The following is an 85,629-nucleotide window of genomic DNA, read 5'->3' on the forward strand; positions in this document are numbered from 1 at the left end:
TGCGGGAGCGAATGGGCTGCGCGGCGCGGCCGGAGCCGCCTGCGGCGCCGTGCGTGGACGGTACTGATCGGCCTCGTAAGGGTTGGGTGCGGTGGCGCTGGGGTGCGGCTGGGCTTGCGCCGTATGGGCCGACTGGGCCGGGTACTGCGTCGCGTCCCAGGCGGTGGGAGCGGGCTGCTGGGGCGCCACGGGCGTCATGACCGGCACAGGAACCATGGCCTGCGCCGCTGCAGTGGCAGCCGGGTGCGGAATCTGGCGCTGCAGCAGGTTGGAGAACTCGTCGGCGAAGTTCTCCCACTGCATGGCGATGCGGTCGATGTCGCGCGTGAAGCGGTTGTAGGCCAGCACCGCCGGAATCGCGGCGAAGAGGCCCATGGCCGTGGCCACCAGCGCTTCGGCGATGCCGGGCGCGACCGTCGCCAGCGTGACCTGCTCCAGCGCAGCCAGTCCGACGAAGGCGTGCATGATGCCCCAGACCGTGCCAAAGAGGCCAATGTAAGGCGCCACCGACCCCACCGAGGCCAGCAGGCTGGTGCGGCTGTCGATGTGGTCCAGTTCGCGCTGGCAGGAGACGCGCATGGCGCGCCGGGCGCCATCGACCTGGGTGTCGGGGTCGAGCTGGCGTTCGTGCAGCTTGATGAACTCGCGCATGCCGTTGACGAAAATGCGCTCCATTGCCGAGCGTTCGGTCTTGCGCCCGATGTTCTGGTAGACCTCGCTGATGGCGGCGCCGGACCAGAATTCGCTCTCGAAACTGTCGCTGTCGCGCCGCGCCGCGCGCAGCGTGCTCACCTTGTGGACGATGACCGCCCAGCTGGCCACCGAGGCCGCGACCAGGATGAGCATCACCAGCTGGACGACCCAGCTGGCCTCCAGAATCAGATGCAGAAAGGAAAAGTTCTCGTTCATAGGGTTTACCTGCGCCGTCAGCCTGCAAGGCTGCACGGCAAAATGTCCCAAACAGCTTTGATTGTGCCCGACAAGCGTATGATTTAATTCTTTTCCTTTGTAAAAAAACCGCCATGAATCCGTCTGCCCCCCCTTCTTCTGACCTGATCCGCATCACCTTGGCCGGGGGCTGCTTCTGGTGTCTGGAGGCCGTTTACGTGCGTGTGCAGGGTGTACGCGGGGTGCAGTCGGGTTACGCCAACTCGCGGGTGCCCAGGCCCGATTACGCCGCCGTGTGCACGGGGCGCACAGGCGCTGCCGAGGCCGTCCAGATCGATTTCGATCCGGCTTTGATCAGGCTGGACGAGATTCTGGACATCTTCTGGCAGATTCACGACCCGACCACGCTGAACCGCCAGGGCGCCGACGAGGGCACGCAGTACCGTTCCGGCCTCTATGCGCAGGATGCCGGCCAGCTCGCGCTGCTGCAGCAGGCCGTGCAGCGCGCGCAGGCGAAGTTTGCCGCGCCCATCGTCACCGAGGTGGCGCTGCTGGACAATTTCACCCCCGCCGAGCCCGAGCACCTGCGCTACTTCGAGCGCCAGCCCAATCAGGGCTATTGCCGCCTGGTGGTGGCGCCCAAGGTGGGCAAGCTGCGCCAGAAGTTTGCCCAGCGCTCCAGCGACGGGGCGCTGCTGTGATGCGACGTGCTGCATGGATTCTGGCGCTGGCCACGAGCGCCAATCCCTTGGCCGCACTGGCGCAGAATGCGCTGGATGAATCGCCCGACGACTCGGGCATCACCGTCATCATTGGCGACCGGCCCGCGCAGACGCTGCGCTCCACGTCCGTGCCGGGAGTGATGCCGACGGGCGACGACCTCATCCTGCAGGCGCGCGACGCCTTCCGCCGCAAGGACAGCCTGGCGCTGGCCAGCCTGGCCGATGCCGCGCAGGCCGCGCGCCACCCGCTGGCCGGCTGGGTGGCCTACTGGGCCCTGAACAGTCGCCTGGACAGCGCGACACCCGACGAGGTCAACGCCTTTTTCCGCACCTGGGCGAACACCTATGTCGAGGACCGCCTGCGCAACGACTGGCTGCTGGAGCTGGGCAAGCGCCGCGACTGGGCGCAGATCCGGGCCAACGCGCCACTGTTTCGCATGAACGACGATAACGCGGTGAGCTGCTACGCGCTGCTGGCCGACGACATGCAGGGCCAGCCCGTGGACCGCGAGCGCGCCCGCAGCGCCTGGCTGCGCCAGACGCGCAGCGACGACGGCTGCACGCTGATGTCCACCACCTTCATGAACCGCATCCTGACGCCGCAGGACGCCTGGCAGCGCGCCATGGCCGACCTGGCCGACGGGCGCACCGCGCTGGCCCAGCGCGCCATTGATCTGGCCGATCCGCAAGGGCAGGGTCTGGTGCCGGGCACCACGTCCGGCATGGTGCTCTCGGCGCCGGAGCGCTTTCTGGACACGACCGGCGGCGTGCTGTCGGCCCCTTCGGTACCGCTGCAGGGCTGGCGCGTGGCCATGGCGCTGATGCAGCTGGGCAATACCGATGCTTACGCCGCCGCGCAGCGCCTGCAGACGACCTGGCAGGCGGTACTGCCACCGCTGCTGGTTCACTGCGTCTGGGCGCATCTGGCGCGCCGCGCGGGCTTTGCCCAGGCCTTCGAGGCCACGCAGTACGCCGAACAGGCCTGGACATCTCCTGGCGTTCCGGCGCAGTCGCTGCTGGATCCCTTTGTGCTGGAGTGGAATGTGCGTGCGCTCCTGCGCGTGCCCCGGCCCAACTGGGCGCTGGTGCAGCGCGTGATTGACGCCATGCCTGAGGCCACGCGCCAGCAGTCGCGCTGGCGCTACTGGAAGGCGCGCGCGCTGATCGCGCGGGGCGGGGCGCTCGCTGCGCAAGGCCAGGCGCTGATGCAGGGCGTGGCGGCGCCGCTGGATTTTTATGGCCAGCTCGCCACGCAGGATCTGGGTCAGCCACTTCAGGCGCCGCCGCAGGCCCAGGCGTCGGCGCAGGCGGTCGGCCGCGTTGCCGCCCATCCGGGCCTGCAGCGCGCCCTGCAGCTGATGGGGCTGGAGCTGCGCAGCGAGGGCGTGCGCGAGTGGAATTATTCGCTGCGCGGCCTGGGCGACGACGATCTGCTGGCCGCCGCCCAGCTGGCCTGCAGCCGCGAGATCTGGGACCGCTGCATTTTCACCAGCGACCGCACCGCGCAGCGCATCAACCTGGCGCAGCGCTATCCCACGCCTTTCCAGCCGCAGGTGATGGGCACGGCGGCGGGTGTCGGCATTGATCCCTCCTGGGTCTACGGACTGGTGCGTCAGGAATCGCGCTTCCAGACGGCCGCGCGCTCGGGCGTGGGCGCTACGGGGCTGATGCAGGTGATTCCGTCCACGGCGAAGCTGGTGGCGCGGCGCATTGGCGTCAGCATTCCCGCCAATGGCGTGGTGCGCGATCTGGACACCAATCTGCTGCTGGGCATGAGCTACCTCTTTCAGATCGGCGCCGAGTTTGGCGAGCAGCAGGCCCTGACCACGGCCGCCTACAACGCCGGGCCAGGGCGTCCGCGCCGCTGGCGCCAGGGGCCGACGCTGGAATCGGCGGCCTGGGTCGAGACCATCCCCTTCGCCGAAACGCGCGATTACGTGCAGAAGGTGCTGGGCAATGCCGTGGCTTACGATCTGGTACTGGGACGACGCGCGTCGCTCAAGGCCCGCCTGGGCACCACCATAGGCCCTGACGATGGCGGTGGCATCGTGCAGCAGATCGTCCCGCAGAACTGAGAGCGGCTGCATCAGCCATCTCCCTGCGGCGCAGGCTGGCGCCACAGCATGATCTGCTGGGTCAGCTGTCGTCCGCGGCGGTCTGACCAGCTGAGCACGATGCGCGCGGCGCTGCCACTACAGACGACCTGCACGGTGATGCCGTCCTGCGTGCGCTGGCTGCTGCGGCAGCCTGTGGCCGCCGCAAGCGCATCAGACTCGTCCTGCGCCAGCGCGCTGGCCAGGCGCAGACCGCTGCTGCGGTCGCGCAACGGCCCCAGATGCTGGCTGGCCTGCAGCACCGCCCAGGAGCTGCCGGTGGCCAGACCCAAGGCCACCAGAACCTCGATCAGGCTGGAGCCGCGCTGCGGGCGCATCAGAAATCCCGCCAGCTGCCGCGCTGCAGGGCGAAACGCCCGGCGCGCAGCCAGGCCGCCTGGACGGTGGCCGCGTCATGGTGCAGGTGAATGGGGGCGCCGCCTGAAAGGCGCACATCGCCGCTGACCCACAGGGCACCGTCCAGATTCAGCCCGGCACTGATGTCAACGGCACCGGCCACGATCAGGCCAGTAATGACCACACCCGGCGCGTCCACGCGCAGCGTGCCGTCCACCCGCAGCAGCACGGGCTGCTGGGCGCTGCCTAGGTGCGCACCGGCGGGCACCGCCCAGTCGCCGCTGCGCTGGATCAGGCGGATGTCTGCCGCATCGGGCTGCGGCCAGCGCTTGGCCAGCCAGAGGCGGTCCAGCGTGCGGGGCGAAGTGGCCAGCCAGGCGACCAGATCAGCGGGCAGCGCCGCGCCCGCAGCAGCGGTCTGTCCTTGAAGGCGATCCCAGCGTCCGCCCTGAACGGTGGTGGCGGGCACTGCCGATGCTGGCGCCGAAGGACCCAGCGCATCGTCCCCGGCCATCACCGCCCAGGCGTTCGCAGCGTCCAGTAAAAGGGGCGTTTGCGGCGCGGCGCTGACGCGTCCGCCCGCCAGCACCGCCACCGGCCAGGCCGCCGCGGCCTGCCAGGCGGGCAGCCAGCGCCACAGCAGCGACTGCTGGGCGCTGTGACCGCGCAGCGGATCGCAATCGGCGGCGCAGCCCGTGGATTGCAGCAGCAGCCAGGCGCTGCCCGCAGCACGGCTGTAGCGCAGGGCAAAACCGGGCGGCTGCGGAGCGTCGGAGCCCAGGCTCGCACAGCGGCACTGAGGCGAGGGAGCCGCCCCGGGTTCATCCGCCGCAGGCCAGGGCCAGGAGCAGTTCAGCCACGCCGTATCAGGCAGGGCGCTGGTGGTGCTTTTGATGGCAGGCAGCGCCGCCGCAAAAGCCGGGCAGGGCGCGGCACCGTCGGCCTGCGCCAGACCCCAGTCCAGCCCGGAGCGCGCGGCGGTAAAAGCCTGCGTCTGCTGCAGATCGCGCAGGCTGCTTCGGGCTTCGTCTATGACCTCGCCCAGCGCCAGCGCCTGAATCATCAGCATCAGGGCCAGCAGCCACCACACGGCCAGCATCACGGCCATGCCGCGCAGGTGTGAACGCACGACAGTGGCGTGCCAGGGGCGCGGCGTCATGGCGCTTCTCCGGTCTGGGGCGGGCACAGCACCACCGCGTCGCGGCGCACACCGGGCTGTGCGGGCCAGGCGATGCGGCTGCGCCAGGTCCAGAGCTCACCCCGGCGGCCGCGCACCACAGGCCTCGCCTGGACGCTGGCCAGTGCGCCGCTGGCGGGGCAGATGCCTGCTATGGCAGGTCCCACTGGCGCGACATCCAGCGCCTCCACCCACAGGAGTGCCGGATCGCTGATCGCCTGCCAGTTGTTCAGGCCCAGCTGGGTCTGAAGCACGCCGCTGCTGATGCGCACGCCGCTGGCCTCGGCAGACTGCGGTCCGGTCGTGCCCGCCGGGCGCGGGCTGACCGATTCGTAGACCCAGGTGGCGCGGTTACGGCTGGTGTCCACCCAGACCCAGTCGCCCGGGCTGCGACGGTGCCCGGCGCGGCGCAGTTCGCGCACCAGGCGCTGGGTCACCCCCTGGAAATGCCGCTGTGCGGCCGACAGGGCTGCATTTTCGGCGTGCTGCAGGGCCAGGTGTCCCAGCAGACCCAGCATCATGGCGCCCAGCAGCAGGCCCAGCGCCTGGCTGACCAGCAGTTCGGTCAGGCCCAGACCGTGCTGGCACCGTGCGGCCGGGGCGGGGGCGGGATGGGGCGCAGGATGGGGCATGACACGCTCTAGGCCAGGTCGCAGGCGCCGGGCCCGGGCTCGGCCCAGCGGCGGCTGCGCCACAGGTCTTCGTGCAGGCGCAGCAGCAGGCACTGGCTGTCCTGCTGCTGTGGGCCTTGCGCCTGTGCTTGCGCGGCATAGCTGCCCGGGGCCGCGTCCTGCAGGCTGAGCCGGAAGTGTCCGCGCGGGCTGGTGGCGGCCAGCCCCAGCTCGGTCCAGTCGGTGCAGTAGCGGCCCAGGCGCCAGCGGCAGTCGTTCTGAGCGCGCTGCACTGCCTGCAGCGCCAGCCAGCCGTCCTGGCGCTGACTGCGCAGCCGCCAGGCCTGCAGACCGCCCAGCGATCCCAGCGTCAGGATACCCACGCAGGCGCAGACGACGAGCAGCTCGATCAGGCTCATTCCGCTGTTGCAGCGGGTGCGGCTCAGGCGCTGCATGGTGGCCACCCGGCAACGCCTTGGTCACTGCACGAGCGCACGCGGCCGCTGATGTTGATGATGTGTTTGAGCCAGACCACGCCGTCCAGCTGCAGTGCCAGGCTGGCGGTGGGCGTGGCCGTGCCGCGCACCGGATCGAACAGCACGCTGGCCGCCGTCGGGCCCAGTGACCAGGGCGGAGCCAGCGCGTGCGTCAGCAGCACGGTCGTCCCGCTGGGACAGGTGGCCAGCACCTCGCCCTGAACTGTAGAGGGTACAGGGCAGCGGCAGCCCGTGCTCGTACCCAGCAGCAGCGCCCAGCAGGACAGGGTGGTGCTGCCCGGAGACGAGGCCGCGGCGGTCGAGGCAGCCGAGGCAGGCAGCCAGGCCCAGCGCACCGCACGTCCCTGCGACAGGGCGAGCGACTGGGCCAGCAGCACATCGGCCTGCAGCTGCCAGCCCTGGCGGCTGGCCTGCTGGCGCAGCCGCTGGTCGGCCATGGCGGGCAGACCGGCCAGAACAAGCGCGGCGACCAGCGCCAGCGTTACCAGCAGCTCGGGCAGCGACAGGCCACAGGACAGGGATCGGGATGGGGATGAGTGCATGGACAGCCTCCGAACGCCACATGGCGCGGCTTGCGGCATTGTCTGGCTCGGCTTCGGACGCCGCCATCCCCCCGCAGGGGAGTAGCGCCCCGGCGCATGTCAGCGCAGACTAGGACAGACTGTCGGAAATCAGCTGGCGGAAGGCGTCCACGTCCTCGAAGCTCTGGTAGACCGAAGCAAAGCGCACAAAGGCCACTTTGTCGATGGTTTTGAGCTCCTGCATCACCTGGTCGCCCAGGTGGGCGGTGGGCACCTCTTTGAGGCCGCTGGTGCGCAGGCGCTCGCTGATGTGCGCGATGGCGGCATCGACGCGGCCGATGTCCACATTGCGCTTGCGCAGGGCCAGCATCATGCTGGCGCGCAGTTTGGCGGGGTCAAAATCGGTGCGCGTGCCGTCTTTCTTGACGACCACGGGCATGTCGATTTCGGCGCGCTCGTAGGACGTGAATCGCCGCTCGCACGCGGTGCAGCGGCGGCGGCGGCGCACGGTGCTGCCGTCGTCCGACACCCGGGTTTCCATCACCTGGGTGTCGCTGTGACGGCAGTAGGGGCAGTGCATCGCGGGGCGGCGGCGATCCGAAGGGCCGGACCGATCAGCGGTAGACCGGGAAGCGCTGCGTCAGCTCTCGCACGCGCGCCTTCACGGCTTCGATGACGGCCGGGTCGTGCGGGGCGTCCAGCACGTCGGCGATCAGGTGGGCTGTGGCGCGGGCCTCGTCCACCCCGAAACCGCGCGTGGTCAGCGCCGGGGTGCCCAGGCGGATGCCGCTGGTCACCATGGGTTTTTGCGGATCGTTGGGGATGCCGTTCTTGTTGCAGGTCATGTGCGCGCTGCCCAAGATGGCTTCAGCCTCTTTGCCGGTCAGATTTTTGGGGCGCAGGTCGACCAGCATCACGTGGCTTTCGGTGCGGCCGCTGACAATGCGCAGGCCGCGCTCGATCAGGGTGTCGGCCAGAACGCGGGCGTTGTCCAGCACCTGCTGCTGGTAGGCCTTGAAGCCAGGCTGCAGCGCTTCGTGAAAGGCCACCGCCTTGCCCGCGATGACGTGCATCAGCGGTCCGCCCTGGATGCCCGGGAAGATGGCCGAGTTGATTTTTTTGGCGACCTCTTCGCCGCGCATCAGGATCAGGCCACCGCGCGGGCCGCGCAGGCTTTTGTGCGTGGTCGTGGTGACGACATCGGCGTGCGGCACCGGGTTGGGGTAGACCCCGGCAGCGATCAGGCCTGCGTAGTGCGCCATGTCGACCATGAAGTAAGCGCCGATGGCCTTGGCCACCCTGGCGAAGCGCTCGAAATCGATGCGCAGCGCAAACGCCGACGCGCCCGCAATGATGAGTTTGGGTTTGTGTTCGTGGGCCAGACGCTCCATGGCGTCATAGTCGATGTCTTCGGCGGCGTCCAGGCCGTAGCTGACCACCTTGAACCACTTGCCCGACATGTTCAGCGGCATGCCGTGCGTCAGGTGACCGCCTTCGGCCAGGCTCAGGCCCATGATGGTGTCGCCAGGCTGCAGCAGGCCGAAAAATACGGCCTGATTGGCCTGGCTGCCGCTGTTGGGCTGGACGTTGGCGAACTCGGCGCCGAAGAGTTTCTTCGCGCGGTCGATGGCCAGCTGTTCGGCGATATCGACGTACTCGCAGCCACCGTAGTAGCGCTTGCCAGGATAGCCTTCGGCGTACTTGTTGGTCAGCTGGCTGCCCTGCGCGGCCATCACGGCCGGGGAGGTGTAGTTTTCGGAGGCGATCAGCTCGATGTGATCTTCCTGGCGCTGGTTTTCCTGGGCGATGACGGCGGCGATTTCGGGATCAACGGCGGTCAGGGTGTGGCTTTGTCGGTCGAACATGGCGGCGCGGGCTGAAGATGAAAAAGGAAACCCGATTCTATCCGCCCGCACTGCCAGCCTGCTGCGGCCCGCTGAAGTGCCCTCAGGGTGCAGCCATGGCCAGCTGGGTGGCGCGGAAATCGCGCGGCTCGGGCCGGGTGGTGAAGGCTGCGCTGGCGGTGTGCTCGCCACGCTGGGTGTGGGCGTGGGCCGGAGCGGTTTCTGCGCTGGCCTGCAATGGCAGGGGCGGCGGCGGGGTCTGGCGCGGACCGGCGCCGCTGACCATCAGGAAAGGCGCTGTCGGCGGCAGGGGCTTGCCGGCCAGCACCGCTTTCAGGTGGGTCTGCTCGCCCAGCACCTTGGCGGCGTAACCGCCGTCGCTGGCCAGGTTGGCGGCGCCCACGTAAAAACGCAGTCCACGCTCGACGCTGCCGGCGCGGTTGATGCACTCGCGCAGCACCTTCACGCCCACGCGCAGGTTGGTCAGCGGATCCAGTGCGGCCAGGTTGCCGCCAAAGCCCTCATATTTGTCGCTGTGGATCTCGGTCATCACCTGCATCAGGCCCTGGGCGCCGACATGGCTCTGCGCATAGGGGTTGAAGCGCGATTCGATCGAGACCACCGCCAGGATCAGTGTCGGATCCAGCTGCGCGGTGCGACCCATGTGCCAGGCCTCCTTGACCACGCTGGCCATGGCTTCGGGCGCCACGCGATAGCGGCGCGACAGCCAGTCAGCCACACGGCGCTGCGGGATGGTCAGCTCGCTGGTCAGCGGCGTGGGCAGGGTGGCACTGACGCGGGTCAGGGCATCGGCGTCCACCACTTCCGCCAGCGCCTGCTGCACCGGATCGACCGGGGCGGGTGGCGTCAGTGCGGCCTGGACGGCTTCGCGCTCGGCGGCCTGCGTCTGCAGCCAGGCCATCAGCTGCTGCTGCTGCTGGTGGCGCCAGTCGGTGTTGTAGAGTCCATAAGCGCTCACCGCAACGACCGCCAGACCGGTGGCTGCCAGACCGTGCCGCACCAGACCGCGCACCCCCCGGCCCACATCGCCGCAGACCACGGCCACGGCGCGCGCAGTATCGCGCCAGCGTCCGGGAGTCTGCGGGAAGGTGGGGGTCTGGTCTGTCATCATGCGGGAGTATCCTGCCGGGTGGCGTCTGGGGTGGCGATGCGCAACCCCATGTAAATCAAGCCTTTGTGGGGCTTGTGTGGCGGGTCGGCAAGAGGGTAACTGTTGAATTTCCCGGATTCTAGGAAGAACAAATATAACCAGTCAATGATATGAATTTTTTTTTTGATAACCAGCAGCTATGAAATACCGAGATTTGCGCGATTTCCTGGCCCAGCTCGAAGCCCAGGGTGAACTGCGTCACGTGCCGCAGACCGTGTCCACTTATCTGGAGATGACAGCGCTGTCAGACCGGGTTCTGCAGGCCGAAGGGCCTGCACTGATGTTCGATTCGGTGCGTCACCCGCCGCCGATCCAGGTCAGGACAGAATCTGTCAAAGAGAGTGATCTATCTCCGGAAATGTGTCGCAGTGGTGCAACAGCAGCGCGGCCGCCGGTGGCGTCCGGCCAGCCACTGCGCAGCCGCCGCGTGCTGGCCAACCTGTTTGGCACCCCCCGGCGGGTGGCTTTGGGCATGGGCGCGGAGTCGGTTTCGGCGCTGCGCGAAGTGGGCCAGCTGCTGGCCGCGCTGAAAGAGCCCGATCCCCCGCGCCGCCTCAAAGACGCCGGGCGCCTGCTGCACATGGCCAAGGCGCTGTGGGACATGAAACCGGCCACCACCTCGCGCCCAGCCTGCCAGCAGGGGGTGCTGGAGGGCTCTGACATTGATCTGACCCAGTGGCCCATTCAGCACTGCTGGCCGGGCGACGTGGCGCCGCTCATCACCTGGGGGCTGGTGGTGACGCGCGGCCCGCAGTCGGTCGCGCAGCCGCGTCTGCGCCAGAACCTGGGCATCTACCGCCAGCAGGTGATTTCGCCGACCGAGGTCATCATGCGCTGGCTGGCGCACCGGGGCGGAGCGCTGGATTTCCGCGAGTTCGCCCGCGCCAACCCCGGCCAGCCTTTCCCGGTGGCGGTGGCGCTGGGCGCTGACCCGGCGACCACGCTGGGCGCGGTCACACCGGTGCCCGACAGCCTGTCGGAATACCAGTTCGCCGGTCTGCTGCGCGGGGGCCGCACCGAGCTGGCCAGCACGCAGGTGGGCGAGGGCGGCCTGATGCTGCAGGTGCCCGCCACCGCCGAAATCATCCTGGAAGGGCATATTCCGCCCGCCGAAAAAGGCTACACCGGCACCAGCGCCCACGGCATTGCGCTGAAAGAGAAGGACGGCTACCTGCACGCGCTGGAGGGCCCTTACGGCGACCACACCGGCTATTACAACGAGCAGGACTGGTTCCCCGTGGTGCGCCTGGCGCGCATCACGCACCGCGACGACCCGATCTATCACAGCACCTACACCGGCAAGCCGCCGGACGAGCCCGCCGTGCTGGGCGTGGCGCTCAACGAGGTTTTTGTGCCCATCCTGCAAAAGCAGTTCGCCGAGATCACCGATTTCTACCTGCCCCCCGAAGGCTGCAGCTACCGTCTGGCGGTGGTCTCGATCAAAAAGAGCTACCCCGGCCACGCCAAACGCATCATGCTGGGGCTGTGGAGCTTTCTGCGCCAGTTCATGTACACAAAATTCATCATCGTCTTGGATGATGACGTCAACATCCGCGACTGGAAGGAAGTCGTCTGGGCCATGACGACCCGCATGGACCCGGTGCGCGACACGGTGCTGGTCGACAACACGCCCATTGATTACCTGGATTTCGCCTCGCCGACCAGCGGTCTGGGCGGCAAGATGGGTCTGGATGCCACGCACAAATGGCCGGGCGAAACAAGCCGCGAATGGGGCCGCACCATCACCATGGACGCGGCCGTGCAGGCGCGCTGTGATGCGCTTTACACCGATCTGTTCGGCGCCGGAGCCCGGCCTTGAGCGCAACGCCCGCCGCGCCGCGCACGCTGCTGGGCGTGGCGGCGGCGCTGGGCGCCGGGCTGATGTGGGGCCTGGTTTTCGTGGCGCCGCAGCAGCTGGGCGACTACAGCGCCTGGCAGCTGACGCTGGGGCGCTACGCGGCCTTTGGCGTGGTCGTCCTGCCGCTGGCGCTGATGCAGTGGCAGGCGCTGCGGCGTCTGGCCCGCGCCGACTGGCTGGCCGCGCTGCGCCTGTCGCTGATCGGCAACTTTCTGTACTACACGCTGCTGGCGACGGCGATTGGCCTGGCCGGTGTGCCCGTGCCCTCGCTGATGATAGGGACGCTGCCGGTGGTGATTCCGCTGGCGGCCAACTGGCTGCAGGGGCGGGGCGGTCAGGCGCGGCTGCCCTGGCGGCGCCTGGCGCTGCCGCTGGGTGCCATCGCGCTGGGGCTGGCCTGCGTGCAGACCGACCAGTGGCAGCGTCTGGCAGCCCTGGCGTCCAGCACGCAAGCGCGCTGGCACCTGCTGGCCGGGGCGGCGGTGGCGGTGGGTGCGGTCTGGGCCTGGACCTGGTACCCCATCCGCAACGCGCAGTGGCTGCAGCAGCACCCGCAGCACCGCGCCGTCACCTGGGCGACGGCCCAGGGCCTGGTCACCCTGCCGCTGGCCGTGCTGGGTTTTGCCGGGGTCTGGGGAGTGACCGCGCTGCTCAGCGGGCCATCTGCCGCTGGTGCGCTGCTGGCCGGTCCGCGCCCCGAGCACTATCTGCTGTGGATGCTGGCGCTGGGCGTTCTGGCGTCGTGGCTGGGCACACTGCTGTGGAATATCGCCAGCCAGAATACGCCCACGACGCTGACCGGTCAGCTCATCGTGTTTGAAACCCTCAGCGCACTGACTTACGCCTATGCGCTGGCCGGCCGCTGGCCCTCGCTGCTGGAGGCGGTGGGTATCGGGCTGCTGATTGCAGGGGTTCTGACCGGGGTTCGTGCCGTGCGAGTCCGGGCCGTCACCGGACCGAAAGAAAGCAGTCGCGCATAAAAAAACCAGCCCGAAGGCTGGTTTTAGCGCAGTACCAGACCCGAGTCCGGCAGCAACCTCAAAAAGAATTACTTCTTTTCTTCGGTGGCAGGAGCGGTGGCGGCAGCAGCAGCGTTGGCAGCGTCGTTCACAGCAGCTTTGGCGGCGTCGGCAGCGTTGCCAGCGGCGTCTTTGGCAGCTTCCATGGCGTTGCCGGCGGAATCCTTGGCGGCGCTCATGGCGTTGCCAGCAGCGTCCTTGGTGGCGTCCATGGCGTTGCCAGCCGCATCCTTGGCGGCGCCCATGGCATCCTTGGCGGCGTCAGCGGCAGGGGCTGCAGCGTCAGCAGCCGGGGCTGCAGCAGCGTCAGCAGCCGGAGCCATTGCAGCAGGTGCTTCAGCAGCCGGAGCCATTGCAGCGGGCGCTTCAGCGGCAGGGGCTTCTTCTTTCTTGCTGCAGGCGGTCAGGGCGGCAGCGGCGATCAGGGCGGAGAGCAGAATCGACTTGTTCATGAATTTTCCTTTGAGAGTGGCAGAGGGACGTTATTTCAACGCAAACAAACGCAGGTTTGTGATACGACCCGTCAAGAAAAGTTCCAGTCTGGTTCTCATCTTTTCGGTTCAGTAGAAAACAGTGCAGGGTCTTGCGACCTGTCGCAGCGTCTTCTGCTGGGGCGAATTATAGGGATGACCCTAATGTCTTCAATTTTTCGTGATGAAAAACGAAATTTGCGGGTTAGGCATGTTGTGTAAATGCATCAAGTGCGTTATGTGCCGTGCAGCCAGCCGTCATCCAGCCAGTCCTGCAGAATGGCCCGGGCGTCGGGCGTGAGGCGCTGGACGTCCTGCGCAGCGAGCTGGCGGGTATCCGCCAGCCGCTGCAGCAGCAGCAGATCCGGGCCGCTGGCCTCGAAGCTTTCGCCGTTGATGAACAGGGCGCCGCCCTCGCCATACAGCATGCGCGTGGCCCGCGCCAGCCGCACACCCCCGCCGTTCGTGGGGGAGACTTTGCCGGGCGCGTCAAAAACGGTGTCCGGTTTGGGCTCGGAGAGCAGCGAGCCCAGCGCCTCGCCCAGCGCGTCGCCCTCGTCCAGCAGGCGGGCCAGGTGCTGGCGCATGAAGGCCAGCATCTGCGGCGGAATGCGCGCGCCCTGCGCCGTGGCGGCCTGATCCGGGTCGGTGTAGATGGGGTTTTCGGTGTCGTCAAAAGCGACGCTGTCCAGATCCAGATCGTCCAGCAGGCGCTGCAGCACCTGCGAGGCCAGGCCCAGCCCGCGCGGGCTGCGAAAGCCCACCGAGCAGGTCATGCAGCCGTCGCCCACGGCGATCCCGTCATGGCCGTAGTGCGGCGGCAGATAGAGCATGTCGCCGGGGTTCAGCACTTCGTCCACCGTGGGCGTGAAATCGGCCAGGATGCGCAGCGGCAGCCCGGGGCGAATGCGCGCATCCGCCACCGGCCCGATGCGCCAGCGCCGCTGTCCGCTGACCTGCAGCAGAAAGACATCGTAGGCATCAACGTGCGGCCCGACGCCGCCGCCATCGGCCGCCAGCGAGATCATCAGATCATCCAGCCGCGCGGCCGGGATGAAATCGAATCGGTCCAGCAGGGCGCGCGCCGCGTCCAGGTGGGTGTCCACGCCCTGCATCAGCACCGTCCAGCGCGTGGCGCCATCCCCGGGCCAGTCGCGGCGCTTGAGCGGGCCGTGTTTCAGCGTCCAGCCGGCCTCGTCGCCGGGGCCGCTGCGCTGGATCAGGCGGGATTCGACGCCCTCCTGCTGGCACCAGCGGCGCAGCTGCGCCGCGTCCAGTGGCGGCTGCACCTCCGGCCAGGCGCCGCGCACCAGCAGCGGCTTTTTCTGCCAGTGGTCGCGCATGAAAACGGCAGGGCTCAACCCCCCCAGCAGCGGGGTGGGCTGGCCCAGATCGCGATCCTGGCGTTCGCTGACGGATGGATTTGTCATAATGGTTCACCCCAATCACAGTGGCTGACCTGCACCGCGTGCAGGCCCGCCGCATCATAGCCCCGAGTGCGATGAACATCCGCCTGCCCTGTGTGGTCACCCTGTCCTGGCGCATGACCGACGCCAGCAATGAAGCGCTCGCCGACTGCGACACCCCCCGCGAGGTGCTGCTGGCCGACGACGGCCCGCTGCTGCCCGCGCTGCAGCAGGTGCTGGTCGGCCAGACCGCCGGGTTCGAGACCCGCGTCCAGCTGGAGCCGCATCAGGCTTTTGGTGATTACGACGCCCAAGGCGTGTGCATTGAATCGCGCACGCTCTTCGCGGGCGACATCGAGGCTGGCCAGCAGCTGCGCGGCCTGCCTGAAGGGCACATCAGCAGCGGCATGCCGCTGGATGCGCTCTACACGATCACCGAAATCTACGACGAGCACGTCGTGCTGGACGCCAACCACCCGCTGGCCGGCATGGCGCTGCGCTTTGATCTGAAAGTCCACGCCGTGCGCGAGGCGACCGACGCCGATCTGTCCGGGCCGCTGGCCCTGGGGCCGGATGCGGGCGACGTGCTGGCCGCGCTGGGGCTGGAGGTCGAAGCCAGCGACGGCTGGGCCAGCGTGCTGGTCGACCTGCCGCGCCCGACGCTGCATTGAATCTCCTATGAAGATACCGATGACACCCGATGCCCCGCTGGTGGGCCTGAGCACCTATCCGGTCAACGACCGCGGCCAGTTCACCATGCCGTCCAGCTATGTGCTGGCGGTGCAGCGTGCCGGAGGCATTCCTGTGCTGCTGCCGCCCGTGAGCCCCGCCCCGGTAGACGCCTGGCTGGAGCGTCTGGACGCGCTCGTGCTGACTGGCGGTGGGGATATTGCCCCTGCGCACTTTGGCGAATCGGCCGTTCACGACACGGTTTACAACACCAGCGATGAGCGCGACGCCAGCGAGCTGGCCCTGGTCCACGCCGTGCTGGAGCGCCGCCTGCCGCTGCTGGCCATCTGCCGCGGGCTGCAGATCCTGAACACCGCGCTGGGCGGCACGCTGCACCAGCACCTGCCCGACGTGGTCGGCGAGGACACGCTGCACCGCCGCCAGCAGATGGAGCCCATTGAGCACGCGGTCCGTGTGGCGCCCGATTCGCATCTGGCCGGTCTGATCGGCGAGTCGGTGACGACGCAATCGTGGCACCATCAGGCCATCGCCGAACTGGCGCCGGGCCTGCAGGCCGTGGCCTGGGCGCCCGACGGAATCATCGAAGCGGTGGAGCTCAGCGGCCACCCCGAACTGATGGCGGTGCAGTGGCACCCCGAGCTGTCCGCCCCGCAGGATGCGGGCCAGCAGCGGCTGTTTGATCATCTGATCTCGAGTGCCCGCGTGTATCGGGCGGCCGCATGAGCGCGGCTTTGCCGGGCGATTCCACCCCCGCGCCGCTGAGCCTGGCGCCGACAGCACCCTGTCCCTGCGGACGCACAGCGCCCTTGCGCGACCGCAAAGGCCGCATCGTCCAGACGCCCGTGGCCTTCGCCGATTGCTGCGGCCCTTATCTGGACGGCGGTGCGCTGGCCCCCGACGCCGAGCGCCTGATGCGATCGCGCTACAGCGCCTTCGTGCTGCTGCGTGCGGATTACATCCGGGCGACCTGGCACCCCGACACCTGCCCCGATCCGCTGGATGTGCTGGAGGGCACGCGCTGGCTGGGCCTGACGGTGCAGCAGCACACGCCCACCGGCCCGGACAGCGCCACCGTGTCTTTCGTGGCGCGCTGGCGCCGCGTGGGGCAGGGTGGCGGCCACGCAGGCCGCATGGCTGAAATCAGCCAATTTGTGCGCGAAGACGGGCGCTGGCTTTATGTGGACGGCGTTCTGGGCGGGCCACGCGGCGAAGCCGTCGTGGCCCCGGACGCTGACGCGGGTTGATCAGGCCAGATCGTCCAGCGGGCCGGTGATGGCCTGAATGCGCTGGATCACCTCCGGCGTCAGCTGGGGCAGCAGGGCCAGCGCGCCCAGGTTGTCGTGCAGCTGCCCGATTTTCGACGCGCCGGTGATCACGCTGCTGACGCGCGGGTTGTGCGCCACCCAGGCGATGGCCAGCTGCGCGACGCTGCCGCCCAGCTCTTTCGCAATCGTTTCCAGCTGGGCGACGGCGGCGTTGCGCTGCGGATCGGTCAGGTGCTGCTGCAACCAGCCCAGTTCCGGGCGCGCGCCCCGGCTGTCCGCCGGAATGCCGGCGCGGTATTTGCCGCTGAGCAGGCCGGAGGCCAGCGGGCTCCAGGTGGTCAGGCCCAGGCCAACATCGTCATAGAGGCGGGCGTATTCCTGCTCGACCCGGCGGCGGTGGAAGAGGTGGTACTGCGGCTGCTCGACGACCGGCGCGTGCAGGTGGTGCTGGCGCGCGATGGCCACGGCGCCGCGAATCTCGTCCGCGCTCCACTCGCTGGTGCCCCAGTAGAGCGCCTTGCCGCGCTGGATGATGTCGTGCATCGCCCAGACGGTTTCCTCCAGCGGCGTGTGCGGGTCGGGCCGATGGCAGTAGATCAGATCAAGATAATCCAGCCCCAGCCGCTTGAGCGAGGCATCGACCGAGCCCAGCAGATACTTGCGGTTGAGCGTGTCCTTGCGGTTCTCCTGGTGGCCGCGCGCGGCCTCGATGCCCCAGAAGAATTTGCTGGAGACGATGTAATCCAGCCGGTTCCAGCCCAGTTCGCGCAGCGCCTGACCCATGACGGTTTCGCTGGCGCCGTCGGCGTAGACCTCGGCGTTGTCGAAGAAGTTGACGCCCGCGTCAAACGCGGCGGCCATCATTTCGCGCGCGGCGCGCACGTCCACCTGGTTGGCGTAGGTGATCCACGACCCCAGCGACAGCGCGCTGACTTTCAGGCCGCTGCGGCCCAGGCGTCGATAAACCATGCTGGGGTGATACTGGGGCCAGGAGGTGCTCATGGGGTGTCCTTTGAGTGAAAACAGGCGATCATGATGACCGACCATGGGATACCCTGAGGGTGGAGCGGGTTATTCTGGCGGGTGTCACTCAGAGTTGGGTAAGTTATTCACAAGCAAATCGGGCAAAAATCCATTTCAAGCATCGCCACGCTGAAGAAGTTCAAGGGTCAAGGGATCAAGACTGCCCTGATAGTAGCGATCAAGAGCCTCTACAAAGCACGGCTCGGAAGGAAGGGCGGCCGAAAACAAGGTCAGACAAGATCTGAATTTTAGCGCATCAATGTCTCCAAGTATCTCGGCTGCAGATTTACCTTCCAATGCAAGTATCGTTTGAATGCACTCACGCAGGCGTGGGCCCAAAATTGGATGCGCCCAATATGCGACGGCTTCCTGAGCGTTTTCCAGGCCATAACGACGCGCCATGGTGCTACGCCCAAGCGCTTTGAGTTGCGGAAATATGAACCAGATCCAGTGGGTCTCTTTGTGGCCAGCGCGAAGCTCGTCAAGGGCATCCTGGTATTGGAAATCTTGCGCTTGAATGAAATGTACAAAATTTAAAGAATCAATTGGCATAGCTGGCCGGGCAAAATAGTTTGCACTTAGCTTAATGATTATGACGCAGCAATAATGTTACTGATGTCAAGCGGATGCCAATTTAAAAATCACTCTCAAGGCCGTCTATTCCTTGAGTGCGCGAAAACCGGATCCGCATCAGTAGTGATCCGAAAAACTCAGGCCTCAATGCGCAGCGCTGACGGTTTTTGAGCCACAACCCAATCTCAGAATTCAGATTCATTCTATTCCACAAACCCCATCAAGCAAACCGCTCCCGCCACCTGACCCACACCCCCGTCACCCCCCACGCCACGCCCGCCGCGAGTAACCCGCCCGCATGACCCATGGGCGCGACGGGCACATCCAGGTGCGCAGTCACAACCACGGCGGCGCCCCAGGGGTGTTCGAGCAGGACTTTGCTTGTCAGGGCCACCAGGGCGGTCCAGCCCAGGACGCGCACGCGCAGGGGCTGATCGCCAGACAGCAGGGGCAGGGTGGCAAGCAGGGTGCCGGCGTGCAGCACGCCGGACAGGCCGCCGTAAGGGGGCAAGTCGGGGCGCAGGAGCAGGAATATCTGTGTCAGCGGCCAGGCCAGCGCCCAGGCCAGGGCGGCGCGGCGGGTGACGCGGGTGGCGGCAGCCCACAGGGCCAGGACGGCGACGCCGCACAGGTTGAGCACCAGGTGCATCGTGGACCAGTGGACCAGCGCGGCCGTGAAGGCGCGCCAGGGCTGGCTGGCGAAGCGGCTGGCTTCCCAGGCCAGATCAGGGCGCAGTGCGGGCCGCGCGGCGACGGCCATGGACAGCAGCGCCAGCAGCGTGCTCAGGGCCAGCCAGAGCGCCAGGCCGCCGTGTTGGGGGGCCGGGCGCTGGGGTTTCAAGCGGCGGAGGCGACTTGTGCGTAGCGGCCAAACACCGCCTGCCAGGCGGCGCGGATGGCGGCAGTGGGCGCAGCGACGCTGTCCGGCGCAATCGGGGCGCTGCTTTCGTCCAGCCGCGCCTGGTGCTGGCGGGCGCGCAGTTCGCGGTAGGCATCGGCGGCGGCGTGACCCACGCCTTCGGGCAGCAGACCCATGCTTTCGGCGCGCTGCAGCAGGGCGATGTTGCCTGCGTTATCCATCAGCGCCGGGTGATCGCTGCTGTGCGCCAGCACCAGGAACTGCACGGTGAACTCGGCGTCCATCATGCCGCCCACGCTGTGCTTCAGATCAAACGTATTCGCAGGGACGGGCGTGGCGGCGCGGACCCTGTCACGCATGGAAAGAATCTCCTGTGCCAGCGCGGCGCGGTCACGCGGGCTGGACAGCACCTCGCGGCGGACCTGGTCAAACTGCGCGGCCAGCTCGGGCTCCCCCGCACAGAAGCGCGCGCGGGTCAGCGCCTGGTGTTCCCAGGTCCAGGCCGTGTTGCTGCCGCGCCCCTGCTGGTAGCGCGCGTAGGACGCCATCGACGACACCAGCAGCCCCGAATTGCCGTTGGGCCGCAGCGCGGTGTCGATATCGAACAGCGCGCCCGCGTTGGTGCGCAGCGTCAGCCAGCCGATCAGCTTGCGCACGAAGCGGGTGTAAATCTCCTGCGCGGCGTCCGGATCGTCTTCCTGGCTGTCGTCGTACAGAAAGACCAGATCCAGATCGCTGCCGTAGCCCAGCTCCTTGCCGCCCAGTTTGCCGTAGGCGATCAGGGCCAGGCGCGGCGCGGGCCGGTGGCGCTGACGCAGGTGCTGCCAGGCCCAGCGCAGGCTGACATCCAGCATGGCGTCGGCCAGCAGGGAGAGATCGTCCGCGACCTCTTCAACCGCGATGCGGCCATCGACCTCGCGCACCAGGGTCGCGAAAACCTCGGACTGGTGGGCGCGGCGCAGGGTGTCCAGCAGCGCTTCTTCGGTGTCCTCGCCCGCGCGGGTCAGGGCGTCGTAGCGGCTGGCCATATTGGCGTCGAAGCTGGCGCGGTCAAAGCGCATGGCCATGCCCTGGTTGTCGGCCAGCTCGTCGATGACACCCGGATAGGTGTTCAGATAGCGCATGGGCCAGCGTGCAAAACCCAGCACGCGCAGCAGGCGGTCGAGCACGTCGCGGCGCTCGACCAGCAGGGCGAGATAGCTTTCGCGGCCGCCCAGGCTGCCGACCCAGTCCAGAAAACGCTGGCCGCTGGATGTGGGGCACTGCCCGGCTTCCAGCGCCTTGCCCGTCAGCACCAGCAGCTTGCCCAGGCGCAGGCGCGCGGCGTCGGACAGACCCTGGATGCGCGGCTGCTGCACCCACACGCGCACCTGTTCGGCGAAGCTGTCGGGCAGGCGCTGCAGCAGCGCGGGGCTGTCCACCGGCACGGCCTGGTTCTGGCAGTTCCGGCATTCTCCCGGGGCCTGGCCGTCGTGCAGCAGGGCGTCGAACTCGGTGCTGACGCGCTCGCGCACCTCGTTGTAGCGGTTCATCAGATCGCAGCCATTGGCCAGATCCGGGTCGTTCAGGCTGCGCGCAATCCAGTCCAGATCGCGGTCTTCGGCGGGCAGGGTGTGCGTCTGCTGGTCGTCCAGAAACTGGATGCGGTGCTCGGTGCGGCGCAGGAAGGTGTAATCGGCGGCGAGCTGGCGCGCCGTCGCCGGGGTGATCAGGCCTTTGGCGGCCAGCTTGTCCAGCGCGGGCAGGGTGGAGCGCGAACGGATCTCCGGAAACTGCCCGCCGCGCACCACCTGCAGCAGCTGGACGATGAACTCGATCTCGCGGATGCCGCCCCGCGCCAGCTTGACGTCGCAGGCGCGCAGCGGGCGCCCGGCGGCGCGGCGGGTGTGGTCCTCGCGGATTTTGCGGTGCAACAGGCGCAGCGCTTCGAAAATGCTGTAGTCCAGATAGCGGCGGTAGACAAAGGGCGAGACCAGGCTGCGCAGCTGCAGGGCGCGGCCGTTGCTGACCGAGGCCCAGGGCGCGATCACGCGGCTTTTCAGCCAGGCGAAACGCTCCCACTCGCGGCCCTGGACCAGCAGATACTCCTCCAGCATGGCCATGCTGACCGCGATGGGGCCGGACTGCCCGTTGGGCCGCAGGTCCAGATCCACCCGGAAGACGAAGCCGTGCTCGGTGGTGTCGCCAACCAGGGTGGACAGGCGGCGTGCCACCTGCGCGAAATACTCGTGTGCGCTGACGCTTTTGGCGGTGCTGCCGGGCTTGGGGCGGGTCTGGCCGTCTTCCTCGTAAACGTAGATCAGGTCGATGTCGGACGAGACGTTCAGCTCCTTGCCGCCCAGCTTGCCCATGCCCAGGATCCAGAAATCGATGCGCTCGCCCGCCTCGTTGAGCGGCGGGCCGTAGAGCGCGTCGGCCTGGGCCAAGGCCTCGTCAAGCGCCAGGTTGAGCGCGGTTTCGGCCAGTTCGGTGACCGATCGGGTGATGTCGCGCAGGCTGGCGTTGTCTTCGGTGTCCAGCACCGCCAGGCGCTCCAGCGCCAGCTGGCGGGTGATGCGCAGCGCGGCGCCCAGATCATGGCTCTGGGCCTGAAGCGCCTGGACGCAGGCGATCAGGCTGTGGCGATCGGGCAGTCCGGCGGGCAGCAGGGGCATGTCCAGCTCGTAGCGGCGGCGGACGCGCTGCACGAAACGGCTGTGATCGGCACTGGCGCCCCGGGGACGGGGCAGGGTCATGTCGTTGACTGGCATAAGATGCGGCGTGGGCGACCGGGTTGACCGTGCCCCGCAGGAAGACAGGATGCAGGGATTGTGCCCCAGCCGGATTCAGCTTGCCGTCAGCGTCACGGCTGCCCCTGGGCGCAGTCGGGTGTCTGTAAAGAAGTCTTGGGCGTAACAGGGAAATAGGAGAAATTGCCATGAAAGTTGCCGCCATCCAGATGATTTCCGGCCAGGACGTGGCCCGCAACCTGCGCCAGGCGCAGGAGGGGCTGGAGCGCGCCGCCGCTGAAGGAGCGCGTCTGGCGCTGCTGCCTGAATACTTCTGCCTGATGGGCCGCCAGGACACGGACAAACTGGCCATCGCCGAAGACGACGGCAACGGCCCGCTGCAGGATTTCCTGGCGGCGCAGGCGCAGCGTCTGGACCTCTGGCTGGTGGGCGGAACGCTGCCGCTGCGCGCGCCGCAGGCCGGGCGCGTCTACAACAGCGCGCTGGTTTACGCGCCCGACGGCTCGCGCGCGGCGCGCTACGACAAAATGCACCTCTTCGCCTACGACAACGGCCGCGAGAGCTACGACGAAGCCCGCGTCCTGACGCCCGGCCAGCAGCCCTGCACCTTTGACTGCAGCGACCGCGACGGCGGCACCTGGCGCGTGGGCCTGGCCATCTGCTACGACCTGCGCTTCCCCGAGCTGTTCCGCCAGATGATGACGCCCCAGGCCTGCGATCTGCTGTGCGTCAACGCTGCCTTCACCGCGACCACCGGCCGCGCGCACTGGGACGTGCTGCTGCGCGCCCGCGCCATCGAAAACCAGACCTGGCTGCTGGCCAGCGCCCAGGGCGGCGTGCACGACAACGGCCGCGCCACCTGGGGGCACAGCCAGCTCATCGACCCGTGGGGCGAGGTTCAGGTGCTGCGCGGCACGGGCGTCGGCGCGGTGGTGGGCACCCTCAGCCGCGAGCGCCTCGCCGAAGTGCGCAGCCAGTTGCCGGCGCTGGAGCACAGGCGCTGCTGAGGGCGTTCAGGCTCTCCTGTCAGTGGCTTACTGGGGTGGCAAGAGAGCCCTTAAAGGAGCTTTAAGCCGGTTCATCGATTTGGAGACCCTCTGTGCTCGTTTCCAGCGAGGCTGTTTACAGGCTTCAGTGGACGTGCTCAGACTGAAGCGGGCAAGAAAAAAGCCTCAAGTCGTTGAAAACTTGAGGCTTTTGGACTTCTGCGGACGTTGGCGGAAGTCAGTTTGGTGGAGCCGGGGGGAATTGAACCCCCGTCCGTCAGCCATCACCGGCCAGTTCTACATGCTTAGCTCATTGATTTGGATCTCGCCTTGGCGCCGCGCAAGAGCACGCTGCGTTTTGAGCCAGTTGCTGTGAATCTCGACACACCCCTCGCAACCCGAGGTGTATCCAGGCCATAAAAATGACCTTTCAGTCTTTGTCTTGCGACTCAGACACCGCCTATGGCCAAGCGGTTGAAAGGCGCGCCGGTTTTAAGCGGCGATTGCGAAACGTTCTTCGTTTGCAGTTGGTTTTTTCCAGTGGATTTACGAGCGGACTGGTGCTCGGCATGCCCTGATCCAGATCCGCACCCACGTCGAAACCAGGTCGGCCCCTGAAAAGGAATCCGCATTCTACGCCACGAGGCCCGCAAAGGCCAGCCTGGCGCGCAGGTATAGTCGCGGGCAGGGCCATTGTGGCCCTTGCCAACCCCGCCTGGATGCCGCCATGAACGTGACGCCCGACTCTGCCGCCCACACCAGGGCTTCCAGCGAACTGTCTGGATCCGGGGGGCTGCCCGTGGTGATCGTGGGCGCAGGCCTGGCCGGGCTGACGGTTGCGCTGCACCTGGCCGACCACGTCCCGGTGCGGGTGCTGGCCAAGCGGCGGCTGGAGGAGGGCGCCACTGCCTGGGCGCAGGGCGGGATTGTGGGTGTGCTGGGCCAGGACGACAGCGTGGCCGCGCACGTGCGCGACACCCTGGACGCGGGCGCCGGGCTGGTGGATGAGCATGTGGCGCAGGTCATCGCCGAAAACAGCGCCTCGGCCATCGCCTGGCTGGTGCAGCAGGGCGTGGGCTTTTCGCCCGACCCCAGCGGACCGCTGGGACTGCACCTGACGCGTGAAGGCGGCCATTCGGTGCGCCGCATCGCGCACGCGGCCGACGCCACGGGCAAGGCCATCCACGACGCGCTGCTTCGCGCCGCCCGCGCCCACCCCGGCATCGAGCTGCGCGAGCACTGGATGGCCATCGACGTCATCACCGACCGCCACACCGACCCCGCGCGCAGCGGCACGCCGCGCTGCCACGGCGTCTACGCGCTGGATCTGGCCACGCAGAGCGTCCATACCCTGGCCGCTCGCGCCGTGGTGCTGGCGTCGGGTGGGGTGGGCAAGGTCTACCGATACACCAGCAATCCGGACACGTCGACGGGCGACGGCATCGCCATGGCCTGGCGCGCGGGCTGCCGCGTGGGCAATATGGAATTCATCCAGTTCCACCCGACCTGCCTGTATCACCCGCAGGAGCGCAGCTTTCTGATCACCGAGGCGCTGCGTGGCGAGGGCGCGCACCTGCTGCTGCCGCTGCGCGACGCCGATGGCCAGATTCACCCCGAGCGTTTCATGCACCGCCACGATGCGCGCCTGGAGCTGGCGCCGCGCGACATCGTCGCCCGTGCCATCGATTTCGAGATCAAGAAACACGGTCTGGACTGCGTCTGGCTGGACGCCCGCCACCTGGGCCGCGAGCACCTGCTGCAGCACTTTCCCACCATCCACGCGCGCTGCGCGGCGCTGGGCATCGACATCGCCACACAGCCGATTCCGGTGGTTCCGGCGGCGCACTACACCTGCGGCGGCGTGGTCACCGACCTGTCCGGGCGCTGCGATCTGCCGGGGCTGTACGCGGTCGGCGAGACCTCCTGCACCGGTCTGCACGGCGCCAACCGCCTGGCCAGCAATTCGCTGCTGGAATGCGTGGTGCTGGGCCGGTCCTGCGCGGGCGCCATCCTGGATCAGCCTGCCGGCCCGCCGCCCGTGCTGCCGCCTTGGGACGAAAGCCAGGTCGAGGACGCCGACGAGCAGGTCGTCATTGCCCACAACTGGGACGAGCTGCGCCTGATGATGTGGAACTACGTCGGCATCGTGCGCACGACGCGGCGCCTGGAGCGCGCGCTGCACCGCATCGAGCTGCTGCACGCCGAGATCCACGATTACTACGCCAACTTCCGCGTCAGCCGCGACCTGCTGGAGCTGCGCAACCTGGTCGACTGCGCGGGCCTGATCGTGCGCAGCGCCCTGCAGCGTCACGAAAGCCGCGGTCTGCATTTCTGCCGCGATTACCCCGATCTGCTGCCCGTGACCTTCCCGACGCTGCTCGTCCAGCGCCCGGACCGCCGCCGGGGGCAGGCATGACGGCGCCGACAATACCGCCCGCAAGCGAACGCTTCTGGGCGCTGGTGCCCTGTGCTGGCGTGGGCGTGCGTGCCGGGCAGGGTGGGCCCAAACAGTATGCGGATCTGGCTGGGCGCACCGTGGTCGAGCACACGCTGCGCGCCCTGGCGGCGGTGCCCGAACTGCACGCCACGCTGCTGGTGCTGGCGCCGGGCGATGCGGTGTTTGCGCCGCAGATCGCGCCGCGTCTGGCTGATCTGGCGCGGCCCCTGCACCTGGCCTGTGTCGGTGGCGCCGAACGCGCCGACACCGTCGCGGCGGGTCTGACGGCCCTTCAGTCCGTGGGCGCCCGGGCGGACGACTGGGTACTGGTCCACGACGCCGCGCGCTGCCTGGTGCCGCCGCAGGCCGTCAGCCGCCTGATCGCGCAGTGCCGCCATGACCCGGTCGGCGGCCTGCTGGCGCTGCCGGTGGCTGATACGCTCAAGCGCGCCGCTCCGGCGTCATCTTCATCGGGCGAGAACGCTGCCGCGCGCAGCGAAACCACCGTAGACCGCCGTGGCCTGTGGGCCGCGCAGACTCCGCAGATGTTCCGCCTGGAGCTCCTCGCCCGCGCCCTGCAGCAGCGCCACAGCGGCACCACCGACGAGGCCAGCGCCATCGAAGCCCTGGGCCTGAAGCCGCGCCTGGTGGAGGGCGATGCCCGCAACTTCAAGCTGACCTGGCCTGCGGATTTCGAGATGGCGGGGCGGCTGGTGGGGTGAGGGTTGGGGCGGCAACCCGGCGTTGCTGAAAGTTATGGCCGACACTAAAGCGAGTCTGAAAAGTGATCAAGGAGGACTCATGATCAATCAGCAAAGTAGCTGTTACCACGCATTTTTGCAGGCGAAGGTTGATGCCGCCCGCGCATCAGCCCAAGAGGGCAATCTCGTTTCAAATGAGGATGTCGAGGCTTTTTTTGCAACGCAGCGTGCTGCGCTAGCAGCCACAGTCCGCCCCTTTGACCCCCGTGATAACCCGGTAATTACCTCAGTTTCTGCCTTGACCCCTGATCTTGGGCGGATATAAAAGATGCATTCCCGTGATGTCGCCTTTGCACAATGCCGATCAAGACCGCACCCACATCTCCACTTGAACGCTTCGCAGGCCTTGGTGCCGCATCGTTGTCTGCTGTAGCGACACATCCTGTCGTTGCTGCTGGATAAAGTCAGCCATCGCCACTCCACCGCGCTGCCATGACGACGCCCACAGACTCCCGCCGAACTGACAGCGCATCCAAGGGCGAGAAGTTGGCCTTTCGCATCTCGCAGATTCTGGGCTTGCTGCACCAAGGCGTGGCGCTGGACAAGCACAGGTTGGCTGAGCAATTTCAGGTCGATGTGCGCACCATCGAGCGCGATCTGGGTCAGCGCCTGCAGGGCGTGGTCGAACGCGATGCCAGCGGCCAGTGGCGCCTGACCGCGCAAGCGCGCAGCACCGTTCCCACGCAGTATCTCGATGAATATGCCGATCTGGCGGGCACACGCCAGCTTTTTCCCGATACCAGCCGGGGCTATCTGCTGGACCAGATCGCGACCCCAAAATCCCAGCGCAGCACCCGCGTGCAACCGATACCGGCTGAGGATTTACGCAGCCAGACCGCCGATTTCCGCCAGCTTCAGGCGGCGATTACTGCGCGGCACGAATGCCGCTTCACCTACAAAAACAAACCCCGCCAGGTTCAGCCCTACCGGCTGATCCACCGCTTGGGCGTGTGGTATCTGGCGGCGACTGAGGTGGGGAAGCTGAAGAACTTCAGTGTTGCCCTCATTAACGATCTGGCTGTCGATGCTGAAAAAGCTTTTAGGCCCGATGCCGCGCACATTGATTACATCAACCGCAAGGAGGACGTCTGGTTCACGCAGGATGTCACGGAAGTGCTGCTTCGCGTCGATGCCGAAGTGGCGCACTACTTCACCCGCCGCCCCTTACTGCCGAATCAGACACAGTACACCAATTCCGATGGATCGCTGACGGTTCGTGCGCAAGCCAGCCACCCGCAACAGGTGCTACCAGTGGTGCGGTATTGGTTACCACATGTGAGGATATTGGAGCCGGTGGAGTGGCACATGGATTTGATGCAGGGGTTGCGGTGTGTGATTGACGCGTGGATTTGCCCAATAATGAGCAAGTTTAATTCATTGAAGAGCTAAGTATATCCATTGATTACATTAAAAATTTGATAAGTAAAAGGATCTATATTTCTCATGTTAAAAACTAAAAAAACTTACCTCGAGTATCTTGAGTTGATTCCCCCGCTCTTCGCGAAAACCTTGATCCAGCTTGATGATGTAGCGCGACTAAAAAATGATATCGAACATACTGAATTGCTCGTTCCGGTCATTGGTGCGTACAGCGCAGGCAAGAGCAGCTTGCTGAACGCTTTTCTTGGGGCAGAAATTTTGAGCGTGGGATTGACACCTGAAACCGAGTTGGCCACTGAGCTCCGCTATAACAAAGACCAGCACCTGATAGCCGTTCACTTGGATGGAACTAGCGAGCGTTTGGACGTCAGCGCGCTTGCAGGAATAAAGACTCGAGCGAGTGAATTTTCTCACCTGCAGTTGCATTTAGACAACCCGCAGCTCAAAGCCTTACCGTCGCTGGTCCTCGTTGATATGCCGGGCTTTGGCTCATCGTTAACTAGTCACAACAAAGCGATTGCATATTACTTGCCGCGCGGTGTGCACTTCATCGTTGTAACTAGCGTTGAGGACGGAAACTTAACGCAGTCGATGTTGCGCCAACTGGATGACCTGCAAACCTACGGACGTGAATTCACCTTTTTACTCAACAAGACTAATCTGCGGTCTGATGAGCAAGTGCAAGAAGTCGCAGAGCTTATCGATGAACAAATCAGGATGAATTTTGCCAACACACTGCCGCTGACCAAGGTTGGGCTCGATGCTGATATAAAACTGGCAAAAATTCTTGCACGTTTGGACTCAGAAAAAATCGTTCGCCAAGTCTTTGAAGATCGATTGAAAGATTTGACGCATTCACTGCTTAGTCAGATCAATCTAGCTTTGACCGCATTGAAAAAAAGCCAAACAGAGAATGAGTATGCTTTGAGCGAACTGGCAAATGGTGTTCGACAGATCAAGCGCAAGCGTGATGATATTCTTGAAGATTTACGCGGGCGACAGTTAAGCCGCGCTGTCGATAGCTGCCTTAATATGGTTGGTCGTGAGCTTGATAACGCTCAATCGGAATTGGTTAATGCTTATTTGTCGAGTAATCCGGACTCTTTTTCGCGTGTGGTATCAGAAGTGGTCCGAGGCTCGATGACAAGAACAGTTAAGGCGGAAATGGATATTTTTAGTCGCTCGGTCGTTGCGGATTTTTCTAAAGCCATCGGTGACCTAGGTCAGAGCATGGGCCAATTCAGTAATGATGCCAACTGGTTGGGACAAGTTACCGATAGTATAAATCGTACCCTGCAGAAAACTGGAGAGGCCTTAGGTTACTGGAGTAAAACACTGTCGGAGTACAATGAGAATGAATTAAAGCGATTAAAAGAAGAAAAGAAATGGAAAAAAGGAATGCCATTGCCTCAAATTGGCTACCAAGGTTTAGCGACTGTTCTGGCAGTCACGACCACCGTAGTTAATCCATTAATTGAACTCGCTATTATTTTTCTCCCGCAAATTTTAAATTTTTTCAACGAGGGACGACAACGCGAGAAGGTTCAGCAGAAAGTGATTAACGAAGTTATCCCCTCCGTTAAGCGAGAGCTGCGAGACCGTCTGCCAGCATTGCTGGCTGAGCAGATGGAAGTGATGGTGGCTCAAGTCAGCATAGAGTTTGAGCGTGAGATCGGAGAAAAACAGAAACTCATCGATGAGCTGGTCACAGGCCGAAGTGATGATACCGAACTTGCAAAGTTGCAGATTGCAACACTGATTCATGCAAGAGAGCAGATTCAACAACTGGCCAAACAAACGCTTTATCTGGAGGAATAATGACTGAACAACACGTCTTGGATCTGAGCAAACGCCTTCATCAATGGATGGAGAATTATAGTTCCGAAATTGAGAAAGATATTACTCACCTGCGCAACAAACACGCGATCGAAAGTCCAAGGGAACTAAGTAATGCATTCGCTAGATTAGTTGAAGAAAATCGCTTGCTTCAGGTTGGTGTTGTAGGTCGTGTAAAAGCAGGAAAATCTTCCCTGCTCAATGCGCTAATATTCGACGGCCATGCCATTTTGCCACGAGCGGCGACGCCTATGACTGCGGCTCTAACAACTCTGACCTATGGTGAGTCCTTTTGTGCAGAAGTTGAGTTCTACAGTGAGTCTGATCAGAAAATCATCGAGCTAAATGCAATCAGATATGAGGAACGTTTACTCGAAGAAAAGGCACGCGCCTTCGAGTCGCTTAGCCAGCGCCGTCAGCGCAGTGAGAGTCATTGCCAGGACGCGCAGTTTCTTGCCGACGTTGAAAAAATTGCACGGCGTGCTCTTCAAAGTGAACAGGCACTGGCTGCGGCACATGATCAGTGGCAAAGAATTCGGAATTCAGGTGTCGATTTTAAGTCTCTCGCTAACTTAGGGCGTCTCGAGGCAACAGATGCGCAAATGCTCGCTACTAGCTTGCTGGAGTACGTAAGTGCCGACGGCAAATATATGCCGCTAACTAAAAGTGTTGACATATTTCTTCCGCTCGATACGCTTCGTAATATACGAGTTATTGATACGCCTGGATTGAACGACCCTGTGCAGTCTCGCGAAGAGCGCACGGTTGCCTTGCTCAAGAATTGCGATGTGATTTTTATCGTCAGCCCTGCCGGACAGTTTCTTAGTGAGCAAGATATCGAGGTGATGAGCCGGATTACGCAGAAAGAGGGCCTTCAGGAGCTGGTCTTGATCGCCAGTCAAGTCGATAACCAACTTTATGGTAGTGAAATTCGTCACAATACGCTTCAAGGAGCGTTGGATAAAATCATCCAGACTCTCAGCAGTCACATGATTGATACTTTGCAGCGCTTGAAAGTCCAGCAGCCTGAAATTGGCTCTACCTTTGACGCGTTGATAGAGCGAGGTGCAGGCAGCGTGTTACACACTTCAGGCATGTGTCATAGTCTTTCGGTTCGTTTGGACCAGCAGAGCAAGTGGGATAGTGGCGAACGTAAAGCGTGGGACAACTTACGTGTAAATTATCCTGATTTCTTTGTGCCAGATAATGCCGAACGCTGCCATGCCAATCTCAATTTACTTGCTAATACTGAAGCGCTACGCTCCGTTTTGATGAATGTACGGGCTCAAAAAGATCGAATTATTGCGAATCGATACAACGAGTTGATTAGTGCCAAGGTCACGGCTTTAGAAGCATTTCGGGTCGAGTTGTTGAATTTTACTCAATTCAAGTATCAAAAAATTCGCAGCGCTGACATTTCCGGTATTAAGGGCTTGAAGGAACAGCGACGCAAGATGGCTAACCTTGTGATTGAAGGTGCCGATAAGCTCGATACGGTTTTTTTCGATTCTGCAGATGAGTTTTGCGCAGGTCTGAAAAAGAAACTTGAAGTTGATATTGAGTTTTATTATCAGAAGACCACTAACAGAATCAAGGCGGCAACTAGTGAAAAATCGGAATCACGCACGGAAATGCGCGATAGCATCACTGCAAAAATTGCCAACTGGGCTTGGGGTGGCGGTATAGAAGCTCGTCAGCATACCGAGATCAAGGTACTTGGGACTCAGGTTCGCAATGGGCTTACCGCATTTGCCGATGAGTTGGTGTATACTCTGATCAACACAAGTAAAAAATCGAATAAGAGCTTTTATGAGAGCCTACTTAAGCGATCGACCGCGGCTGCCAGAGTATACCTTGGTGATGAACTAGACCCAGCGTTGATCATCGAAACCAACCAGAATTTGATTGCCAATCTAAATATTCCTTTGTTTAAACTCCGCAGCAGTGCATTTGATTCGCTCAATGGCTTTAGTGGCTATCTGTTAGGCGATGATGCGAAAAACTTCCTTGATGCTGCTCACCTTGCTCTGGAGGAGCTCAGAGGAGATGCTGAATCGCAAGTTCGTCAGTTGATTGGTGAGATCAACGAAAGTCTACCTGAATCCTATGGAAAAGCATTTTTTCAGGATATGCAAGCACGGATAGATGAATTTGAAGAACAGGTTAAAAATTCTCTTTTAACCCTCGATCGTTTGCAACGCATGGCTAAGGAGCTGGAGGCAATGTGAAGACCGAGTTATTTCCTCCGGTCTTAATGGCCTATCTTTACAAGCTCGGAAATCTATTTATTAGACGTCGTAAGCAATTGCGTGAAGATGTAATCAAAATAGTCCAAGCTGCAGACAACCGATACGGTGAATTGACGCAAGAGTACAAGAGTGTGCTGGCACGCACTGAGGTGCTGACTGCTGATTTTGATGAGTTGACCAAGTGCCAAGCAAATACTGCTGCCGAGCTGGAGGATGCACGGAATTCTTTGCATGGGTTGCAGCAGACGCTTGAACAGGCCAGCATTCAGCATGGCCAATCTGAGCAAGAGGCGCGACTACGTTTCGGAACCTTATCGCTTCAGTATGCAGAGCTGATGCAAGATCGTAACAGAATTGAGAAGGCCCGAGAGGTTCTCCGACAGCAGCTCGATCAAGTGAATCTTGATTTGCAAGCTACGGTCGATTCGCTTAGTACTATGGATCATCGGCATAAAATCTTAACTCAAGAGCATCAGAAAACTCTTGAATTCTATGAAAAACTAACAGCTAAACATGAGCAGGTGGCAGCCGAATTTCATGAATTGAGTCAACGCCACGGCGATACTTGGACCCGGTTCCAGCTTATTTCTCAATTACTTGCTGCCTGTCCACGTGAAAACGCTGGCCTGGTACGTTTTCGAAAGTTGTTGGCGAATGATTATATGACGTTTGCCGACCATGAGTCGTCGTTGGCAGCCGAGGCCAAAGCGCTGACAATGCTGCAGTCCATCCAACAGGAATTAGCACTATTCGTAGGGTTTCCAGATGTTAATCAACGTACTATCGTTGGTATTGTGGGTGGCTTTAGTAGCGGCAAGTCTGAATTTGTTAACAGTTTTATTGGTGATCCGGAAGTGCGTTTGGCAGTTGGTATGCAGCCTATTACTGCAATTCCTAGTTATGTGCTGGCATCTGACGAGCGAATATTTCGCGGCTATTCGGCAAACGGTGGTTATGTAAATTTAGAGCTGGATTTTTATAAAAAAATTACCCATGCGTTCATCGATTCATTTGGTTTTGACTTGAAGGGCTTGATGCCGTTCATGTGCGTTGGCGTTCAAATGGATCCTGAATATTTTGCTAATATTTGCTTTATTGATACCCCCGGCTATAACTCGCCAGCGACAGCTGCTGCACAGAGTCATGGTGACAGGCGAACAGCTATCCAGTTTGCACGGCAAGCTGATGTGCTTGTCTGGTTGATTGCCCTTGACTCCAACGGCACAGTTCCCGATTCGGATATTGATTTTATACAGCAGATCGGCGTCGAGCAACAGTCAATTTATGTTGTTTTGACCAAAGCCGACCTCAAGTCTGACGACGATATAAATTATCTTATTGATGAAGTTGATGATATATTGCAATCTTACGGAATAGCGGTTTGTGGGATTAGTGCCTACAGCTCGACCCGGCGCGCTGAAGTTGCATATCGTAAAGTGGCTCTGATGAAATTTTTCTCTCAAATTAATAAAAGCAGAAATGTAATACAGCGTATCAACGGGCGTTTGCGTGAGGTTTTCTCAATGTATGACGACGCCATCCAGCAAGATATTGAAATTATTCGTTCGCAAAAGCGGGCGATTAACGGACTTCGACTTGATTGTTTGGAAATTGGTGGTATTGATGTTTATGAGCGAATGCTTGTGACCATCGATATGCTTGAAGAAAAGCTGGATGTGGCCACGGTCGAAAGCTGGCTTAAAGAGTCAAGACGTCTGTCTGAAGAGTTTAGCGATGCTGTCCGGCAAACTGTCGAGGTGGCTGAAGAAAAAGCTTCGGTGGTGTAAGACGATGTCAATAAACCCCACTGAATCCCACATCCTCCACCACCTCCAATCCACCCTCACATCCGCCTACACAATCTTCCACACCCTCTACTGGGCCGATACCGATGCAGCTCGTGATCACCACGGCGAATTCGATATTGTGGTGATGAACCGGGCGGGTGATCTGGCGATTCTGGAGGTGAAGGGCGGCGCGGTAGAACTGGCACCCTCTGGGGTATTCAAGCGCTATGGCACCGAGCGCAAGGATGTGGGGCAGCAGGCGCGGCGGCAGTTTCACCACCTGCAGGCGCGCATCCGGCAGCGGGGCTGGTATGTGCGGCTGCTGCACTTTCTGGTGCTGCCGCAGCACCGGCTGCCGCCGGACGAGGCCAGCCTGTCCTACCCGCGCGAGCGCATTCTGGATTCTCAGGATTGCGCCGACCTGGCCGGAGCGCTGGCCCGGACCCTGGGGCAGGGGATGGACAAACCCGAGCAGCGCGAGGCGGTCGAGCGTTTTCTGCTGGATTGGCTGGGCCTGCAGCTGGATGTGTCGGTGCTGGCCGGGCAGATGGCGCAGCGGGTGCGGGCGATGTCTGGCGGGCTGGCGACCTGGGTGCTGCGCATGGCGGCGCCTTCTGGCGTCATCAGGGTGCAGGCCACGGCGGGTTCGGGCAAGACGCAACTGGCCCTGCGCCTGCTACAACGTGCAGCGGATGCCAGTCAGCGTGCATCCTACGTCTGCTTCAACCGGCCGCTGGCAGACCACCTGCGCCAGATCGCGCCCGGAGCGGGGCAGGGTGTGCAGGTGGCGACGTTTCACCAGCTCTGCTGGGAGCACGCCGGGCGCCCCGCTGATCGGGGCGATGCCGCCGGACTGGACGCTCTGTCGCAGGCCTTTATCGCCGCCGCACCCAGGCAGTCGGCCGATCTGGATCTGCTGGTCATCGACGAGATGCAGGATCTTCGCGCCGACTGGATCAGCGCCTTATTGCCGCGTCTGAAGGACACTGGCCAGCTTTTCACTCTGGAAGATGCCAGCCAAGGCCTCTACCCGGATCGCGAAGAGGTTGATATTCCCGACGCGGTGCACGTCACCAGCCAGGACAATCACCGCAGCCCGCGCCGGGTGGTCGAGCTGATCAACCTGCTGCACCTGACCCCGCAGCCCATCACCGCCTGCAACCCCTGGCGCGGCGAGCTGCCCGGCCTGCGCACCTGGCAGCCCGAATCTCAGCGTCTGCAGGCCGAGACCATCGCCGCCGTAACGCGCTGCCTGGAGCTGGGTTTTGCCCTGAAAGACATCGCCGTGCTGACCTGGCGCGGTCGTGACCACAGCGCGCTTCAGCAGGATACGCTGGGCGAGTGGCCGTTGCGCCACTTCACCGGGGCCTACGACGCCCACGGCCGCCCCTGCTGGAGCGACGGCGAGCTGGTGCTTGAGACCATTCGCCGCTTCAAAGGCCAATCCGCGCCCGCCGTGGTGCTGACAGAAATCGATTTCGACGCCTGGACGCCCGAAGTGCGCGCCCTGCTGTTCGTCGGCCTGACACGCGCGCAGATGCACGTCGAGCTGGTGCTCAGCCCGCGCGCTGATGCCTTGCTCACCGCGGCCATTTCTGCACACGATTAGATCGATGATTCATTTGGCGACACACCCTGTCGCACCCTCCCCGCAAAATCCCTCCATCATTACTTTCACCGGAGCCCGCCATGTGCAACCAGAACAACCCCCTTCAGATGCTGGCCACGCTGGCCCTGACTTTTGCCAGCGGCATGGTGGTCGCCAAGGTGCTGGACGCCTATATCGACTGGTCCGCCCAGCGCATCGCCAACCGCTGAGCGAGGCCGTTATGCCCGTCGCTGCCACCGAGCTGCGCCACACCTGTCAGGACTGCGGCTGGACTGCCACCCAGCGCGGCGACTGCTTCGTGCGGGTCGAGCGCTGTCCCACCTGCGGCAGCGGCAAGGTGCAGACGCAGAGCCGCCGCCTGGTGTCGTTTCCGGGCCAACCCCGCACGTCGACCGGGTCGATGCTGGGGGATCTGCTGCGGCGGCTGCGGGGCGGCTAGAATCCGCCCCCATGTCTTACGCCGTCAAAGAAATCTTCTACACCCTGCAGGGCGAGGGCCAACAGGCCGGGCGCCCGGCGGTGTTCTGCCGCTTCGCGGGCTGCAACCTGTGGTCGGGCCGCGAGGAGGATCGCGCCAGCGCCCAGTGCCGCTTCTGCGACACCGATTTCGTCGGGATGGACGGCACCCTGGGCGGGCGCTATGACGCTGACGCCCTGGCGGACACTATCGCCCGCTGCTGGCCTGTGCCGGATGCGAAGGCCGGGGAGGGTGGGCTGTTGCCGGGGCGTCCGCTGGTCGTGATGACGGGCGGCGAGCCACTGCTGCAGCTGGATGCCGAACTGATCGCGGCCGTGCACGCGCGCGGTTTCGAGATCGCGGTCGAGAGCAACGGCACGCTCGCCGCGCCGCCGGGCATCGACTGGCTGTGCGTCAGCCCCAAAGCAGGGAATGACCTCGTGCAGCGCAGCGGCCACGAGCTGAAGGTGGTGGTGCCCCAGGCCGGGTTCGACGAGGCCGCGCTGCTGGCCTTTGAGGCGCTGGATTTCGCCAGCCTGCGCGTCCAGCCCATGGACAGCCCGACGTTGCCAGGGGCTCAGGCCAACAACCAGGCCTGGGCCGTGCAGTGGTGTCTGGATCACCCGCGCTGGTCGCTCAGCGTGCAGACGCACAAGGTGCTGCTGATCCGCTGATCTGCCCAGAAAGTCACACTGGGGCGTTCAAGTCGGCGTGCGGGTCATCCGAAGGGAAAGAAGAGTGCAGCGCAACACGGCGCCGCCTTTTCTTTTTTCCGGACTGATTTGCAGGGATCCCATGAAAATTTCCACCCGACTTGCTTTGGGCTACGCCCTGATTCTGGCCATCTGCCTGTCTGTTTTCGTGTTTGCCGCCCTGCGCATGACCACGCTGGCCGGTGATGTGGACGAGGTGGCGGGCAGCCGCCTGACGCAGGTCAGCGAGCTGCAGGATCTGCGCAACAGCCTCAATGCGCAGGGCCACCAGGTGCGCAACATCCTGATCAGCCCGGACAGCACCTTCCAGGCCGCCGAGTTCAAAAAGGCCACGGACCGCGTCGGCTCCAACCGCAAGCTGATTGCCGATCTCAAGGATCGCCCGCGCACGCAGGAAGGCTTGGACATGATCCTGGCCATCGAGAAGCTCGAGCCCGCGTTCAGCACGGCGATGCTGCGCACCGGCGAGCTGGCCATGCAGGGCCAGCCCGATGCCGCCCGCGCCAGCCTGCTGGGCGAGATGCGCGACCGCCAGATGCCGCTGTTCAAGGCGGTGGACGACGCGCTGGCGCTGCAGCTGCAGCGTGCCACGGCGCTGGCGGAATCGTCCCGGGCCCAGGCCACGCAGTCGGCCTGGATGATGGGCTGGCTGGGCCTGGTCGCCGCGCTGGTCTCTCTGGGGGCGCTGTGGCAGATCACACGCTACATTTCGCGCGCCATAGGCGGTGAACCGGCGGATGTGAACGGCGTCATCCAGCGCATCGCGTCGGGGGATCTGCGCTCCATCGATGCGGTGCGCAAGGCCCACGCGGGCAGCGTGCTGGCCACCCTGGGCGACATGCAGACCAGCCTGGCGCAGATCGTGGCGCAGGTGCGCACCAGCAGCGACAGCATCGCCACCGGATCGACCGAGATCGCCAGCGGCAACGCCGACCTGAGCCAGCGCACCGAGCAGCAGGCCAGCAGCCTGCAGCAGACCACGGCCACCATGGAGCAGATTTCCACCACGCTGCGCGCCAACGCTGAAACGGCGGGCGAGGCCACGTCGCTGGCCGCGCAGGCCGCGCAGGCGGCGCAGCAGGGCGGCGAAGTCGTCGGCGCCGTGGTCTGCACCATGCAGGAGATTTCCAGCTCGTCGCAGAAGATCGCGGACATCATCGGCGTGATCGACAGCATTGCCTTTCAGACCAACATCCTGGCGCTGAACGCGGCGGTCGAAGCCGCCCGGGCGGGGGAGCAGGGACGCGGCTTTGCCGTGGTGGCCAGCGAAGTGCGCAGCCTGGCGCAGCGCAGCGCCGAAGCCGCCAAGGAAATCAAGGCCCTGATCAACGCCAGCGTGGACAAGGTCGCCACAGGGGCGCAGCAGGTGGATCTGGCCGGAACGTCGATGACCGAGATCGTCTCGCAGGTGCAGCGCGTCAGCGTGCTGATCACCGAGATTTCGGCGGCCACCGCGCAGCAGTCGCAAAGCATCAGCGGCGTCAGCCAGGCCGTCGGCCAGCTCGACACGGTCACGCAGCAGAACGCCGCGCTGGTTGAGGAAAGCGCCGCGGCCGCCGAGAGCCTGCGCCAGCAGGCCGACCGGCTGCTGGGCGCGGTCAGCACCTTCAAGCTGGCCGACGGGCCGCTGGCCGTCCCGGCGGCGGGGGCCAGCGCGCCCCGTCCGGCCGCAGCGGCGGCAGCCACGCAGGCGTCCAGCCCGGCCCGTCCAGCGGCTGCGGCACCTGCACCGCACAGCAGCAGCCGCACGCCGGAGCCTGCGGACGCCGAGTGGGCGACCTTCTGAGTCCGCACCCCGGGCGCTGCGCGGACCGTAAAACCGCGCAGCGCTGTCGGTTTTTTGCTGCAGAGACGGGCCATTTTGCGGGTGTGAAGCCCCTGTGATCCGTGAAAAAGTGGGCTTTGACCCGGCCTGTGCCGATAATCCAGCCAAACTGATTTTCTGGATCAAGCCCTTGTTTTATCTTTCTTCTTTCCCCTGGCAGCGCGCCGCGCTGTCGCTGCTCTCGGCCACCGTGCTGGCTCTGGCCGTGGCGCCGCAGCCCGTGCTGGCGGCAAAAAAGGCGGCGGTTGCCAAATCCAGCAAGTCCAAACGGGCCAAAGCGCCCAAAGTGGCGCCTTTTGTGCTCTACGAGAACTGGGAGGGCCTGTCCACACCGGCGCTGGTCGAGCGGGCCAACGCCATCTCGAAAATGGTCGGGCTGCAGGACAGCGACGCACTGCTCAAGGTGCTGCTGCAGGAAACCCGTCTGGGGCGCCTGGGCGGCTTCTGGCGTGCGGCGGGGCGGGGGCTGAAATCCGAGCCCTATTACGGCATCGGCCAGATGAAACTGTCCACCGCCATGGACGTGCTCAAAAGCGAGCCGCGCTGGCTGAAAGATTTCAAACTGCAGCCCGACGAAGACCTCATCCGCGCGCATCTGACCATCAATGACCGCTTTTCGGCGGTGATGGCGGCGGTGTACCTCAAGCAGCTCTCGCGCCAGTACCAGGGCGACGCGCTGCTCAACGCCTACAACCGCGGCCCCACGGGCGTGAAGGGCGTGGCCGACGATTTCCACTACGCCGTGTCCGCCAACGCCAAGTTCTACGAGGTCTTCCCCGAGAAGAAACCGCTGGTGGTCACCGCCGCCGACTGCCAGCCCATCGTGGCCGCGCAGACCCTGGCGACCAGCATAGGCCCCACGCTGGGCACCGGCACGGCCGCGCTGGGCGCTTACGACCCCAGCAAGGATCCGCTGATCGCCAGCAAAGGCCGGCAGGCCAAGGTCGAGGTGGTCCAGCGTCTGGACAAGCAGGTGAAAGAGCACGCGCGTGGCGGCAAACCCGCCGCCCTGAGCAGCGATCCGCGCTTCGCCGAAGCCTGTGCCAAACTCAGCCTGGTCGCCTCAGCGGCCGACACCACCGCCAAGCCCACACCCGGCAAAACCAGCGCCACGGGCACCGTGCGCCGCTGAGCCTGAACGTCCCCCGGCGCTTAGCGCTTCGCGATCTGCTCTTCCACACCCCGGTTGGCCAGCTCGTCGGCCTTTTCGTTGCCCGGATCGCCCGCGTGGCCCTTGACCCAGCGCCAGTCCACGGTGTGGCGGCTGGCGGCGGTGTCCAGCTGCTGCCACAGGTCGGCGTTCTTCACCGGCTTTTTGTCGGCGGTGCGCCAGCCGCTGCGCTTCCAGTTGTGGATCCACTGCGTGATGCCGTTGCGCACATAGGTGCTGTCGGTATAGATGATGGCCGCGCAGGGACGTTTGAGACTGTCCAGTGCCTGGATCACGGCCATCAGCTCCATGCGGTTGTTGGTGGTTTGCGGCTCACCGCCCCACAGCTCGCGGCTGTGTTCGCCGTACTGCAGCCAGGCGCCCCAGCCGCCGGGGCCGGGGTTGCCTTTGCAGGCGCCGTCGGTGTAGATGGTCAGGGTGGTGGGGGTGTCGCTCATGGAATCAGTCCGGAAAATGGCCAGGGAGCGCCATCCTAAACCCTGTCGCCCGTGTCGCCCCTGTGGCGCCCGCTCAGGCCCCCGTGCCGGGCACAGACAGGGCTGGGCGCAGCGCCGCGCCGCCCAGGGCCACGCGGCGGCGCGGGCGCTGGCCGACCCAGCGTATGGCGGGCACCTGCTTGATCGCCATCACCGCGTAGACGCCGCCCAGCATGGGCCACCAGCGGTCGCCCGCCGGTTCCAGCCAGCGCAGGCGCTGCTGCCAGCGGGCGCCAAGGCCCGGTGGCGTGTACTGGCCAAAGCAGCCGGCCTGGATCTCGCAGTTGAACAGGCGCAGCCAGTCGCGCAGGCGCAGCAGGCCCACGGGCTGCAACGCCAGCAGCGCCTGCGCGCCAGTGCCTGCGCGGATGCGCTCCAGCCACTGCGCCGCATCCTGCCCGGCCAGGCGCGCGCGCAGGCTGGTCCAGCGGCGCGAGGCACCCCACAGGCTGGTGGCGTTCAGGCCGCTGATCCACAGCCGCCCCTGCGGACGCAGCACGCGGTAGGCCTCGCTGATGAGCTGGTGGGGGTTGTCGCTCAGATCCAGCGTGTGCGGCAGCACGACCAGGTCCAGGCTCTCGTCGGGGAAGGGCAGCTCGTCGAAGCGGCAGCGCAGCAGCGATCCTGGTGCGGTTGTGGCGACCTCCAGCGCGTGCAGCGCCAGCCAGCGGTGCGCCATGCGGTTGGCACGCAGCGCCTGCAGCGCCGGAAAGCCCAGCTGCAGGGCATGGACGCCAAACACATCGGCCAGATGGCGGTCCAGCACCGCCTGCTGCCACAGCACAAAGCGGCGCGCCAGCGGCGCATCGGGCGGCGGCGCGGCGTGATCGGCGCCCAGCGGCTCGACCGCCATGCCGTGGCCCTGCAGCCAGTGCTGCCAGGCGAGATAGCGCACCCGCGACCAAGGGTCCAGGTCTCCATCGCCGGAAAGGTTTGCGGCACAATGCGCTTTTGGATTTGGCGAGCCCATGTTTTATTGTCCCACGCCTGCGCTGCAGGACAACGTCATCTGGATTCTCGGCGCGGGCGAAAAGCCCCGGGCGGGCGATCCGGCCCCGGAGCGTGCCACCCCCGTGCTGGTGGTGGACCCGGGCGAGGCCGACGCCCTCCACCAGAGCCTGCTGGACCAGCACCTGGCACTGCACGCCATCGTGGTCACCCACCACCACGGCGATCATGTTGGCGGCATCGCGCGCCTGCTGGCGCTGTGGCCGCAGGCGCTGCTGGTCGATGCGCAGCCGCAGCACAGCCGTCTGGGCGATGACCTTGCGCTGCTGAGCGGGCGCATCGTCACTCCGCAGCCCGGCCAGACGCTGGTTCTGCCCGGTCTGGACGGCCTGCGCATTGATGTGCTGGCCGTGCCCGGCCACACGCTGGATCACCTGGCCTACGTGGTCACCGGGCCGGGCTGCGACGACGCGCCCCTGCTGCTGTGCGGCGACACGCTGTTCTCGGCCGGCTGCGGACGCATGTTCGAGGGCACGCCGGCGCAGTTTGCGGACAGCCTGGCGCGCCTGGCGGCGCTGCCGGACGACACCCGCGTGCTGTGCGCCCACGAGTACACGCTGTCCAACCTGCGCTTTGCGCAGGCGGTCGAACCCGGCAACGCTGAGATCGCCGCGCACACCGCCTGGGCGCAGCAGCAGCGCGCCCAAGGTCTTTACACGCTGGCGACAGAACTTCGGCAGGAAAAGCGCATCAACCCCTTTCTTCGCCTGGGCGAAGCCGCCGTGATCGCTGCCGCCCGCCGTGAAGGGGCCCGCGGCAGCGATCCGGTCTCCGTGTTTGCTGCCTTGCGCGAGTGGAAAAACCGCTTCTGACGCCTTTCTTTTTTCCGATCTTTCCTCCTTCTTCCCTTTTTTCTGATCTCCCATATGACGACGTTCCTTTCGCGCCGCCGCCCTGCGCTGCGCTTCACGGCCCTGTGTCTGGCCAGCAGTGCCTGGCTGTCGGCCTGTACCACCGTGGGCCTGGACAACCCGTCCGCCTCCGCGCCTGGTCCATCCCGCGCAGCGGTCCAGCCCGCGGGCAAAACGCCTGCACCCGCCAGCGCGGCGCAGCAGCGCCCCGTCTACAGCGACGCGACCGATGCCTACGATCCCTTCAACCCCACACGCCGCGTGCAGGACATCAACCAGCAGGAAGACCTGTGGGCCCGCATCCGCAAGGGCTACAAAATGGAGCCTCTTCAGGACCGCAGCCTGGTCAGCGAGTGGGAGCAGCGCTACGCCAGTCAGCCCGACTACATCGCCCGCATGACGCAGCGCGGATCGCGCTACCTGTATCACATCGTGGACGAGGTCGAAGCACGCGGCATGCCCAGCGAACTGGCGCTGCTGCCTTTTGTCGAGAGCGCTTTCAACCCCACCGCGCGTTCGGGTGCGGCGGCGGTCGGGCTGTGGCAGTTCATGCCCCGCACGGGCCGCGATTTTGACCTGCACCAGAACATGTTCAAGGACGACCGCCGCAGCGTGCTGTCGTCCACGCAGGCGGCGCTGGATTACCTGCAGATGCTGCACGACGAGTTCGGCGACTGGAAGCTGGCGCTAGCCGCCTACAACTGGGGCCAGGGCAATGTGCGCCGTGCCATCGCGCGCAACGCGGCGGCCGGGCTGCCCACCGACTACGAAAGCCTGTCGATGCCGGCCGAAACGCGCAACTATGTGCCCAAGCTGATGGCCATCCGCAACCTGGTGGCCAACCCGGCGCAGTTCGGCGTGACGCTGGGCGATCTGCCCAACCACCCCTATTTTCTGACCGTGCCGGTGACACGCGACATCGATGTCGCTACCGTGGCGCGGCTGGCGGGCGTGAGCACCGACGAGTTCCGCAAGCTCAACCCCGAGCAGAACAAGCAGGTGATTTTCGCCGCCGGTACGCCGCAGATCCTGCTGCCTTACGACAACGCGCTGACCTTTTCGCGCGAGCTGTCGCATTACAGCGGTCCGCTGGCCTCGCTGACGGCTTGGGTCGCGCCGCGCACCATGAAGGTCGCCGATGTGGCGCGTACGCTGGGCGTGAGCGTTGAAGAGCTGCGCGCCCACAACCGCCTGCCCGCGCGCATGATGGTGCGCGCCGGATCGACGCTGGTCGTGCCGCGCACGGGTGCCGAGCGCAATGTCAGCACCAGCGTGCTTAATAACGCGCACCTGGCGCTGACGCCCGAGCCGCCGCCGGTCAAGCGCGTGGTCTTCCAGGCCAACCGCCTGGGCATGACCGTGGCCGCCGCCGCCCGACACGCCGGGGTGCGCCCGGCGCAGGTCGCGCAGTGGAACGGCATCAGCCCGCGCGGGCGCTTTGGCAAGCACGCCAGCATCGTGGTCTATGTGCCGCCCAATGTGAACATCGCCGCCATCCCCGAGCCGCCCGAGCCCAAAAAGAAGAGCCCGAAGAAAATGACGGCCAAAGAGCGCCGCCTGGAAGCCGCCCGCGAAGCGCGCGAAGCCAGGGCCAATACCAGAACAGCGCGCAAGGCGAGCCCTAAAGCCGCACCCAAAGCGGCTGCGAAGGCCGCTGCGAAAAAAGAGCGCAAAAAGAAGTAAGCCGCCGCTTGCCCCCTGACAGCCCCGGCCCCCTCCCCGACGGGGCGGGGTGCCCCGGGAGGGCGGGATTCACTCCCGCGTCACCCGCACCAGCTCCTCGCGCGAGGTGATGCCGGCCTGCACCAGGCGCTCGCCGTCCTGGCGCATGGACACCAGGCCCTCGGCCAGCGCGGCGCGGGTCAGCTCCTGGTCGCTGCTGCGGTTGTGGATGTGGCTGCGCAGGCCGTCGGTGCAGGCCATCCACTCGTAGACGCCGGTGCGGCCTTTGTAGCCGGTGCTGCTGCAGTGCGCGCAGCCCACCGGGCGCCAGCCGCCCTCGGGCGCGGGGGTTTTGCACTGTGGGCAGAGCTGGCGCACCAGGCGCTGGGCCAGCACGCCCAGCAGGCTGGAGCTGAGCAGAAAAGGCTCGATCCCCATGTCCGCCAGGCGCGTCACGGCGCTGGGCGCGTCGTTGGTGTGCAGCGTGGCCAGCACCAGGTGACCGGTCAGGCTGGCCTGAACGGCGATCTGCGCGGTTTCGAAATCGCGGATCTCGCCGATCATGATGATGTCCGGATCCTGACGCAGGATGGCGCGCAGGGCGCGGGCGAAGCTCAGTTCGATCCGGCTGTTGACCTGCGTCTGGCCGATGCCGGGCAGCTCGTATTCGATGGGATCTTCGACCGTCAGGATGTTGGTGGTGTCGGTGCGCAGGCCGGACAGCGCGGCGTACAGCGTCGTCGTCTTGCCCGAACCCGTGGGCCCGGTGACCAGCACGATGCCGTGCGGCTGCTGCACGGCGCGGCCAAAGCCGTTGCGCACGGTGGCCGACATGCCCAGGCGGTCCAGGCTCAGGCGCGAGCTGCTTTTGTCCAGCAGACGCAGCACCGCGCGCTCGCCGTGTGCCGAGGGCAGGGTAGAGACGCGCACGTCGATCGCCCGGTTGCCGATGCGCAGCGAAATGCGTCCGTCCTGCGGCAGGCGCTTTTCAGCGATGTCCAGCTCGGCCATGATTTTCAGGCGCGAAATCAGCGCGGCGTGCAGCGCCTTGTTGGGCTGGACGACCTCGCGCAGCGTGCCGTCCACGCGAAAACGCACGCTGGAATGGCGCTCGTAGGGCTCGATGTGGATGTCGCTGGCGCCTTCGCGCGCGGCCTGCGTGAGCAGCGCGTTGAGCATGCGGATGATGGGCGCGTCGTCGGCCGTCTCCAGCAGGTCTTCGATGGCGGGCAGCTCCTGCATCAGGCGCGACAGGTCCACCGCGCTTTCCACCTCGGAGATGACGTTGGCCGCGCTGTTGTCGCTGCCGCTGTAGGCGGCGTCGATGCGCTGGCGCAGGCTGTCGGCCTCGTCCGGGCAGATGCGGTCCACGGCCTGCGTGCGGCAGACTTCGGCGATGGCGTGGCGCGGCGTCGCCGGGCTGACCCACAGCGTCAGGCTGTCGGCGTCGCGCTCCAGCAGCGTCAGGTGGCTTTTGGCCCAGCCGTAGGGCAGCGGATGCCGGGAGGTGGCCATGCGGATCAGCGGTTGGCGAAGGGGTAGACGGGATCCGGCTGCACGGGGGCGGCCGGGGGCGCCGTGACAGCCGCCGGAGCAGGCGCTGCGGGAAGCGGCGCTGCCGGGACCGGAACAGGCCTGGGCGCAGGTGCGGGAACGGGGGCAGGCTGGACCACCGTCGCAGGCACCGGCAGTGGCACCGGGATGACGGCGGCCGGCTGCGGCGGGATTAGCGCGGGCAGCTGAGGCCCGGCGTTGACGTTGCTCATGACGCTGCTGGGCTCGGGCTGGGCCTCGGCCTGGCGGGCGCGGATCATGTCGTAGCGGTCCAGCGTCAGGCGGTCGGCGCTGGCGCTGGTCGGCAGGATGACGGGGCGCAGGAAAACCATCAGATCGGTCTTGATGCGCTGGCGGTTGCGCGAGCGGAACAGCCCGCCCACCAGCGGCAGGTCGCCCAGGCCTGGCACGCGGTTGTCCTCGTCGGTGTACTCGTCCTTGAGCAGGCCGCCCAGCACCAGGGTCTGGCCGTCGTTGACGACCACGGTGGTTTCGATGGCGCTCTTGTCGGTGGTCGGGCCCAGCGCGCTTTGCGAGCGCACGGCCGAGTTCTCCTGGAAGATGCGCATGCGGATGGTGCCGTCCTCGCCGATCTGGCTCTTGACGCGCAGCGTCAGGCCCACGTCCTGGCGCTCGATGGTCTGGAAGGGGTTGGCCGAGCTGCCCGAACTGCCGGTGTTGGTGAAGCTGCCGGTCACGAAGGGCACGTTCTGGCCGATGACGATCTTGGCTTCCTCGTTGTCCAGTGCGACCAGGTTGGGCGTGGACAGCACGTTGGCGCCGGTGTTCTGCTGCAGGAAACGCGCCAGCGCGCCCAGCGTGTAAATGCCGCCAAAGCTGCGCAGGATGCCCACGTTCAGGCCACCCAGGGCGCCGGTGGCCGCCGTGGCGGCCACGCTGGCGGCGCCGCTCAGGCCCTGCGCCGCAGCGGCCGACAGGCCGATGATGTTGGTGCCGTCGCTGCCGAAGTTGGTGCCCAGGCCCAGCAGCGTGCCGTCGCCCTTGTTGCCGAACAGGTTCTGCCATTGCACGCCCACGGCGGCCAGCTTTTCGGCATCGACCTTGACGATCATCGATTCGACATAGACCTGCGCGCGGCGCATGTCGAGCTGGTCGATGGCGCTGCGGATCTGTCGGTAAAGCGGCTCGGGCGCGGTGATGATGAGCGAATTGGACGCCGGATCGGCCTGGATGAATCCGCCCGTGGACGGCGGCGCCACCGGGGTCACCGGCGTGGTCGCAGCTGCGCTGCTGGCCCCGGCGCCACTGCCGCCCGAGGCCACCACCGGTGCGGCCTGAACGGGCGCCGCTGCGCTGCCACTGCCTCCCGCGCCCGACCCGGCGTCGGGAAAGGCCGCGCGTAGCACCGTAGCCAGACGAACCGCATCAGCGTTTTTCAGAGGCACGACCCAGACGCTGCCCGGCGGCCCCTGAGTGGGCTGATCCAGCCGCGCGATGAGCTGGCGCGCTTCGGCCAGCTGCGCCCGGGTGGCCGCCTGCAGGATCAGGCTGTTGTTGCGCGGGTCGGCCAGCACGGTCACGCTGCCGTCCGAATCGCCGCCCGTCTGCACAGCGCCCGGCATGGCCATGCCGCTGCGCCGGGTGGGGACGTTGACCGGCGCCGCGCCACCGCCGCCACCGGTCAGGCGCTGGACCAGCGGCGCTAGGTCGGTGGCGATGGCGTAGCGCAGCACGACCACGTCGAACTGGCTGCTGGCCGGTCGGTCCATGGCCGAAATGATGGTCGCCAGGCGGCGCAGATTGTCGGCGTAATCGGTGATGACCAGCGTGCCGTTACCGGGGTTGGCGTTGATGGTGTTGTTGGGGCTGATCAGAGGGCGCAGCACCGGCAGCAGGCTGTTGGGGTTCTCGTACTGCAGCTGGAAAATCTGGGTGACGATCTGCTCGCCCCGCGCCCGCGCGGCGGGTGTCGTCACCACGGGCGAGGCCAGCAGCTTGGCGTCGGCCTCGGGCACGACTTTGAGCAGATCGCCGCTGTCAACCACCGTGTAGCCCAGGCCGCGCAGCGCGGCCAGGAAGCTGCTGTAGGCGCGGGCGGGGGTCAGCGGCTCCTGGCTGTACAGCGTGATCGTGCCGCGCACGCGCGGGTCAACCACGAAAGGCTTGTTCAGGATGGCGCCCATGGCGCGGGTGACGGCGTCAATTTCGGCGTTGACGAAGTTCAGCGTCAGGCCTTCTTCCCGGGCGGCTTTGCGGCTTTCCTTGCGCGACTGCGCCTGCGCCGGGAGGGCGGCCAGCGGCGCCAGCTGCGCGGCCACCAGCAGCGCGCACACCACCGGCCGCAGGCGCGGGCGCAGTGCGGCGCGCTGCAGGGCGGCGGCCTTTTGGGGCTGCGGGCGGGAATCGGGGCGGTCAGTATCGTGGGACATGCAAAGCGGCACCGGGGTCAACCGACGCTGAGTAAGGCCACCGCGCCCTGGCGGCGGCCGAGAATGTTGAGAAGATTGTCCAGCGCGCCCGCGCGGTCGGGCGCGGCGCTGGCCTGGCCCTGAAAGCGCAGGCGTCCGCCCTGGAGCTGGCCCTGGCCCTGCAAGCGCAGCGCGCCGTCCAGAGTCGTCAGGGTGACCTGGGGGCCTGCGCCTGCAGCGCCGCTCTGGGGCCCCTGAACCGTCAGGCGGTAGCTGCCCAACTCGGGCAGGGTGGACAGGCGCGAGGCCATGTGCAGGAAATCGGCCTGCAGCTGCCCGGACAGCGCCACCGTGCCATTGTGGCCGGACAGGCTCAGATCCTGCCCCTGCAGGCGCACACGGCCGCTGGGCGCCAGGGTGTTCCAGGGCGTGCCCAGCGCGGCCAGCCAGGTGGCCGGCCAGTCGCCCAGATCGGCGGCGCCCCGGCCGCTGGCATCGTCCGGGCTCAGGCGCAGCTGCCACTGGCGCCAGCCGGGCACCAGCAGGGCCTGCACGGGCTGCGCCATGCAGCAGTCCTGACGCAAAACCAGCGCGGGCAGCAGACCACGCCAGTGGCTGGACCAGCTCAGGCGGCCCGGCAGCACCACGGGCGCGCCGCTGCCCGCACCGGCGCTGAGCAGCACCGTGGCCGATCCGCGCCAGACGCTGCCCTCGGTCGCCGCCCAGATCACCCGCCCGCCGCTGGCCTGCGCCACCGCAGCGCCCAGCCACGACGCTGGCGCCCAAATCATGACGCCCACGAGCAGCCCCAGCAGCCCCCCGACCCAGGCCCAGCGCAGGGCAGGGCGGCCGGTGCGCGACTGGCGCGGCGCACGCGCTGTCCGCTGAGGCATCGCGAACCCCTTCATGGCGCGCCCGCCAGAGTCAGCACGATCTGGCCCGACCAGCCCTGGGGACCGTGATCGAGCTGGACCTGGCCGGGCCGCGCCTGCGCGCCCAGCTGCACGGCCTGCAGCCAGCGCTGCAGCGCCTGCGGGCCGACGTTTTTGAGCGTCAGCGTCGCGCTGTCGCCCTGCACGCTGAGTTGCCCGGCGGCGCCCAGCGCCTGCGTGGCGGCGTCCAGCGCCTGCTGGCGCTGCTGGGCGGACAGCGGCGCCAGCCCGGGCTGTTTGCGCAGCACGCTGGCCTGCGCCACCTGCTGCTGCACCTGATCGTTCTGGGCGCGCAGCTGGGCCAGCTCGGCCTGCGCCCGCGGAATTCCCTTGAGGGCAGGACGCAGCAGCCCGCCCCACAGCACCAGCAGCGCCACAGCCACGCCCGCAATCAGCACGCCCCGGCGCTCGCGCGGCTGAAGGGCGGTCCAGCGCTGCCTGAGCGGCTGGGCCAACGCGGCAAAGTTTGCGAAAGCGCCCCTGCGGCTCATGGCGTTCCCCCCACGGGCAGGGGTCGCAGGCGCACGGCAGCGCCTTCGTCCAGCACCTGCAGGCCCTGCTCGCGCAGACTGGCGGCGAAAGTCTGCTGCTGCTCACCGCTCCAGGTGCCGCGCTGCAGGCTCAGGCTGGCGCCGTCGTAGTTCAGGCGGCTGGCGGGCGCAGCCCCGGCGGGCCAGGCCGATGCGGCGGCGCCCATCAGCACGGCGAAATCGGCCGGATCGCTGGCGCCCGTGCGCTGGCGCAAGCCCTGCAGCGCCTGGCGCACCTGCAGCGGGGCATCCAGCAGCACGGGAATCTCCGGGAAAGCGGTTTTGACCGAGGCCTGAATGTGCTGCCCCAGCCGCTGCGCCTCGTGCGAGAGCTGCCACCAGCGCAGGTTCAGCCCCACCACGGCCAGCAGGACCAGCGCGGCCAGGCCCCAGCGGGCCGGGCGCCACGTGGGTTGGCCCAGTTCGCGGCCCAGGCGCTGCAGGTGCTGCCAGCCCTTGCGCGCGGGCTGAAGATCAAACTGCAGCAACTGCCACGGCGAGCGGCTGGCCTGCAGCCAGCGCTGGCTGTCGGACAACACCGGCACAGGCTGGCGCAGCCAGCGTTCGGCCACCGAGGCGGCAGCAGGGGCGGCAGTCCAGGTGGCTGTCCATGTGGCGCTAGGGCCATCGCCCGCCAGCGCACCGGCCAGCGCCTGGCGCGCGTGCCCCCCGGCCAGCGGCCAGACAGCGACGCCGTCGGCATCGGTCCAGACGATCTGTCCGCCATCTTCGCCCTCCAGTGCCGGACCTTCGCTGAAGTGACCATAGCCGCTGGAGGGCCGTGAGTCGTCCTCCGGCCCCGGGCCGCTCTGGCCGGGCCAGGACAGCGGATGGGCGCGCTCGGCGCGGTGCCCGGCGGCCTCCAGCACGCGCAGCAGGGCCGCGAGACGCTGGCGCGCCATCACTGCGACCCAGGTCTCGCTGCCCGGCGCAGCGCCCTGTGGCAGCGCCAGATGCAGGTCGGGCGTGTCGTCCAGGACCTGATCTTCCAGCGCGTTCCCCAGCACGGCACGCAGCTTGGCGCGCGGCGCCTTGGGCAGGGTCAGGCGGTGCCAGGCCACGGCACTGTCGGGCAGCAGCAGCACGCATTCGGCGGCCTGCGGCAGGCGGCCCGCAGCGCTGCAGCCCGAGGCCAGCACGGTGTCGCCCTGCACCAGCAGGTGGTCCAGCGGCGTGGCGTCGTCCGGCACGGGAGCGCGGTTCGGGTCGGGCAGCAGGACAAGCAGGGTGGTCATGGGGCGATTCTAGGGCGTCTGGAGCCGGGTTTGCGTGTCCAGCGCCGTGAGCTGCAGGCCCATGCGCAGCACCAGCGATTCTTTTTCCAGCACCAGGTCGTCCATGCGCAGGCGTCCGGTGACGCGGAAAAAGCGTGTGGACACAGCCACCCGGGCGCTGGTCAGCAGGCTGTCGGGCACGCTGGGCGGCAGCGACTGGCGCAGGGCGGGGATGCCATTCCAGGGCCGCGTGGCACGATCCTGCACCAGCTGCTGCGCCGCGCCCAGCGGCAGATCGAGCAGCGCGGCCAGCACTTCGCGCGGCGCGGTGTTGACGTTGACCGGCGTGACCACGGGCAGCAGCGTCAGCCACGGCCGCAGCGCGTCCAGCACCGCAGGCGTCACGCCCAGCCAGCGCAGGTCGTCGAAACGGCGGGGCGGCAGCGGCGCGTTGCCGTCCTCCGAGGCGCCCCAGGCGCGCAGCAGGCCCTGGGCGATCTGTCCGGCGGTCTCGCGGCCCACCTTGGCCTGCTCGCACAGGCGCTGGACCACGGCCAGCTCGACCGGGCTGATGATGTCCTTGCCCGTGGCCGGATCACGAGCGATCAGGTTGCGCAGGTTGTAGGCAGCCTGCGCGTCCTCGATGTGGCCGGACAGGAAGGCGTCGGGCAGGCTGCTGCTGTCGGTGGCGTTGGCTGTCGCGCCGTCACCGCCCTGGCCTGCGGCCAGAAAAGTCGACAGGCGCGATTCGGCCAGCGGCACCGCCCAGGGCTCGCCCAGCGTGTCGACGCTGCTGCTGCGCGCGTCTTCGCGCAGGATGAGCATGGCCCAGTCCAGCGCGCCGGTCAGCAGCCAGTCGGCCTGGCCTCGGGCGCGTTCGGCGGTTTCGACCTGCAGGGATCGCCACTGCTGCCAGACCAGCCCGGCGGCCAGCGTGGTGATGACGCTGACGGTGAGCAGCGCCAGCAGCAGCGCCGCCCCGCGCTGGCGCCACCGCAAGGGCCTGAAGGGCCTGTTTTGAGCGCCGCGCCGCGTCATGGCACCACCCCCGGCGCCTGCGACAGCGACAGGCGCACGTCGCGTGTCAGCGTGCCGGATTTCAGGCGCAGCACCATGCGCACGCCGCCGGGCAGCTGCAGGACAGGGCCACTGCCGCCGCCCGGTTTGCCGCCCTCGGCCGGAGGGCTGGTGGCGGCCACATCGTCGGACGACTGCGCGTTGGACCAGCCGTTGCGGTAGTAATACACCTGCCAGTCCAGCGCGCTGCCATCCAGCGTCAGCCAGCCCGGGCCGTCGGCGTTGGCCTGGCCCTGGCTGAAGATCCAGTTCTCGACCAGATCGCCCGCCCGCGTCACCGGGGCGTAGGCGTAGCGCTGCCAGCGCCCCTGGCGCACGCGCCAGACGACGATCTGCAGCCCTTCAGGCTGGCGGCGCACAAAGCTGAAGCTGGCGCCGTCAAACGCCAGCGCGGGGATGGCGTCGGTACGCACCAGCGCGGCCAGATCGCTGTCCCACTGGGCCACGGCGGTCTGCAGGCGCAAAGTGTCGTCCAGCACGGCGTTGCCCGCGTCGCGCGAACGCACCAGGGTGTCCACGCCGCGCCAGGCCATGGCCGCTATCACCGACATGATGACCAGCGCGACCAGCACCTCGACCAGGGTGAAGCCCCGGGAGGGCCGGGCAGGATGCTGTGCGTTCATCGTGGAATCACCGTGCTGATCGACAGGAGACGGTGGCCGTCGGCATCCAGCACCGTCACATCAGCGCGGCGGAAGTTGGGATTGGGCGTGGGCTGCACGGCTATCTGTCCGCCCAGCGTCACACCCAGCTGCTCGCAGCTGAAATCGCTGCGGCCCACGGGCGGAAACTGGCGCGCCAGGCGGATGCCGGTGAGCTGGTTGTCCGCGCACCACTGCGCCAGCGTCATGCTGCGCGCGCGTTCTGCACTGGTGGTCAGCGACTGCGCGGCGCGCAGGCCAGCGGCCAGCGCCACCGCAACGATCACCAATGCGACCAGCACCTCGACCAGGGTGAAGCCCGCGGCTGGCTGCGGACGAGGCGGCTTCCTCATGGCTGGCCTGGGCCGCTGCCCGCACTGCCTGCACTGCCTGCATTGCCTGCATTGCGGAAGGGCCCCAGACCGTCGCTGGCCAGGGTGATCTGCTGGCCGTCCAGCGACAGCGTCACGCTCTGCGGCGGAATCAGCGGCTCGGGGCCCAGCACCAGATCGTCGGCCACCTGGCCGTTGCGGCTGACGCGCACGGCAATGGCCGCCCGGTCCAGCCAGCGCGAGGGCAGGGCGGCCCGGGCGGGCAGGCCGGCGAACAGGAAATCCGGCACCGGGCTGTCTTTGGGCGGCGTCGGCGCGTCGGTGCGGCGGTTCAGGCTGGCGGCGGGCCACCAGGTCACCGGCTGGCCGCTGGCGCGCGCGGTGGCGCGGGCGCTGTCCAGCAGGGCGGCCAGGCGCAGGCCTTCGCGGTCGAGCTGGCTGGCGGCCGGGTCGCGGATCGCCAGGCTGACCAGTCCCGCCGAGATCGCCACAATGGCAATCACCACCATCAGCTCGATCAGGGTGAAGCCCCGGGTGTGGCCCGGCCGGCGCCGGGCGGCTTTACTGCCAGGAACCCAGATCGGCGTCATTCCCCTGGCCTCCCGGCTGGCCGTCAGCGCCGAGGCTGAAGACATCGAAATCGCCGTGCACGCCGGGGCTCAGGTACTGATAGGGTTTGCCCCAGGGATCGGTCGGCAGCTTGTCGATGTAGGGCTTCCAGTTCTGCGGTTTGGGGTCGGTCGTGGGCTGCTGCACCAGCGCCTGCAGGCCCTGCGCTGAAGTGGGATAGCGCTGGTTGTCCAGCTTGTACAGTTTGAGCGCCTGGCTGAGGTTGCTGATGTCGGTGCGCGCCGCCGTCACGCGCGCCTCGGCGGCGCGGTCCAGCACATTGGGCACGATGAGTGCGGCCAGCACGCCGATGATGACCAGCACCACCATCAGCTCGATCAGGGTGAAGCCACGCATCACCCCGTGCGGCTGGCGGGAGCAGGAGTGCAGGGCAGGGCGTCGGACGGGGACAGCGGTCATGGTGGGGCTTTCGGGATTCCGGCAGTTCAAGCCTTGGATGATAATGCGACAGCGCTTTTTTCTGCCGAGCCCATGTCCATCGTCACCCGTCTGAATCTGCTTCCCCGTCTGACCGCCCTGCTGCTGTGGCTGGCGGTGGGCCTTGTTCTGGCCTGGGCCACACTGCAGGTGCGTCGCGATGCGGGCGTCCCGGCGGATGCGCGCACGCTGCCCACGTCGGCGGTGGCTGCGGGCGACTGGCAGCGCGTCATGGGCGAGCCGCAGGCCGCTGCTGCGCCGGCTGCGGCGCCTGCCCCCGCTGTGTCGCAGCGCTACAAGCTGCTGGGCATCGTGTCGGGCAGCCGCCGCGCCGCGCTGATGAGCCAGGACGGCAAGCTGCCGCGCGTCTGGCGCCCCGGCGACGCGTTGGCCGATGGTTATGTGGTCCAGCACATTGGCATCCGTGAACTGGTGGCGGCCAAGGCCGGTGATGCCAGCGCCACATTCCGGCTGGAACTGCCGCTGCTGCCCCCGCCTGCCACAGGCGTGCCCGGGCAGACGGCCACGGCCCCCGGTGCGCCGGTCATGGCGCCTGCGCCCATCATGCCGCCCCCGCGCAGCCCGGTGATGGCGCCCCAGGGCATTCAGGCGCCGGGCACGGAGCCTCAGCCCATGACTGCCGAACAGATGATGCAGCCCGGCCAGGTGCTGGGCCAGATGCCGGGTCAGCCCCAGCCCGACAACGGGCGCATGGGCACGGGCGGGATGCTGCTGCCCACCCCGCAGGTGCCCGGCGCAGCGGTGATCCCGGAAATGGCGGGCGGGGTCGAGCAGCCGCAGTAGCGGGTCGACAGACCAAGGCCGAAGGCGTCAGCCCAGCCGCCCAATCCGCGCCTGGGCCGTTTCCAGGTGCCGCGCCAGGCCTTCCAGACAGCCGGAGAACTCCGCCGACAAGCGCGGCTCGCCCCCGAGATTCTCCAGAAACTGTGCAGCCAGCCCCTGCGCCTGCCGCCAGGTGGCGTTGTCTACGCTGGCGTGCAGGGCGGGCGCGGGCAGCTGGTCGGGCAGGGCCCCGCCGGAGCGCGGCGCAAAGCCCATGGGCAGCATGTCGTAGGCAGGCGCCAGAGTGAAAGGTGGCAGGCCGCTGTCGCTGGTAAGCGACAGATTGCCGTTGTGCATGTCGGTGTTGCCCGTCAGGGTGCCGAAGGCGTACAGCAGCGCCGCCTTCTGGGCCGATGCGCGGTCTGTCAGGCCCAGGTCCGCCAGCCGCGCCACCAGGCGGGGCCAGGGCGCGCTGGCGTCACCCAGCCATTGGGCTTCGATGGCGGCCAGCGAGTACAGCCCGCGCCGCCCCAGAGCGCCGACGCGGTCGAAGCGTTCCAGCTCCAGAAAGCGCTGCCCCGCGTGTTCCAGCACCTGCGAGCGGGCGGCGGGCACGCCCGCATCCGACAGCGTGCGCAGGGCGTGGTGTTCGGCCAGCAGCAGATCGCGCCAGCGCCGGGTGACCGGGTTATCGCCCCGGGCGTCCGGCAGCGAGAATTTCACCAGCACATGCCGGGGCCCCTGTGCGGTTTCGGCGAAGGTGGTGAATTTGGGCTGTTCGCCGCCGGCGGACGAGCCGGGCAAGTCGCCCAGAACCGCCGCCTGGGCGAGGCGGGCGTAGGTGGGGCCCCTGTCGATGCCGCTCACCGCCTGCGGCAGGGCGCCCTCCAGAAAGCGGGCACGGGCCAGATCGCCCAGCAGCAGGTGGCCGATGGCATCGTGCCCCTGCGCGGTCAGGGCGCGCAGGATGTCGGTGTCGCGCCACTCGGACAGCTTTTGTGGCAGGCCGAGCTGCGTGGCGTGTTGCGCCACATAAGCGCGGCCCAGAAAGCCCTGCGGCCGCATATCCAGCAGCCACCAGGACAGGCTGTCGCTGTGGGTGGCGCTGCCGTCGGCCTGCAGCAGCACAAAGCCCTCGGGCCGCACCGCAATCAAGAGGCCCGCCGGGCGGACCGTGCCGTCGGGCGCGACACGATGGACGGGGATATCGCCCAGCCCACGCGCCGGATCGCGCAAGGCGTACTGAATGGATCGGGCAGCGCCCATCCGCACCACTTCATCGCTCATTCCTGCCAGGGTGCGGGACAGCGTGGGCTGGCTGAACCCTATTTTTTCAATGAGTTGCCGCGGACCCGCTGGGCCGCTGGACAGGACCTGGCGGATGCGGTCAGGGTGCGATAACACGGTGTTTGAATGATAGTCTGAATGGATTCCTGAATATTAAGCGAAATCAGCCAGGGAGGGGGGATGGTGATCCAGCCGGGGTGTTAGCCCACCACCCTGGCCCGCTCCAGCATCGCGTGCAGCAGGACGTTGCACCCGGCGGTGATGTGCTCGGGCTTGGCGTCTTCGATCTCGTTGTGGCTGATGCCGTCCTTGCAGGGGATGAAAATCATCCCGGCGGGCGCCAGGCGCGCCATGTAAACGGCATCGTGACCCGCGCCGGACACGGCGGGCATGTGGCTGTAGCCTAGCTGCTGCGCGGCGCGCTGGACGGCGTCCACGCAGCCCGCGTCGAAGGGCTGGGCCGGGTAGGCGCTGACCGGCGTGATGGTGATGGGCAGGCCGCTTTCGGCGCTCAGGCGGGCGGCCACGGCGCGGATGTCGGCGTCCATGGCCTCGCACAGCGCGTCAGTGGCGTTGCGCAGATCGATGCTGAATTTGACCTCGCCCGGAATCACGTTGCGACTGTTGGGGTGTACATGCACCATGCCCACCGTGCCGCGTCCGTGCGGCGGGTGGCGGTGCGCGCAGGCCACCACCTCCTGCATCAGCCGCGTGGCGACCTGCAGCGCGTCGCGGCGCAGGTGCATGGGCGTGGGCCCGGCGTGGGCTTCCATGCCGGAGACCACGCAGTCGTACCAGCGGATGCCCAGCACGCCGGTGACGACGCCGATGGTCACATCGTGATCCTCCAGCACCGGGCCCTGCTCGATGTGCGCCTCGAAATAGCTGCCGATCGGGTGCTGGCCGGGCACTTCGGGGCCGACGTAGCCGATGCGCTCCAGCTCGTCCTTCACCGTTTTGCCCGCCGTGTCGGTGGCGGCGTAAGCGTGCTCCAGCGTGAAGGCCCCGGCGAACACGCCCGAGCCCATCATCACCGGCACAAAGCGGCTGCCTTCCTCGTTGGTCCACCAGGCGACTTCGATGGGCGCTTCGGTCTCGATGCCGTGGTCGTTGAGCGTGCGCACCACCTCCAGCCCCGCCAGCACGCCGTAGTTGCCGTCGAACTTGCCGCCCGTGGGCTGGGTGTCGATGTGGCTGCCGGTGACCACCGGGGGCAGGGCGTTATTGCGCCCCGGGCGGCGCAGGAAGCCGTTGCCGATCTGGTCGATGGTCACCGTCATGCCCGCCTCTTTGGCCCAGCGGCTGACCAGATCACGGCCCTGCCTGTCCAGATCGGTCAGCGTCAGGCGGCAGACGCCGCCCTTGGGCGTGGCGCCGATCTGCGCCAGCTCCATCAGGCTGTCCCACAGGCGCTGGCCATTGACGCGCAGCGCGCTGATGTCGGTGAGGGTCTGGGAGGTCATGCGGGTCTCCGGGTGTGTCGTGGAATGGAATGGAAGGGATCTGGCCGTATCAAGCCGTATCAGGCTGGATCAGGCCGGGCGGGCCACTGGCTGGGGCTTGAGCGCCTCCAGGCGCTTGCCCGCCGCCGTGAACTGCGTGCCAAAAGCCGGGCGTTTGACATAGCGCCCGGCGCCCGCCACCGCACGCAGATCGCCGTTGGCCCACACCACCGCGCCCCGGCTGATGGTGTGGCTGGGCAGCCCGCGCACCTGGCGGCCTTCGAAGATGTTGAAATCGCCCTTGCTGAACTGGGTTTTGACGCTGATGGTTTTGGTCGCGGCCGGATCCCACAGCACCAGATCGGCGTCCGCGCCCGCCGCCACGCAGCCTTTTTGCGGGTAGACGTTAAAGAGGCGCGCGGCGTTGGCCGAGGTGACGGTGACGAACTCGCTGGGCGTCAGCCGCCCGCTGTTGACGCCTTCGTGCCAGAGCACGGCCATGCGCTCTTCGACGCCGCCGCAGCCGTTGGGAATTTTGGCGAACAGATCGCGCCCGGCCGCTTTTTGCGCCGCGCAGAAGGTGCAGTGGTCGGTGGCCGTGGTGTGCAGCGTGCCCGACTGCAGCGCGCGCCACAGATGCTCCTGGTGGCCGGTGGGCCGGAAGGGCGGGCTCATGACGTGCGCGGCGGCGGTGGCGAAATCGGGGTGGCGGTAGACGCTGTCGTCCAGCAGCAGGTGCCCGGCCAGCACCTCTCCGTAAACGCGCTGGCCCCGGGCGCGGGCGCGAGCGATGGCGTCCGCCGCTTCGATGCACGACACATGCACCACGTAAATCGGGATGCCAAACACGTCGGCGATGGCGATGGCGCGGTTGGCCGCTTCGCCCTCGACCACGGGCGGGCGCGACAGCGGATGGCCTTCCGGCCCGGTCAGGCCCTTGCGCGCCAGCTCCTGCTGCAGCAGGTAGACCATCTCGCCGTTTTCGGCGTGGACGGTGGGCATGGCACCCAGCTCCAGGCAGCGCCGGAAGCTGTTCACCAGCGTTTCGTCGTCGCACATGATGGCGTTTTTGTAGGCCATGAAGTGCTTGAAGCTGTTCACGCCCTCCTGCTGCACCAGCGTGCCCATGTCGCGCGAGACCGAATCCCCCCACCAGGTGATGGCCACGTGGAACATGTAATCGCTGGCCGATTTTTCGGCCCAGCCGCGCCAGGTGCGCCAGGCGTCCATCAGCTCCTGCTGCGGATCGGGGATGACGAAATCGATAATGCTGGTCGTGCCCCCGGCCAGCGCCGCCGCCGTGCCGGTGTAGAAATCGTCCATCGTCACCGTGCCCATGAAGGGAAGCTGCATGTGTGTGTGCGGGTCGATCCCGCCGGGCATGACGTACTGGCCGGTGGCGTCCAGCGTCTGCGCTCCGGCCGGGGCCAGCGTGGCGGCGGTCTCGCCCACGGCGATGATGCGGCCGTCGGCGCACAGCACGTCGGCCTGGAACTCGCGGTCGGTGTTGACGACGGTGCCGCCACGGATCAGAAGGGCCTGGGTCATTGCGGTCTCCTCAAGGTCAGGGATTCGGGACAGTTTCGGATCAGTGCGCGGCGGACGGCACCGGGCGCAGCACCTCGCGGCCCATGGCCATGCCGTAGTAGATGCCAGCGACGGTCAGGCTGAAGAACCAGCCCGAGCTGAAGATCGTCAGCCACAGCGGTCCGACCGCGCCTTGGGCCAGCACGCCGGATACCGTCAGGTAGCCGGGCAGGCAGGGCAGCACGCCCAGTGCGAAAGCGATCAGCGCGTGCGGGTTCCAGCCTTTGACGTACTCGTAGCGGCCGCCGCGCCGGTACAGTTCGTCCACCGCCAGATGGCCCCGGCGCACCACCATGAAATCAACCAGCAGAATGCCCGCGATGGCGCCCAGCAGCGTGCCGTAGCCGCCCAGCCAGGTGAAGAGGTAATCGCCTGACGTAGCCAGCAGCTTCCAGGGCATGAAGAGCAGACCCAGCAGCGCCGACAGCAGGCCGCCCATGCGGAAGCTGATTTTCGACGGCGCCAGGTTGCTGAAATCGTACGAGGGCGAGACCAGGTTGGCCGCCACATTGGTCGTCAGGTTGGCCAGCAGGATGACCAGCAGGCCCACGCCCGCTGCGAACGACCCCATCTGCGCCAGCAGGCCATCGGGGAAGAGCTGCGCCTTCCCGTACAGCAGGCTGGACGCCGAAAAGCCGATCACGCCCACCATGGAGAACAGCGCCATGGGCAGCGGCAGGCCCAGCGCCTGGCCCAGCACCTGGTCTTTCTGGGTGCGCGCAAAGCGCGTGAAATCGGGGATGTTCAGCGCCAGCGTCGCCCAGAAGCCGACCAGGCCCGTCAGCGCCGCCCAGGTCGGCGGGCCGCCTTCGACCCCCTTGGTCGGCAGATCAAAAATCGCGAAGCCGCCTTTGAAGAGCAGGTAAACCACCAGCAGTACCGAGGCGGCGATCATGAGCGGCGCGGCCACCACTTCCAGCACCCGCACCGATTCCAGACCGCGCCAGATGAACACCAGGTGCAGCGCCCAGAAGGCCAGGAAGCACACGAACTGCGAGGTGCTGATGGATTCGCCCGGTGCAGGCCCCGCCAGCGGCAGGCCGACCAGCACCAGGAAGCTGTGCAGCGCCAGCGCGCCGAAGTAGCAGTTGATCGAGAACCAGCCGCAGGCCACCAGGCCGCGCATCACCGCCGGCAGGCTGGCCCCGACGACGCCAAACGAGGCGCGCGCCAGCACCGGGAAAGGGATGCCGTACTGCACGCCCACGCGCCCGATCAGCAGCATGGGCACCAGCACGATGCAGTTGGCCAGCAGCACCAGAAACACCGCGTGTCCCCAGCTGAAGCCCTGGTCCAGCATGGAGCTGGCCATGGTGTAGGTGGGCACGCACACCACCATGCCGATCCATAGCGCGGTGAAATCCTTCCAGCGCCAGGTGCGCTGGTCGGGGCGCGTGGGGTGGAGATCTTCGTTGCTCAGGCTGTCGCTCATGAAAACTCCGCAGGGTTCGGGGGTGGGTTGGGGGCTAATTTGTCAGGGTCATTCTCTGAAACATCATGCCCGGATTCAGGCGGGCGATCCAGCGGGCGAACCAGCAGGCTGGCGCATCGGATTGTTCGGATGCTCCTTCCAGGTCAGCACTTCGGCGCTGACGGGGCGGCCGGTGCGGGCGTCCACCTCGCCGGGCTGCAGGCTGCGCAGGGTGATGCAGTCCGGCACCGGGCAGACCGAGACGCACAGGTTGCAGCCCACGCACTCGTCGTCCTTGACCTCGAAGTGGCGCTGGCCGTTTTTCGTGGCGCTGATGGCCTGGTGCGAGGTGTCCTCGCAGACCACATGGCAGCGCCCGCACGAGATGCACAGATCCTGGTTGATGACGGCCTTGTCGACGTGGTTCAGGTTCAGGTGGCGCCAGTCGGTCACGCTGGGTACGGCGCGGCCGACCAGCTCCTGCACGCTGGCGTAGCCCTGGGCGTCCAGAAAGCCCGACAGGCCGCTGCACATGTCCTGCACGATGCGAAAACCGTGGACCATCGCGGCCGTGCAGACCTGCACCGTGCCGCAGCCCAGAGCGATGAACTCGGCCGCATCGCGCCAGGTGCTGACGCCGCCAATGCCGGAAATGGGCAGCCCGGCCGTGGCTGGATCGCGGGCGATTTCGGCCACCATATTCAGCGCGATGGGCTTGACCGCCGGACCGCAGTAGCCGCCGTGCGAGCCCAGGCCCCCGGTGCTGGGGTGCATGGTCATGCGCTCCAGGTCCACGCCCATGATGGAGTTGATGGTGTTGATCAGCGACACCGCGTCCGCGCCGCCCGCCTTGGCCGCCCGCGCCGGGAAGCGCACGTCGGTGATGTTGGGCGTGAGCTTGACGATGACCGGCAGGCGGCTGTACTGCTTGCACCACTGCGTGACCCTCTGGATGTACTCGGGCACCTGGCCCACCGCCGCGCCCATGCCGCGCTCGCTCATGCCGTGCGGGCAGCCGAAGTTCAGTTCGATGCCGTCGGCGCCGGTGTCCTCGACCTGCGGCAGGATGTTGCGCCACGACGATTCGGTGCACGGCACCATCAGCGAGACGATCATGGCGCGGTCTGGAAAGGCGCGTTTGACCTGGCGGATTTCGTCCAGATTCACCTTCAGCGGCCGGTCGGAGATCAGCTCGATGTTGTTGAAGCCCAGCACCTTGCGGTCGGGCGAGAGCAGCGTGGAATAGCGCGGCCCGTTGACGTTGACCACGGGCGGATCCTCGCCCAGCGTTTTCCAGACCACGCCGCCCCAGCCGGCCTCGAAAGCGCGGATGACGTTGTAAGCCTTGTCGGTCGGCGGCGCGGACGCCAGCCAGAAGGGATTGGGGCTGCGGATGCCCAGAAATTCGGTGCTGAGATCAGCCATGGGGTGTCTCCTTTCAGGCGCTGGCCTGTGCGGCCATTGCGGCATTTGTGAGGCTTGTGCCGCGCAGATGGGCGTCGATGTCGAGGGCGGCGCGTTTGCCGTGCTCGACGGCTTCCACCGTCAGATCGCGCCCGCCATGGCGGCAGTCGCCGCCCGCCCAGACGCGGGCCAGGCCCGTGCGGCCACTGTCATCGGTGACGATGCGTCCGTCTTTCAGGGCGATGCGTCCGGCGTCGCCCGAGACCTGAAGCGCCGGGAAATCGGCCTGCTGGCCGATGGCGCGCAGCACCATGTCGGCGGGGAGGTGTATGGTCTCGTCGCTGTGGCGCAGCTGGCCGTCCACCAGCTCGGTGCGCACGCAATCCAGCCCCGTCAGGTGCGGGCCGTCCGGACCGCTTCCGCTGTTGTCGACCACCAGCCGCTGCGGCGCCAGCCAGCAGCGCAGGGTGACGCCGTTCTGACGCGCCCAGTCCTGCTCGTGGGCCGAGGCGGACAGGTGCTGCGGGCCGCGCCGGTAGACCAGCGTCACCTCGCGCGCGCCCAGCAGTTTCGCCTGCACTGCCGCGTCCACCGCCGTCATGCCGCCGCCGATCACCACCACCTGGCGCCCGACGGCCAGCTTCGTCTTGTCCGGCGCCTGGCGCAGGTCAGCGATGAAATCGACCGCATCGCGAAAACCTGGCAGGCCAGGCAGGCTGTCGGTGCCTGCGAGCGCCAGCGCATTCACGCCCGCCAGACCCAGCCCCAGAAACACGGCGTCGTGATCGCGCAGCAGGTCCGCCAGCGACATGTCTTGCCCCAGCGTCTGCCCGGCGCGCCAGGTGATGCCGCCGATGGACATCAGCCAGTCGATTTCGCGCTGGGCGAAATCCCCGGGCGTCTTGTAGGTGGCCAGGCCGTATTCGTTTAGGCCGCCGGGCTTGGGACGGGCGTCCAGCAGGGTGACGTCGTGGCCGCGCCGCGCCAGGCCGTGCGCACAGGCCAGCCCGGCCGGACCCGCACCGACCACCGCCACGCGGCGCCCGGTGGCTGGGGCGCGGGTGAAGAGCGGCGGCTGGGGTTGCGTCATCAGCGCGTCAGTGGCGTGGCGCTGCAGAAGGCCGATCTCGACCGGCTGGGTCTGCTGCGTGTTGCGCACGCAGGCCTGCTCGCACAGCACCTCGGTGGGGCAGACGCGGGCGCACATGCCGCCCAGCGGATTGGCCTCCAGGATGGCCTGCGCCGCGCCGCGCAGGTTGCCCTGGCCGATGCGCGCGATGAAGGAGGGGATGTCGATGCCCGTCGGGCACGCGGTGGTGCAGGGCGCGTCGTGGCAGTAGTAGCAGCGCTCGGCCTCGATCTGCGCCTGGCTGGGCGTCAGCGGCGGATGCGCCTCGTCAAAATGGGCCGCCAGCTCGGCGGGCGACAACCGCGCGGCGCACAGGCCGGGGGTGTTGACATCGTGGACTTCCATGCGCCTCTCCCTGATGACGACCCGGTCAGGCCGGGCATGGAGCGCAGTTTTTACTTCTGAGTAAAATTCGGCCATTGGGATAAACCCGCGGGATTTCCGGGGCGCAAGGGGCTGGGATGTGAGGTCGGACCCGGTACAGTGATACCTTCGGCGGTAACCAAAAGAGAACAGGCATGAGTCAGCAGCCCGGCGGTGAAATCATCCTGTACCAGCGTGGCGACGCCCCGGTCATTGATGTACGGCTTGATGGCGATACCGTCTGGCTGAGCCAGCAGCAGTTGGCGGAACTGTTTCAGACATCGCGCAGCAACGTCGTCGAGCACATCGCCAACATCTACGCAGAAGGCGAATTGAGCCAGGAGTCAACCTGTCGGGAATTCCGACAGGTTCGCACAGAGGGTACCCGCCAGGTCACCCGGGGACTGCCCTTTTACAACCTCGACCTCATTATCTCGCTGGGCTATCGCGTCAAGTCCGTCATCGCAACCCAGTTCCGAATCTGGGCCACCGAGCGCCTGCGCGAGTACCTCGTCAAGGGCTTCGCCATGGACGATATGCGCCTGAAGAACCTGGGTGGGGGCATCTACTGGAAAGAGCTGCTGGACCGCATTCGCGACATCCGATCCAGCGAAAAGGTGCTCTACCGTCAGGTGCTGGACCTCTATGCCACCAGTGTCGATTACGACCCCGGGGCCGAAGCCAGCCAGCTGTTCTTCAAGACCGTGCAAAACAAACTGCACTACGCCGCCCACGGTCAAACGGCGGCCGAGGTCATTGCGCAGCGCGCCGATGCAGGCAAGCCCTTCATGGGTTTGCTGTCCTTTATGGGCGCACAGCCCACCAAGGCTGAAGTGGGCAATGCCAAAAACTATCTGAATGCCGACGAACTCAAGCGCCTGAATACGCTGGTGTCGGCCTATTTCGACGCCGCCGAGTTCCGTGCCATGAATCACGAGCCCACCTATATGAAGGACTGGCTGGCACATCTGACGCAGCTGATCACCGCTATGGGCGGAAAAACCCTGCAAGGTGCAGGCTATGTCAGTCACCAGAACGCACTGGCTCACGCCGAAGCCGAATACGCCAAGTTCCGCGCCTGTCACGCCGAGCAACCGTCCGAGGTAGAGGCGGTATTTCTGGATACCGTCAAAAAAGCGCAGAAGAAAATCCAGAGGAAAAAGACTCCGGGTTTTGATATCCCCTCTGACCCATGACGCCAACCACCCCCCCACGCCCCACCCGCGACGACCGCGAAGCCCTGATCGTGGACAGCGCCACGCAGCATTTTGCGCTGCAGGGCTTTGAAGGGGCCAGCCTAGACCGCATCGCTGAAGGCGCGGGCATGAGCCGCCACCGGCTGTTTTACTACTTCCCCAGCAAGGAGGCGCTGTATCTGCGCGTGCTGGACGACATCGTCAGCCAGTGGCTGGACAACATGGTGGCGCTGTCGGCGGCGGACGACCCGCAGCAGGGCCTGCGCACCTACATCGAGGCCAAGATGCGGCATTCGATGGAGCACCCCTATGGATCGCGCGTTTACGCCCGCGAGCTGCTGTCCGGGGCGTCGCGCTACCGCGAGGTCATCGTCGAGCGCGTCGGGCCGGTGCTGCAGCACGATCTGGCCACGCTGCAGAAGTGGGCCGCGCAAGGCCGCATCGCCGCCGTCGATTTCACCCACCTGATGTTCGTGCTGTGGTCGGCCACGCAGGCCTACGCCGACGCGGCGCCGCAGTACGCGCTGCTGCTGGGCAAACCGGCGCTGGAAGCGGCCGATTTTGACGCCGCCGCCGCGCTGATCACGCAGATGGTGCTGGAGCTGCTGCAGCCGCGCTGAGGCCTTGCTCTGAGGCCAGCGCGTCCAGGAAGGCCTGCGTGAGGCGCAGCGGCGCGGGCGAACGGCGCACGATGGCGAAGTAGCGGCAGGTGTACTGCAATGTGCCCGGCGCGATGGCGCGCAGGCGGCCGTCGGCGACGAAGGGCTGCGCATAGTGATCGGGCAGGAAGCCGACAAACGCCCCGGACAGGATCAGCGTGGCCACGGCCTCCTGGTCGCTGGCGGTGGCGCGGCGCTCCAGGCGCTGGCTGTGCATCAGGCCCATATTGGGAGAGTGGTAGCCCAGCCCCGCGATGGCCTGCTGACGCAGATCGTCCCAGCCGGGCTCCGGGCGGCTGGCGCTGGCGTCAAACCAGGCGTGCCCCGCGCCCGCGTAGAGCTGCATGGTTTCGCCGAACAGGTCGCTGTAGGCCAGGGTGCCGGATTCGCGGTGGCCGGGGATGATGCCCAGGTGGTAGCGGCCGTCGATGACGCCGCGCTCGATCATGCCGATGGCGCCGACGTGCAGGTGCAGCGTGGCCTGCGGTGCGGCGCGGTGAAAGCGCGCGACGGCCTGCGCGATGCGCGCCTCGGGGTTGGACGCGGTCTTCTCGAACAGCGCCACGTGCAGATCGCCGCCCAGGCGGCGGTGGACATCGTGCAGGTGGCCGCGAAAGGCCTCGGTGGCGGCCAGCAGCTGCAGGGCGGCGTCGTAGACCTGCACGCCCTCAGGCGTCAGCGCGAAGCCGCCGCGCCCCCTGCGGCACAGCACCAGGCCCAGACGCTCCTCCAGATCCTTGATGTGGCGGCTGATGGTGGACATGGCGATGTTCAGCTCCAGTTCGGCGCTGGCCATGCCGCCGCACTCGGCCACGGCCTTGAACACGCGCAGCAGGCGCAGATCGACATCGGCCAGCTGGCCCGTCACCGGGGGGGATGATGCTTGCATATAGTTTCAACCAAATATGGGTGGATCATCATTTATAAGAGCAAACGGCCGCGCCACAATGCGGATATTCCCCCACCGGAGCCTTCTATGAATCCGACCCTTCCCCGCAGCGCCGTCATGCCCGTCAACAGCGCGCAGCCGCGCACCGACGCCGACTGGCTGGCCGCGCACTGGATGCCCTACACCGGCAACCGCGATTTCAAGGCCCATCCGCGCCTGATCACCGCGGCCAAAGGCTGCTGGTACACGGACGCTGACGGGCGCCAGATTCTGGATGGGCTCTCTGGCCTGTGGACCTGCGGCCTGGGCCACGGCCGCGCCGAAATCACCGCCGCTGTGCAGGAGCAGGTGGCGCGCCTGGATTACTGCCCGGCCTTCCAGTTTGGCCACCCGGGCTCTTTTGAGCTGGCCAACCGCATCACCGAGCTGCTGCCGCACGGCCTGGATCGCGTGTTTTTTGTGGGATCGGGCTCCGAGGCCGCCGACACCGCGCTCAAAATGGCCCGCGCCTACTGGCGCGCGCGCGGTCAGGGTCAGAAAACCCGCCTGATCGGCCGCGAGAAGGGCTATCACGGCGTCAACTTTGGCGGCATTTCGGTGGGCGGCATTGGCGCCAACCGCAAGCATTTCGGGCAGGGCATCGAGGCCGATCATCTGGCGCACACCCAGCTGGCCGCCAACGCCTTCAGCCGGGGCGTGCCCACGCAGGGCGCCGAAATGGCCGACGAGCTGCTGCGCCTGATCGCGCTGCACGACGCCAGCAACATCGCCGCCGTCATCGTCGAGCCCATGTCCGGCTCGGGCGGGGTGGTGATTCCGCCCCAGGGCTATCTGCAGCGCCTGCGCGAGATCTGCACCGCGCACGACATCCTGCTGATTTTTGACGAGGTCATCTGCGGCTTTGGCCGCCTGGGCGCGGCCACGGGCGCGGAGTTTTTCGGCGTCACTCCCGACATCATGACCATGGCCAAGCAGATCACCAACGGCGCGCAGCCGCTGGGCGCGGTCGCGGCCACGACGGGCATCTACGACACCTTCATGGCGGCGGGCGGTCCGGACTACATGCTGGAGTTCCCGCACGGCTACACCTACTCGGCGCACCCGGTGGCCTGCGCAGCCGGCAACGCGGCGCTGGATCTGTGGACGCGCCTGGACGCTCCGGCACTGGTTCGCGCCCGCGCCGCGCACTTCGAGAACGCCGTCCACGGCCTGCGCGGCCTGCCGCACGTCACTGACATCCGCAACATCGGTCTGGCCGCGGGCATCACCCTGACTGCACTGCCCGGCGAGCCCGCCCGCCGCCCCTACGAGGTCGCCATGCGCTGCTGGCAGCGCGGTGTTTACGTGCGCTACGGCGGCGACACCCTCCAGCTGGCGCCGCCCTTTGTCATCGAAACCGGCGAGATTGACCACCTGGTCGGCACGCTGGCGCAGGCGCTCAAAGAGCAGGCCTGATTCATCCCTTTCTTCGAGAGACAGTCCATGACCGACACCCGCATCACCCACTGGATCAACGGCTCGGCCCTGCCGGGCGGCAGCCGCAGCCAGCCGGTCTACAACCCTGCCACCGGCCAGGCCGTGGCCGAAGTGGCGCTGGCCGACACCGCGACGGTGCAGACGGCCATTTCAGCCGCGCAGGCGGCGTTTCCGGCCTGGCGCAACACGCCGCCGCTCAAGCGCGCGCGGGTGATGAGCCAGCTCAAGGTGCTGCTGGAGCAGCATTCCGACGAAATCTGCACCCTGATCACGCGCGAGCACGGCAAGGTGCTGGCCGACGCGGCGGGCGAGCTGCAGCGCGGCATCGAAAACGTCGAGTACGCCAGCTACGTGCCCGAGCTGCTCAAGGGCGAGCACAGCCGCAACGTCGGCCCGGGCATCGATTCCTGGAGCGAGATGCAGCCGCTGGGCGTCGCTGCCGGGATCACGCCTTTCAACTTTCCGGCCATGGTGCCGCTGTGGATGTGGCCCATGGCCGTGGCCTGCGGCAACACCTTTGTGCTGAAACCGTCCGAGCGCGATCCCTCCAGCGCCCTGCGCATCGCCCAGCTGGCCGAAGAGGCCGGGCTGCCGCCGGGCGTGCTCAACGTCGTCCAGGGCGACCGCGAGGCGGTGGACGCGCTGCTGACCGATCCGCGCGTCAAGGCCGTCAGTTTTGTGGGCTCCACGCCCATCGCCGAATACATCTACGCCCAGGGCTGCAAAAACGGCCAGCGCGTCCAGGCGCTGGGCGGCGCCAAGAACCACGCCGTCGTCATGCCCGACGCCGACATCGCCAACGCGGTCAGCGCGCTGATGGGCGCGGCCTACGGCTCGTGCGGCGAGCGCTGCATGGCCATTCCGCTGATCGTCGCGGTGGGCGACCAGACCGCCGACCGCGTCATCGCTGGCCTGAAGGAGCAGATTGCCGCCATGAAAGTCGGCCCTGGCACGCAGGCCGCCTGCGACATGGGCCCGCTGGTCACGCAGGCGCACCGCGACAAGGTGCGCGCCTACGTGGACCAGGGCGTGGCCGAAGGCGCCGACCTGATCGTCGATGGCCGCGGCCTGGTCGTTCCTGGCCACGAGCAGGGCTATTTCCTGGGGCCCTGCCTGTTCGACCGCGTCAAGCCCGGCATGGTGATCTACCGCGAAGAAATCTTCGGCCCGGTCCTGGGCGTGGTCCGCGTGGCTTCGCTGCAGGAAGCCATGGCCCTGATCGACGCCCACGAATACGGCAACGGCACCTGCATTTTCACCCGCGACGGCGAGGCGGCGCGCTACTTCACCGACCACATCCAGATCGGCATGGTCGGCGTCAACGTGCCGCTGCCCGTGCCCGTGGCTTACCACTCCTTCGGCGGCTGGAAACGCAGCCTCTTCGGCGACCTGCATGCCTACGGCCCGGACGCCGTGCGCTTTTACACCAAGCGCAAAACCATCACCCAGCGCTGGCCCTCAGCGGGCGTGCGCGAGGGGGCAGTGTTCAGTTTTCCGTCTAGCCGGTGAGGCTCATCTGGCCTGATTGCGCCTGACGCACCATGAAAAAGCCCCCGCAGCAGAACTGCGGGGGCTTTATTGTTTCCGGCCCTGGGGTTGGAACCGCGATCAGGCGTTGATCAGAAATTCAGCGTCCGTTTGTCTACCGCCAGAGCGGCTTCCTTGGTCGATTCCGACAGGGAAGGGTGGGCGTGGCAGATGCGGGCGATGTCTTCGGCGGAGGCCTTGAAGTTCATGGCGACGACGGCTTCGGAGATCAGCTCCGAGGCCTGCGGACCGATGATGTGCACGCCGAGGATTTCGTCGGTATTGGCATCGGCCAGAATCTTGACGAAGCCTGTGGTGTCGCCCAGCGCCCGCGCGCGGCCGTTGGCCAGGAAGGGGAACTGGCCCGCCTTGTAGGCCACGTTGTCCATTTTCAGCTGCTGCTCGGTGCGGCCTACCCAGGCGATTTCCGGGCTGGTGTAAATCACCCAGGGGATGGTCGTGAAATCGACATGGCCGTGCTGGCCCGCGATGCGCTCGGCCACGGCCACACCTTCTTCCTCCGCCTTGTGCGCCAGCATGGGGCCACGCACCACGTCGCCCACGGCCCAGACGCCGGGCAGATTGGTGCGGCAGTCGTCGTCAACGACGATGGCGCCGCGCTCGTCCAGCTGCAGGCCGACGGCTTTGGCGTTCAGGCCCTGGGTGTTGGGCACGCGGCCGATGGAGACAATCAGGCGGTCGCAATCCAGCGTCACCGGGTCGCCCTTGGCGCTGGTGTAGCTGACGCTGACCGATTTTTTGGCGGTTTTCACGCCGTGGATGGTCACGCCGGTTTCAATCGTCAGGCCCTGCCTGGTGAACTGCTTCTGGGCCTCTTTGGCGACCCCGGCGTCCACGGCGGCCAGGAAGGTCGGAGCGCCTTCCAGAATGGTGACTTCAGCGCCCAGGCGGCGCCAGACCGAGCCCAGTTCCAGGCCGATGACGCCCGCACCGATGATGCCCAGGCGCTTGGGCACGGCGCCCACGCGCAGTGCGCCGTCGTTGGACAGGATCAGCTGCTCGTCGAAATCGGCGCCGGGCAGGGGGCGGGCGCTCGAGCCCGTGGCCACGATGACCTCTTTGGCGATCAGGCCCTGGCGCTCGGCGCCGCTGACCACAGCCAGCTCGTACCCGGCGTCCAGCTTGCCGGTGAATTCGCCCATGCCGTGGAAGAAGGTGATCTTGTTCTTCTTGAACAGATAGAGGATGCCGTCGTTGTTCTGCTTGACGACCTCATCCTTACGGGCCAGCATTTTGCTGACATCCATTTTGACGGTGCCGGTGCTGATGCCGTGGTCGGCGAAATGCAGGCGGGCGTGTTCAAAGTGCTCGCTGGACTGCAGCAGCGCCTTGCTGGGGATGCAGCCCACATTGGTGCAGGTGCCGCCCGGCGCGGGGCCGCCTTCGGCATTGCTCCAGGCGTCCACGCAGGCCACTTTTTTGCCCAGCTGCGCCGCACGGATGGCCGCCACATAGCCGCCGGGGCCTGCGCCCAGCACGACGACGTCGAAAGTTTGATAGCTCATGATTGATCTCGGTAAGTGAATTGGGGGCCGTCAGCCTTTGGCCCGGACGTGGCGCGCAGCCTCGACAAGGCCGCGCAGCGCAGCATTGAGCTCCGCCGCGCTGGCAAAAACCTCCAGCAGGTCCGGGTCGATGGCGACCAGGTTGCACTGCCGCAGGGCCCGCTCGTAATACTTGCCCCGCACCGGCGTCTGCCGGGCAAAGAGCGCGGAGTAATCGTCGGACATGGGGTCAGGAACTGGGCTGGTGCACATTGAATCTGGTCAGTCGCATCGCCCGCTGGGCCAAAGATGACCCGGGCAGGGCGATGGACTCACATTGATGTCAGATCACAGCTCAAACAGCAGCCGTGCCGGGTCTTCCAGCGCTTCTTTCATGGCGACCAGGCCCAGGACGGCTTCGCGGCCGTCGATGATGCGGTGGTCGTAGGACATGGCCAGATAGTTGATCGGGCGCACGACGACCTGGCCGTTTTCGACCACGGCGCGGTCCTTGGTGGCGTGCACGCCCAGAATGGCCGATTGGGGCGGGTTGATGATGGGGGTGGACAGCATCGAACCGAAAGTGCCGCCGTTGCTGATCGAGAACGTGCCGCCGGTCAGCTCTTCAATGCCCAGCTTGCCGTCTTTGGCTTTCTGGCCGAATTCGGCGATTTTCTTCTCGATGTCGGCAAAGCTGAGCTGGTCGGCGTTGCGGATGATGGGCACGACCAGGCCGCGCGGCGAACCCACGGCGATGCCGATGTCGAAATAGCCGTGGTAAACGATGTCGTTGCCATCCACCGAAGCGTTCAGCACGGGGAATTTTTTGAGCGCGTGCACGGCGGCCTTGACGAAGAAGCTCATGAAGCCCAGCTTGACGCCGTGCTCTTTCTCGAACTTCTCCTGGAAGCGCTTGCGCATGTCCATCAGCGGGGCCATGTTGACCTCGTTGAAGGTGGTCAGGATGGCGTTGGTCGACTGCGACTGCACCAGACGCTCGGCGATGCGGGCGCGCAGGCGCGACATCGGCACGCGCTGCTCGGGGCGGTTGGCCAGGTCGGCGGCGCTGGTGCTCACGGTGACGGCGGGCAGGGCGTTGGTGACCACGCTGGGCGGGGTGACCTTGACGCCGCTGCTCAGGGCCACGGGCGCGGCCGGAGCCGGAGCGGGCGCTGCAGCGGCCGCCGCGACAGCGGCCAGCGCGTCGCCCTTGGTGATGCGGCCGTCCTTGCCCGTGCCGCTGACCTGCCCGGCAGGCAGACCAGCGTCGGCCAGAATCTTGGCGGCGGCCGGCATGGCCTGGCCACCGGCTGCCGCCGCGCTGGTGCTGGTGGCCGGGGCGCTTTTCACCTGGCCGTCCACCACCGGAGCGGCTGCCGCTGAGGCGCCCGCCGTGGCTTCGGTGTCGATCTGGGCGATGACCTGGGCGGTCGTCACGCTGGCGCCGTCATCGGCCAGGATGGTCGAGAGCACACCGGCCGACGGCGCGGGCACTTCCAGCACGACCTTGTCGGTTTCGATTTCGATGACGATTTCGTCGGCCTTGACGGCTTCGCCGGGGCGCTTTTTCCACGTCAGCAGCGTGGCTTCGGCAACGGATTCGGAGAGTTCGGGAACTTTGATGTCTACGAGGGCCATGATGGTCTAGTCTCTTTCAGGGCAGATCTTGAAAAACCGGGAAGGGGGAAGGCTTACTTGCTCAGGGTGTAGCTTTTGAACTTGCCGAACGCCTGTTCGAGCAGCGCCTTGAGCTGTTCGACGTGCAGGTGGCTGTAGCCCACGGCGGGTGAGGCCGAAGCGGGGCGACCGGCGTAGGCCAGCTTCTGGCGCGCCTTCATGTTCTCGTAGATGTAGTGCTGCACGAAGAACCAGGCGCCCTGGTTCTGCGGCTCGTCCTGGCACCAGACCAGCTCGGTGGCGTTCTTGTAGCGCGCCAGCTCGGCGGCGAAGGCCTTGTGCGGGAAGGGATAGAGCTGCTCGACGCGCACGATGGCCACATCGCCGGACTGCAGTTCTTCGCGCTTCTTGACCAGATCGTAGTAGACCTTGCCCGAGCACAGCAGCACGCGCTTGACCTTGTCGGCGACCAGATCGGCCTTGCGGTCGCCGATGATGGTCTGGAATTCGCCGTCGGTGAACTCGGCGATGGGCGAGGTCGCGTCCTTGTTGCGCAGCAGCGATTTCGGGGTAAAGATCACCAGCGGCTTGCGGAACATGCGCATCATCTGGCGGCGCAGCAGATGGAAGATCTGGCTGGCGCTGGTCGGCTGGCAGATCTGCATGTTGTTGTCAGCGGCCAGCTGCATGAAGCGCTCGATGCGCGCCGAGCTGTGCTCAGGCCCCTGGCCCTCGTAGCCGTGCGGCAGCATCATCACCAGGCCGTTGGAGCGGCCCCACTTGACTTCGCCCGAAGCGATGAACTGGTCGATGACCACCTGGGCGCCGTTGACGAAATCGCCGAACTGCGCTTCCCAGATCGTCATGGTGCGCGGGTCGGCGCTGGCGTAGCCGTACTCGTAGCCCAGCACGGCCTCTTCCGACAGCAGCGAATCGATGACGGTGAAGTGGCCCTGATCGGGCGTGACGTTTTCCAGCGGAATGTGCGTGCCGACGTTCCAGGTCGTGCGCTGCTGGTCGTGCCACACGGCGTGGCGGTGCACGAAGGTGCCGCGCCCGCAGTCCTCGCCCGACAGGCGGATGTTGTAGCCCGTGGCCAGCAGCGAGGCAAAAGCCATGTGCTCGCCCATGCCCCAGTCCACATTGGCTTCGCCGCGACCCATGTTGGCGCGGTCGTCCAGCACGCGCTTGAGCAGCGGGTGCACGTTAAAGCCTTCAGGCACTTCAACCAGGCGCTCGGCCAGGCGTTTCCACTCGGGCAGGGGCAGGGCGGTGTCGCACTCGTCGGTCCACTTTTTGCCCAGGTAGGGCGACCAGTCGACGGCGTATTTGCTCTGGAAGTTGGTCAGCACCGGGGCCTTGGTGTGGCGGCCTTCGTCCATGGCGGCGCGGTAAGCCTTGACCATTTCTTCGGCCTCGCCTTCGGCCAGCAGGCCCTGAGCCAGCAGCTTGTCGGCGTAGACCTGGCGCGAACCGGGGTGCTGGCTGATCAGGCGGTACATCAGGGGCTGGGTCAGCGCGGGGGTGTCCTGCTCGTTGTGGCCCAGTTTGCGGTAGCAGACGATGTCCACAACCACATCCTTGTGGAAAGTCTGGCGGTATTCCAGCGCCAGCTGCGTGCACCAGCCGACGGCTTCAGCGTCGTCGCCATTGACGTGCAGCACGGGCGCTTCGATGATTTTGACCACGTCCGAGCAGAACTGCGTCGAGCGCGTGTCGCGCGGATCAGACGTGGTGAAACCGATCTGGTTGTTGATGACCAGGTGGACGGTGCCACCGGTGTAGTAGCCGCGCGTCTGCGCCATCGCCAGCGTTTCCATGACCACGCCCTGGCCGGCGAAGGCGGCGTCGCCGTGAACCAGCACGGGCAGCACCTGCGCGCCCTTGGCGTCGCCCCGGCGGTCCATGCGGGCCCGCACCGAGCCTTCGACGACCGGGTTGACGATTTCCAGGTGCGAGGGGTTGAAGGCCAGCGACAGGTGAACCGGGCCACCCGACGTGGACACATCGCTGGAGAAGCCCTGGTGGTATTTGACGTCACCGGCGGGCAGATCTTCCGGCGCGGTGTGGTCGAACTCGGCGAACAGCGTCTTGGGCATCTTGCCCAGGGTGTTGACCAGCACGTTCAGGCGGCCGCGGTGGGCCATGCCGATCACCACTTCCTGCACACCGGCCTGGCCAGCCGATTCGATCAGGGTGTCCATCGAGACGATGAAAGATTCGCCGCCTTCCAGCGAGAAACGCTTCTGCCCGACGTATTTGGTGTGCAGATAACGCTCCAGGCCTTCGGCATTGGTCAGGCTCTGCAGGAAGCCTTTTTTCTGCTCGGCGGTGAAGGTCGGTCGGGCGCGCACGGATTCGAGTTTCTGCTGCCACCAGCGTTTTTCGTCGGGGTTGGTGGTGTGCATGAACTCGGCGCCGATGGTGCCGCAGTAGGTCTGGCGCAGCGCCTGCACGATCTCGCGCAGCGTCATGTGCTCGGCCGACGTGAAATAGGTGTTGGTCGCGCTGAAGGTCATGTCCATGTCGGCGGCGGACAGGCCGTAGGACGCGGGCTCCAGATCGGGCAGATCGGGGCGCTGGGTCAGCTTGATGGGGGAGAGTTCGGCCCAGCGCACGCCAATGTTGCGGTAGGCGGCGATGATGGACTGCACGTGCAGCTGTTTGCGGGCGATGTCCAGATCGGCGCTGGAGGCCTTCTGGCGGAAGCCGCCGGATTTGGCGCGCTCGGCAAACGATTCGATGATGGGGGCGTGGGGGATGTCGGCGGATTCGGAGCCGTCGGTGGCAGGCAGATGCGCCAGCGCGTCGAAGTAGGCTTTCCAGTTGTCCGGAACGCTGCCCGGATTCAGGAGGTAGGCCTCGTACATCTCTTCGACGTAAGGGGCGTTGCCGCCAAACAGGTAGGAGTTCAGGCGGTATTCTTGCATCATGCTGTGCTCACCTTTCGCCCCGGTCTGCAGGGCTTTGATGGGTTTGAATCAACCTTCCGCGCTTCGGCTGCACCGATGGGCGGATTGCGTATCCGGTCGCGAGTGGGCTCACGGGAAGGCACTGTCCGCGTGTCTTTCGCGGAACAGTCGCCAATCTAACACAGCGCTCCCAACGCGGCCTTGCGACAAAGCCCTACAGCAGTGCATCTGTGCACAGTACTGCTTCAGCCAGGGCTGAATGTAGCGTTCAGGCCTCACTGAGCGATGCCGCGTGCAATCCCCTTATAATCGCTTCGCTTTGGATCAGATTCAAAAGAATCCTGAGCTTTAATGGCCCAAGCGGCATTTTCCTTTCGCCGCTCCCGTCCGAGAGTCACAACAGTGTCCCGGGCCACGGCCCCGATCCCAGCTCCCCCGATCTCCCCGATTCTTTCGTCCGCTGCACCCGGTGCTGAACGGCCTGAAGCCTCAGAGCATCCAGCGGTCTTCCCCCTTTTCCCCCGATTTCACACCATGCATCTTTCTGAACTGAAAGCTCTCCACGTTTCCGCCCTGATCAAAATGGGCGAGGAACTCGAGATCGAAAACGTCGCCCGCCTGCGCAAGCAGGAGCTGATGTTCGCGATCATGAAAAAGCGCGCCAAGGCGGGCGAACAGGTCTTTGGCGACGGCGTCCTGGAAGTGCTGCCCGACGGCTTTGGCTTCCTGCGCGCACTGGACACCAGCTTCATGGCGTCCACCGATGACATCTACCTCAGCCCCAGCCAGGTGCGCCGCTTCAACCTGCACACCGGCGACATGATCGAGGGCGAGGTGCGCGTGCCCAAGGACGGCGAACGCTATTTCGCGCTGGTCAAGGTCGACCGCGTGAACGGCATCACGCCCGAGGAGAACAAGCACAAGATCATGTTCGAGAACCTGACGCCGCTGTTCCCGGACGACCGTTTCCGGCTCGAGCGCGACATCAAGGGCGAAGAGAACATCACCAGCCGCATCATTGACCTGATCGCTCCCATCGGCAAAGGCCAGCGCGGCCTGCTGGTGGCGCCGCCCAAATCGGGCAAGACGGTGATGATGCAGCACCTGGCGCACGCGCTGGTCGCCAATCACCCCGAAATCCACCTCATCGTGCTGCTGGTTGACGAGCGCCCCGAAGAAGTGACGGAGATGGTGCGTACGGTGCGCGGCGAAGTGATTTCGTCAACCTTTGACGAACCGGCTGCGCGCCACGTCCAGGTCGCCGAAATGGTCATCGAGCGCGCCAAGCGCCTGGTCGAGCTGAAGAAAGATGTCGTCATCCTGCTGGACAGCATCACGCGCCTGGCACGCGCCTACAACAACGTGCTGCCCTCCAGCGGCAAGGTGCTGTCGGGCGGCGTGGACGCCAACGCGCTGCAGCGCCCCAAGCGCTTTTTCGGCGCGGCGCGCAATGTGGAAGAGGGCGGCTCGCTGACCATCATCGGCACCGCGCTGACCGACACCGGCTCCAAGATGGACGAGGTGATCTACGAAGAATTCAAGGGCACGGGCAACAGCGAGATCCACCTGGACCGCCGCATGGCCGAAAAGCGCGTCTACCCGTCCATCCTGCTCAACAGGTCGGGCACGCGCCGCGAAGAGCTGCTGCTCGACCCCGCCGTCATGCAGAAAACCTGGATCCTGCGCAAGCTGCTGTATCCCATGAACGAAATCGAGGCGATGGAATTCATCCTGGACAAAATGAAGTCCACCAAGAACAACAACGACTTTTTCGACCTGATGAAGCGCGGCGGCTGATACAATGCGCGTTTTCTAGCGCTCAAGGGTTTCTTGGGCGTTTTTTCCCCGGCAAGTGCGGGCCCCGCTGACTGAACTGTCATGCGCCCGTGGCTACCGAAACTCAAGAGGACCCCATGAAAGAAGGCATTCACCCCACTTACCGCGACGTGTGCTTCCTGGATCAATCCAATGGCATGCAGTTCATCATCCGCTCCTGCGCTCCCGGTCGTGAGATGATCACCGTCGATGGCCGCGAGATGCCGCTGTTCAAGCTGGAAACTTCCAGCGAATCGCATGCTTTCTACACCGGCCAGCAGAAATCGGTGGATACGCTGGGCGGTCGCGTCGAGAAGTTCCGCAACAAGTTTGCCCACCTGCGCAAATAAGCGGACATTTTCGTCTCCCCACGAGAGAAGCAGCCTGCGGGCTGCTTTTTTCATGCACGATTCAAAAACACCGCCTGGAGATGACATGACTGCAAGCCCGAACGGAAGCCCTACCATAAGGTCCAGTGAATTTTCCCTGCGCTATGGCCCCTGGGCCGTGGTCACCGGCGCCTCGGACGGCATCGGCCGCAGCTTCGCTACTGCGCTGGCTGCGCGGGGCCTGAACCTGCTGCTGGTGGCGCGCCGCGAAGCCGTGCTGCAGGCGCTGGCTGACGATCTGCAGGCCGCGCACGGCGTGCAGTGTCGCGTGCTGGCGGCCGACCTGAGCAGCGCCGAAGGCCAGGCCGCCGTGCGCGAGGCCTCCGACGGGCTGGACGTGGGTCTGGCCGTGTGCGCCGCCGGTTTTGGCAGCAGCGGCGATTTTCTGGATTCCGATCTGGACAACGAGCTCAACATGCTGCGCCTGAACTGTGAAGCCACCACCACGCTGGCTTGGCACCTGGGTCAGCGCCTGGTGCAGCGCGGGCGCGGCGGGCTGATTCTGCTCAGTTCCATCGTGGCTTTTCAGGGCGTGCCCCGCTCGGCGCACTACGCCGCCACCAAGGCCTATGTGCAGACCCTGGCCGAAGGCCTGCGCCAGGAGTGGCGCGGGCGCGGCGTCGAGGTGCTGGCCGTGGCGCCAGGCCCGGTCAACACCGGCTTTGCGGCACGGTCCAAAATGGCCATCACCCGCGCCGACACGCCCGATGAAGTCGCCCGCTACAGCCTGATGGCGCTGGGCCTTCTGGGCACCGTGCGGCCGGGTCGCCTGGCCAGCCTGATGGGCTACGCGCTGGCACTGCTGCCGCGCGCGGTGCGCGTGCGCATCATGGCGCAGGCGATGAAGGGCATGACCTGAAGCCTGCGCCTGCGCCGCTTTAATCCTGCGCCCGCGCCAGCGCGTAAGCCGGCTGCAGCAGTGTCAGCGCTGGTCCTGTCGGGGTGGGTGTGGCGGGTGCAGCAGCTTGTGCGGGCGTTTCGCCCTCGGCCTTGGCCGGTTCTCCCAAATGCAGCGTGGCGCCTGCCGCCAGAGCGTCCAGCGCGCTGAGCTGCAGCTCCATCAGGCCGAACACGGCACCGGATGGTCCTGACATCGATGCGGCCTGGATGATTTCGCCCACGGCCGCAAGCGTGTCGCCCGTGCGCAGCAGCACCTCACGCCCGGCCCATTCTGTTGCGGCAGCGCCATCGGCGGCCGTGCCCTCCGCTGCAAACGTCAGCGCGCGGCGTTTGGTCGTGCCCCGGTACTGGCTGCGCGCGACCACCTCCTGGCCCGGATAGCAGCCTTTGCGGAAGTTGACGCCGCCCAGCAGTTCCCAGTTGATCATTTGCGGCACAAAGTGCCCGCGCGTCGCCAGGCTGATCTGCGGCCAGCCCAGCGCCACGCTGGACAGCGCCCACAGCGCGGGGTCGGCCGGGTCGTGCGCAGGGGCAGCGGCGCGGGCGGGGGTGAGGCTGAGCCAGCGCTGCAGCGGTACGGTGGCGGGTGTGGTGTCCAGATCCAGCGGCAGCGCGGCGGGCTGCAGCGTGCTGGCGGCGCCGCCCGCTTCCAGCCACAGGCGGCCGGTGGCGTCTGGCGCGACGGCTTTGCTGCCGGGCGCATAACCTGCCAGTTCAGCGGCCAGATCAGCAGGAAGACCCGTCGGCGTGCCTGCGTGGCCGTGGAGCTGCCAGTCGGCGCTGGCGTCGCGCAGGCGGCACTTGGCGCGCAGCACATACATCGACAGCTTCTGGACGGTCACGGGGATGAGATCCTGCGGACACAGCATCAACACCTGGTCAGGCGCGGGCGCCAGCAGCCACAGGCTGGCCAGCATCCGGCCCTGGGGACTGCACCAGGCGGCCAGGCGCCAGGCGCTGGCGGCCAGGCTGGACACATCCTGGCTGAGCTGGCCGTGCAGGAACGAGCGCGCATCGGCGCCTTCAGCAGCAATGACGCCCCAGCCGGTCACGGGGCAGCTGGCGGGCAGGGCGGGCAGAAAAGTCGGGTTCATGGGCAATCCGGGAAGTCGTCTTAGGGGCGGTCAGTACAGCCGGGAAGCACAGCCGGGAGGAAGTCCCGACGGGCGCCGCTATCATAGAGCCCCGGCTCGCAGGCCGCAGGATTCAGGACAACCCAACCAGGAGAGCCGGGCATGGCCCGACGACGATTTTCTTCCCGGCCGACCCGCCGCTGGTGGCCCAAAGTGCTGCTGGCGTTTGTGCTTCTGGCAGGCGCCTGCGCCTTGGCGGCTTACTTGTGGCTGGGCCGCCCGCTGCCGCTGGCGCAGGATCGCGTGCGCGTCGTCATCCCCGAAGGCACCGGCGCACGCAAGGCCGCGCAGCTCTGGGTGGCGGGCGGCGTGCAGGCTGATCCGCGCCTGCTGGCGCTGGCGCTGCGCTTTCAGGAGGGCTGGGGCGGTGATGGCCGTCTGCGCGCGGGCGGCTACGAGCTGCGCCGGGGCGACAGTGCCCGCCGTCTGGCCGAAAAAATGATGCGTGGCGAGCAGGTGCTGCTGCGCGTGCGCATCACCGAAGGCTGGACCTTCGCCGCCATGCGCCGCGCTTTGGCCAAGGCCGACGACCTGACCCACGAAACCGCCGCCTGGTCCGACGCCGAGCTGATGGACAAGCTGGGCGCGCCCGGCGTCCCGCCCGAAGGCCAGTTCTTCCCCGACACCTACAGCTACACCCTGGGCAGCAGCGACTGGCTGATCTGGAAGCAGGCCTATCGCGCCATGCAGAAGCGTCTGGATCAGGCCTGGACGCAGCGCGCGCCGGATTCGCCGCTGAAATCGCCGGAAGAGCTGCTCAAGCTGGCCTCCATCGTCGAGAAGGAAACCGGCCACGGCCCGGATCGCGGCAAGGTGGCGGGCGTGTTCATCAACCGCCTGCGCAAAGGCATGCGGCTGCAGACCGACCCCACCGTGATTTACGGCATGGGCGAGGCCTACCAGGGCCGCATCCGCCGCCGCGATCTGGACACCGACACGCCCTGGAACACCTACACGCGCGCCGGGCTGCCTGCCACGCCCATCGCGCTGCCCGGCCAGGCGTCGCTGGACGCCGCGGCCAAACCCGACGCCACCGACGCGCTTTACTTTGTCGCGCGTGGCAACGGCGAGAGCCAGTTCAGCGCCAGCCTGGACGAGCACAACCAGGCGGTGGACCGCTACATCCGGGGGAAGAAACCATGAGCGCCGCGCCGCGCGGCCGCTTCATCAGCCTGGAAGGGATCGATGGCGCGGGGAAATCTTCCCATCTGGGCGCCATCTCGCGCTGGCTGCAGGATCAGGGCGAGGATGTCGTGCAGACGCGTGAACCCGGCGGCACACCGCTGGCCGAAACCCTGCGCGATCTGCTGCTGAACCGCGAGATGGACGGCCTGACCGAAGCGCTGCTGGTTTTTGCCGGGCGCCGCGACCACTGGCGCACGCGCATTGCGCCCGCGCTGGCGCAGGGCCGCTGCGTGGTCAGTGACCGGTTCGCCGACGCCACCTTCGCCTATCAGGGCGCCGGGCGCGGCTTTGACTGGTCCGCGCTGCAGACGCTGGAATCCTGGGTGTTGGACGGCGGCCCCGGCCCCGATCTGACCCTGTGGTTTGACGTCGACCCCGCTACCGCTGCGCGCCGCCGCGCCGCCGCCCGGGCCAGCGACCGCCTGGAGGCGCTGGACGAAGCCTTTTTCGCCCGCGTGCGCGACGGCTACGCCCGCCGCGCCGCCGAGAACCCGCAGCGCGTGGTGCGCATTGACGCGGGCCAGCCGCTGGACGGCGTCGGCACCCAGGTGCTGCAGGCGCTGCAGGCCTGGTGGCCGGGCCGGGCGCGGTGAGCACGCCCCAGCTCGCGGCCCGCTGGCTGCACGAGGCGGACGCTGGCCTGCCCTGGCTGGCCGACCCGGTGCGCGACTGGCTGGACAACTGGCGCGGCCACGCGGCGCTGGTCTGCGGCGCGCCGGGCGCGGGCCAGCTTCCCGCCGCCGCCGCCTGGGCCAAGGCCTGGCTGTGCGACAGCGCGGCCGCGGCCCGCCAGCGGGGCGAGCCCAGCCCGCTGGCCTGCGGCCAGTGCCAGCCCTGCCGCTGGTTCGCGGCGCGCCAGCATCCGGATGTCTGCTGGGTCAGCAGCGAAGCGCAGGCGCAGGCCTGGGAGCTGGCCAACGCGGGCGAAGCCGTTGACGAGGCCAAACCCGCTGCGGCCGGCAAAAAACCGCGCAAGCCCAGCGCCGAGTTGCGCGTGGTCGCCGTACGCGCTGCAATTGCCTGGGCGCAGCGCCCGCCGCAGCACAGCCCGCGCCGGGTGATGGTGCTGTCGCCCGCTCAGGCCATGAACGACATCAGCGCCAACGCCCTGCTCAAGACGCTGGAGGAGCCTATCGGCGAGACCCGGCTGCTGCTGTGCGTGGACGACCCCGGCCGCCTGCTGCCCACCGTGCGCAGCCGCTGCCAGCGCCTGGATCTTCCGCCCGTGCTGCCGGATCAGGTTCTGCCCTGGCTGAGCGGCCACATCGGCGGCGACGCGCCCGTGCTGTTGGCCGCCGCAGGCACGGCGCTGCGCGCGCTGGAGCTTTACGCCCAGGGCATCAGCGCCGCCGCCTGGCAGCGCCTGCCGGCCCGCGCACTGCAGGGCGAAGCGCCCGCGCTGGCCGACTGGCCGCTGCCGGTGCTGCTGGCCAGCCTGATCAAGCTGGTGCACGATCTTCAGTGCGCGCATCTGGGCGGAACGCCGCAGTTTTTCCCGGCGGATGCGCTGGCGGTCTGGTCGACAGACCTCAACGATCTGGACGCCCGGCGGCCCGGCGAAGCCCTGGCCACACTGGCGCGCTGGGGCCAGCGACTGACCGCGCTGGTGCGCCACGAAGGCCACGCCTGGAACGCCGCCATCCTGCTGCCCGCGCTGCTGCAGTGGCGTCTGGCGGCCTGAACACCGGGGCCAGGCGGGGCTGGATGGCCCTGACGCCGGGCGGCTTTGCCGCTAAAATGCCCGCATGTCTGCAAGCCCGTCTCCCGTGATTTCCCTGGCGCCGCATGTCTATGGCGATGTCCAGGCGCTCTACCAGGCCTATATGCCGCTCTTTCTGGAAGGCGGCCTGTTTATCCCAACGACGCGCGAGCTGCGCCTGGGCGACCGCGTCGCCATCGACATCGGGCTGCCCGACAGCCCCGAACCCATTCCCGTCACCGGCACCATCGCCTGGATCACCCCCGCGCACGCCGGAGCGGGTCGGCCGCGGGGCGTGGGCATCCGCTTCTCGCGCGACAGCGCCCAGAGCGGCCTGCGCCAGCGCATTGAAGCCCAGCTGGGCACGCTGATGGCCTCGACCCTGCCGACCTTCACGCTCTGATTGCCATGTTCACCGACTCCCACTGCCACCTCAATTTCCCCGATTTTGCCGACATGTCCGCCGTGCTGGCCGCGATGCGCGCCGCTCAGGTCGATGAAGCACTGTGCATTTCCACGCTGATGGAAACCCTGCCCGACGTGATCCGCCTGGCCGAAAACCACGCCCCGCTGTGGGCGACGGTGGGCGTGCATCCCGACAACGAGGGCGTGACCGAGCCCACAGTGGACGATCTGTGCCACTGGGCGCAGCACCCGCGCGTGCTGGGCATCGGCGAGACGGGGCTGGATTACTACCGCCTGGGCGAGCGCACCGTGGCCGACATGCAGTGGCAGCGCGACCGCTTTGCCGTACACATCGAAGCAGCGCAGCGCAGCGGTTTGCCGCTCATCATCCACACCCGCAGCGCCAGCGAAGACACGGTGGCGATGCTGCGCGAAGCCCAGCGCGCCGGGCCGGTGACGGGCGTTTTCCACTGCTTCACCGAAACCGACACCGTGGCGCGTCAGGCGCTGGAGCTGGGGTTTTACATCTCGCTGTCGGGCATCGTCACCTTCAAAAATGCCCGCGATCTGCAGGACGTGGCCCGCTGGCTGCCGCAGGATCGGCTGCTCATCGAAACCGACAGCCCTTACCTGGCGCCCGTGCCACACCGGGGCAAGACCAACCAGCCGGCTTTCGTCTCGCACGTCGCGGCCTTCCTGGCCGAGCTGCGCGGCGAAGCGCTGCACGATCTGGCCAGCGCCACCACGCGCAACTTCCGCACGCTGTTCGCGGCGAAGTGGCGGGCGCAAACCCACTAATCACTCTCTTTTCGCACACAGCGAGCCCAGATTCCCCGCCGTGGAGGGGGGGCCCGCGAGAGGGCTGGGTCGGACTTATTTCACCCCGCTCGACCCAAATCCGCCCGCGCCGCGCTGGCTGTCGCCGAAGGCCTCCACGCGCTGGAACTGCGCCTGAACCACCGGGACGATGATGAGCTGCGCCAGTCGATCCAGCGGCTGTAGCGTGTAAGGCTGGCTGCTGCGGTTCCAGCAGCTGACCATCAGCGTCCCGGTGTAATCCGAGTCGATCAGGCCCACGAGGTTGCCCAGCACGATGCCGTTTTTGTGGCCCAGACCCGAGCGGGGCAGGATCATTGCCGCGTAGGCCGGGTCGCCGATGTGGATGGCCATGCCGGTCGAAACCAGCTCGCACTGGCCGGGCTGCAGCGTCAGCGGTGCATCGATGCAGGCGCGCAGATCCAGTCCAGCGCTGCCGGGCGTGGCGTAGGCGCTGGCACTGGTGTCGGGCGCGTGGGGCGCCAGGCGCTCGTCGAGCAGGCGAAAAGCGATGGTGGGGCGTGCAGTTGTCATGATGCGGTCGAAGAAGGGGGCAGCCGCCGCGCAATTTCGTCCACCAGCCGTCGCGCTAGGGCGGTTTTGCTGGCGGTGGGCCAGGTTTGTGCGCCGCTGGCGTCGATCAGGGTGAGGCTGTTGTCGTCGCGGCCGAAGGTGTCCGGGCCCAAATTGCCGACGATGAGCGGAATGCCTTTGCGCAGGCGTTTGGCGCTGGCCAGTTCGACCAGGTTCTGGCTCTCGGCGGCGAAACCCACGCAATAGAGCTGGCCGCTGCGCGCGCGCGGCAGCGCGGCCAGGGTGGCGAGCACGTCGGGGTTTTCGGTCATGGCGACGGCGGGTGGGGCGCTGCCGGGCGCTTTCTTGATTTTGTGGGTTGACACTTCGACCGGGCGCCAGTCGGCGACGGCGGCGGTGGCGATGAACACGTCGTTCTGGTCGGCCAGCGGCAGCGCGGCGTCCAGCAGCTGCTGCGCGCTGGAAAAATCCACCCGGCGCACCCCCACGGGCGTGGGCAGGCTGACCGGCCCGGCCAGCAGCGTGACCTCGGCCCCGGCCTGCGCGGCGGCGCGGGCGATGGCAAAACCCATTTTCCCGCTGGAGCGGTTAGTCAGGCCACGCACCGGGTCCAGCGCCTCGAAGCTGGGTCCGGCGCTGACCAGCACGCGGCGTCCCGCCAGGGTTTTGGGCGTGAGCGCGGCGATGCAGCGCTCCAGCAGCTCGGCGGGCTCGATCATGCGGCCATCGCCGGTTTCGCCGCAGGCCTGATCGCCGCTGGCCGGGCCCCACAGGGCGATGCCGTCGGCGGCGAGCTGACGCACGTGGCGCTGCGTGGCCGGGTTGGCCCACATTTCGCGGTTCATGGCGGGCGCGACGGCCAGCGGGCAGCCGGGCGGGCGGGCCAGCGCGGTCAGGCCGATCAGGCTGTCGGACAGGCCCAGCGCGATCTGCGCCAGGGTGTTGGCACTGGCCGGAGCGACCAGCATCAGGTCGGCTTCGCGCGTGGCGTTGATGTGCGGCATGGCGTTGCCGTCCAGCCCCGCGCGGCCCTGCCAGCTGCTGGTGATGACCTCGCGGCCGGACAGCGTCTGCAGCGTCAGCGGGGTGATGAAGCGCTGCGCCGCATCGCTCATCATGACCTGCACGGTGGCGCCCGCGCGGCCCAGATCGCGCACCAGCTGGGCAATCTTGTAGCCCGCGATGCCGCCAGACAGGGCGACCAGAATGTGTTTTCCGGCCAGTTCGCCGCCGCTGGCGTCCGGGGCCATGGCGGGGGACGAAAGGGGAGCGATAGCGCTCATGCGTCCAGCCCCAGCAGCGCCGGATCGCCCTGGCCGATGCGCACAATGACGGGCGCGCTGTCGTCGCTCATGTCCACGACGGTGGTCGGCTGCATGGGGCAGGCGCCCGCGTCGATGATGACGGCCAGGCGCTTGCCGAAGTGGCTGTCGATGTCGTCGGCGTCGTTCAGGGGCTCGGTCTCGCCCGGCGGAATCAGCGTCGTGGCCAGCAGCGGGCCGCCGTGCTCGGCCAGCAGCGCCTGAGTCACGGCGTGATCCGGCACGCGCAGGCCGATGGTGCGCCGCGAGGGGTGCGAGAGACGGCGCGGCACCTCTTTGGTCGCTTCCAGAATGAAGGTGAACGGCCCCGGCGTGCCCAGCTTGAGGCGGCGAAACTGCGCGTTGTCCACGCGCGCGTAGCTGGCCAGCTCGGACAGGTCGCGGCACAGCAGCGTCAGATGATGGCGGTCATCGACAGCGCGAATCTGGCGCAACGCCTGTGCGGCGTCCTTGTCGTCGATCTGGCAGACCAGCGCGTAGCTGGAATCGGTGGGCACGGCCAGCACGCCGCCGCCCTGCAGCAGGCTGGCGGCCTGGCGCAGCAGGCGGGGCTGCGGGTTGTCGGGGTGGAGCGTCAGTCTCTGGGCCATGGGGCGGGCAGTCGGTTCGGGTCGTCAGAAGTTCGGCGGGGAAGAAGCCGTCAGTGAAGGGCGGGGCGCTGGATGCGCTCTTGCAGCCGCGTCCAGACGGGGGTGAGACCTTCTGGCATGTCGGGACACTGGCCGAGGTGGATTTTGCTCTCGTGTGGATCGTGGAAATCGCTGCCGTGCGAGGCCAGCAGTCCGCGTTCCTGCGCCACGCGGGCGTAAAAGGCGACGTCGCTGCTGCGGTGGCTGCCGGTGACAACTTCCACCGCCTGGCCGCCTAGCGCGGTGAACTGCTCGTGCAACTGCTCGCGCTGGAGCGCGTCGTAGCGGTAGCGCCCCGGGTGCGCCAGCACGGCGATGCCGCCTGAATCGGCGATCCAGCCCAGAGCGTCCTGCAGCGTCGCCCAGACATGCGGCACATAGCCGGGCTTGCCGGGCGTGAGGTAGCGGCCGAAGACCTCCTGCGTGTGGCGGCACACGCCTTGCGCGACCAGCCAGCGCGCGAAATGCGCCCGCGAGACCAGATCCGGGTTGCGCACATACTGCATCGCGCCGTCGAAAGCGCCGGGGATGCCGGCTTCGGCCAGGCCATCGGCCATGCGCTGCGCTCGCGCCAGGCGGTCGTGGCGGATGTGCGCCAGTCCCGTCAGCAGGCCGGGGTGGTTTTCGTCCACACCCAGGCCGACGATGTGCACGGTTTCGTTCATCAGGCTGACGGAAATCTCGACCCCGCTCAGGAAAGCGATGCCTGCCTCACGCGCCGCAGCTCGCGCCAGCGCGATGCCATCCACCGTGTCGTGATCGGTCAGCGCCCACAGATCAACGCCGTTGCTGCGGGCCATGTCGGCCAACGCCTCGGGCGTCTGGGTGCCGTCGGAAAACACCGAGTGACAGTGAAGATCGGGCCGCCGGAATGCGGCTGCGGGGGGCGAAGTATGCATGGCGACAGTCTAGCGCGTGGCGGGACGTGGCGTGGGGGG

78 protein-coding genes, 1 other RNA gene and 1 pseudogene are annotated in these 85,629 nt (G+C 66.6%); 36 read left to right on the forward strand and 44 right to left on the reverse strand.

The genetic code is table 11. The features are described from left to right. Positions 1–219: 219 nt before the first annotated feature. A pseudogene (tolQ, locus tag RV045_RS10405) lies at positions 220–909 on the reverse strand (protein TolQ); the annotation flags it as partial. A 113-nt stretch (positions 910–1,022) separates the two neighbouring features. Here tolQ and msrA point away from each other — a divergent pair. Both msrA and RV045_RS10415 read left to right on the forward strand, forming a co-directional pair. Continuing rightward, a complete protein-coding gene (msrA, locus tag RV045_RS10410) occupies positions 1,023–1,589 on the forward strand; it encodes a peptide-methionine (S)-S-oxide reductase MsrA (protein ID WP_423235721.1) in 567 nt (188 codons plus the stop codon). Then, positions 1,589–3,685 carry a transglycosylase SLT domain-containing protein gene (locus tag RV045_RS10415; protein WP_423235722.1) on the forward strand — a complete coding sequence of 699 codons (2,097 nt, stop codon included), beginning with the start codon at positions 1,589–1,591 and terminating at the stop codon, positions 3,683–3,685. Before msrA ends, RV045_RS10415 begins: the two co-directional genes overlap by 1 nt. An 11-nt stretch (positions 3,686–3,696) precedes the next feature. Here RV045_RS10415 and RV045_RS10420 read toward each other — a convergent pair whose 3' ends face one another. From RV045_RS10420 to RV045_RS10455, 8 genes are all read right to left on the reverse strand, one after another. Then, positions 3,697–4,041, reverse strand: a complete 345-nt coding sequence (locus RV045_RS10420) for a type IV pilus modification PilV family protein (protein ID WP_423235723.1) — start codon at positions 4,039–4,041, stop codon at positions 3,697–3,699. Then, positions 4,041–5,219 (reverse strand): hypothetical protein, encoded by a 1,179-nt coding sequence (locus RV045_RS10425; protein WP_423235724.1) that lies wholly within the window; start codon positions 5,217–5,219, stop codon positions 4,041–4,043. The genes RV045_RS10420 and RV045_RS10425 overlap by 1 nt, the downstream gene beginning before the upstream one ends. Then, a complete protein-coding gene (locus RV045_RS10430; protein WP_423235725.1) occupies positions 5,216–5,869 on the reverse strand; it encodes a hypothetical protein in 654 nt (217 codons plus the stop codon). Before RV045_RS10430 ends, RV045_RS10425 begins: the two co-directional genes overlap by 4 nt. Positions 5,870–5,877: 8 nt before the next feature. Beyond that, complete coding sequence (locus RV045_RS10435; protein ID WP_423235796.1) at positions 5,878–6,303, reverse strand: type IV pilin protein; 426 nt, start codon at positions 6,301–6,303, stop codon at positions 5,878–5,880. Continuing rightward, entirely contained in the window at positions 6,291–6,887 is a 597-nt protein-coding gene (locus tag RV045_RS10440; protein WP_423235726.1) for a prepilin-type N-terminal cleavage/methylation domain-containing protein, read from the reverse strand. Before RV045_RS10440 ends, RV045_RS10435 begins: the two co-directional genes overlap by 13 nt. A gap of 109 nt (positions 6,888–6,996) precedes the next feature. Then, complete coding sequence (gene nrdR, locus RV045_RS10445; RefSeq protein ID WP_423235727.1) at positions 6,997–7,446, reverse strand: transcriptional regulator NrdR; 450 nt, start codon at positions 7,444–7,446, stop codon at positions 6,997–6,999. A 34-nt stretch (positions 7,447–7,480) separates the two neighbouring features. Beyond that, positions 7,481–8,731: a serine hydroxymethyltransferase gene (gene glyA / locus RV045_RS10450; protein ID WP_423235728.1), complete on the reverse strand. Its 1,251-nt coding sequence runs from the start codon at positions 8,729–8,731 to the stop codon at positions 7,481–7,483. Positions 8,732–8,813: 82 nt separating this feature from the next. Further along, complete coding sequence (locus RV045_RS10455) at positions 8,814–9,842, reverse strand: lytic transglycosylase domain-containing protein (protein ID WP_423235729.1); 1,029 nt, start codon at positions 9,840–9,842, stop codon at positions 8,814–8,816. Positions 9,843–10,020: 178 nt separating this feature from the next. On the opposite strand from RV045_RS10455, the gene RV045_RS10460 reads away from it, so the two are divergent. Further along, positions 10,021–11,700 carry a UbiD family decarboxylase gene (locus RV045_RS10460; RefSeq protein WP_423235730.1) on the forward strand — a complete coding sequence of 560 codons (1,680 nt, stop codon included), beginning with the start codon at positions 10,021–10,023 and terminating at the stop codon, positions 11,698–11,700. After that, a complete protein-coding gene (locus RV045_RS10465) occupies positions 11,697–12,719 on the forward strand; it encodes a DMT family transporter (RefSeq protein ID WP_423235731.1) in 1,023 nt (340 codons plus the stop codon). Before RV045_RS10460 ends, RV045_RS10465 begins: the two co-directional genes overlap by 4 nt. 68 nt (positions 12,720–12,787) lie before the next feature. On the opposite strand, the gene RV045_RS10470 is transcribed toward RV045_RS10465, so the two are convergent. Then, the gene (locus RV045_RS10470) at positions 12,788–13,210 is read right to left on the reverse strand and encodes a hypothetical protein (protein ID WP_423235732.1); all 423 of its coding nucleotides are present in this window, start codon (positions 13,208–13,210) and stop codon (positions 12,788–12,790) included. A 254-nt stretch (positions 13,211–13,464) separates the two neighbouring features. Beyond that, on the reverse strand, positions 13,465–14,658 hold the full coding sequence (locus RV045_RS10475) for a JmjC domain-containing protein (RefSeq protein ID WP_423235733.1): 1,194 nt from the start codon (positions 14,656–14,658) through the stop codon (positions 13,465–13,467). A gap of 71 nt (positions 14,659–14,729) precedes the next feature. Between RV045_RS10475 and RV045_RS10480 the strand changes: the two genes are divergently transcribed. Genes RV045_RS10480 through RV045_RS10490 form a run of 3 tightly spaced genes read left to right on the forward strand, consistent with a single transcriptional unit; the run spans position 14,730 to position 16,568 of the window. Next, positions 14,730–15,305, forward strand: a complete 576-nt coding sequence (locus RV045_RS10480; protein WP_423235734.1) for an FKBP-type peptidyl-prolyl cis-trans isomerase — start codon at positions 14,730–14,732, stop codon at positions 15,303–15,305. A gap of 19 nt (positions 15,306–15,324) precedes the next feature. After that, complete coding sequence (locus RV045_RS10485) at positions 15,325–16,047, forward strand: gamma-glutamyl-gamma-aminobutyrate hydrolase family protein (RefSeq protein ID WP_423235735.1); 723 nt, start codon at positions 15,325–15,327, stop codon at positions 16,045–16,047. After that, complete coding sequence (locus RV045_RS10490; protein ID WP_423235736.1) at positions 16,044–16,568, forward strand: YchJ family protein; 525 nt, start codon at positions 16,044–16,046, stop codon at positions 16,566–16,568. Before RV045_RS10485 ends, RV045_RS10490 begins: the two co-directional genes overlap by 4 nt. On the opposite strand, the gene RV045_RS10495 is transcribed toward RV045_RS10490, so the two are convergent. The 4 genes from RV045_RS10495 to glnE form a co-directional block, all read right to left on the reverse strand. Further along, a complete protein-coding gene (locus RV045_RS10495) occupies positions 16,569–17,558 on the reverse strand; it encodes a potassium channel beta subunit family protein (RefSeq protein WP_423235797.1) in 990 nt (329 codons plus the stop codon). 168 nt (positions 17,559–17,726) lie between these two features. Next, the gene (locus RV045_RS10500; protein WP_423235737.1) at positions 17,727–18,164 is read right to left on the reverse strand and encodes a DUF1810 domain-containing protein; all 438 of its coding nucleotides are present in this window, start codon (positions 18,162–18,164) and stop codon (positions 17,727–17,729) included. Positions 18,165–18,405: 241 nt separating this feature from the next. Further along, a complete protein-coding gene (gene rrtA, locus RV045_RS10505) occupies positions 18,406–19,026 on the reverse strand; it encodes a rhombosortase (protein WP_423235738.1) in 621 nt (206 codons plus the stop codon). Continuing rightward, positions 19,023–21,779 carry a bifunctional [glutamate--ammonia ligase]-adenylyl-L-tyrosine phosphorylase/[glutamate--ammonia-ligase] adenylyltransferase gene (gene glnE, locus RV045_RS10510; protein ID WP_423235739.1) on the reverse strand — a complete coding sequence of 919 codons (2,757 nt, stop codon included), beginning with the start codon at positions 21,777–21,779 and terminating at the stop codon, positions 19,023–19,025. The genes rrtA and glnE overlap by 4 nt, the downstream gene beginning before the upstream one ends. Positions 21,780–21,961: 182 nt before the next feature. Between glnE and RV045_RS10515 the strand changes: the two genes are divergently transcribed. Continuing rightward, positions 21,962–22,780, forward strand: coding sequence for a carbon-nitrogen hydrolase family protein (locus RV045_RS10515; RefSeq protein ID WP_423235740.1), 819 nt, complete (start codon positions 21,962–21,964; stop codon positions 22,778–22,780). Positions 22,781–23,003: 223 nt separating this feature from the next. Here the strand turns inward: RV045_RS10515 and ssrA are convergent. Beyond that, positions 23,004–23,374: a transfer-messenger RNA gene (ssrA, locus tag RV045_RS10520) on the reverse strand. 112 nt (positions 23,375–23,486) lie between these two features. Here ssrA and nadB point away from each other — a divergent pair. From nadB to RV045_RS10585, 13 genes are all read left to right on the forward strand, one after another. Next, entirely contained in the window at positions 23,487–25,175 is a 1,689-nt protein-coding gene (gene nadB, locus RV045_RS10525; RefSeq protein ID WP_423235741.1) for an L-aspartate oxidase, read from the forward strand. Next, positions 25,172–25,918: a 2-C-methyl-D-erythritol 4-phosphate cytidylyltransferase gene (ispD, locus tag RV045_RS10530; RefSeq protein ID WP_423235742.1), complete on the forward strand. Its 747-nt coding sequence runs from the start codon at positions 25,172–25,174 to the stop codon at positions 25,916–25,918. The genes nadB and ispD overlap by 4 nt, the downstream gene beginning before the upstream one ends. 79 nt (positions 25,919–25,997) lie before the next feature. Then, complete coding sequence (locus RV045_RS10535; protein ID WP_423235743.1) at positions 25,998–26,222, forward strand: hypothetical protein; 225 nt, start codon at positions 25,998–26,000, stop codon at positions 26,220–26,222. Between the two features lie 167 nt (positions 26,223–26,389). Further along, a complete protein-coding gene (locus RV045_RS10540) occupies positions 26,390–27,346 on the forward strand; it encodes a helix-turn-helix transcriptional regulator (protein WP_423235744.1) in 957 nt (318 codons plus the stop codon). A gap of 54 nt (positions 27,347–27,400) precedes the next feature. After that, positions 27,401–29,155: a dynamin family protein gene (locus RV045_RS10545; protein ID WP_423235745.1), complete on the forward strand. Its 1,755-nt coding sequence runs from the start codon at positions 27,401–27,403 to the stop codon at positions 29,153–29,155. Next, positions 29,155–31,401, forward strand: coding sequence for a dynamin family protein (locus RV045_RS10550; protein ID WP_423235746.1), 2,247 nt, complete (start codon positions 29,155–29,157; stop codon positions 31,399–31,401). The genes RV045_RS10545 and RV045_RS10550 overlap by 1 nt, the downstream gene beginning before the upstream one ends. After that, positions 31,398–33,209, forward strand: coding sequence for a dynamin family protein (locus RV045_RS10555; protein ID WP_423235747.1), 1,812 nt, complete (start codon positions 31,398–31,400; stop codon positions 33,207–33,209). Before RV045_RS10550 ends, RV045_RS10555 begins: the two co-directional genes overlap by 4 nt. Positions 33,210–33,213: 4 nt before the next feature. Next, a complete protein-coding gene (locus RV045_RS10560) occupies positions 33,214–34,818 on the forward strand; it encodes an AAA family ATPase (protein WP_423235748.1) in 1,605 nt (534 codons plus the stop codon). Between the two features lie 80 nt (positions 34,819–34,898). Next, a complete protein-coding gene (locus RV045_RS10565) occupies positions 34,899–35,027 on the forward strand; it encodes a hypothetical protein (RefSeq protein WP_423235749.1) in 129 nt (42 codons plus the stop codon). Positions 35,028–35,038: 11 nt separating this feature from the next. Next, positions 35,039–35,257, forward strand: a complete 219-nt coding sequence (locus tag RV045_RS10570; RefSeq protein WP_423235750.1) for a hypothetical protein — start codon at positions 35,039–35,041, stop codon at positions 35,255–35,257. Positions 35,258–35,268: 11 nt separating this feature from the next. Continuing rightward, complete coding sequence (gene queE / locus RV045_RS10575) at positions 35,269–35,949, forward strand: 7-carboxy-7-deazaguanine synthase (RefSeq protein WP_423235751.1); 681 nt, start codon at positions 35,269–35,271, stop codon at positions 35,947–35,949. Between the two features lie 121 nt (positions 35,950–36,070). Then, entirely contained in the window at positions 36,071–37,774 is a 1,704-nt protein-coding gene (locus tag RV045_RS10580; protein WP_423235752.1) for a methyl-accepting chemotaxis protein, read from the forward strand. 169 nt (positions 37,775–37,943) lie between these two features. Continuing rightward, positions 37,944–38,945, forward strand: a complete 1,002-nt coding sequence (locus RV045_RS10585; protein WP_423235753.1) for a hypothetical protein — start codon at positions 37,944–37,946, stop codon at positions 38,943–38,945. Between the two features lie 20 nt (positions 38,946–38,965). Here RV045_RS10585 and rnhA read toward each other — a convergent pair whose 3' ends face one another. After that, positions 38,966–39,421, reverse strand: coding sequence for a ribonuclease HI (gene rnhA, locus RV045_RS10590; RefSeq protein WP_423235754.1), 456 nt, complete (start codon positions 39,419–39,421; stop codon positions 38,966–38,968). 73 nt (positions 39,422–39,494) lie between these two features. Next, positions 39,495–40,355 (reverse strand): class I SAM-dependent methyltransferase, encoded by an 861-nt coding sequence (locus tag RV045_RS10595; protein ID WP_423235755.1) that lies wholly within the window; start codon positions 40,353–40,355, stop codon positions 39,495–39,497. Positions 40,356–40,428: 73 nt separating this feature from the next. On the opposite strand from RV045_RS10595, the gene gloB reads away from it, so the two are divergent. After that, positions 40,429–41,280: a hydroxyacylglutathione hydrolase gene (gene gloB / locus RV045_RS10600; RefSeq protein ID WP_423235756.1), complete on the forward strand. Its 852-nt coding sequence runs from the start codon at positions 40,429–40,431 to the stop codon at positions 41,278–41,280. A gap of 54 nt (positions 41,281–41,334) precedes the next feature. Next, positions 41,335–43,002 carry a transglycosylase SLT domain-containing protein gene (locus tag RV045_RS10605; RefSeq protein ID WP_423235757.1) on the forward strand — a complete coding sequence of 556 codons (1,668 nt, stop codon included), beginning with the start codon at positions 41,335–41,337 and terminating at the stop codon, positions 43,000–43,002. A gap of 69 nt (positions 43,003–43,071) precedes the next feature. Here RV045_RS10605 and gspE read toward each other — a convergent pair whose 3' ends face one another. From gspE to gspG, 10 genes are read right to left on the reverse strand one after another with little or no spacing between them, the layout of a single operon-like run. Beyond that, on the reverse strand, positions 43,072–44,496 hold the full coding sequence (gspE, locus tag RV045_RS10610) for a type II secretion system ATPase GspE (RefSeq protein ID WP_423235758.1): 1,425 nt from the start codon (positions 44,494–44,496) through the stop codon (positions 43,072–43,074). 5 nt (positions 44,497–44,501) lie between these two features. Continuing rightward, a complete protein-coding gene (gene gspD, locus RV045_RS10615) occupies positions 44,502–46,925 on the reverse strand; it encodes a type II secretion system secretin GspD (protein ID WP_423235759.1) in 2,424 nt (807 codons plus the stop codon). 17 nt (positions 46,926–46,942) lie between these two features. Continuing rightward, positions 46,943–47,797 (reverse strand): type II secretion system protein N, encoded by an 855-nt coding sequence (locus RV045_RS10620; RefSeq protein WP_423235760.1) that lies wholly within the window; start codon positions 47,795–47,797, stop codon positions 46,943–46,945. Between the two features lie 11 nt (positions 47,798–47,808). Next, complete coding sequence (gene gspM / locus RV045_RS10625; RefSeq protein ID WP_423235761.1) at positions 47,809–48,327, reverse strand: type II secretion system protein GspM; 519 nt, start codon at positions 48,325–48,327, stop codon at positions 47,809–47,811. Next, positions 48,324–49,601: a type II secretion system protein GspL gene (gene gspL / locus RV045_RS10630; protein ID WP_423235762.1), complete on the reverse strand. Its 1,278-nt coding sequence runs from the start codon at positions 49,599–49,601 to the stop codon at positions 48,324–48,326. The genes gspM and gspL overlap by 4 nt, the downstream gene beginning before the upstream one ends. A gap of 9 nt (positions 49,602–49,610) precedes the next feature. Then, positions 49,611–50,579 carry a type II secretion system minor pseudopilin GspK gene (gene gspK, locus RV045_RS10635; protein WP_423235763.1) on the reverse strand — a complete coding sequence of 323 codons (969 nt, stop codon included), beginning with the start codon at positions 50,577–50,579 and terminating at the stop codon, positions 49,611–49,613. Between the two features lie 35 nt (positions 50,580–50,614). After that, positions 50,615–51,280, reverse strand: coding sequence for a prepilin-type N-terminal cleavage/methylation domain-containing protein (locus RV045_RS10640; protein WP_423235764.1), 666 nt, complete (start codon positions 51,278–51,280; stop codon positions 50,615–50,617). Then, complete coding sequence (gspI, locus tag RV045_RS10645) at positions 51,277–51,651, reverse strand: type II secretion system minor pseudopilin GspI (RefSeq protein WP_423235765.1); 375 nt, start codon at positions 51,649–51,651, stop codon at positions 51,277–51,279. The genes RV045_RS10640 and gspI overlap by 4 nt, the downstream gene beginning before the upstream one ends. After that, on the reverse strand, positions 51,648–52,220 hold the full coding sequence (locus tag RV045_RS10650; RefSeq protein WP_423235766.1) for a pilus assembly FimT family protein: 573 nt from the start codon (positions 52,218–52,220) through the stop codon (positions 51,648–51,650). Before RV045_RS10650 ends, gspI begins: the two co-directional genes overlap by 4 nt. After that, a complete protein-coding gene (gspG, locus tag RV045_RS10655; protein ID WP_423235798.1) occupies positions 52,192–52,596 on the reverse strand; it encodes a type II secretion system major pseudopilin GspG in 405 nt (134 codons plus the stop codon). The genes RV045_RS10650 and gspG overlap by 29 nt, the downstream gene beginning before the upstream one ends. Before the next feature lie 135 nt (positions 52,597–52,731). Here gspG and RV045_RS10660 point away from each other — a divergent pair, with 135 nt between their 5' ends. Continuing rightward, positions 52,732–53,481, forward strand: coding sequence for a hypothetical protein (locus RV045_RS10660; protein WP_423235767.1), 750 nt, complete (start codon positions 52,732–52,734; stop codon positions 53,479–53,481). Positions 53,482–53,508: 27 nt separating this feature from the next. Here RV045_RS10660 and yjjJ read toward each other — a convergent pair whose 3' ends face one another. From yjjJ to RV045_RS10690, 6 genes are all read right to left on the reverse strand, one after another. After that, positions 53,509–54,864 (reverse strand): type II toxin-antitoxin system HipA family toxin YjjJ, encoded by a 1,356-nt coding sequence (gene yjjJ / locus RV045_RS10665; RefSeq protein ID WP_423235768.1) that lies wholly within the window; start codon positions 54,862–54,864, stop codon positions 53,509–53,511. Between the two features lie 83 nt (positions 54,865–54,947). Then, complete coding sequence (locus RV045_RS10670) at positions 54,948–56,210, reverse strand: Zn-dependent hydrolase (RefSeq protein ID WP_423235769.1); 1,263 nt, start codon at positions 56,208–56,210, stop codon at positions 54,948–54,950. Positions 56,211–56,279: 69 nt separating this feature from the next. Then, positions 56,280–57,737, reverse strand: coding sequence for a dihydropyrimidinase (gene hydA, locus RV045_RS10675; protein WP_423235770.1), 1,458 nt, complete (start codon positions 57,735–57,737; stop codon positions 56,280–56,282). A 40-nt stretch (positions 57,738–57,777) separates the two neighbouring features. Continuing rightward, on the reverse strand, positions 57,778–59,208 hold the full coding sequence (locus RV045_RS10680; protein ID WP_423235771.1) for an NCS1 family nucleobase:cation symporter-1: 1,431 nt from the start codon (positions 59,206–59,208) through the stop codon (positions 57,778–57,780). Between the two features lie 75 nt (positions 59,209–59,283). Further along, a complete protein-coding gene (preA, locus tag RV045_RS10685) occupies positions 59,284–60,612 on the reverse strand; it encodes an NAD-dependent dihydropyrimidine dehydrogenase subunit PreA (protein WP_423235772.1) in 1,329 nt (442 codons plus the stop codon). A gap of 13 nt (positions 60,613–60,625) precedes the next feature. Continuing rightward, the gene (locus RV045_RS10690) at positions 60,626–62,065 is read right to left on the reverse strand and encodes an NAD(P)-dependent oxidoreductase (protein ID WP_423235773.1); all 1,440 of its coding nucleotides are present in this window, start codon (positions 62,063–62,065) and stop codon (positions 60,626–60,628) included. A gap of 173 nt (positions 62,066–62,238) precedes the next feature. Here RV045_RS10690 and RV045_RS10695 point away from each other — a divergent pair, with 173 nt between their 5' ends. Further along, complete coding sequence (locus tag RV045_RS10695) at positions 62,239–63,279, forward strand: virulence RhuM family protein (protein WP_423235774.1); 1,041 nt, start codon at positions 62,239–62,241, stop codon at positions 63,277–63,279. Next, positions 63,276–63,899 carry a TetR/AcrR family transcriptional regulator gene (locus RV045_RS10700; RefSeq protein ID WP_423235775.1) on the forward strand — a complete coding sequence of 208 codons (624 nt, stop codon included), beginning with the start codon at positions 63,276–63,278 and terminating at the stop codon, positions 63,897–63,899. Before RV045_RS10695 ends, RV045_RS10700 begins: the two co-directional genes overlap by 4 nt. On the opposite strand, the gene RV045_RS10705 is transcribed toward RV045_RS10700, so the two are convergent. After that, a complete protein-coding gene (locus RV045_RS10705) occupies positions 63,862–64,827 on the reverse strand; it encodes a LysR family transcriptional regulator (RefSeq protein WP_423235776.1) in 966 nt (321 codons plus the stop codon). The two genes, RV045_RS10700 and RV045_RS10705, sit on opposite strands and share 38 nt — an antisense overlap. Positions 64,828–64,914: 87 nt before the next feature. On the opposite strand from RV045_RS10705, the gene aptA reads away from it, so the two are divergent. After that, a complete protein-coding gene (gene aptA, locus RV045_RS10710; RefSeq protein WP_423235777.1) occupies positions 64,915–66,282 on the forward strand; it encodes an omega-aminotransferase AptA in 1,368 nt (455 codons plus the stop codon). 27 nt (positions 66,283–66,309) lie between these two features. Next, the gene (locus RV045_RS10715) at positions 66,310–67,812 is read left to right on the forward strand and encodes a CoA-acylating methylmalonate-semialdehyde dehydrogenase (RefSeq protein WP_423235778.1); all 1,503 of its coding nucleotides are present in this window, start codon (positions 66,310–66,312) and stop codon (positions 67,810–67,812) included. A gap of 110 nt (positions 67,813–67,922) precedes the next feature. On the opposite strand, the gene lpdA is transcribed toward RV045_RS10715, so the two are convergent. The 4 genes from lpdA to RV045_RS10735 all read right to left on the reverse strand — a co-directional run bounded on the left by lpdA (position 67,923) and on the right by RV045_RS10735 (position 73,885). Next, positions 67,923–69,356, reverse strand: coding sequence for a dihydrolipoyl dehydrogenase (gene lpdA, locus RV045_RS10720; protein ID WP_423235779.1), 1,434 nt, complete (start codon positions 69,354–69,356; stop codon positions 67,923–67,925). 30 nt (positions 69,357–69,386) lie between these two features. Continuing rightward, on the reverse strand, positions 69,387–69,581 hold the full coding sequence (locus tag RV045_RS10725) for a hypothetical protein (protein WP_423235780.1): 195 nt from the start codon (positions 69,579–69,581) through the stop codon (positions 69,387–69,389). A 102-nt stretch (positions 69,582–69,683) separates the two neighbouring features. After that, on the reverse strand, positions 69,684–70,973 hold the full coding sequence (odhB, locus tag RV045_RS10730) for a 2-oxoglutarate dehydrogenase complex dihydrolipoyllysine-residue succinyltransferase (protein WP_423235781.1): 1,290 nt from the start codon (positions 70,971–70,973) through the stop codon (positions 69,684–69,686). A 53-nt stretch (positions 70,974–71,026) separates the two neighbouring features. Continuing rightward, on the reverse strand, positions 71,027–73,885 hold the full coding sequence (locus RV045_RS10735; protein ID WP_423235782.1) for a 2-oxoglutarate dehydrogenase E1 component: 2,859 nt from the start codon (positions 73,883–73,885) through the stop codon (positions 71,027–71,029). A 513-nt stretch (positions 73,886–74,398) separates the two neighbouring features. Between RV045_RS10735 and rho the strand changes: the two genes are divergently transcribed. From rho to RV045_RS10750, 3 genes are all read left to right on the forward strand, one after another. Further along, positions 74,399–75,661 (forward strand): transcription termination factor Rho, encoded by a 1,263-nt coding sequence (gene rho / locus RV045_RS10740; protein WP_423235783.1) that lies wholly within the window; start codon positions 74,399–74,401, stop codon positions 75,659–75,661. A gap of 116 nt (positions 75,662–75,777) precedes the next feature. After that, positions 75,778–76,029, forward strand: coding sequence for a type B 50S ribosomal protein L31 (locus tag RV045_RS10745; protein ID WP_423235784.1), 252 nt, complete (start codon positions 75,778–75,780; stop codon positions 76,027–76,029). Between the two features lie 85 nt (positions 76,030–76,114). Beyond that, positions 76,115–76,927, forward strand: coding sequence for an SDR family NAD(P)-dependent oxidoreductase (locus tag RV045_RS10750; RefSeq protein WP_423235785.1), 813 nt, complete (start codon positions 76,115–76,117; stop codon positions 76,925–76,927). A 19-nt stretch (positions 76,928–76,946) separates the two neighbouring features. Here RV045_RS10750 and ygfZ read toward each other — a convergent pair whose 3' ends face one another. Then, the gene (gene ygfZ, locus RV045_RS10755) at positions 76,947–78,062 is read right to left on the reverse strand and encodes a CAF17-like 4Fe-4S cluster assembly/insertion protein YgfZ (protein WP_423235786.1); all 1,116 of its coding nucleotides are present in this window, start codon (positions 78,060–78,062) and stop codon (positions 76,947–76,949) included. A 141-nt stretch (positions 78,063–78,203) separates the two neighbouring features. Between ygfZ and mltG the strand changes: the two genes are divergently transcribed. From mltG to RV045_RS10780, 5 genes are all read left to right on the forward strand, one after another. Further along, on the forward strand, positions 78,204–79,244 hold the full coding sequence (mltG, locus tag RV045_RS10760; protein WP_423235787.1) for an endolytic transglycosylase MltG: 1,041 nt from the start codon (positions 78,204–78,206) through the stop codon (positions 79,242–79,244). Beyond that, positions 79,241–79,879: a dTMP kinase gene (tmk, locus tag RV045_RS10765; protein ID WP_423235788.1), complete on the forward strand. Its 639-nt coding sequence runs from the start codon at positions 79,241–79,243 to the stop codon at positions 79,877–79,879. Before mltG ends, tmk begins: the two co-directional genes overlap by 4 nt. Next, positions 79,876–80,967, forward strand: a complete 1,092-nt coding sequence (locus RV045_RS10770) for a DNA polymerase III subunit delta' (protein WP_423235789.1) — start codon at positions 79,876–79,878, stop codon at positions 80,965–80,967. Before tmk ends, RV045_RS10770 begins: the two co-directional genes overlap by 4 nt. 64 nt (positions 80,968–81,031) lie before the next feature. Further along, positions 81,032–81,388, forward strand: coding sequence for a PilZ domain-containing protein (locus tag RV045_RS10775; RefSeq protein ID WP_423235790.1), 357 nt, complete (start codon positions 81,032–81,034; stop codon positions 81,386–81,388). A 5-nt stretch (positions 81,389–81,393) separates the two neighbouring features. After that, positions 81,394–82,188 carry a TatD family hydrolase gene (locus RV045_RS10780; RefSeq protein ID WP_423235791.1) on the forward strand — a complete coding sequence of 265 codons (795 nt, stop codon included), beginning with the start codon at positions 81,394–81,396 and terminating at the stop codon, positions 82,186–82,188. Positions 82,189–82,263: 75 nt separating this feature from the next. Here RV045_RS10780 and dut read toward each other — a convergent pair whose 3' ends face one another. The 4 genes from dut to RV045_RS10800 are packed head-to-tail and all read right to left on the reverse strand — an operon-like array spanning position 82,264 to position 85,590. Further along, positions 82,264–82,740, reverse strand: coding sequence for a dUTP diphosphatase (dut, locus tag RV045_RS10785; RefSeq protein WP_423235792.1), 477 nt, complete (start codon positions 82,738–82,740; stop codon positions 82,264–82,266). After that, positions 82,737–84,023: a bifunctional phosphopantothenoylcysteine decarboxylase/phosphopantothenate--cysteine ligase CoaBC gene (gene coaBC, locus RV045_RS10790; protein ID WP_423235793.1), complete on the reverse strand. Its 1,287-nt coding sequence runs from the start codon at positions 84,021–84,023 to the stop codon at positions 82,737–82,739. The genes dut and coaBC overlap by 4 nt, the downstream gene beginning before the upstream one ends. Beyond that, positions 84,020–84,652, reverse strand: a complete 633-nt coding sequence (locus RV045_RS10795; protein WP_423235794.1) for an L-threonylcarbamoyladenylate synthase — start codon at positions 84,650–84,652, stop codon at positions 84,020–84,022. The genes coaBC and RV045_RS10795 overlap by 4 nt, the downstream gene beginning before the upstream one ends. Positions 84,653–84,702: 50 nt before the next feature. Beyond that, positions 84,703–85,590, reverse strand: a complete 888-nt coding sequence (locus RV045_RS10800) for a PHP domain-containing protein (RefSeq protein WP_423235795.1) — start codon at positions 85,588–85,590, stop codon at positions 84,703–84,705. Between the last annotated feature and the right edge of the window lie 39 nt (positions 85,591–85,629).

Source organism: Amphibiibacter pelophylacis, from assembly GCF_037688875.1.
Taxonomy (GTDB): domain Bacteria; phylum Pseudomonadota; class Gammaproteobacteria; order Burkholderiales; family Burkholderiaceae_C; genus Amphibiibacter; species Amphibiibacter pelophylacis.

Excerpts from the sequence above, each read along its gene's own strand:
- gspD (WP_423235759.1), bottom strand. The coding sequence starts at position 46,925 with ATGTCCCACGATACTGACCGCCCCGATTCCCGCCCGCAGCCCCAAAAG.
- dut (WP_423235792.1), bottom strand. The coding sequence starts at position 82,740 with ATGACAACTGCACGCCCCACCATCGCTTTTCGCCTGCTCGACGAGCGC.
- RV045_RS10650 (WP_423235766.1), bottom strand. The coding sequence starts at position 52,220 with ATGACGCCGATCTGGGTTCCTGGCAGTAAAGCCGCCCGGCGCCGGCCG.
- aptA (WP_423235777.1), top strand. The coding sequence starts at position 64,915 with ATGAATCCGACCCTTCCCCGCAGCGCCGTCATGCCCGTCAACAGCGCG.
- RV045_RS10535 (WP_423235743.1), top strand. The coding sequence starts at position 25,998 with ATGATCAATCAGCAAAGTAGCTGTTACCACGCATTTTTGCAGGCGAAG.
- RV045_RS10415 (WP_423235722.1), top strand. The coding sequence starts at position 1,589 with ATGCGACGTGCTGCATGGATTCTGGCGCTGGCCACGAGCGCCAATCCC.
- gspL (WP_423235762.1), bottom strand. The coding sequence starts at position 49,601 with ATGACCACCCTGCTTGTCCTGCTGCCCGACCCGAACCGCGCTCCCGTG.
- RV045_RS10550 (WP_423235746.1), top strand. The coding sequence starts at position 29,155 with ATGACTGAACAACACGTCTTGGATCTGAGCAAACGCCTTCATCAATGG.
- RV045_RS10470 (WP_423235732.1), bottom strand. The coding sequence starts at position 13,210 with ATGAACAAGTCGATTCTGCTCTCCGCCCTGATCGCCGCTGCCGCCCTG.
- RV045_RS10705 (WP_423235776.1), bottom strand. The coding sequence starts at position 64,827 with ATGCAAGCATCATCCCCCCCGGTGACGGGCCAGCTGGCCGATGTCGAT.
- RV045_RS10620 (WP_423235760.1), bottom strand. The coding sequence starts at position 47,797 with ATGCCTCAGCGGACAGCGCGTGCGCCGCGCCAGTCGCGCACCGGCCGC.
- RV045_RS10570 (WP_423235750.1), top strand. The coding sequence starts at position 35,039 with ATGCCCGTCGCTGCCACCGAGCTGCGCCACACCTGTCAGGACTGCGGC.
- RV045_RS10420 (WP_423235723.1), bottom strand. The coding sequence starts at position 4,041 with ATGCGCCCGCAGCGCGGCTCCAGCCTGATCGAGGTTCTGGTGGCCTTG.
- RV045_RS10800 (WP_423235795.1), bottom strand. The coding sequence starts at position 85,590 with ATGCATACTTCGCCCCCCGCAGCCGCATTCCGGCGGCCCGATCTTCAC.
- RV045_RS10605 (WP_423235757.1), top strand. The coding sequence starts at position 41,335 with ATGACGACGTTCCTTTCGCGCCGCCGCCCTGCGCTGCGCTTCACGGCC.
- RV045_RS10735 (WP_423235782.1), bottom strand. The coding sequence starts at position 73,885 with ATGATGCAAGAATACCGCCTGAACTCCTACCTGTTTGGCGGCAACGCC.
- RV045_RS10435 (WP_423235796.1), bottom strand. The coding sequence starts at position 6,303 with ATGCAGCGCCTGAGCCGCACCCGCTGCAACAGCGGAATGAGCCTGATC.
- RV045_RS10500 (WP_423235737.1), bottom strand. The coding sequence starts at position 18,164 with ATGCCAATTGATTCTTTAAATTTTGTACATTTCATTCAAGCGCAAGAT.
- RV045_RS10660 (WP_423235767.1), top strand. The coding sequence starts at position 52,732 with ATGTCCATCGTCACCCGTCTGAATCTGCTTCCCCGTCTGACCGCCCTG.
- RV045_RS10515 (WP_423235740.1), top strand. The coding sequence starts at position 21,962 with ATGAAAGTTGCCGCCATCCAGATGATTTCCGGCCAGGACGTGGCCCGC.
- glnE (WP_423235739.1), bottom strand. The coding sequence starts at position 21,779 with ATGACCCTGCCCCGTCCCCGGGGCGCCAGTGCCGATCACAGCCGTTTC.
- nrdR (WP_423235727.1), bottom strand. The coding sequence starts at position 7,446 with ATGCACTGCCCCTACTGCCGTCACAGCGACACCCAGGTGATGGAAACC.
- gspM (WP_423235761.1), bottom strand. The coding sequence starts at position 48,327 with ATGAGCCGCAGGGGCGCTTTCGCAAACTTTGCCGCGTTGGCCCAGCCG.
- RV045_RS10695 (WP_423235774.1), top strand. The coding sequence starts at position 62,239 with ATGAGTCAGCAGCCCGGCGGTGAAATCATCCTGTACCAGCGTGGCGAC.
- RV045_RS10780 (WP_423235791.1), top strand. The coding sequence starts at position 81,394 with ATGTTCACCGACTCCCACTGCCACCTCAATTTCCCCGATTTTGCCGAC.
- msrA (WP_423235721.1), top strand. The coding sequence starts at position 1,023 with ATGAATCCGTCTGCCCCCCCTTCTTCTGACCTGATCCGCATCACCTTG.
- RV045_RS10700 (WP_423235775.1), top strand. The coding sequence starts at position 63,276 with ATGACGCCAACCACCCCCCCACGCCCCACCCGCGACGACCGCGAAGCC.
- RV045_RS10460 (WP_423235730.1), top strand. The coding sequence starts at position 10,021 with ATGAAATACCGAGATTTGCGCGATTTCCTGGCCCAGCTCGAAGCCCAG.
- gspI (WP_423235765.1), bottom strand. The coding sequence starts at position 51,651 with ATGAGGAAGCCGCCTCGTCCGCAGCCAGCCGCGGGCTTCACCCTGGTC.
- RV045_RS10495 (WP_423235797.1), bottom strand. The coding sequence starts at position 17,558 with ATGGTTTATCGACGCCTGGGCCGCAGCGGCCTGAAAGTCAGCGCGCTG.
- RV045_RS10725 (WP_423235780.1), bottom strand. The coding sequence starts at position 69,581 with ATGTCCGACGATTACTCCGCGCTCTTTGCCCGGCAGACGCCGGTGCGG.
- RV045_RS10560 (WP_423235748.1), top strand. The coding sequence starts at position 33,214 with ATGTCAATAAACCCCACTGAATCCCACATCCTCCACCACCTCCAATCC.
- lpdA (WP_423235779.1), bottom strand. The coding sequence starts at position 69,356 with ATGAGCTATCAAACTTTCGACGTCGTCGTGCTGGGCGCAGGCCCCGGC.
- odhB (WP_423235781.1), bottom strand. The coding sequence starts at position 70,973 with ATGGCCCTCGTAGACATCAAAGTTCCCGAACTCTCCGAATCCGTTGCC.
- RV045_RS10480 (WP_423235734.1), top strand. The coding sequence starts at position 14,730 with ATGAACATCCGCCTGCCCTGTGTGGTCACCCTGTCCTGGCGCATGACC.
- RV045_RS10670 (WP_423235769.1), bottom strand. The coding sequence starts at position 56,210 with ATGACCTCCCAGACCCTCACCGACATCAGCGCGCTGCGCGTCAATGGC.
- RV045_RS10565 (WP_423235749.1), top strand. The coding sequence starts at position 34,899 with ATGTGCAACCAGAACAACCCCCTTCAGATGCTGGCCACGCTGGCCCTG.
- glyA (WP_423235728.1), bottom strand. The coding sequence starts at position 8,731 with ATGTTCGACCGACAAAGCCACACCCTGACCGCCGTTGATCCCGAAATC.
- hydA (WP_423235770.1), bottom strand. The coding sequence starts at position 57,737 with ATGACCCAGGCCCTTCTGATCCGTGGCGGCACCGTCGTCAACACCGAC.
- tmk (WP_423235788.1), top strand. The coding sequence starts at position 79,241 with ATGAGCGCCGCGCCGCGCGGCCGCTTCATCAGCCTGGAAGGGATCGAT.
- RV045_RS10475 (WP_423235733.1), bottom strand. The coding sequence starts at position 14,658 with ATGACAAATCCATCCGTCAGCGAACGCCAGGATCGCGATCTGGGCCAG.
- RV045_RS10490 (WP_423235736.1), top strand. The coding sequence starts at position 16,044 with ATGAGCGCGGCTTTGCCGGGCGATTCCACCCCCGCGCCGCTGAGCCTG.
- gspE (WP_423235758.1), bottom strand. The coding sequence starts at position 44,496 with ATGGCCACCTCCCGGCATCCGCTGCCCTACGGCTGGGCCAAAAGCCAC.
- RV045_RS10715 (WP_423235778.1), top strand. The coding sequence starts at position 66,310 with ATGACCGACACCCGCATCACCCACTGGATCAACGGCTCGGCCCTGCCG.
- preA (WP_423235772.1), bottom strand. The coding sequence starts at position 60,612 with ATGGCTGATCTCAGCACCGAATTTCTGGGCATCCGCAGCCCCAATCCC.
- rho (WP_423235783.1), top strand. The coding sequence starts at position 74,399 with ATGCATCTTTCTGAACTGAAAGCTCTCCACGTTTCCGCCCTGATCAAA.
- gloB (WP_423235756.1), top strand. The coding sequence starts at position 40,429 with ATGTTTTATTGTCCCACGCCTGCGCTGCAGGACAACGTCATCTGGATT.
- RV045_RS10640 (WP_423235764.1), bottom strand. The coding sequence starts at position 51,280 with ATGAACGCACAGCATCCTGCCCGGCCCTCCCGGGGCTTCACCCTGGTC.
- RV045_RS10540 (WP_423235744.1), top strand. The coding sequence starts at position 26,390 with ATGACGACGCCCACAGACTCCCGCCGAACTGACAGCGCATCCAAGGGC.
- RV045_RS10680 (WP_423235771.1), bottom strand. The coding sequence starts at position 59,208 with ATGAGCGACAGCCTGAGCAACGAAGATCTCCACCCCACGCGCCCCGAC.
- mltG (WP_423235787.1), top strand. The coding sequence starts at position 78,204 with ATGGCCCGACGACGATTTTCTTCCCGGCCGACCCGCCGCTGGTGGCCC.
- queE (WP_423235751.1), top strand. The coding sequence starts at position 35,269 with ATGTCTTACGCCGTCAAAGAAATCTTCTACACCCTGCAGGGCGAGGGC.
- RV045_RS10745 (WP_423235784.1), top strand. The coding sequence starts at position 75,778 with ATGAAAGAAGGCATTCACCCCACTTACCGCGACGTGTGCTTCCTGGAT.
- nadB (WP_423235741.1), top strand. The coding sequence starts at position 23,487 with ATGAACGTGACGCCCGACTCTGCCGCCCACACCAGGGCTTCCAGCGAA.
- rnhA (WP_423235754.1), bottom strand. The coding sequence starts at position 39,421 with ATGAGCGACACCCCCACCACCCTGACCATCTACACCGACGGCGCCTGC.
- ygfZ (WP_423235786.1), bottom strand. The coding sequence starts at position 78,062 with ATGAACCCGACTTTTCTGCCCGCCCTGCCCGCCAGCTGCCCCGTGACC.
- RV045_RS10775 (WP_423235790.1), top strand. The coding sequence starts at position 81,032 with ATGTCTGCAAGCCCGTCTCCCGTGATTTCCCTGGCGCCGCATGTCTAT.
- RV045_RS10580 (WP_423235752.1), top strand. The coding sequence starts at position 36,071 with ATGAAAATTTCCACCCGACTTGCTTTGGGCTACGCCCTGATTCTGGCC.
- RV045_RS10485 (WP_423235735.1), top strand. The coding sequence starts at position 15,325 with ATGACACCCGATGCCCCGCTGGTGGGCCTGAGCACCTATCCGGTCAAC.
- RV045_RS10795 (WP_423235794.1), bottom strand. The coding sequence starts at position 84,652 with ATGGCCCAGAGACTGACGCTCCACCCCGACAACCCGCAGCCCCGCCTG.
- RV045_RS10690 (WP_423235773.1), bottom strand. The coding sequence starts at position 62,065 with ATGGAAGTCCACGATGTCAACACCCCCGGCCTGTGCGCCGCGCGGTTG.
- coaBC (WP_423235793.1), bottom strand. The coding sequence starts at position 84,023 with ATGAGCGCTATCGCTCCCCTTTCGTCCCCCGCCATGGCCCCGGACGCC.
- ispD (WP_423235742.1), top strand. The coding sequence starts at position 25,172 with ATGACGGCGCCGACAATACCGCCCGCAAGCGAACGCTTCTGGGCGCTG.
- RV045_RS10545 (WP_423235745.1), top strand. The coding sequence starts at position 27,401 with ATGTTAAAAACTAAAAAAACTTACCTCGAGTATCTTGAGTTGATTCCC.
- gspG (WP_423235798.1), bottom strand. The coding sequence starts at position 52,596 with ATGCGTGGCTTCACCCTGATCGAGCTGATGGTGGTGCTGGTCATCATC.
- RV045_RS10455 (WP_423235729.1), bottom strand. The coding sequence starts at position 9,842 with ATGATGACAGACCAGACCCCCACCTTCCCGCAGACTCCCGGACGCTGG.
- RV045_RS10425 (WP_423235724.1), bottom strand. The coding sequence starts at position 5,219 with ATGACGCCGCGCCCCTGGCACGCCACTGTCGTGCGTTCACACCTGCGC.
- RV045_RS10430 (WP_423235725.1), bottom strand. The coding sequence starts at position 5,869 with ATGCCCCATCCTGCGCCCCATCCCGCCCCCGCCCCGGCCGCACGGTGC.
- RV045_RS10750 (WP_423235785.1), top strand. The coding sequence starts at position 76,115 with ATGACTGCAAGCCCGAACGGAAGCCCTACCATAAGGTCCAGTGAATTT.
- RV045_RS10440 (WP_423235726.1), bottom strand. The coding sequence starts at position 6,887 with ATGCACTCATCCCCATCCCGATCCCTGTCCTGTGGCCTGTCGCTGCCC.